Annotated in this window: 112 protein-coding genes, 1 tRNA gene, 1 pseudogene and 2 other annotated features (2 of these 116 running past the window's edge); of the genes and pseudogenes, 30 read left to right on the plus strand and 84 right to left on the minus strand. The window is 36.2% G+C overall.

The features are described 5' to 3' along the window. The 3 genes in view from pepT to GYM71_RS05205 are tightly spaced (at most 11 nt apart) and all read right to left on the minus strand, a layout consistent with a single transcriptional unit that may run on beyond the window. Positions 1-1,109 carry the 5' portion of a peptidase T gene (gene pepT, locus GYM71_RS05195; protein ID WP_103751650.1) on the minus strand. 136 nt of this gene lie to the left of the window's left edge, so only the first 1,109 of its 1,245 coding nucleotides appear in the window; its start codon is at positions 1,107-1,109; its stop codon lies off the left edge, out of view. Positions 1,110-1,120: 11 nt separating this feature from the next. Continuing rightward, positions 1,121-1,918 (minus strand): Nif3-like dinuclear metal center hexameric protein, encoded by a 798-nt coding sequence (locus tag GYM71_RS05200; RefSeq protein ID WP_220219685.1) that lies wholly within the window; start codon positions 1,916-1,918, stop codon positions 1,121-1,123. Next, positions 1,911-2,594 (minus strand): tRNA (adenine(22)-N(1))-methyltransferase, encoded by a 684-nt coding sequence (locus GYM71_RS05205; protein WP_220219686.1) that lies wholly within the window; start codon positions 2,592-2,594, stop codon positions 1,911-1,913. Before GYM71_RS05205 ends, GYM71_RS05200 begins: the two co-directional genes overlap by 8 nt. Positions 2,595-2,738: 144 nt before the next feature. Between GYM71_RS05205 and GYM71_RS05210 the strand changes: the two genes are divergently transcribed. Both GYM71_RS05210 and GYM71_RS05215 read left to right on the plus strand, forming a co-directional pair. Beyond that, positions 2,739-3,209, plus strand: coding sequence for a hypothetical protein (locus tag GYM71_RS05210; RefSeq protein WP_220219687.1), 471 nt, complete (start codon positions 2,739-2,741; stop codon positions 3,207-3,209). 30 nt (positions 3,210-3,239) lie between these two features. After that, positions 3,240-3,680: an 8-oxo-dGTP diphosphatase gene (locus GYM71_RS05215; protein WP_220219688.1), complete on the plus strand. Its 441-nt coding sequence runs from the start codon at positions 3,240-3,242 to the stop codon at positions 3,678-3,680. A 405-nt stretch (positions 3,681-4,085) separates the two neighbouring features. Here the strand turns inward: GYM71_RS05215 and rpoD are convergent, their stop codons facing one another. The 10 genes from rpoD to rpsU all read right to left on the minus strand — a co-directional run bounded on the left by rpoD (position 4,086) and on the right by rpsU (position 14,189). Then, on the minus strand, positions 4,086-5,207 hold the full coding sequence (rpoD, locus tag GYM71_RS05220; protein ID WP_220219689.1) for an RNA polymerase sigma factor RpoD: 1,122 nt from the start codon (positions 5,205-5,207) through the stop codon (positions 4,086-4,088). A 13-nt stretch (positions 5,208-5,220) separates the two neighbouring features. After that, positions 5,221-7,017: a DNA primase gene (gene dnaG / locus GYM71_RS05225; RefSeq protein ID WP_220219690.1), complete on the minus strand. Its 1,797-nt coding sequence runs from the start codon at positions 7,015-7,017 to the stop codon at positions 5,221-5,223. 25 nt (positions 7,018-7,042) lie between these two features. Then, positions 7,043-9,109: a glycine--tRNA ligase subunit beta gene (gene glyS, locus GYM71_RS05230; protein WP_220219691.1), complete on the minus strand. Its 2,067-nt coding sequence runs from the start codon at positions 9,107-9,109 to the stop codon at positions 7,043-7,045. Further along, positions 9,102-10,019: a glycine--tRNA ligase subunit alpha gene (gene glyQ / locus GYM71_RS05235; RefSeq protein WP_220219692.1), complete on the minus strand. Its 918-nt coding sequence runs from the start codon at positions 10,017-10,019 to the stop codon at positions 9,102-9,104. Before glyQ ends, glyS begins: the two co-directional genes overlap by 8 nt. Positions 10,020-10,269: 250 nt before the next feature. After that, a complete protein-coding gene (gene recO, locus GYM71_RS05240) occupies positions 10,270-11,025 on the minus strand; it encodes a DNA repair protein RecO (RefSeq protein WP_220219693.1) in 756 nt (251 codons plus the stop codon). Position 11,026: 1 nt separating this feature from the next. Continuing rightward, positions 11,027-11,935 (minus strand): GTPase Era, encoded by a 909-nt coding sequence (gene era, locus GYM71_RS05245; protein ID WP_220219694.1) that lies wholly within the window; start codon positions 11,933-11,935, stop codon positions 11,027-11,029. Beyond that, entirely contained in the window at positions 11,935-12,459 is a 525-nt protein-coding gene (gene ybeY / locus GYM71_RS05250) for an rRNA maturation RNase YbeY (protein WP_103751660.1), read from the minus strand. Before ybeY ends, era begins: the two co-directional genes overlap by 1 nt. Beyond that, entirely contained in the window at positions 12,459-13,421 is a 963-nt protein-coding gene (locus tag GYM71_RS05255) for a PhoH family protein (protein WP_220219695.1), read from the minus strand. The genes ybeY and GYM71_RS05255 overlap by 1 nt, the downstream gene beginning before the upstream one ends. Positions 13,422-13,443: 22 nt before the next feature. Beyond that, positions 13,444-13,887: a GatB/YqeY domain-containing protein gene (locus GYM71_RS05260; protein ID WP_220219696.1), complete on the minus strand. Its 444-nt coding sequence runs from the start codon at positions 13,885-13,887 to the stop codon at positions 13,444-13,446. 125 nt (positions 13,888-14,012) lie between these two features. Further along, a complete protein-coding gene (gene rpsU / locus GYM71_RS05265; RefSeq protein WP_009560161.1) occupies positions 14,013-14,189 on the minus strand; it encodes a 30S ribosomal protein S21 in 177 nt (58 codons plus the stop codon). 189 nt (positions 14,190-14,378) lie between these two features. On the opposite strand from rpsU, the gene GYM71_RS05270 reads away from it, so the two are divergent. From GYM71_RS05270 to GYM71_RS05280, 3 genes are all read left to right on the plus strand, one after another. Beyond that, on the plus strand, positions 14,379-15,206 hold the full coding sequence (locus tag GYM71_RS05270; RefSeq protein WP_103751663.1) for a pyruvate, water dikinase regulatory protein: 828 nt from the start codon (positions 14,379-14,381) through the stop codon (positions 15,204-15,206). A gap of 127 nt (positions 15,207-15,333) precedes the next feature. Continuing rightward, positions 15,334-15,882 (plus strand): peptide-methionine (S)-S-oxide reductase MsrA, encoded by a 549-nt coding sequence (msrA, locus tag GYM71_RS05275; protein WP_220219697.1) that lies wholly within the window; start codon positions 15,334-15,336, stop codon positions 15,880-15,882. A gap of 282 nt (positions 15,883-16,164) precedes the next feature. Then, complete coding sequence (locus GYM71_RS05280) at positions 16,165-17,043, plus strand: YitT family protein (RefSeq protein WP_103751665.1); 879 nt, start codon at positions 16,165-16,167, stop codon at positions 17,041-17,043. A gap of 50 nt (positions 17,044-17,093) precedes the next feature. Here the strand turns inward: GYM71_RS05280 and msrB are convergent, their stop codons facing one another. Then, positions 17,094-17,525, minus strand: a complete 432-nt coding sequence (msrB, locus tag GYM71_RS05285; protein ID WP_103751666.1) for a peptide-methionine (R)-S-oxide reductase MsrB — start codon at positions 17,523-17,525, stop codon at positions 17,094-17,096. A gap of 146 nt (positions 17,526-17,671) precedes the next feature. Here msrB and GYM71_RS05290 point away from each other — a divergent pair, with 146 nt between their 5' ends. After that, positions 17,672-18,862 (plus strand): aminotransferase class I/II-fold pyridoxal phosphate-dependent enzyme, encoded by a 1,191-nt coding sequence (locus tag GYM71_RS05290; protein ID WP_220219698.1) that lies wholly within the window; start codon positions 17,672-17,674, stop codon positions 18,860-18,862. Positions 18,863-18,953: 91 nt separating this feature from the next. Beyond that, complete coding sequence (gene tpx, locus GYM71_RS05295) at positions 18,954-19,451, plus strand: thiol peroxidase (RefSeq protein WP_103751668.1); 498 nt, start codon at positions 18,954-18,956, stop codon at positions 19,449-19,451. Between the two features lie 44 nt (positions 19,452-19,495). Here the strand turns inward: tpx and GYM71_RS05300 are convergent, their stop codons facing one another. The 7 genes from GYM71_RS05300 to prmA form a co-directional block, all read right to left on the minus strand. After that, positions 19,496-19,996: an NUDIX hydrolase gene (locus tag GYM71_RS05300; RefSeq protein ID WP_220219699.1), complete on the minus strand. Its 501-nt coding sequence runs from the start codon at positions 19,994-19,996 to the stop codon at positions 19,496-19,498. A 76-nt stretch (positions 19,997-20,072) separates the two neighbouring features. Continuing rightward, positions 20,073-21,920 (minus strand): aspartate--tRNA ligase, encoded by a 1,848-nt coding sequence (gene aspS / locus GYM71_RS05305; RefSeq protein ID WP_220219700.1) that lies wholly within the window; start codon positions 21,918-21,920, stop codon positions 20,073-20,075. Between the two features lie 5 nt (positions 21,921-21,925). Continuing rightward, the gene (gene hisS / locus GYM71_RS05310; RefSeq protein ID WP_220219701.1) at positions 21,926-23,212 is read right to left on the minus strand and encodes a histidine--tRNA ligase; all 1,287 of its coding nucleotides are present in this window, start codon (positions 23,210-23,212) and stop codon (positions 21,926-21,928) included. Between the two features lie 281 nt (positions 23,213-23,493). Further along, positions 23,494-23,931 carry a D-aminoacyl-tRNA deacylase gene (gene dtd, locus GYM71_RS05315; RefSeq protein WP_220219702.1) on the minus strand — a complete coding sequence of 146 codons (438 nt, stop codon included), beginning with the start codon at positions 23,929-23,931 and terminating at the stop codon, positions 23,494-23,496. Next, positions 23,931-26,165 carry a RelA/SpoT family protein gene (locus tag GYM71_RS05320; RefSeq protein ID WP_220219703.1) on the minus strand — a complete coding sequence of 745 codons (2,235 nt, stop codon included), beginning with the start codon at positions 26,163-26,165 and terminating at the stop codon, positions 23,931-23,933. The genes dtd and GYM71_RS05320 overlap by 1 nt, the downstream gene beginning before the upstream one ends. A gap of 15 nt (positions 26,166-26,180) precedes the next feature. Further along, the gene (locus GYM71_RS05325; RefSeq protein WP_220219704.1) at positions 26,181-26,534 is read right to left on the minus strand and encodes a hypothetical protein; all 354 of its coding nucleotides are present in this window, start codon (positions 26,532-26,534) and stop codon (positions 26,181-26,183) included. 44 nt (positions 26,535-26,578) lie between these two features. Next, the gene (gene prmA, locus GYM71_RS05330; protein WP_220219705.1) at positions 26,579-27,523 is read right to left on the minus strand and encodes a 50S ribosomal protein L11 methyltransferase; all 945 of its coding nucleotides are present in this window, start codon (positions 27,521-27,523) and stop codon (positions 26,579-26,581) included. A 58-nt stretch (positions 27,524-27,581) separates the two neighbouring features. Between prmA and ybaK the strand changes: the two genes are divergently transcribed. Both ybaK and GYM71_RS05340 read left to right on the plus strand, forming a co-directional pair. Next, on the plus strand, positions 27,582-28,082 hold the full coding sequence (ybaK, locus tag GYM71_RS05335) for a Cys-tRNA(Pro) deacylase (RefSeq protein WP_220219706.1): 501 nt from the start codon (positions 27,582-27,584) through the stop codon (positions 28,080-28,082). Between the two features lie 157 nt (positions 28,083-28,239). After that, the gene (locus GYM71_RS05340) at positions 28,240-29,187 is read left to right on the plus strand and encodes a sugar-binding transcriptional regulator (protein ID WP_103751677.1); all 948 of its coding nucleotides are present in this window, start codon (positions 28,240-28,242) and stop codon (positions 29,185-29,187) included. On the opposite strand, the gene citX is transcribed toward GYM71_RS05340, so the two are convergent. From citX to GYM71_RS05430, 18 genes and pseudogenes are all read right to left on the minus strand, one after another. Beyond that, positions 29,180-29,722, minus strand: coding sequence for a citrate lyase holo-[acyl-carrier protein] synthase (citX, locus tag GYM71_RS05345; protein WP_220219707.1), 543 nt, complete (start codon positions 29,720-29,722; stop codon positions 29,180-29,182). The genes GYM71_RS05340 and citX overlap by 8 nt on opposite strands. Positions 29,723-29,922: 200 nt before the next feature. Next, the gene (citF, locus tag GYM71_RS05350) at positions 29,923-31,461 is read right to left on the minus strand and encodes a citrate lyase subunit alpha (RefSeq protein WP_103751679.1); all 1,539 of its coding nucleotides are present in this window, start codon (positions 31,459-31,461) and stop codon (positions 29,923-29,925) included. After that, positions 31,451-32,365: a citrate (pro-3S)-lyase subunit beta gene (gene citE, locus GYM71_RS05355; protein ID WP_220219708.1), complete on the minus strand. Its 915-nt coding sequence runs from the start codon at positions 32,363-32,365 to the stop codon at positions 31,451-31,453. The genes citF and citE overlap by 11 nt, the downstream gene beginning before the upstream one ends. After that, positions 32,366-32,662 (minus strand): citrate lyase acyl carrier protein, encoded by a 297-nt coding sequence (gene citD, locus GYM71_RS05360; protein ID WP_103751681.1) that lies wholly within the window; start codon positions 32,660-32,662, stop codon positions 32,366-32,368. Further along, entirely contained in the window at positions 32,652-33,710 is a 1,059-nt protein-coding gene (gene citC / locus GYM71_RS05365; protein WP_220219709.1) for a [citrate (pro-3S)-lyase] ligase, read from the minus strand. The genes citD and citC overlap by 11 nt, the downstream gene beginning before the upstream one ends. Before the next feature lie 34 nt (positions 33,711-33,744). Further along, entirely contained in the window at positions 33,745-34,536 is a 792-nt protein-coding gene (locus tag GYM71_RS05370; protein ID WP_220219710.1) for an alpha/beta fold hydrolase, read from the minus strand. Beyond that, positions 34,537-36,003 (minus strand): DASS family sodium-coupled anion symporter, encoded by a 1,467-nt coding sequence (locus GYM71_RS05375; protein WP_103751684.1) that lies wholly within the window; start codon positions 36,001-36,003, stop codon positions 34,537-34,539. Between the two features lie 16 nt (positions 36,004-36,019). Continuing rightward, positions 36,020-36,718: an RraA family protein gene (locus GYM71_RS05380; protein ID WP_103751685.1), complete on the minus strand. Its 699-nt coding sequence runs from the start codon at positions 36,716-36,718 to the stop codon at positions 36,020-36,022. 18 nt (positions 36,719-36,736) lie between these two features. Then, positions 36,737-37,666, minus strand: coding sequence for an L-lactate dehydrogenase (locus GYM71_RS05385; RefSeq protein WP_220219711.1), 930 nt, complete (start codon positions 37,664-37,666; stop codon positions 36,737-36,739). A gap of 221 nt (positions 37,667-37,887) precedes the next feature. Beyond that, a complete protein-coding gene (locus GYM71_RS05390) occupies positions 37,888-39,285 on the minus strand; it encodes a flavocytochrome c (RefSeq protein ID WP_220219712.1) in 1,398 nt (465 codons plus the stop codon). Positions 39,286-39,314: 29 nt separating this feature from the next. Next, the gene (locus GYM71_RS05395) at positions 39,315-40,718 is read right to left on the minus strand and encodes a class II fumarate hydratase (RefSeq protein ID WP_103751688.1); all 1,404 of its coding nucleotides are present in this window, start codon (positions 40,716-40,718) and stop codon (positions 39,315-39,317) included. Between the two features lie 224 nt (positions 40,719-40,942). Next, positions 40,943-42,991: a copper-translocating P-type ATPase gene (locus GYM71_RS05400; RefSeq protein ID WP_244986853.1), complete on the minus strand. Its 2,049-nt coding sequence runs from the start codon at positions 42,989-42,991 to the stop codon at positions 40,943-40,945. 128 nt (positions 42,992-43,119) lie between these two features. Continuing rightward, entirely contained in the window at positions 43,120-44,499 is a 1,380-nt protein-coding gene (brnQ, locus tag GYM71_RS05405; RefSeq protein ID WP_220219713.1) for a branched-chain amino acid transport system II carrier protein, read from the minus strand. A 138-nt stretch (positions 44,500-44,637) separates the two neighbouring features. Next, positions 44,638-44,890 (minus strand) — a binding site (T-box leader). Between the two features lie 91 nt (positions 44,891-44,981). Beyond that, positions 44,982-45,623 (minus strand): copper homeostasis protein CutC, encoded by a 642-nt coding sequence (locus tag GYM71_RS05410; protein ID WP_220219714.1) that lies wholly within the window; start codon positions 45,621-45,623, stop codon positions 44,982-44,984. A gap of 15 nt (positions 45,624-45,638) precedes the next feature. Continuing rightward, positions 45,639-46,589: pseudogene (locus GYM71_RS05415) on the minus strand (glycosylasparaginase). 125 nt (positions 46,590-46,714) lie between these two features. Beyond that, positions 46,715-48,130, minus strand: a complete 1,416-nt coding sequence (locus GYM71_RS05420) for a DASS family sodium-coupled anion symporter (RefSeq protein ID WP_220219715.1) — start codon at positions 48,128-48,130, stop codon at positions 46,715-46,717. A gap of 21 nt (positions 48,131-48,151) precedes the next feature. Further along, positions 48,152-49,972, minus strand: a complete 1,821-nt coding sequence (locus GYM71_RS05425) for an FAD-binding protein (protein ID WP_220219716.1) — start codon at positions 49,970-49,972, stop codon at positions 48,152-48,154. A 12-nt stretch (positions 49,973-49,984) separates the two neighbouring features. Further along, the gene (locus GYM71_RS05430) at positions 49,985-51,769 is read right to left on the minus strand and encodes an FAD-binding protein (protein ID WP_220219717.1); all 1,785 of its coding nucleotides are present in this window, start codon (positions 51,767-51,769) and stop codon (positions 49,985-49,987) included. Between the two features lie 211 nt (positions 51,770-51,980). Between GYM71_RS05430 and GYM71_RS05435 the strand changes: the two genes are divergently transcribed. Then, the gene (locus tag GYM71_RS05435; protein ID WP_220219718.1) at positions 51,981-52,862 is read left to right on the plus strand and encodes a LysR family transcriptional regulator; all 882 of its coding nucleotides are present in this window, start codon (positions 51,981-51,983) and stop codon (positions 52,860-52,862) included. Between the two features lie 95 nt (positions 52,863-52,957). Here GYM71_RS05435 and GYM71_RS05440 read toward each other — a convergent pair whose 3' ends face one another. From GYM71_RS05440 to GYM71_RS05465, 6 genes are all read right to left on the minus strand, one after another. Further along, positions 52,958-53,677 (minus strand): MIP/aquaporin family protein, encoded by a 720-nt coding sequence (locus GYM71_RS05440; protein ID WP_220219719.1) that lies wholly within the window; start codon positions 53,675-53,677, stop codon positions 52,958-52,960. Positions 53,678-53,816: 139 nt separating this feature from the next. Continuing rightward, positions 53,817-54,188: a dihydroxyacetone kinase phosphoryl donor subunit DhaM gene (gene dhaM / locus GYM71_RS05445; RefSeq protein ID WP_220219720.1), complete on the minus strand. Its 372-nt coding sequence runs from the start codon at positions 54,186-54,188 to the stop codon at positions 53,817-53,819. A gap of 2 nt (positions 54,189-54,190) precedes the next feature. Further along, entirely contained in the window at positions 54,191-54,772 is a 582-nt protein-coding gene (dhaL, locus tag GYM71_RS05450; protein ID WP_220219721.1) for a dihydroxyacetone kinase subunit DhaL, read from the minus strand. A gap of 18 nt (positions 54,773-54,790) precedes the next feature. Beyond that, a complete protein-coding gene (dhaK, locus tag GYM71_RS05455) occupies positions 54,791-55,786 on the minus strand; it encodes a dihydroxyacetone kinase subunit DhaK (RefSeq protein WP_220219722.1) in 996 nt (331 codons plus the stop codon). A 111-nt stretch (positions 55,787-55,897) separates the two neighbouring features. Next, the gene (locus tag GYM71_RS05460; RefSeq protein WP_220219723.1) at positions 55,898-56,380 is read right to left on the minus strand and encodes a nitroreductase family protein; all 483 of its coding nucleotides are present in this window, start codon (positions 56,378-56,380) and stop codon (positions 55,898-55,900) included. A 43-nt stretch (positions 56,381-56,423) separates the two neighbouring features. Continuing rightward, the gene (locus GYM71_RS05465) at positions 56,424-57,185 is read right to left on the minus strand and encodes an SLAP domain-containing protein (RefSeq protein WP_220219724.1); all 762 of its coding nucleotides are present in this window, start codon (positions 57,183-57,185) and stop codon (positions 56,424-56,426) included. Between the two features lie 207 nt (positions 57,186-57,392). On the opposite strand from GYM71_RS05465, the gene GYM71_RS05470 reads away from it, so the two are divergent. Together GYM71_RS05470 and GYM71_RS05475 are read left to right on the plus strand one after the other, a co-directional pair. Further along, a complete protein-coding gene (locus GYM71_RS05470) occupies positions 57,393-58,247 on the plus strand; it encodes a glycosyltransferase family 8 protein (protein ID WP_220219725.1) in 855 nt (284 codons plus the stop codon). A gap of 157 nt (positions 58,248-58,404) precedes the next feature. Beyond that, complete coding sequence (locus GYM71_RS05475; RefSeq protein WP_220219726.1) at positions 58,405-58,686, plus strand: HU family DNA-binding protein; 282 nt, start codon at positions 58,405-58,407, stop codon at positions 58,684-58,686. Between the two features lie 62 nt (positions 58,687-58,748). On the opposite strand, the gene GYM71_RS05480 is transcribed toward GYM71_RS05475, so the two are convergent. The 5 genes from GYM71_RS05480 to GYM71_RS05500 form a co-directional block, all read right to left on the minus strand. Continuing rightward, on the minus strand, positions 58,749-59,450 hold the full coding sequence (locus GYM71_RS05480; protein ID WP_220219727.1) for a methionine ABC transporter permease: 702 nt from the start codon (positions 59,448-59,450) through the stop codon (positions 58,749-58,751). Next, positions 59,443-60,504, minus strand: coding sequence for a methionine ABC transporter ATP-binding protein (locus GYM71_RS05485; protein WP_220219728.1), 1,062 nt, complete (start codon positions 60,502-60,504; stop codon positions 59,443-59,445). Before GYM71_RS05485 ends, GYM71_RS05480 begins: the two co-directional genes overlap by 8 nt. A 29-nt stretch (positions 60,505-60,533) precedes the next feature. Then, the gene (locus GYM71_RS05490) at positions 60,534-61,391 is read right to left on the minus strand and encodes a MetQ/NlpA family ABC transporter substrate-binding protein (protein WP_103751708.1); all 858 of its coding nucleotides are present in this window, start codon (positions 61,389-61,391) and stop codon (positions 60,534-60,536) included. Between the two features lie 44 nt (positions 61,392-61,435). Next, positions 61,436-61,676, minus strand: a binding site (T-box leader). Between the two features lie 59 nt (positions 61,677-61,735). Next, positions 61,736-61,927 carry a hypothetical protein gene (locus GYM71_RS05495; RefSeq protein ID WP_127326205.1) on the minus strand — a complete coding sequence of 64 codons (192 nt, stop codon included), beginning with the start codon at positions 61,925-61,927 and terminating at the stop codon, positions 61,736-61,738. Beyond that, positions 61,869-62,438, minus strand: a complete 570-nt coding sequence (locus GYM71_RS05500) for a dihydrofolate reductase (RefSeq protein ID WP_220219729.1) — start codon at positions 62,436-62,438, stop codon at positions 61,869-61,871. The genes GYM71_RS05495 and GYM71_RS05500 overlap by 59 nt, the downstream gene beginning before the upstream one ends. A 194-nt stretch (positions 62,439-62,632) precedes the next feature. On the opposite strand from GYM71_RS05500, the gene GYM71_RS05505 reads away from it, so the two are divergent. Next, on the plus strand, positions 62,633-62,944 hold the full coding sequence (locus GYM71_RS05505) for a TipAS antibiotic-recognition domain-containing protein (RefSeq protein WP_220219730.1): 312 nt from the start codon (positions 62,633-62,635) through the stop codon (positions 62,942-62,944). A 42-nt stretch (positions 62,945-62,986) separates the two neighbouring features. Here GYM71_RS05505 and pnuC read toward each other — a convergent pair whose 3' ends face one another. The 6 genes from pnuC to GYM71_RS05535 form a co-directional block, all read right to left on the minus strand. Beyond that, positions 62,987-63,700, minus strand: a complete 714-nt coding sequence (gene pnuC, locus GYM71_RS05510) for a nicotinamide riboside transporter PnuC (protein WP_220219731.1) — start codon at positions 63,698-63,700, stop codon at positions 62,987-62,989. A gap of 95 nt (positions 63,701-63,795) precedes the next feature. Then, positions 63,796-64,950, minus strand: a complete 1,155-nt coding sequence (locus tag GYM71_RS05515) for a cation:proton antiporter (protein WP_220219732.1) — start codon at positions 64,948-64,950, stop codon at positions 63,796-63,798. A gap of 133 nt (positions 64,951-65,083) precedes the next feature. Further along, complete coding sequence (locus tag GYM71_RS05520; protein ID WP_220219733.1) at positions 65,084-65,491, minus strand: MerR family transcriptional regulator; 408 nt, start codon at positions 65,489-65,491, stop codon at positions 65,084-65,086. Positions 65,492-65,505: 14 nt separating this feature from the next. Beyond that, positions 65,506-66,351 carry an aldo/keto reductase gene (locus GYM71_RS05525; RefSeq protein WP_220219734.1) on the minus strand — a complete coding sequence of 282 codons (846 nt, stop codon included), beginning with the start codon at positions 66,349-66,351 and terminating at the stop codon, positions 65,506-65,508. A 99-nt stretch (positions 66,352-66,450) separates the two neighbouring features. Further along, positions 66,451-66,774 (minus strand): AzlD domain-containing protein, encoded by a 324-nt coding sequence (locus tag GYM71_RS05530; protein ID WP_220219735.1) that lies wholly within the window; start codon positions 66,772-66,774, stop codon positions 66,451-66,453. Beyond that, positions 66,761-67,468: an AzlC family ABC transporter permease gene (locus tag GYM71_RS05535; RefSeq protein WP_220219736.1), complete on the minus strand. Its 708-nt coding sequence runs from the start codon at positions 67,466-67,468 to the stop codon at positions 66,761-66,763. Before GYM71_RS05535 ends, GYM71_RS05530 begins: the two co-directional genes overlap by 14 nt. Before the next feature lie 217 nt (positions 67,469-67,685). Here GYM71_RS05535 and GYM71_RS05540 point away from each other — a divergent pair, with 217 nt between their 5' ends. Beyond that, positions 67,686-68,237 (plus strand): helix-turn-helix domain-containing protein, encoded by a 552-nt coding sequence (locus tag GYM71_RS05540; RefSeq protein WP_220219737.1) that lies wholly within the window; start codon positions 67,686-67,688, stop codon positions 68,235-68,237. Between the two features lie 114 nt (positions 68,238-68,351). Here the strand turns inward: GYM71_RS05540 and GYM71_RS05545 are convergent, their stop codons facing one another. After that, the gene (locus GYM71_RS05545; RefSeq protein WP_103751717.1) at positions 68,352-68,741 is read right to left on the minus strand and encodes a carboxymuconolactone decarboxylase family protein; all 390 of its coding nucleotides are present in this window, start codon (positions 68,739-68,741) and stop codon (positions 68,352-68,354) included. 144 nt (positions 68,742-68,885) lie between these two features. Here GYM71_RS05545 and GYM71_RS05550 point away from each other — a divergent pair, with 144 nt between their 5' ends. From GYM71_RS05550 to GYM71_RS05580, 7 genes are all read left to right on the plus strand, one after another. Then, entirely contained in the window at positions 68,886-69,242 is a 357-nt protein-coding gene (locus tag GYM71_RS05550; RefSeq protein WP_220219738.1) for a MerR family transcriptional regulator, read from the plus strand. Between the two features lie 147 nt (positions 69,243-69,389). Continuing rightward, positions 69,390-69,749 carry a hypothetical protein gene (locus GYM71_RS05555; protein ID WP_220219739.1) on the plus strand — a complete coding sequence of 120 codons (360 nt, stop codon included), beginning with the start codon at positions 69,390-69,392 and terminating at the stop codon, positions 69,747-69,749. Positions 69,750-70,067: 318 nt separating this feature from the next. Further along, positions 70,068-70,739, plus strand: coding sequence for a CPBP family intramembrane glutamic endopeptidase (locus GYM71_RS05560; protein ID WP_220219740.1), 672 nt, complete (start codon positions 70,068-70,070; stop codon positions 70,737-70,739). 175 nt (positions 70,740-70,914) lie between these two features. After that, on the plus strand, positions 70,915-72,243 hold the full coding sequence (locus GYM71_RS05565) for an ABC transporter permease (RefSeq protein WP_220219741.1): 1,329 nt from the start codon (positions 70,915-70,917) through the stop codon (positions 72,241-72,243). A 14-nt stretch (positions 72,244-72,257) separates the two neighbouring features. Then, positions 72,258-72,842 carry a TetR/AcrR family transcriptional regulator gene (locus GYM71_RS05570; protein WP_220219742.1) on the plus strand — a complete coding sequence of 195 codons (585 nt, stop codon included), beginning with the start codon at positions 72,258-72,260 and terminating at the stop codon, positions 72,840-72,842. Positions 72,843-73,690: 848 nt separating this feature from the next. Beyond that, a complete protein-coding gene (locus GYM71_RS05575) occupies positions 73,691-74,038 on the plus strand; it encodes a helix-turn-helix domain-containing protein (protein ID WP_103751723.1) in 348 nt (115 codons plus the stop codon). Then, on the plus strand, positions 74,031-74,438 hold the full coding sequence (locus GYM71_RS05580) for an ImmA/IrrE family metallo-endopeptidase (protein WP_220219743.1): 408 nt from the start codon (positions 74,031-74,033) through the stop codon (positions 74,436-74,438). Before GYM71_RS05575 ends, GYM71_RS05580 begins: the two co-directional genes overlap by 8 nt. 139 nt (positions 74,439-74,577) lie before the next feature. Here the strand turns inward: GYM71_RS05580 and GYM71_RS05585 are convergent. From GYM71_RS05585 to GYM71_RS05595, 3 genes are all read right to left on the minus strand, one after another. Beyond that, positions 74,578-74,666, minus strand: a tRNA-Ser gene (locus tag GYM71_RS05585). Positions 74,667-74,759: 93 nt separating this feature from the next. Continuing rightward, positions 74,760-75,977: an ABC transporter permease gene (locus tag GYM71_RS05590; RefSeq protein WP_244986854.1), complete on the minus strand. Its 1,218-nt coding sequence runs from the start codon at positions 75,975-75,977 to the stop codon at positions 74,760-74,762. Next, positions 75,970-76,866, minus strand: a complete 897-nt coding sequence (locus tag GYM71_RS05595; protein ID WP_220219745.1) for an ABC transporter ATP-binding protein — start codon at positions 76,864-76,866, stop codon at positions 75,970-75,972. The genes GYM71_RS05590 and GYM71_RS05595 overlap by 8 nt, the downstream gene beginning before the upstream one ends. A 286-nt stretch (positions 76,867-77,152) precedes the next feature. Here GYM71_RS05595 and GYM71_RS05600 point away from each other — a divergent pair, with 286 nt between their 5' ends. Continuing rightward, positions 77,153-77,758 carry a helix-turn-helix domain-containing protein gene (locus tag GYM71_RS05600; RefSeq protein ID WP_220219746.1) on the plus strand — a complete coding sequence of 202 codons (606 nt, stop codon included), beginning with the start codon at positions 77,153-77,155 and terminating at the stop codon, positions 77,756-77,758. Positions 77,759-77,854: 96 nt separating this feature from the next. Here GYM71_RS05600 and GYM71_RS05605 read toward each other — a convergent pair whose 3' ends face one another. Together GYM71_RS05605 and GYM71_RS05610 are read right to left on the minus strand one after the other, a co-directional pair. After that, complete coding sequence (locus tag GYM71_RS05605; protein WP_220219747.1) at positions 77,855-78,316, minus strand: hypothetical protein; 462 nt, start codon at positions 78,314-78,316, stop codon at positions 77,855-77,857. A 194-nt stretch (positions 78,317-78,510) separates the two neighbouring features. After that, positions 78,511-79,014 carry a hypothetical protein gene (locus GYM71_RS05610; RefSeq protein ID WP_220219748.1) on the minus strand — a complete coding sequence of 168 codons (504 nt, stop codon included), beginning with the start codon at positions 79,012-79,014 and terminating at the stop codon, positions 78,511-78,513. Between the two features lie 505 nt (positions 79,015-79,519). Here GYM71_RS05610 and GYM71_RS05615 point away from each other — a divergent pair. Continuing rightward, on the plus strand, positions 79,520-80,074 hold the full coding sequence (locus GYM71_RS05615) for a phosphatase PAP2 family protein (protein WP_220221184.1): 555 nt from the start codon (positions 79,520-79,522) through the stop codon (positions 80,072-80,074). Positions 80,075-80,235: 161 nt separating this feature from the next. Here GYM71_RS05615 and GYM71_RS05620 read toward each other — a convergent pair whose 3' ends face one another. Both GYM71_RS05620 and GYM71_RS05625 read right to left on the minus strand, forming a co-directional pair. Further along, the gene (locus tag GYM71_RS05620) at positions 80,236-81,792 is read right to left on the minus strand and encodes an L-lactate permease (RefSeq protein WP_220219749.1); all 1,557 of its coding nucleotides are present in this window, start codon (positions 81,790-81,792) and stop codon (positions 80,236-80,238) included. A gap of 366 nt (positions 81,793-82,158) precedes the next feature. Beyond that, positions 82,159-82,989 (minus strand): DegV family protein, encoded by an 831-nt coding sequence (locus tag GYM71_RS05625; protein WP_220219750.1) that lies wholly within the window; start codon positions 82,987-82,989, stop codon positions 82,159-82,161. Positions 82,990-83,233: 244 nt separating this feature from the next. On the opposite strand from GYM71_RS05625, the gene eno reads away from it, so the two are divergent. Together eno and GYM71_RS05635 are read left to right on the plus strand one after the other, a co-directional pair. After that, on the plus strand, positions 83,234-84,520 hold the full coding sequence (eno, locus tag GYM71_RS05630; protein ID WP_103751734.1) for a phosphopyruvate hydratase: 1,287 nt from the start codon (positions 83,234-83,236) through the stop codon (positions 84,518-84,520). A gap of 111 nt (positions 84,521-84,631) precedes the next feature. Next, positions 84,632-85,174, plus strand: coding sequence for an ASCH domain-containing protein (locus GYM71_RS05635; RefSeq protein WP_220219751.1), 543 nt, complete (start codon positions 84,632-84,634; stop codon positions 85,172-85,174). 88 nt (positions 85,175-85,262) lie between these two features. On the opposite strand, the gene GYM71_RS05640 is transcribed toward GYM71_RS05635, so the two are convergent. Next, entirely contained in the window at positions 85,263-85,598 is a 336-nt protein-coding gene (locus tag GYM71_RS05640) for a YxeA family protein (protein WP_244986802.1), read from the minus strand. Between the two features lie 323 nt (positions 85,599-85,921). Between GYM71_RS05640 and GYM71_RS05645 the strand changes: the two genes are divergently transcribed. Next, positions 85,922-88,195, plus strand: a complete 2,274-nt coding sequence (locus GYM71_RS05645) for an HAD-IC family P-type ATPase (RefSeq protein ID WP_220219753.1) — start codon at positions 85,922-85,924, stop codon at positions 88,193-88,195. 100 nt (positions 88,196-88,295) lie between these two features. Here the strand turns inward: GYM71_RS05645 and GYM71_RS05650 are convergent, their stop codons facing one another. The 4 genes from GYM71_RS05650 to GYM71_RS05665 all read right to left on the minus strand — a co-directional run bounded on the left by GYM71_RS05650 (position 88,296) and on the right by GYM71_RS05665 (position 92,204). Then, positions 88,296-89,090: a metal ABC transporter permease gene (locus GYM71_RS05650; RefSeq protein ID WP_220219754.1), complete on the minus strand. Its 795-nt coding sequence runs from the start codon at positions 89,088-89,090 to the stop codon at positions 88,296-88,298. After that, positions 89,090-89,737 carry a metal ABC transporter ATP-binding protein gene (locus GYM71_RS05655; RefSeq protein ID WP_220219755.1) on the minus strand — a complete coding sequence of 216 codons (648 nt, stop codon included), beginning with the start codon at positions 89,735-89,737 and terminating at the stop codon, positions 89,090-89,092. Before GYM71_RS05655 ends, GYM71_RS05650 begins: the two co-directional genes overlap by 1 nt. Positions 89,738-89,976: 239 nt before the next feature. After that, positions 89,977-91,236 carry an MFS transporter gene (locus GYM71_RS05660; RefSeq protein ID WP_220219756.1) on the minus strand — a complete coding sequence of 420 codons (1,260 nt, stop codon included), beginning with the start codon at positions 91,234-91,236 and terminating at the stop codon, positions 89,977-89,979. A gap of 200 nt (positions 91,237-91,436) precedes the next feature. Then, entirely contained in the window at positions 91,437-92,204 is a 768-nt protein-coding gene (locus GYM71_RS05665; RefSeq protein WP_336511375.1) for a sulfite exporter TauE/SafE family protein, read from the minus strand. A 304-nt stretch (positions 92,205-92,508) separates the two neighbouring features. Here GYM71_RS05665 and GYM71_RS05670 point away from each other — a divergent pair, with 304 nt between their 5' ends. Beyond that, on the plus strand, positions 92,509-93,486 hold the full coding sequence (locus GYM71_RS05670; RefSeq protein WP_220219757.1) for a helix-turn-helix domain-containing protein: 978 nt from the start codon (positions 92,509-92,511) through the stop codon (positions 93,484-93,486). Between the two features lie 283 nt (positions 93,487-93,769). Here the strand turns inward: GYM71_RS05670 and GYM71_RS05675 are convergent, their stop codons facing one another. From GYM71_RS05675 to lepA, 4 genes are all read right to left on the minus strand, one after another. Continuing rightward, entirely contained in the window at positions 93,770-94,285 is a 516-nt protein-coding gene (locus GYM71_RS05675; protein ID WP_220219758.1) for a GNAT family N-acetyltransferase, read from the minus strand. A 382-nt stretch (positions 94,286-94,667) separates the two neighbouring features. After that, entirely contained in the window at positions 94,668-95,195 is a 528-nt protein-coding gene (locus GYM71_RS05680) for an adenine phosphoribosyltransferase (RefSeq protein WP_220219759.1), read from the minus strand. A gap of 101 nt (positions 95,196-95,296) precedes the next feature. Next, a complete protein-coding gene (gene recJ, locus GYM71_RS05685) occupies positions 95,297-97,573 on the minus strand; it encodes a single-stranded-DNA-specific exonuclease RecJ (protein ID WP_220221186.1) in 2,277 nt (758 codons plus the stop codon). Positions 97,574-97,641: 68 nt separating this feature from the next. Beyond that, the gene (lepA, locus tag GYM71_RS05690; protein ID WP_220219760.1) at positions 97,642-99,474 is read right to left on the minus strand and encodes a translation elongation factor 4; all 1,833 of its coding nucleotides are present in this window, start codon (positions 99,472-99,474) and stop codon (positions 97,642-97,644) included. Positions 99,475-100,246: 772 nt separating this feature from the next. Between lepA and GYM71_RS05695 the strand changes: the two genes are divergently transcribed. The 3 genes from GYM71_RS05695 to GYM71_RS05705 all read left to right on the plus strand — a co-directional run bounded on the left by GYM71_RS05695 (position 100,247) and on the right by GYM71_RS05705 (position 103,160). Continuing rightward, positions 100,247-100,963, plus strand: a complete 717-nt coding sequence (locus GYM71_RS05695) for an ATP-binding cassette domain-containing protein (protein ID WP_220219761.1) — start codon at positions 100,247-100,249, stop codon at positions 100,961-100,963. A 121-nt stretch (positions 100,964-101,084) separates the two neighbouring features. Then, positions 101,085-102,281 carry a hypothetical protein gene (locus tag GYM71_RS05700; RefSeq protein ID WP_220219762.1) on the plus strand — a complete coding sequence of 399 codons (1,197 nt, stop codon included), beginning with the start codon at positions 101,085-101,087 and terminating at the stop codon, positions 102,279-102,281. 606 nt (positions 102,282-102,887) lie between these two features. Next, positions 102,888-103,160, plus strand: coding sequence for a hypothetical protein (locus GYM71_RS05705; protein ID WP_220219763.1), 273 nt, complete (start codon positions 102,888-102,890; stop codon positions 103,158-103,160). Between the two features lie 551 nt (positions 103,161-103,711). Here GYM71_RS05705 and dnaJ read toward each other — a convergent pair. From dnaJ to nusA, 11 genes are all read right to left on the minus strand, one after another. Continuing rightward, positions 103,712-104,854, minus strand: coding sequence for a molecular chaperone DnaJ (dnaJ, locus tag GYM71_RS05710; protein WP_103751742.1), 1,143 nt, complete (start codon positions 104,852-104,854; stop codon positions 103,712-103,714). A gap of 78 nt (positions 104,855-104,932) precedes the next feature. Continuing rightward, positions 104,933-106,795, minus strand: coding sequence for a molecular chaperone DnaK (gene dnaK, locus GYM71_RS05715; RefSeq protein WP_220219764.1), 1,863 nt, complete (start codon positions 106,793-106,795; stop codon positions 104,933-104,935). Positions 106,796-106,813: 18 nt separating this feature from the next. Beyond that, the gene (grpE, locus tag GYM71_RS05720; RefSeq protein WP_220219765.1) at positions 106,814-107,407 is read right to left on the minus strand and encodes a nucleotide exchange factor GrpE; all 594 of its coding nucleotides are present in this window, start codon (positions 107,405-107,407) and stop codon (positions 106,814-106,816) included. Positions 107,408-107,419: 12 nt separating this feature from the next. Beyond that, positions 107,420-108,469, minus strand: a complete 1,050-nt coding sequence (gene hrcA / locus GYM71_RS05725; protein WP_103751745.1) for a heat-inducible transcriptional repressor HrcA — start codon at positions 108,467-108,469, stop codon at positions 107,420-107,422. Positions 108,470-108,608: 139 nt separating this feature from the next. Beyond that, positions 108,609-109,541: a riboflavin biosynthesis protein RibF gene (gene ribF / locus GYM71_RS05730; protein ID WP_220219766.1), complete on the minus strand. Its 933-nt coding sequence runs from the start codon at positions 109,539-109,541 to the stop codon at positions 108,609-108,611. A 21-nt stretch (positions 109,542-109,562) separates the two neighbouring features. Beyond that, entirely contained in the window at positions 109,563-110,456 is an 894-nt protein-coding gene (gene truB / locus GYM71_RS05735; protein ID WP_220219767.1) for a tRNA pseudouridine(55) synthase TruB, read from the minus strand. A 42-nt stretch (positions 110,457-110,498) separates the two neighbouring features. Next, entirely contained in the window at positions 110,499-110,861 is a 363-nt protein-coding gene (locus GYM71_RS05740; protein WP_103751748.1) for a ribosome-binding factor A, read from the minus strand. An 18-nt stretch (positions 110,862-110,879) separates the two neighbouring features. Continuing rightward, positions 110,880-113,525, minus strand: a complete 2,646-nt coding sequence (gene infB / locus GYM71_RS05745) for a translation initiation factor IF-2 (protein ID WP_220219768.1) — start codon at positions 113,523-113,525, stop codon at positions 110,880-110,882. A gap of 4 nt (positions 113,526-113,529) precedes the next feature. Further along, positions 113,530-113,841: a ribosomal L7Ae/L30e/S12e/Gadd45 family protein gene (locus tag GYM71_RS05750; RefSeq protein WP_220219769.1), complete on the minus strand. Its 312-nt coding sequence runs from the start codon at positions 113,839-113,841 to the stop codon at positions 113,530-113,532. Positions 113,842-113,843: 2 nt separating this feature from the next. Beyond that, positions 113,844-114,140 (minus strand): RNase P modulator RnpM, encoded by a 297-nt coding sequence (gene rnpM / locus GYM71_RS05755; RefSeq protein WP_103751751.1) that lies wholly within the window; start codon positions 114,138-114,140, stop codon positions 113,844-113,846. A gap of 18 nt (positions 114,141-114,158) precedes the next feature. Beyond that, a protein-coding gene (gene nusA / locus GYM71_RS05760) for a transcription termination factor NusA (RefSeq protein WP_220219770.1) crosses the window boundary here: on the minus strand, positions 114,159-115,343 show its 3' portion. Its footprint extends 81 nt past the window's final position; the window shows 1,185 of its 1,266 coding nt (coding positions 82-1,266); its start codon lies off the right edge, out of view — the gene reads right to left on this strand; its stop codon occupies positions 114,159-114,161.

Genomic DNA, 115,343 nt, shown 5'->3' on the forward strand with positions numbered 1-115,343 from the left:
CCCATGTATGTCAATTGGCAGCCATCTGTACCACCTCTAATTGGATCTTCGTCAATTTGGTTCAAACCTACAGCACGATATGCATCACGCGCCAAGTTAACAACATCCATGTGTTTTTCTAATTCGTCAGCCATGTTGTAGTATTGATCTCTCATGGTCAGCTTGATGCGCTCTTTACCAAATTTTTCATTCATCTCATTTACGATTTTTTTGACTAAGTTCTTGCGCTTTTCAAGTCCATCACGTTCAAAGTCACGAATAATATACTCTAAGTGAGCATTGTCAACCGTTCCTTGGAAGTCGGTTAGATGATAGAAACCTTGTCTTTTATCTGTCTTTTCTGGTACTTCGTCACTAGGCAATTGATTTTGAAAATCAATTGCAACTTGAATTGCGCTAATCATTTGGTTTTTAGCAACTGATGGGTGAACATTCACTCCTTGAATATCAAGCGTAAATGTGGCAGCTGAAAATGTTCCCCAATCTAATTTACCAGGTGCGGCACCATCAAGCGTATAACCAAAATCAGCACCAAATTCTTTGACGTCAAAATGAGGTGCACCGGTTCCAATTTCTTCATCTGGTGTAAAGGCTAACCGAATTTTACCGTGCTTAATTTCAGGATGGTTAAGCAAGTATTCAGCCAGAGTAACAACTTCAGCTACCCCACATTTATCGTCTCCACCAAGCAACGTGTCACCCGAAGTTGTGATTAAGGTTTTGCCTTGGTATTTTTTTAGGTTTGGAAAAACTGCTGGATCCAAGTAAAATTCAGAATCCCCTAGTTGAATTTTTGACTTACCATCATAGTTTTCATGGATTTGAGGTTTAACGTTTTCAGCATTAAAATCAGCTGTATCACAGTGTGCCAAAAAGCCCATAACTGGGACATCATAATCAACATTTGCTGGAATTTCAGCAATAACACAACCGGAGTCCTGGTTGTAATGAACATCTGATAAACCTAATTCTTCGAGGTCCTTTTGCACAACTTCCTTTTGGAACTTTTCCTCGCGTTCAGTTGAGGGAAAACGATCTGAGTGTTCATCAGAGCGTGAATTCACTTTGACATACTTTAAAAATCGCGGTAATAAATTTGGGTATTCCATAAAATCTCCTTTTAAAACAAATCCTGAAATGGGTTAGTGGACACGACAGATTTCTTAATCTTAATTTGCCACTGATTAACCTCATTCCATTTAATTAACTTTTCATACATTTTATCTTTAAATAATTTTTCTGTATAGTGCCCAGGGTCAACAACCGTCAATCCGGAAGAAATAATATCATGGCCAGTATGGTAATAAACATCACCAGTAATAAAGGCATCGATATTCTCTTCTACCGCACGGTGCCAGTACTTGCCACCATCACCACAAATAAAACTGACACTAGAAATTTTTTGTTCATTATTAGCACAAATCAAGCGAGCCATTTTAATTTTCATCTTATCTTTGACATAGTAAGCAAAATCATAAGCACTCATTGGTTCAGGCAGATTACCCTTTCGGCCAATCGCAATGCCATCATCATCAAGACAGAATGGTTTGACATTTTGTAAACCCAATTCTTCAGCCTGCCAGTCGCTTGAACCATTCTCAGCTTTATCAGAATTAGTGTGAATGGAATAAACAGTTATGTTATTGGCGATTATTTTGGCATACATTTCATTTTGGGGATTAGCATAATTTAAGTTGGGTGCGGGACGAAACATTAAGGGATGATGACTGATAATCAAGTCAACTTTGTTGGCAATCGCTTCGTCAACTACTTGCGGGCGCACATCCAATGTAGTCATGACGCAATTAACTTCTTGATTTAATGAACCGATCTGAATTCCTACAGGATCACCTTTACTGGCAATTTCCTCAGGAAAATATTGCTGTAAAACTGCCACGATATCTGCAACTTTAGTCATTTAATACTCCTTCAATCATCTTTATTTCATGTTCAACTTGCTTGATATGGACTAAATCTTTATTTTTAGCCTTATTAAGGTTAGTTAATAAGGACTGGTGATACTTTAGTTGTCCGAGCCATTTTTGCTTAAAAATATCATTTTTTTCCCGTAATAGGAATGGTCCAAAATACAATTCTGCCGTAGACAAATTACTCTTTATTTGCGACTTAACCGCCTTAATTAACTCGTAAGTATGTCCGGCTTCTGACACAATTTGTTCAGCTTTGATTTCATATGAATGTTCAGTCAACCATTTACGTACGCCACATTCGCCAACATTTGGTTCAAGTACCAATGTCTTAAACTGCAACTTATTCTGCCAAGCATCATCTAAGATTTGTGTGATTAATTTTCCACCCATACCGGCAATAATCACCGTATCAATTAGATCACGCTCAGAGACCGTTGATAATCCTGCACCTAAGCGAATATCTATTTGATCTGCTAGACCTGCTTCTTGAACATCTTTTTTAGCGTTATCCAGCGGTCCCTTTGCTATATCACTGGCAATTGCATAGGATATTTTGCCGCTATTAATGAGTTCAATTGGTAAATAAGCATGATCAGTTCCAATATCAGCAATTCGAACGCCTTCATCCACCATTGCTGCCAAACTATTTAATCGTAAATTCACTTTTCTTCCTACTTTCTTTGTATAAAAATTTTAGCATAATCTTTTCTGACTTTGGGTAAAATAACCAGAAACCTCTGTATTTTTGGGGTATAAAAGTTTTATAATTAAAATATCGTACTTAGAAGAGTGAGAGGATATTTTCAGATGAATAAAACTGACCCCGATGTTTTAGATTCACAACTGAAAGCAAATGAAAATAGTGAAAAGAAAACTGTTTGCGGAAGTTCCGAGACTGCAAATAGCGACTCAACTAATTCTGCTGGATTAATTCATGTTGCAAGCGTTGATAATGCTTCGTATAAAAATGTCAATGATCCAGCTGCATTAAGTAAAGCTCTTAAGCAGGTCACTGAAGCCTTCCTTGCTGATTCTGAAAATGAGTCGACGTCAGTGAATGTTAAAACTGCTAAACAAATTACCAATCCCGATTTATTTAAAACTGATTATCGCTGTGTCAGCAACTTTGATGAATTATCCAGAAGTTGGGAGAATACTGCTCAGCCTGATGCTAGCAGCCTAGCAGATAAACCCAAAATTGAAATTAACATCACTAAGCAAGAATTTAACATTAAGCTAAACGGAAGAGCATTTCCGTTCCATCCCTTTAATAAATAAGATTGTAGGACAAATTTGAAAGGAAAATTAATGGATAGAACCGAGCCGGTCACTTTGACTAATATGTGCATGATTGTAAAAGATAAGAAGATTTTGGTTTTAAATCGAAATGATCCTAACTGGCCCGGATTAACTTTTCCTGGTGGGCATGTTGAGGATCACGAATCGTTCTATGACTCCGTTGTGCGGGAAGTCAAAGAAGAGACAAATTTGACAATTGAAAATCCACGACTTTGTGGTTTAAAACAGTTTTATGATGACAACGACCATCGTTATATTGTCTTTTTTTATACTGCAACCAAGTTTAAAGGACAAGTAAAAGCATCAGACGAAGGTGATTTAACCTGGATGACAAAACAGGAGTTACTTAATACGCAGTTAGCCTATAATTTTGATCGCGATTTACTTGTTTATTTTGATGATAAAATCGATGAACATCTTTTAGATGGAGCACGTGATCAACTCTTTTAAAGTTATGCCCCAACCTCGCAAGGCAACTATTTTTCTTTGATACTAATAAAAAACACTAGTTGGTATTTACTAGTGTTTTTTTGTGATTAGCATTAGATTAAAAGCCATAGTATCATTCATGGTTATCTGTGCGACAAACAGGCTATTTTGTAAAAATGACCAACTACATTTTTAGCAAAGTGTCTGTCATGAGTAGCAATAGTCTTTAATGGCCAGTTAAATACTCCTATATTATGAACTGGTGAAATTAATTCTAATTCCACATTTTTTATACAGTCCCTCCCCTTATTTTTAGTTGATAAAATTTTTTATTTAAATCAAGGAGAATCAAATATTCTGGTAAACAAAAAGTGATATTTCCTTGTTAAGAGAAAATATCACTTTAACACATTAAATTAATCAGTCTTAGTCCAAGAAGTCGCGTAATTGGTTAGAACGACTTGGATGACGTAATTTCCGCAAAGCTTTTGCTTCAATCTGCCTAATTCGTTCCCTGGTTACACCAAATACTTTACCAACTTCTTCTAAAGTTCTAGTCCGACCATCATCAAGGCCAAAACGTAATCGTAAAACATTTTCTTCACGATCAGTCAAAGTGTCCAAGACCTCTTCAAGTTGTTCTTTCAGCATTTCATACGAAGCATGCTGCTCAGGACTAGTGGCATCTTTATCCTTGATGAAATCACCTAAATGAGAATCGTCTTCTTCACCAATAGGAGTTTCAAGAGAAACGGGTTCTTGGGCAATCTTTAGGATGTCACGCACTTTACTCGTCGGCATATCCATTTCTGCACCAATTTCTTCAGGAGTTGGTTCACGTCCTAAGTCTTGAAGTAATTGTCTTTGAATTCTAATCAGTTTATTGATGGTTTCAACCATATGAACAGGAATTCTGATAGTTCTAGCTTGATCAGCAATCGCACGAGTAATTGCCTGCCTAATCCACCAAGTAGCATAGGTTGAAAATTTGAACCCAAGGCTATAATCAAACTTATCGACGGCCTTCATCAACCCCATGTTACCTTCTTGAATTAAGTCAAGAAACGACATTCCACGACCAACATAGCGCTTAGCGATTGAAACAACTAACCGAAGGTTAGCTTCAGCTAATTCTTGTTTTGCCTCTTCATCGCCTTTTTCAATTCTTTTGGCCAAAGCAATTTCTTGATCGGCATTTAAAAGCGGAACACGACCGATTTCCTTTAAATACATCCGAACCGGATCATTCATTCTAACACTAGATGGTGCAGACATATCCTTCAGTTCAGCTTTTTCAACATCCTTTTGCTTTTTCAGAGCTAGTTTAGATGGTTCACCTTTATCGTCTACAATGCTAATGCCGTTGTCTTCGAATTCTTGAACTAATTGATCCACTGCTTTGCCCTGCAGTTTATAGGGCTTAACTAGACGATCAACAAACTCATTTTCTGTAATTGATTTTTCCTTTTTTACAGCTTTAACAACATCTCTAACGACTTTATCTAAAGATGGTTGTTCATTTTTGCTAGTGCTTTTCTTTTCTACCACTGTAAGCCCCCCTTTAACCCTGGATTCTTTTTAATTGTAAAATCTTTTGTGTGATTGTAATAATTTCATCAGAGTCCATTTTGCGCTTGGCATCCTGAAGATTATTCATCAAATCATGCAGCTGATCATTTACTTGCCGCATTTGCAGTGCATGAATTTGTTCACTAAGTTCACGATCAGAAAAATCCTGGGGCATGTCTGTCATTTCAGCATTTACTATTATACCTTGAAGTTGACTAGGAATAAAATTTAAAAAACTATTCACTGTCGGTTTTTCTTGGGTTTCACTAAAATTTAACCATAATTCCGCTAATTTTTGGTAATTTTGATCTGGAAATAAAAACTTATTTTCCAGTAAGTAATCACGAGCGTGTTCTGAATGAATAAATAAATATAAAAGTCTCGTTTGTACCGGATCATTAGCCGGTGAAGTATCAGCTGCTATTTCAGGTGGCGCATCCTGTTCAGCGCTTATCATACTTTGATTACCTTTATGTTGCTGAGCGGCATTAAACTGCCGGCGATATTTAACCAAATTTACTTTTAAAGAATCAAGCGAGACTCGTTGCTGCCGTGCAATTTTTTCTAAATAGAGGTCTTGTTCAACTGGATTAGATAATTGTGCAATCTCTCGAACCGCTTCGTCTAAATATAATAATTTTTCGCGATCGTTACTCAAATTATATTTTTTAGCCAGCCGCTTTAAGTAAAAATCGGTTGGCGTTAAAGCGCCTTTAATTTCGTCACGATATTTTTCTACACCGTATTTTTTGACATACTCATCTGGATCCAACTTTTCGGGAAGAACGACGACCCCGAGATTAAAACCACCTGCTTTTTCAAATAGCTTAGTAGCACGTTCTTCAGCATGAACTCCAGGATCATCACCATCGTAATTGATGATAATGTTTTTGGTAATACGCTTAAGCATGTAAACCTGCTGCTCGGTTAGGCTTGTCCCCATAGAAGCAATCCCTGATTTAACACCAGCTTGATAGGCAGCAATTACATCCATGTATCCTTCGTATAATACTAAATGTCCTTCAGTTCTTGCTGCTTTTTTGGCTTCAGCAAAATGAAAAAGTACGTTTGATTTTTCAAAAACCTTTGTTTCCGGACTATTCATGTACTTGGCTTCGGTTTTATCATTAGATAGCCTTCTACCAGAAAAACCAACTGCATAGTCGCCCTCATTTGTTAAGGTAAACATTAAGCGGTCACGAAAACGGTCGAATAGTTCCCCACTTTGTGCCTGAACAAATAAGCCACTCGCAATTAAATCCTGATCTTGGTAATCATGTCCTCGAAGGTAAGTTAAGAGCAGATTATTTTGCTTTGGTGCATACCCAATCCGAAAATGATCTATAATTTCTTCAGTCAGTCCACGTTGATGGGCATAATCTAGTCCCCGTTTACCTGCATTGGTTGACAACAAAACGCGATGATAAAAATCCGCTGCTTCCTCATTTATTTTAATTAAAATGTTGGAATATTTTGGTGTTTTGTTGGTAAACTCACCAACATCAATATGAGCAATCTCAGCTACCTTTTGAACACTTTCAGGAAAAGTCAGGTTTTCCTTTTCCATTAAAAAGGTAAAAACATTGCCACCTTTGCCACAACCAAAGCACTTAAAAAATTGCTTTCCCTCATTAACGGTAAAAGAAGGCGTTTTTTCTTCATGAAAAGGGCATAGACCGACATAATCTTTCCCTTTCTTTTCAAGAGAAACATACTGGCTAATCACATTAACGATATTAACATTATCGCGAACTTTGGCAATGGTTTCCTCAGGTATTAAGCCAGCCATTTTTTCACCCGCTTTTTTAATCTATTTATTTAATTACTAATTTACTCAAATCACCCAAGTTATCGGCTAATTCAGCAACTGCACTTAATTGGTTTAACCGGTTATTTTTAATTTCTTCGTTTTTATCTAAAATCATATTAGTCTCGAAGTAGCGGTCAATAACTGGTTGTAATTTAACAAAACCGTCATACAAATCAGTTAAGTTAGAAATATCTTTTAGTGCATTAACGCCAGCATATAATTCTTGCTCGCTCTCATTAGCAAATAAATCGGGATTAACTGCATTTTTACCCTTGTATTTGGCTTTTTTCAGAATATTCTTAATTCTGATTAGACTTTCAACCACTGGTTTAAATTTATCATCATCATGGTGTAGTTGCAAAACATTAGCAGCTGCTAAGATCTGAATTGGATCTTGTTGGCTGGAAGCAAGAACTGCATCAATAATGTCGTACTTAAAGTTATTTCTCTGCAAATATTGCTTAATTCGATCACGGATAAAGTCTGCAATTTCTTCGTCTTGTTCAGCTGTTTTTGGTAATTTAGCTGGGGTCTTACCATCAAGAGCACTAACAATTTCAGGTAAAACTTCTTTAAACGGCAGAGACCATTTTTGCTTCAACAAAATTCTTACGATACCGTAGGCATAACGACGAAGAGCATATGGATCATTTGAAGAACTTGGAATCATGCCAACGGCAAAAAAGGTGATGATGGTATCAAGCTTATCTGCAACTGACAATAAGGAGCCAACTGTAGTTTCAGGTAATTCACCTTCGGAAGTTGTCGGCATGTAATGTTCCTTGATTGCAACGGCAACATCATCTTTTTCACCAGCAAGTTTAGCGTAATGCATCCCCATAATTCCCTGAAGTTCAGCAAATTCACCAACCATTTGGGTTACTAAGTCAAATTTATACAGTTCACTTGCCCGATCAAAATCCTTAATCGTTTGTTCGTCTAACTTCCAACGTTTAGCAAGCAAATCACCAATGATCCGAACCCGGACAGTTTTTTCTGCCATTGAGCCAATCTTATCATGGAAAGAAACATTCTTTAATTTATTTACAAAATGACTCAACGGGTATTTGCGGTCTTCATCATAAAAGAATTGGGCATCATCTAAACGAGCAACCAACACTTTTTCATTACCAGAAACAACATTTTCTAAGTAGTCTTTATTACCATTTCTGACAGAAATAAAGTGGTTGATTAAATGATTGTCTTGATCATACACTTCAAAATAGCGCTGATTATCTTTCATTGAAGTAATTAAGACTTCTTGTGGCATTTCTAAATATTTTTTGTCAAATGAACCGGCAAAAACAGTTGGATATTCAACTAGATTTGTAACCTCTTCTAACAGATTTTGGTCCATTTTGATTTGCCAATTATTTTCTTTAACCAGCTGATTCATTTGATCAACAATCATTTCTTTACGTTTTTTTGCATCAACGATTACAAATTGATCTTTCAAAGCATCCTCATAATCAGCAGTGTTTGCAAGCACCACCGAGTCACCCAAGAAGCGGTGCCCCTCTGTTTTACGACCAGCTGTAATATCTAAAATTTTGACAGGAATAACATCGCTACCAAATAAGGAAACTAACCAGTGAATTGGACGAACAAATTCAAAGTCGTGTGAATCCCACCGCATTTTAGTCGGGAAGGTCATTGCTTTGATAATGTCGCTCATGCCTAAAAGGATATCAGCTGCTTTTTTACCTTCTTTTTGAACGTGAACGTATGCATACTCGGTTCCCTTAAGTTCTTCGAAGTAGATATCGTCAGTTGACATTCCTTGGCCACGCGCAAAACCTTCAGCCGCTTTCGTCCAATTTTTATCTTTATCCAAGGCAATCTTTTTGGCTGGCCCTTTTTTTATCTCATCGATATCATCTTGCTTTTCAGCTAATTCTTCAACTAAGATTGTGAGTCGACGAGGAGTAGAAAAAGTTTTAACGTTTTTGAATTTTAAACCATTTTCTTTTAAGAATTTTTCGGTTCTTTCGGCAAGTTGCTTAACGCTACGCGAAACAACGTGCGCAGGCATTTCCTCAGTACCGATTTCAAATAAATAATCTTTAGTCATCTTCAAGCCCCGCATTCTTATCTTCTGCATTCTTTAACAAAGGAAAGCCTCTCTTTTCACGCTCTTCTACAAAGCAGGTAGCTATTTCATGTGCCATACTTCTAATTCTTGCCAAATAACCAGCACGTTCAGTAACAGAAACTGCTCCACGTGCATCAAGTAAGTTAAAGGTGTGTGAACATTTCAAGATGTAGTCGTAAGCTGGTTGAACTAGGTTTAACCCAATTAGTTCTTTAGCAGTTCTTTCGTAGACATCAAAGAATTTCAATAAATCTTCTTGATTAGATTCTTCAAAGGCATATTTTGAATTTTCATACTCGGCTTCTTTAAAGATATCACGATAGTAAACTCCGTTACCCCATTCCAAGTCAAAAACAGAGTTAACGTCTTGAATATAGGAAGCTAATCGTTCAACACCATAAGTGATTTCACTCATCGTTGGTTTTACGTCAAGTTCACCGACCGTTTGGAAATAAGTAAATTGGCTTACTTCCATTCCGTCTAGCCAAACTTCCCAACCGACACCGGCACAACCCATTGATGGATTCTCCCAGTTATCCTCGACAAACCTGATATCGTGTTCAAGCGGATTAATGCCTAAAACTTTTAAGCTATCAAGATAATATTGCTGAATATCGGTTGGAGCAGGTTTAATGACCACTTGAAATTGGTGGTGTTGGAAAAGCCGATTGGGATTATCTCCGTAACGGCCATCAGCTGGGCGTCTTGAAGGCTCAACGTAACAAGCAGCCCAAGGTTCTGGTCCCACAGCTCGTAAGAATGTATACGGGCTCATCGTTCCTGCCCCTTTTTCAACATCGTATGATGGCATAACCATACAGCCCTTTGAAGACCAAAATTCTTCAAGTTTAAAAATCATATTTTGAATTGTCAGTTTTTTCTTTGCCATTTCTGTTCCTCCCTGCATTAGGCCATAAAAAAAGCCTATGCAAAACTTGCATAGGGACGATTAAATCGCGGTTCCACCCTAATTCAGGAAAATTAATAATTATTCCCTGCTCTTAATTAGATTGACTAGAGGTGCCTTTTCCCAGATGTCCTTGCACCGTCCGACACTCGCTTTACTGGTACTTTCTCTGATCCTCATCTTTATCAAAACACACTAATATTTTACCATAATAACAATTTAACCTAAAGCTTTACATGGATAAATTCAACTCATCGAGGAATTTTTTCGTTTTTAAATTAAGGTCAATCGTTTCTTGGTAAATGCGATCGATTGCTTTACGGGTAGCTTTCTTGGTAGCAGAATTAATTTTTACTGTTCCCAAACGCTCAAAAGGTAAAAGAGCAATTGTACGCAAAACGGCAGTTTCTTTCGGTAATAAATGAAGACGGGCAGAATCTACGTAAAAGTGCTGACTGCATAAGATGCCACCCTGTTTAATTGAATAATCGAATTCACCTTGCTCCTTGCCGCAAATTACACAGTGCCGCAGTTCTGGTGCTACTCCATAAGCAGCTAATAGCTGCATTTGTACCATTTGAGTGATCATTTCAGGGTCTGTTCCAGCATCAATTTTTTGAAGAGCATAAAAAAGCAAATCGTAATATTTACCAATGTTTTGGTATTCAATAAAAGCGTGGTCGGCTAAATCTAAAATAAATGAAGCATAAGCATTTTTGGTTAAATCATTAAAAATGCCATCAAATTGCTTAACATTCTTATACGTCCGTAAGTTACTTAATCCTTGACCAGAAGAATAGATGACGTAAGTACCAAATGAAAAATTAAGCAGACTTGCCCCTAATTTTGATTTTGGCCTCAACGCTCCGCGAGCAATCATCGTAATAATGCCATTTTTTTGCGTCACGATTTTAGCTAGTAAATCAGCTTCATGAAATTTTTGTCGTTTAAAAATAATTCCTTGAACTTCTTTCAGTTCGCGCGCCATTTTAAGTTAAATCCTTGGTGTTATACCCAATTTGTTTCAAAAATCTTGGATCAGAGCGCCAGTTACGTTGAACTTTTACCCAAAGATGTAAGTTTACCTTTTCACCGAGTAAGTCTTCAATTTGCTTACGTGAATTAATACCAATCTTCTTAAGCATACTGCCATTTTTACCAATAATAATTCCTTTTTGGCCGTTTTTTTCGACGTAAATAGTTGCTTCAATTTGGAGTTTATTATTTTCATGCTTATTCATCTGTTCAACCCAAACAGCCGCAGCATGAGGTACTTCTTCAGCAGTAAGCTGCAAGATTTGCTCTCGGATCAACTCTGCCACCATAAAGTATTCTGGGCGATCAGTAATTTGATCAGGATCATAATACGCAGGACCTTCTGGCAAATAGTCATAAAGAACTTTATTTAAATCCGTAATACCAATACCTTGCGTAGCAGAAATCGGCAGGTATTCCTTGAAAATTCCTAATTGACGATAGTCATCAATGATCGGCAATAATTCATTAGGGTTAACCTGATCGACCTTGTTAATCACTAAAAATACGGGTACCGTAACCTTTTTCAATAATTCGATAATGTACTGGTCACCCTTACCCATTTTTTCAGGTTCAACCATAAATAAAATCAAATCGACCTCATTTAAACTATAGACACTGGCTTTATCCATGTAATCATCTAACTCAACATGAGGCTTAAAAATTCCAGGCGTATCGACAAAAACAACTTGCATATCGTTGGTAGTATATATGCCGGATATTTTATTTCGCGTAGTTTGCGGCTTATTAGAAGTAATTGCTACTTTTTGTCCAACTAAAAAATTCATTAGAGTCGATTTACCAACATTGGGACGACCAAGTAACGCAACAAAACCAGATTTATTTTTCTTTTCTTCAGACATTATTTTCCTCTGCCTTTATCTAATTGATCAGGATAAAGCGGTAAACCATAGTCTTCCAAAACTTTACCTTGAATCCCAAACATTTCTTTAGCCTCTTTTGGATCAATATGATCGTAGCCGTTTAAATGTAAAAAGCCATGGACTAGTGTGTAGCCAAATTCACGTTCCCAACCAGTACCATATTCTTCACTATGACGCTTTATGACACTTGGACACATAAATAAATCGCCAATATCCTCTTGAAAAGTTGGATCAGCTGCAAAGGCAGCAAAATCAAGCATGTCATCGCCATCTTCAATTGCAAAAGAAATGACATCCGTTGGCCGATCTTTTTCACGATACTCGGCATTAATTTTTTGACTATGTTCTTCGTCAACGAAATTAATGCTCATTTCCAAATTATTTTTCTTGCCAATTTCATTTTTAGCAAGTAAAAGCAGTTTAGCAATCCAATCTTGCCAATTTTGGTCGTTATTTTCTAAAAAACCGACTTCATCATTGTAAGTGATTTCGATTGGTGTCATTAATTTCGTTCATCTTCCTTTTCATAAGCATTGATAATTTTGGCTACTACCGGGTGACGAACAACATCATTAGCGGAAAACTGAATAAATTTAATCTGTTCAATTCCCTTCAAAATGTGTTGCGCGTCAATTAATCCGCTACGTTGACGTCCAGGTAAATCTACCTGGGTCATATCACCATTAACTATCATTTTGGAATTAAAGCCTAACCGAGTTAGAAACATTTTCATCTGCGCATCGGTGGTGTTTTGTGCTTCGTCTAGAATTACAAAAGCATCATCCAGAGTCCGTCCTCGCATATAGGCTAAGGGGGCAACTTCAATTACTCCGCGCTCCATCAAATGATCAGTTGTGTTTGTTCCCAATATGGAATATAGAGAATCATAGATTGGTCGCAAATACGGATCAACTTTTTCTTTTAAATCGCCAGGCAAAAATCCCAGTGACTCGCCAGCTTCGACAGCAGGCCTAGTAAGAACTATCCTAGAAACCTCACCTTTTTTAAAAGCTGCTATTGCACAAACAACAGCCAAAAATGTTTTACCAGTACCAGCAGGTCCGATACCAAATACAACATCATTTTTGGCGATTGCTTCAACGTACTTCTTTTGTCCCATATTTTTGACTCTAATCGGTTTGCCTTTAGCATCACGAATTAAAATCTTTTTATACAGGTCAGGAAAATACTCTGTTGTTCCTTTGTCAGCCATTTTCATCGCACTGACGACATCGGGAGCTCCGATATTAATATTGGCACTGACAACATTATCAAGTGCCTTTAAAACAGCCAATACTTTCTTAGTATTAGCATCTTGATTAGCACCTTCAATAATAATTTCATTGCCAGTATCCGTAACATTAACATCATAGCCTTCGGCTAAAAGAGTTAGGTTGCTATCATTAACCCCAACAAGCTTTTGAATGTTTTCTGGATTTTTTGGAATAAAAGTGGTTTGAACCAAATATCCATGCTCCTTTTCTTAATTAACCAAGCTGGCTGCGTACTGCGTCAGAAGCTGCTTTACCGTCGGCTCTACCCTTGATTTTTGGCATCACTGCTTTCATTACTTTACCAAAATCTGCTTTTCCAGTAGCACCAATTTCTTTAATTGTTGAAGTAACTATTTCGCTTAATTCATCATCGGAAAGCTGCTTTGGCAAGTAACTCTCAACAACAGCCAGTTCTTTTTTAGTTTCATCAGCTAAGTCATCACGATTAGCTTTGGCAAATTCGGCAATTGATTCTTCACGCTGCTTTTTTTCGCGGTTAAGAACGGTTAGTTCCTCATCGGAATTCAATTCATGTCCTACTTTAATCTTTTCATTCATTAAAGCAGACTTAATCATTCGCACAGTGTTAAGCTTCACTTTATCACGTGCCTTCATTGCTTCTTTCATATCAGACATTATTTGTTCAGATAAACTCAAAGTAACTCCCTCTTTCTAATTAAAACCTAGATAAATTATACCAAATTCCTGAACTAGATTGGCAAAAAAATAACTAATGTTAAAAAAGACACCTACCACAATTGATAGGTGTCTTTTCAAATCCATTAATAATGTCTACGCTTCCGAGCTGCTTCTGATTTCAGCTTTCTGCGGACACTAGGTTTTTCATAGAATTCGCGCTTACGATATTCTTGCAAAGTACCACTTCTTGAAACGGAACGTTTAAAACGACGAAGAGCATCATCAATAGACTCGTTTTCGTGAACGACTGTCTTGGCCATATGTGATCCCTCCTTCCATTTCTTGACGTAACCGTCATGCATTTATATAAATTATATCAAACCATATTAATCGGTCAATACATACGTACAATATTTTTCAAAAAAATTTGTGCGTCGGACTATTTTTTATTTCAAATCTGTTAATGAGGGTGCTTAAATTGTATAATTAGAGAAAAAAAGGAGCTAATAATGGTTGAAGAAACACCAAAAAAAGAAGTTAACATAGTAATTATTTCGGATTCGGCTGGTGATACTGCTTTTAACAATGCTGTTGCTGCAGCTGCACAGTTTCCCGATGCACAAATTAATTATCGGCGTTACCCATTTATCATTAATAAAGAAAAATTAGAGGAAACTTTCCAAGAGGTAGAAAATTACCCTAATTTAATTATTATCTACAGTTTGGCTAAGGATGAAATGCAAATTCCAGTAATACGGTTCGTGCGTGAGCATCATATTGAGAGCGTTGACGTTCTCTCCCCTGCAATGGAAGCAATTCAAAAAACTACCGGTATGCGGCCGCAAATGAAAATTGGTGCCCAGCATAAAATGAACCAAAAATATTTTGACCGTATTTCGGCGATGGAATTTGCAGTAATGTACGATGATGGCAAAGATCCAAAAGGCTTTCTTGAAGCTGATGTGGTCTTACTAGGAGTCTCACGAACCTCTAAAACCCCATTATCATTGTTTTTAGCTAACAAGAACTTAAAAGTCGCAAACTTGCCTCTAGTTCCCGACACGCATATTCCAAAGGAAATATATAAAGTTGATCCTAAGAAAATAATTGGTTTAACTAATGACCTGTCGGTTTTAAATGAAATTCGGCGCCAACGAATGATTTCATACGGATTAAACCCAGATACTACTTATTCGAATACCGATGCTATCAAAGCTGAGCTTGATTCTGCTAAAAAGCTATATGATAAGTTGGGATGCTATGTCATTAACGTGGCTCACCGCTCAATTGAGGAAACGGCAGCACTAATTTTAAAACACTTAGGGATTGAAGATTAGTAATTATATTATCTAGCAGATAACCTTGGAAGAGTTCGATTAATTGCAGTTATCTCAGGTCTGAATTAGACTTACTTTAAAGCACTTAATTAATATGTGTTAAATTTTACGAGAAGGTGGACAAAAGATGACAGAAATAAATTCTGATAAGTCAAATTTAGATACTGCAATTTTTGCAGGTGGATGTTTTTGGTGTATGGTTAAGCCATTTGATTCTTTACCTGGAATTAAAAAAGTGGTTTCTGGTTACACAGGTGGCACAGTAGAAAATCCAACCTATGAACAAGTAGTCAGTGGAACGACTGGACACACAGAAGCTGTTGAAATTACTTTTGATCCCCAAGTAATGCCTTATGAAAAGCTATTAGACTACTATTGGCAAGTAACGGATCCAACCGATGCTTCTGGTCAATTTCAGGATCGCGGGGCTAATTATCGTCCAGTAATTTTTTATAATTCTTCAAGTCAAAAAGCTGCTGCTGAAAAATCCAAACAAGAATTACAAAATAGCGGTAGATTTGGTGCTCCAATTGTTACAGCAATTGAGCCGGCAAAGCCTTTCTACCCTGCTGAAGATTATCATCAAGATTTTTATAAAAAGAACCCGTTAAGATATCAATTAGAAGAATCTGGCGGTCGCGAAGAATTTATCAAAAAACATTGGCAAAACAATTAATTTTATTGCCAAAACACTTGTTATTTTGTTTAGTTTAATGTTAATATTATTGTGGTTGAGATAACTCTATGTTGACAAGTTATCTTAACCATGTATTATGTTTTATTATTATCTTTTTATATTTAAAAATCTTATATAATATTGATACTTTTGTTTTGATATTGTATTGTAAACATTTTATTTGAATCCAAAGGCAATCAGTTTAACGACTGATTGCTTTTTTGGTATAATGCAGAGCTAGAAAATTTACTCACACCTATTTTGCAAAAAGGAAAAATATAAATGGATCAACTCGATAAATTTAATCGGCGTTATAGTTTGTTATCAAAGATTTCCGCCTCATTTTTTTATTCTTTAACGGTTGCCGTTGCCCTTAACTTTTTTTGGGGACCTGGGCATATGTATTCGTCTGGAATTACCGGTTTTGCTCAATTGATTAATACGTTAAGTGAGCGGTTTTTACCGGTTACGCTTTCTACTTCTGAAATGTACTTTGCCTTAAATCTTCCTATTCTATTATTGGCATGGTTTAAAATCGGGCATAAATTTACCTTCTTCACTGTGGTTACCGTTATTTTGGGCTCAATTATGATGCACGTCATTCAACCCGTTAACATGCACGTTGACCCGTTAGTTTGTGCAATATTTGGTGGCATGATTAACGGCTTAGGAACCGGCTTTGCTTTAAAAAACGGTATTTCAACTGGTGGCTTGGATATTATTGGTATTGTTATTAGAAGAAAAACTGGTGCAAGCTATGGTAAAGTCAGCATTTTAATTAACCTAGTTATTATTGCCGCTGCTGGTTTTGCTTTTGGCTGGAATCGAGCACTCTATTCGGCTTTAACCATTTTTATTAATGGGCGCGTGATTGATGCAATCTATACGCAGCACCAAAAATTGCAAGTTACTATTGTGACGGATCAACCACAAGCAATCATTGATGGTATTCAAGAAAAAATGCATCGTGGGATTACCATTTTTCATGATGTTGAAGGTGCATACAGTCACAGCGAAAAAAAGGTTTTAATAACTGTTATCGATCGTTACGATATGTATGATATTTTACAAATCGTCAAAAAGAGTGATCCATACGCTTTCATGAGTGTTACCGAAGTTGAACGCGTATATGGCAGTTTTAAAGAGCAGGAAATTGTCTAACCAAAAAGCACACCTCAAACGAGGTGTGCTTTTATTTTACATAATTTTTATTATTTAAAGATTTTTTTAAATTCGCCATAACCCTTTTCATCAAGTTGGTCATAAGGAATAAAATCTAAAGCCGACGAATTAATGCAATATCTTAATCCGCCTTGATCGGCTGGTCCGTCATTAAAAACATGTCCTAGATGAGAATCGGCATCAGGACTTTTAACTTCGGTCCTTTCCATGCCCATTGACTGATCACGATGATATACCAGTTTTTCAATTGGCTTGGTAAAACTAGGCCAGCCACAACCCGCGTCGTATTTATCCTCACTTGAAAATAGTGGCTCACCTGACACAATATCAACGTATATCCCCTTTTGGTAAAAATCATCATATTTACCTTTAAAAGGATAGTCGGTAGCAGCATGCTGCGTTACTTCATATTGATCTTTGGTTAAATCTTTTAACCTTGCGTTTTTCTTTGTTTCGTCCATATTTTCACCTTCTTTACTTAACTATACCAAAGTTTCTTTTAATAACCTCATCAAGAGCTCAATAAATTAACATTAATTTAAATATCCGCCAAGCAAATACTGGGTTATAATTGTACCTGTACAAAAATTCTAGAAAGGTTTTTTTTATGCCAACTTTAGCAAAAAGTTTATCTAAAACGATTAATCAGAAAATTAGTAAATTACCAAAATCCGAAATTCGTGCATTTAGCCAAGATATCTCGCAAATTCCAGGAATCATCAAGCTTACTGTCGGTGAACCTGATTTAAAAACCCCGGAACATATTAAGAAAGCGGCAATGGATGATATTGCCCGGGATGATTCTCATTACGCACCAGAAGCAGGAAAAGAAGAATATTTAAATGCGGTTAGCAAATATTTAAATGATAGTTTAGGTGTTTCCTACGATCCAAAAGGGGAAATCTGTGCGACTGTTGGTGTTTCAGAAGCACTAAATGTTTCAATAATGTCGATTATTAATCCGGGTGATAAAATTATTGTCCCTACTCCCGTATGGGGCGTTTATTTTGGCATTATTGAAATGGCTGGTGGAATTGCAGTTCAAGTCGATACCTCCGCTAATAATTTTATTCTTTCTCCAGAAATGTTGCGTGACACGTTGGAGAATGAGGGCAAAGGTGCCAAGGCCATCATTATGACGGATCCGTCCAATCCTACTGGTCGAGTTTATTCTAAAGAAGAACTAACAGCTTTAGCTGAAGTCATTTGTGACTATAACTTATTCGCTTTAAGTGATGAAATTTACGCAGAGTTAATATATGGCCATAAAAAGCATTATTCCTTAGCACAAATTATTCCTGAACGGACTATTTTGTTATCGGGTCTATCAAAGAACTTTGCCATGACAGGTTGGCGAATTGGCTACATTGCCGCTCCTAGCGAAATTATGAAAACAATTATTAAAGTAAATTCGTTTATGATTACTTCCGTAACCGATAATGTTCAAATTGGAGCAGCTGAAGCGTTAGAAAATGGCGAGCAAGATTATGTAGAAGCTCGGGCAATTTATGAAAGAAGATTGCATATTGTTCAAACTGGACTTGAGAAAAATGGGTTCAAAATGGCTACTCCCGAAGGTGCTTTTTATGTTTTTGCGCAAATACCAGACAAATTTGGCCAAGATGATGTTGCTTTTGCTAAAGATTTAGCTGTTAAAGCTAAAGTTGGTGTTGTTCCAGGAAGCTACTTTGGTAAAGGTGGACAAGGCTTTGTTCGTCTTTCTTATGCCTCTTCAGATGAAAATCTAAAATTAGCTGTTTCTAGGATCAGTGAATACGTCAAAGATACTTTAAAATAATTAAAGTGCGTATTGTTTGGGGTTTTAAGGCTTTCTAGTTTAAACTAGAAAGGTATTATTGTTATTTTATATCAGAAAAGGGTTAAAAAGAATGAAAATTACAATGAAAAATGAACCTTTAACAACTAATGGTCAACCACCTGTTGTCGGCGCTAATTTACCTGACTTTGAAGTTAAAAAAGCTGATGGCACAATTGTTAAAATGAGTGAGCTAATCAACCAACCTACTTTGATTAGTGTTGTGCCTAATATCAACACTAGCGTTTGCAGCATTTCTACTAAACGCTTCAATGGTGAAGTTGACAAGTATCAAAACATTAATTTCTACACTGTTTCAACAAACACGCCAGCTGAACAAAAAGATTGGTGTGCAGCCGAAGATGTTGAGAACATGGAACTTTTGTCAGATGAAAGTCATGATTTCGGTGAGAAAATGGGACTTTTTGTTGAATCTGCTGGAATTGATGCAAGAAGTATTTGGATCGTTGATGCTGACAACAAAGTTCTTTACCAAGAACTAATTCATGAAATGACTAATGAACCTAATTATGATGCAGCATTAGATTTCTTAAATAATTTAAGTAAATAATAACCAAAAAAAAGGGCGGCTAGTTTTACTAGCTGCCCTTTTTATTAAAATAGCGGTTTTTGCAGTATTTGCCAATCAGTATAAGTTTGATCCTGTAAACTAAATTCATTTGGTCTAAGTAAGTATTCTTTTGCCTTTAAAACAAGTGGCGAAGAATTTTGAATATTAATTTTAGCCAAAGGAACTTTGACTGCGCCAAGTGAATCTTGCCCAGCAAATTGCTCTACGTTTTGCTGCAGTTTTCCTGTAAAAGACGTAATCCGATAAAACACGCAAATATGTTGGTTATAATGCCACTCCTGATAATCCCACGGATACCTAAAGGAGGTGACTCCGATTTGGTCAAAATGAAGAGCCTCAAGCCCAGTTTCTTCCTTAACTTCACGAACAACGGCTTTAGCTAATTCTTCCCCATCTTCTAAGCTGCCTCCTGGTAAGTCATAGCGATTAATGTAAGGTCCGGCATTTTTTCTGATAACAACTAATTCATTTGAATTACCAATTATTCCATAACAGCCAAAGGCACGATGATATTTCTGCGACATAATTTTTCCTCAATTAAAATTACAATGTTTTCTAAAAAATAAAAAGATGAAGCTTTTTTGCTCCATCTTTTTTCATTTAATCTTCTTCCCAAGTTGAATGGGCAGCATAATCCTTAACGGCCTGCTCTTGCAAATTGGCGTCAGTTTTCGCTACACTTTCTTGGTATTGTTCCTCAACTTCAATTCCTAAATCAGCTAATTGCTGATCGGCTACTGGAGCTGGAGCATGCATCATTGGCTCGGAAGCATTGGCATTCTTTGGAAAGGCCAGTACATCTCGAATATTGTCTTTTTCAGCTAAAAGCATTGCAAACCGATCTAAGCCAATCGCCAAACCTGCATGTGGAGGGAATCCCATATCTAAAGCTTCGAGTAAGTAGCCGAATTGTTCATAGGCACGTTTCTTGGTAAATCCTAAAGCTTTGAACATTTTTTCTTGAATTGAACGTTTATGAATACGGATTGAGCCGCCACCAAGTTCATCACCATTCATAACGATATCATAACTGCGAGCATGCGCTTTATGTGGATCGGTATCAAGTAGCTTAATTCCCTCATCATCGGGCATCGTAAATGGGTGGTGAGCAGCGATCCATCTACCAATACCTTCATCGTATTCAAATAGTGGCCAATCAACTACCCAAACAAAATCAAATTCATGTTTAGGAATAATTCCAGTTTCCTTAGCAAATTCACGCCGTAAATGGTCAAGTGAGTCACAACAAACTTTCCATTTATCAGCCACAAAGACTAATAACTCGCCACCTTCGAGTTGGAACTCATTAATAAGTTGTTCTTGGTTTGTAGTAGTTAAAAAGCGTGCAACTGGACCTGAAAATTCATTATTTTCATATTTAACCCAGGCAAGACCTTTTGCATGGAAACGTTTGATATATTCTTGCTTCTTTTCAATTTGCTTGCGTGAATATGCCTTAGCACCATCCTTAACAGCAATTCCCTTTACAAAACCACCATCAGCAATTGCACCTGAGAACACTTTAAAGTCGCTATCCTTGAAAATAGGACTTAAATCATGAATAAGCATTTCAAAACGGGTATCAGGCTTATCTGTTCCGTAATTATTCATTGAATCCGTCCAAGAAATTCGTGCAATCGGCGTCTTCAAGTCAATGCCCATTACATCCTTCATAATCTTTTTAAGAAGTCCTTCAGTATAGTCTTGTACTTGCTGTTCATCAGTGAAAGATGTTTCCATATCAATTTGCGTAAATTCGGGTTGACGATCTCCACGCAAATCTTCGTCTCTGAAACATCTTGCTAATTGATAATACTTATCAAAGCCTGCTCCCATCAATAATTGTTTGAACAATTGTGGTGATTGCGGTAAAGCATAAAAACTACCAGGGTAAATACGTGAAGGTACTAGATAGTCACGAGCTCCCTCAGGTGAGGATTTACCTAAAACTGGTGTCTCAATATTAATAAAGCCGTTTTCGTCAAAATACTCATGAGTAGCTTGCAAAATTTTAGACCGCAAAATTATTGCTTTTTGCAAATTAGGCCGACGCAAATCCAGATAACGGTATTTCAGCCGAGTCTGTTCCCCAACCTCAATATTGTCTTTAATTTCAAATGGAGGGTTTTGAGACTTGTTTAAAATATTAATTTCGCTAGCGTCAACTTCAACTTCACCAGTCTTCATTTCGGGGTTAACACTTGAACGCTTAACAACCTTGCCTTTTACTTGAATAACGTATTCATTACCCAGTGAATCAGCAATTGCCATCAATTCTTTTCCTGAGTCATGGTTAATCACAACTTGGACAATGCCTTCACGATCGCGCAGATCAATAAAAACTAGGTTTCCCAAGTTACGAACACGTTGAACCCAACCATATAGGTTAACCTCTTGATCAATATATTCGGCAGTAATGTTGCCACAGTAATTCGTTCTTTTTTCCATTTTGTTTAATCCTTTAATTTCTTTATGACTTCTTTGATATTGTCGACATCGGTCAAGTTTAATTCTAATGTTTTACCATCACTTAATCTTTTAACATTCAAAATTCCGTTAGCAAGTTCCTTGGCACCTAACGTGATTACAAACTTGGCGTGCACACGGTCGGCCTTTTTAAACTGTGCCTTAAGTTTCTTTTGGTCAACATCATATTGGGCCTTAAATCCTTGATTACGTAAAGAGCGCGCTATTTCAACCGCTTTAATTTCCGTTCCTTCACCAATATTGGTAATGAAAAAGTCGATTCCTTGGTCGGCAAAAAGAGTTGGATTCTGCTTTTGTAAAACTAGCATCAAACGCTCTTCACCAATACCAAATCCTACAGCTGGAGTTGCTGGACCATCAAATTCTTCAACTAGATTATCATAGCGTCCCCCACCTAAGATTGTAGTAGCAGATTCCCATAAACTAGGATCTTCAACCATGAATTCAAAGATAATTCCTGAATAATAGTCTAACCCGCGAACCAAATCATTATCGATTGTATATGAAATGCCGAGCTGATCAAGCATTTGGGTAATTTGGTCAAAATTCTTTCTTGCATCATCATTAAGATAATCAATTATTTTAGGGGCATTTGGTAAAAATTGTTTATCTTGTTCATCTTTAGAGTCTAAAATCCGCAATGGATTCTTTTCCAAACGACGCTTAGAGTCATCCGATAATTGCTCTTTTAATGGTCTAAAGTAGTTAACTAATGCATCATGATAATCTTTTCGAACCTGAGCGTTACCCAGGGTATTAATGTGTAATTCGTAATTTTTAACCCCAAGTTCTGCCAGTAAATCATGAGCCAAAACAATTGTTTCAACATCAGCCAATGGATTTTTGGAACCAAAACTTTCAATTCCAATTTGGTGAAATTCACGTTGACGGCCCGCTTGTGGCCGTTCATAACGGAATGTTGATTCAAGATAATAAACATTGAGTGGCTTGACCATTTCGGGTGCATATAATTTATCTTCAACATATGCACGAACCACACCCGCAGTTCCTTCAGGTCTTAGAGCAATATGTCTGCCACCCTTATCATTGAAATCATACATTTCTTTTTCAACTACATCAGACGTTTCACCGCTAGAACGTGAAAATACTTCATAGTTTTCAAAACTAGGGGTTCTAATTTCACGGTAATTTGCTCTTTTGAAGAAATCACGTAAAATTTGTTCTACTTTTTCCCAAGACCCTGATTGATCAGGGAGAATATCAACTGTTCCCTTAGGTTTTTGAACTCTCATTTAATCATCCTTTTTAATAAAAAGACGCCCTTGAATAAAATCAAGGGCGCTCTGAATTAGCACGGTACCACCTTTTGCCTGCTGCGAATAACGCTCGCGATGCGGTTATTATCTGGTAAAGGGGTCACAGTTTAGCTTTTTATCCGTTCTTTCAGCAAGATGAACGTTCTCTGTTAATAAAAAGTGCTAATCTTCAGTCTTTGTCATTGATAATTTCTTTTTTTAGCTTATAGTTTTAACCTTAAAAAGTCAACCTGTACTGTTATTTCAGCTTAAATTTTTTATAAGTCAAGTACAATCGTAAAAGGTCCATCATTTTCTAAAGTAACTTGCATGTCGGCACCAAATTTGCCAGTAGCAACATCCAAGCCATTATTTTCAAGTTCATGATTAAAAGCCTGCCATAACTCATCCGACTTTGGTGGTCTCATTGCCTGAATAAAGCTAGGACGATTACCTTTCTTAGTATCGGCAAGTAAAGTGAATTGACTAACACTCAAGATTTTGCCGCCAACATCTTTAATTGCCAAATTAGTCTTTCCGTCTTGATCTTCGAAAATCCGCATTTTAGCTATCTTAGAAGCAGCTTTTTTCACCGTTTGGCTATCGTCGCCTTCTTTTAAGCCAACTAATAATAGAAGGCCCTTTTTGATTTCACCAACATTTTCGTTTGCAATTTTAACGTTAGCATAATTTACTCTTTGAATTACTACTCGCATTAATTATCAGCCCTTCTAGTTTCATAAACATCAGGAATATCACGTAACTTGGTTAAGATACTATCAAGTTGACCAGAATTATTGACAGCAACTGTTGCATAAATATGAGCAATATTTTCGTCATTAACTTTACCTGAAAGATTGTTAATGTTGGGCGTTAGTGAGTTTAATTTAGTTAGAACATCGCTTAATAGACGACTGCGATTATAGCCAAAAACCTCAATATTTGCGTTAAAGGCTTGTGCGCTATTTTCTTCAACATTTTCCCATTCTACTTCAATTAAACGTCCCTGACTGGCATCATTATGAACAATATTACGACAATCGCTACGGTGAATTGTAACCCCACGGCCCTTTGTAACGTAACCGACAATCTTATCACCAGGAACCGGATTACAGCATTTGGCTAAATGCAGCATTAAGTCGCTGATGCCTTGAATCATCACACCGTTCTTATGCTTGATTTTCATAGCCGAGGAATTACTATTATTTGTTTCAGAAACTGCCTTTTGGCCTGAATTTAAAATTTCTTCTTCAAGCTGCTTTTGGCGCTTTTTTTCATCTTCATGACGAATGTCGGCAGTCAAGCGATTAACCACGCTGATAGCCGAAAGATCACCAAAACCAACTGATGCAAACATTTCATCTGCTGTATGATAATTTAATTGTTGCAATAGTTGCTCGATATGGTCTTTGTCCATGAATTCCTTAGGTGAGAAATTTTGCTCGCGTAAATTATCCGCGATCATCTGCTCACCTTGCTCAATGCTATGCTCTCGGTCTAAGTTCCTAAAATAGCGCCTGATTTTATTCCGAGCGCGTGAAGTTTTGACCATGTCCACCCAGTCCCGCGATGGACTAGCATTGGATTGCGTCATAATATCAATGACATCACCATTTTTTAACTTGTAGTCTAGTGGCACTAATTTGCCATTCACTTTAGCGCCAACCGCGTGACTTCCTACTTGAGTATGAATCTCGTAGGCAAAGTCCAACGTAACTGAGCCCTTGGGCAGTTCGTAGACCTCACCTTTTGGCGTAAACACGTAAACACGGTCAGAGAAGATCTCACTTTTGACGCTCTTCATAAACTCGCCAGCGTCCTGTGTTTCATCCTTTAATTCAAGAATTTCTCGTACCATGTCAAGTTTTTCGTTAGAGGAAGTTTGCTCAACTCCTGAGAAATTGCCGCGCTTATATGCCCAGTGGGCAGCTACACCGTATTCCGCCACTTCATGCATTTGTTCTGTTCTAATTTGAATTTCAAGTGGACGGCCACCGGGACCAATAATTGTAGTGTGAAGTGATTGATACCCGTTTACTTTAGGAACGGCAATATAATCTTTAAATCTTCCGGGCATCGGCTTCCACTTAGTATGGACGGCACCTAAAACTGCATAACAATCCTTGACAGTCTTAACAATTACCCTAACCGCTAAGAGATCGTAGATTTCATTAAAATCCTTATGCTTATTAACCATTTTTTTATAAATGGAATAGATATGCTTAGGTCGACCATGAATATCATAAGTAATTCCTAAACCATCTAAACTTTCTTTTAATGTATTAATTGCATCTTGAATATATTTTTCCCGCTCGCTTCTTTTTAGGCTCATTAAGTTCACGATCCGGTAATAAGCTTTCGGATTAAGATAATGAAAACTGAGATCCTCCAGTTCCCACTTAATAGTACCAATACCTAATCGATCAGCTAACGGAGCATAAATATCCATTGTTTCTGAAGCAATACGTCGTTGTTTATCTGGCCGTAGATGCTCTAGCGTGTGCATGTTATGCAATCTATCAGCTAACTTGACCATAATGACACGGATATCCTTAGCCATTGCTATGAGCATTTTACGGTGATTTTCAGCTAAGAACTCTTGGTGCGATTTGTATTCATATTTATTTAGCTTAGTAACGCCATCAACAATGAAAGCAACATCTTTACCAAAGATATTTTTAATATCGTCATTAGTTACTTCCGTATCTTCGACTGTGTCATGTAAAAAGCCGGCAGCTATTGTATCTGGGTCAAGTCCAAGAGTGGCCAAGGTCCCTGCCACTTGCGTGGGATGCACAATGTAAGGCTGACCAGACGCGCGTTTTTGCTCTTTATGCGCATTTTCAGCAAATTCATATGCCTTTTCAACAAAAGCAATTTGCTCATCATTCATGTATTTTTTACAGGTGTCAATTACTTGATCATGCGTCATTTCCGCATATTTTGACATAGAACCCGACCCTTCTTATTTATAAAATTGTCTATCCATTAAGCCAAAGATTTCAAAGATTAAATAAATTAAACCAAATAATAAATTATAGTTAGCATATTTGATTAAAACGATTAAACAAAAACAAACTGGCAGCAATAACAGCCAATACCATTTCAAGGCAATTTTTTTAACCAATATTCCTAAGTGGTAACTGACCAGACAGTTAAAAACGATAAAAAGTAATCCAACACGCCAAACGGTTGGAATCCGGCACAAGCTAAAAATAAATGGTAATAATAAAACCAATATTGTCCACCAGATAATAGGCATTGCTTGATAATGATTTAACTTTTTAATAAATGGTATGTGTTTTAATTTATCAATCAATTCACTTTTTCCTTACTTAACTTAATTTTCTATTATAACTCTTTTTATTGTTCTTTTCGCGCAATTACTAAACTTACCCAACGATCCTGTTTCATCGTTAATTCAACCTTAAAGTCATAATTATCTAGGGCTTTTTCTACCTTTGTTAACTGTAAATAATCGATTCCGGAGAAAATAACTTTTCCGCCTTTTTGCAAATGATCATTTAGCTGAGGTATCAAGTCGAGTAAAATTTCCGCTAAAATATTAGCAACAATAATATCAAATTTACCGTCAATATTCTCTAATAAATTTGCTTTTTTAATCTGAATATTATCTAAATGATTTAAGGCAACATTTTCTTGAGCTGCCGTGACAGCTTCGTCAGAAACATCGGTGCCAATTACCTCGTTAGCTCCTAAAAGTGAAGCGGCAATAGCCAAAATTCCTGATCCAGTTCCAACATCAATTACGCTTTTAGGAGCAGTCAGTGTTCGTTCCAAACCCATCATAGCAAGTTGTGTAGTCTTATGGCCGCCAGTACCAAAAGCTAATCCTGGATCCAAATTAATTAGCTTTTGATCAGAAAACTGGGGTTGGTAATTTTCCCATTCTGGAACAATTGCCAGGTGCCTGGAAAAATTAATAACGTGATAAAATTTTTGCCATACTGTATTCCAGTCTTTATCTTCGATATAAGATGCACTAATTTTGGCTTGACCAATATCAAGTCCGTATCCCTTCAATTCCTGTAACTTTTGGCGAAAATCTGCGAGTAATTTATCCCGGTCTGAATCTTCTCTAAAATACGCATAAAATTCTAAGTCTTGAGGAAGATCGTTGATTTCTTCCAGATTAACAATGGTAGAATCATTTTCCCAACCGGCATGTTCAAAATCAGACCGCTTGCGTGTTTCTGTTCCCAAGCAGTGAAGGACGTCCTGGCTGTATACACTGAGTGCATCTTCTATTTCGTGACTAGTCTCAATTTTAATAATTAATAATTTCATGAATAAACTCCCTTTTTTATTTCTCTTTATCAATGCTATGATTAAAAAGGTGATAATTATGGCAAAAAAGAAAAATAAAATTGAAAAAACGTTAGTTGAAAAAATTTTAGATAGAAATAAAATTCCATATCATCAAGCTGAATTTGCTACACACAAAGACTCAGGTGGCGTTGCGCAAATGGATACTTCTATTCTAAACGAGAATGAACATTTGGTCTACAAAACACTTGTCTGTTCTGGTAATAAAACTGGAGTGTTAGTTGGAGTCATTCCTGTTACCGAACATTTAAGCATGAAAAAGCTAGCAAAAGCTTCTGGTAATAAAAAATGTGAACTCCTTCCATTGAAGGACCTTGAAAAAACAACTGGTTATGTTCACGGAGCAAACACGCCAATTGGCATCTACTTCAATCATCATTTTCCAATTTACCTAGACCAAGACATGAAAAAAGAAACTGAAATAGCGGTTTCTAGTGGAAAAGTCGGAAGAAGCGTCTACTTAAAACCAAATGACTTGCAATTAGTGACCCATGGTACTTTTTGTGATTTGCTTGAATAAGTTTACAATTTATGGTGTTTTTTTGAATAATAATAAATATATTTTATTAACTTTTTAAAATTATTGTTTTAAATAAATTTTTGTTTATATTTTTATAGAATAAAGAGCCGTTTTTGTAATATAATTTAAAATAATATTAAAGAAAAGGGATACCCATATGACACTATTAACAGATGAACAATTAGCTAATATTGCACAAGATTATTTTTTAAGTCAACTAAATATTGCTGATATATCTAATAAATACAACATTTCACGTTACTTAATCACGAAAGCGATTGAAGAAGCTAAGGATAAAGGAATTGTCAAAATCAGCATTTCCCAAAGCCCAAAAAGGTCACAAAAGTTAGAAAATGAATTTCAGCGCATTTTTAATCTCAAAGAAGTTTATATTCTTGAAGATTTAGAAACGAAAAATCAGGACAACGAAGTAATTGTCAACTACGCGGCAAAACAAATTCAAAACTACACTAAATCTGCCCATTTAATCGGTTTAACTTGGGGTACGCTTCTCAAGGATATTATTGATAATTTTACTGAAGAAACTAGGGATGATTTAACTTTTATTCAGCTTGTTGGTCAAGCTGTCAATACCAGTAGACGAAAAAATCAGCTGACACAAGAGGCTGCAGATAAATTTAATGCTAAGAGCTTAACTTTTCCTGCCCCACTTTATTCAATTAATCCGCAAGTCGTAAAAGAGCTTAAAACTGAACCTTATTATGAATATTTTGCTAAGAAATTTTCTGAAATAGATTTGCTTTTTGCCAGCATTGGTACAGTTCAATCATTAGAATCTGACCAATTCTTCATGGATTACTATGCTGAGAATCTATTGAAAAATGTCGATAGCCTTCAAATTGCGGGCGTCATCTTCGGTCGACCATATGATATTAACGGTAACTTTTATAAACCAATTGACTCACACATTTGTGGTATCAGTATGGCAGACATTATGAAAATACCTACTCGTTTTGTTGTCGTTAAAAATCGCTTTAAAGAAGATGCATTGTTAGGAGCATTACGAAGCGGCGTAATTACTCATTTGGTCACAAATAGCGGTATTGCCGAACGCGTTCTACGTAAAAACAAGAGTTTTATTTAACTTGCTGATAGTAAATCCGACTAATATATTCTTGCAGTTCTTGTACCGAATGACGTCGTGAGCGAGCACAGTCTTTAGCTGGACGATCGCATAAAAAGCATTTACGAGCGGGCATATCCAAATCAGTGCGTGATAGTGCTGCCTGTTGGTTTTTAACTAAAACATCAGCGTCGAAAAGTCGCGTTAATTGTGATTGGTTTTCAAAGCCAACTGCAGTTTTTTTGACGGCTCGCCTATTGCCATTTACTAAATAAAAATTTTCGCATCCGGTTGGCTTATCCCATTTTTCCATTAATTTAAAGGATAAGTGTTCTTTCTTGAGTGACTCTTCCAAAGTTTTTATACCTGTTAAGAAGAGCTGCTTTAGGTACTGGTTATTTTTAATTGGCCCAGGTATGTTAAGCTTAACGTCCAGTAAAACACTATGCGGAAACTCTCGAAAAAGTTTTTTCTGTAAATTAACGCGTTGATCTTTGTCCGCAAGAACTTGTTCTATTGATTGTTTTGTTCCAGATGCAAATATAGTTTTAGTCATTTAAAAACTCCTTTTTAAATATAAGAGTTAGAAATCTACTTCGATTTGTTCAGAGGTAGGTTTTTTGTTCTAAAAAATAGAAATCTAATCTTTAGTAATTATAGCTTAAATCATTTGGTGTTAATTTAGCTAGATATAAAAAGCTTCAAAAGTCATAACTTTTGAAGCTTTTATGATTTATCCAAAAAATTGCTAGACTATTAGTCTTTTACTTCTTTGATTGTGTCAATAATTGTACCATCACGATATTGAATCAATGCTACTGTTCTATCAGTATATTCTAATGGCTTTGGAGTTCCTACTTGTTTTTCAGCCATCTTTTGCAAATCTTTAATATCAACAATCTTAAGCTCTGGTACTTTGCTAAATGCAGCAATTAAATCTTGCCGTTTTGGATTGATTGCAATTCCCCGTTCAGTAACTAAAACATCAATTGAGTCACTTGGAGTAACAACAGTTTCAACCGAAGGTACAATCGTTGCGTTACGTCCACGTACAAGTGGCGCAGTAATAATTGTCATTTTGGCAGAGGCAGCATCTTGGTGGCCACCAATTGCACCACGAATTACCCCATCCGAACCAGTCATTACATTAACGTTGAAGTCAGTATCAATTTGTAAGGCCGACAGAATAGCAACATCTAAATTATTAACTACTGCTCCCTTATTATGGGGATCAGCGTACCAAGAAGCATCAATTTCTTGTTGGTTTTTATTTTTAGCCATTGATGCAGCAGCACCTTTATCAAAGTCCTGCACATCCATTACCTTGTTAACTAGTCCCTCTTCGAGTAAATCAGTGGTTGGCTTGGTAATTCCACCTAATGCAAATGAAGCTGTAATATTATCATCAAGCATCGATTGCCGTAAATACCTAGTTACAGCAAGAGCGGCACCACCAGAACCAGTTTGGAATGAAAAACCTTGCTTATAATATGGAGAATTAACAATCACTTGGTTAACCATCTGCGCAATTTTTAATTCCTTAGGATCCTTGGTAAAACGGGTAGCGCCAGAACCAATTTTATCGGCATCACCAATTTGATCAACTTTTACTATATAGTCAACTTGAGTTTGTTTAATTGATGCAGGCGTATTAGGATAGTCAACAATATTATCAGTAAGTAAAACAACTTTATCTGCGTATTGTGCGTCAACTAAAGCATAGCCTAATGAACCAAAGACTGCATCACCTTCTTGCCCGTTAGCATTTCCAGCTGGGTCTGATACAGGAACACCTAAAAAGGCAACATCAATCTTAATTTCGCCTTCTTCAATTGAACGTGCACGATTACCGTGTGAGCGAAAAATAACTGGATTTTTCAGGCCACCATGAGAAACAAAGTCACCAAGACTGCCACGCATACCTGAAGAAGTAATATTCGTAATGACACCCTTTTTAATTGCCTCAATTACTTTATCATTCATAACGCCGGTTAAAGAAGATGGTGCTAGGGTTAAGTCCTTATAACCGAGTTTAATAATTAAATCCATTACCTTGTTGAAGGCAAAATCACCGTTTCTAAAATGGTGGTGGAAAGAAATAGTCATCCCATCCTTGAGTGTTTTCTTAATAACTTCTTCTAAAGATTCAACTACTTTGTTTTCGCCAGTGGTTACACTAACTTTAGGAGCCACTCTTTGAACGTCAGGGTTACCGATATTAACACCCTCAAATGGTTTTAAACTCATTTTTGTCATTAAATCATCCGGTAAATTGCGTTTTACTTTATTCTCCAATGTAATTGCCCTCCTCATCAATTAAGTTTGACGCTTTGGCTGTTTCGATTACGCGATTAGCCTTTTCAACAACAGGTTTATCAACCATCTTGCCATTCATTGAAATTACACCAGAGCCCTTAGCTTTAGCTTCGCGAATTGCATTTTGAACTGCTTGAGCATTTTCAATTTCATCTTTGGTTGGGTTGAAGACTTTGTTAACCATTGGAATTTGTCTTGGATTAACCAGTGATTTTCCATCATAACCTAGTTCATATATATAGTTTGTTTCGCGGTAAAAGCCTTCCGTATCATTCATATTCGAAAAGACAGTATCAAACGCGTAAACGTCAGCTGCACGAGCTGCTTGCAAAACCATATTCCGAGCAAATTCGAGTTCACGACCATCAGGATAACGATGAGTATGCATATCAGCAGTATAGTCTTCACCCGAAACGGCCAAGCCCATCATTAACGGCGTAGAAGTGGCAATTTCAGGAGCGTTTAGAACTCCCTTAGCACTTTCAATAGCTGCCATTACACCGATTGAACCTTTCTCGACGCCATATTCTTGTTCAGCTTTTTCCATATCACTGACCAATTTTTTAATCATTGCAGCAGATTCAGTTTTTGGCAACCGAATAACATCAACGCCAGCTTTAACCATGGCTTTTACGTCTTCATCATAAAATGGTGTATCCTGGCCATTTATTCTAACGACTATTTCTGCTCCGCCGAAATCAACAGTTTTGATGGCATTATATACAAGCATCCGTGCAGCGTCTTTTTCGGTTAGAGAAACAGCATCTTCTAGATCCAGCATAATTGAATCGGCACCATAAATTCCAGCATCTTTAACCATGGCAGGATTATTACCTGGTACAAACATCATGGTTCGACGCAAACGGTTTTTTACATAAGTCATTTATTGCAATACCTCCAATTCTGGTTTATCCGAGGTCTCAGTTGCTCTTTGGGCAGCGGCAAGTGTCCGCGCTGCGATCACACAATCAAGAGCTCCCTTATCAGTGGCCTTTACTTTTGCATTTTCAATGCCATATTTTTGTAAGGTCGTAGTAATTACCTTTTTGATTTGATCACCATAAGCCTTGATAACTTCTGAGTCTAAATCAATTTGAATTCCTTCGTTGCCCTCTGAAATCATGATTTGGATGTCTGAGGACTCTAATGTTCCTGCAACACCAACAGTCTTAATTTCCATTGATATTCATTCCTTTCTTTATTCGCATTTGTAAATCTTTCTTGTTGTTAATAATAAATTGCATTGTGCTAACTGGAACCAAAGGTTTTATTTCTGCTAAGTGGTCTTGCTTAATTAGCTGCCGCACTTTTGTTGCTGTTATTACCTGACTATCTGCTTGGAAACGTTCAACAATTTTAACTTCGATATCAGGACTTAAAGTCTTTATCAGGCTTTGATTATAGAAATTAGTTGTTCGCGAAAATGGTTCTGTTCCTAAATATCTTCTGTTAATTGTTAGAGCGGGAGCAACATAGTTTTTAAAAACTAAGGCATCAATTTCAGTCTGAACAGTAATTAAATCATCGGCCGATTTTAGGAAATAAGCTGGAAATGTCGACTGGGAAACCATATAGTCTCCACCACTGACGACAAGGACATTTTTTAAATCCCTTGTCCCCTCTTTTACCAGCTGCATTCTTTCATTGGTTTTAAAGAGCGAAGCATCTGTAGCCACAACAAAAACATAAACCAAATCATTTTCTTTACTTGCTAATTCAACGAGTTGACGATGACCAAGCGTAAAAGGGTTTGCATTCATGACAATTGCTGCCACTTGCAGTTTTTTTTGGTCTTTAACCCGAGGAATTTGTGCTAAAAAATCATTAATATCTGGCGTCCCATTTTCTAAAAAAGCGGCTGACTCATTATGAGCGAGTTCTTGAAATCCTAAATGAGCAAAACTTGTAGAATACTTTTCTTTGGTGAAAACAAAGCTATGAAAAATCTGTTGACTAAAGAGATATTGCTGCAAAGCAGTAATTATCTGGTTGAAACGAGCACCTGGAGTTGTTTCATCATCATTTGAAACCGCGATGTACTTTAAGACATTGTTCGCTGTACTTCCGGTACCAACTAATTCCCCGTCTTCATTAATCAAACCTAAAGTATGATCAATCACGTTGACTTCACGGGAATTAAAATTTGATAGACCATGATGAAGCAAAAAATTTTGCCATTTTTTGTATGTCTCTGGTGTTTTTAAATAAAGATCTACGATCTTATCCATTAAGTAACTTCCTCTTCAATATCAACTTCTGCATTCAATTATGCAAGAAATTTATTATTTCTTTGTACATCAAATTTGGCTGTTCAGCCTGAATTAAGTGCCCACAGTTAGGAATCACTTTTGCCTTAATTAATGGATTTAATTTTGCTGTTGCTTCAGCAAAGTGATAGTCAAAAAAGGGTGACTTTTTACCAGCCAAAACTAGCATTGGCTTCTTTAATTCAATCAGCACATCACGCCAATCTTGTTCAGCATGATTAATGCGACACAATAGGTTTTCTTCAGGATGATATGGAAAACTTTGAGCTTCCTTTTTTGCGAGTGCAAACATTGCATCGTCAACATGGGTGGCTATCCCGGTACCAAAATCGGCCTTTAGATAGCTCGGATAATTATTCCAAGTAAGGTCTTGGTATCCGTATTGCCAAGTTTTATCTTTTATCATTTTGGGAGGTTGATCCAAATCCACGATCGCCTTTAGGCGCTTTTCACCATAAAGTGAAATATAAGCCCACAAATTCGCAGCACCCATCGAATTGCCAATGCCAATAATATCAACTAAATCTAGCTTTTCAATCAACTGGTTTAAATCAGCGGCATGTCGACTAATTCTTTGGCCTTTAAATGTTCGCGCAGATCTGCCCTGGTTTCTTGGATCGATAATAATAAAACGATAATCTGAGCTAAAAAGCTCTATTGCCTTTTGCCATAATGCGGCAGAGCCACCGATTCCCGGGATAGCAAGAATTGGTGGTTGCGTAGTTTTTGTATCATAATAATGGATTCTTACTCCATCATTAGTTATAAAGTCTGCTTGACTAATCATTTACCACATGCCAATAATTTTCATCCAGAAAGTACCGATTACCCCGAAAATCAAAAGATATACGATACCAAGGATAAAGTTCATCTTCCACCATTCGCTTTGTTTGATATAACCGGTAGTAGCTAAAATGGAAGCTGGTCCGTTGGCATAGTGTGTGGTTGAAGCGTTAATTGCACCAGTGAATGCTAAAAGCATTGCTGACAGGGCAAGTGGTGCTCCGGTAGCGACTGCTACTGATAAAAATGGTAGATACAATGCCGTCATATGAGCTGTTCCACTGGCAAAGAAGTAGTGGGTGTAGAACATTAGAATTACTAATACTGCTAAAACAATTTCCCAGCTAATTCCGTGAAGTCCAGATTGGATAGTCTTTGAGAACCAATCAATAAAACCAAATGAGATTAGCTTGCTAGCCATAAATACCAAAATTGATAGCCAGATTAAAATGTTCCAAGCTCCAGTCTGCTTCAAAGCATCCTGCATGGTCAAAACCCCAGTTAACAAGAGTAGGCCAACAGCTAAGAATGCAACGAAAGTTGAATCTAATTGTGGAATTTTATAAATACCTGATAAAACCCATAAAACAATCGCCAACAAGAAGACTGCAGACATTATTTTTTCAGGCTTAGTAACAGGACCCATATCTGCTAAACGGTCATCTGCCCATTTTTTAGCATTAGGAGTTTCCTTAATCTCAGGTGGGAAAATTTTATAAATGATTAATGGAATGACAATTGTTGCAATTATTGCTGGCACAATTGCTGCAGTAAACCAGCTTATCCAGCTCATTTGATAGCCCTTTTGAATTGCCATTTGGGAAGCAACCATATTAGGAGCAGCACCTGTAATAAACAGAGCTGTCGAAATGACGTTAGCATGAAAGGCAATAAAACTTAGATAGGCACCGATTTTTTTCCGAGATGGATCATTTGGTAAAGAATCATAGTCTTTTGAGATTGATTCTGTGACTGGCCATACGACCCCACCTGTACGTGCACTATTAGAAGGAATTAAAGCTCCGAGAATCAATTCAAGACCAGTAATGGCATAGCCAATTCCAATCGAGCGTTTACCAAAACGACGAATCATCCAATAAGCGATTCTATTTCCTAAACCGGTTTTACTAATACCATAGGCCATGATAAAAGCCATTGCAATCAACCAAGAAGCGGAGTTACTGAAAGCACTCAGGATCCCGGCATTAACAGCACCGGTTTTTGGATTTACTTCATTTTGAATTGGTGCTAAACCAACCAAAACAGTTACAATCAAACCAATTAATGTGGTACCACCAATTGGTAAGGGTTTAGTAATACAGCCAACAATGGTAGCTACAAATATTGCAAACATTTCCCATGCTTGTGCTGATAAGCCATACGGTCGAATTGGAGTAAAACACCATAAAGCAATACCAATTATTACTGGTAAAACAAATCCTTTATAGTTTACTTTCTCTAAAGTTTTCATAATTATCCTCTTTTATTTATGGGCGGTAAATATCGTCGATAATTTTATAATCCTTGTTTTTCAGTTCTTCATCAAGCCAGTCAATATTTCCAGTTCCATTATGAAAACTCTCAGCTTTACGATCATCTTCTTGGTGAAAGGCCTGGACTTTAGGAAGTAATTCAGTCGTCTTTTCACGAGCTACTTTAACCACGCCATCAGCATCGCCAACAATTAAATCACCAGGATTTACGCTAACCTCACCACAAGAAACTGGAACATTAATTTCTCCTGGACCTTCCTTATATGGACCATTTGGCGAAGTGCTTACAGCATAAATGGGTAGATCCCAATTGCGTAAGCTATCAATGTCACGCATCGGACCATCTACAACAACACCAGCTACGTGTCTTTGATCACGAAGCCATGTCATCATAACTTCACCGATAACGGCCCTAGTATTGTCACCCTCATTATCAATTACAATGACATCACCTTCATGACAGTATTTTAAAGCCGCATAAATAGTTAAGTTATCACCAGGACGATTATGAACTGTAAATGCTGGGCCACACATCTCTTTTGTAGGACTAGACATCAACTTAATGCGAGTAGCCATTGCCCCTCTGCGATTCATACAGTCCGCTATATTAGATGTCGGCAAATCTTTATAGCCTTCAACAATTTCTTTATCAGGAAGTTCTCTTTTCAGGAAAATCCGTTTACCAACTTGCATGTTTATCTCTTTTCTTCACTAATCTAAGCTAATTCCAGCAAGAACTTCTTGCATCTTATCTGCAGAATTGAGCATTTTCTTAATTTCAGAATCAGATAATTTAGCTTCAATAACATGACTAATACCAGTTCCATCAATTGCTGTAGGAGTTCCTAAGTAAAGGTCATGCTTAATACCGTATTCACCATTAATTGGTGCTGAAAGTGGCAAAACAATTGCACGATTATCCAGAACGGCACTAACAATTTGAGTCAGCATCATTGCGATGCCATAGAATGTGGCACCTTTGTTTTCAATAATCTTGCCACCCTTTTGGCGAATATCTGCTTCAATATCATTTAAGACATCAGCAGTAATTGCGTCATAATCTTTTAAGGCTTTTTTAGCAACAACTGATTCATCAAAGTTTTCAAATGAAGTATCCCCATGTTCGCCAAGAACCATTGAATTTACTTCAGCTACAGGTACATTCAGTTTTCTTGCAAGTTCAACTTGTAAACGAGCTGAGTCAAGAGAAGTACCTGTACCAATGACCTTATTCTTAGGAAAACCAGATAATTTTTGGGTTAAAGTGGTCAAAATATCAACTGGGTTTGCTGAAACTACAAACACTCCATCAAAGCCAGAATCTACAACTGGTTGAATAATACTCTTCAAAATTTTGACATTTTTGTTTACTAAATCTAATCTAGTTTCTCCGGGTTTACGTGGAACGCCTGCAGTGATTACTACCACATCAGCATCCTTGGCATCTGAATATTCGCCGGCATGAATATTACATTCACCAGCAAATGGGATGATGTCTTCAAGATCCATTGAATCTCCTATTGGCCTTTTTTTAACAACATCAGTGATGACTAGCTCATCAACATTTGTATGTTGCAGTAGGTCATTGGCAAAAGTTGATCCAACAGCTCCATCACCAACAAGTAAAACTTTTCTAGACATAATTTAATCCTTCCAATCTCTAAAAAAATGAAATCCTTTTCATCTGTCATTATATATGTGAATCGAAGATTTTGCAATATTTTAAAGAAATAAATTATTTTTTACTTTTTTAAATATAAAAAGTGATTTTTATTTTTCAATTTTAAAAAATACAAGTAAATTTGCAAAATTAAAAAAGCACTCAGTTTACTAAGTGCTTTTAAAACTTTAAAATTCAATTACTATTTTGCTGAACGAACAAATTCAGCCATTTGCATACCTGCTTGACGACCAAAGATAACTGTTTCAGCAATTGAGTTACCACCAATTCGGTTATTACCATGCAATCCACCAGAAACTTCGCCAGCTGCGTAAAGGCCAGAGATGACATTTCCATTAGTATCTAAGACTTCTGTCTTAGGTGTAATGTGAATACCACCCATAGTGTAGTGAATAGCCGGATTAATGTGGATAGCAAAGAAAGGTCCGCGGTCAATTGCACGGTCCATCCCAGTTGTCCGGTTAAATTCTTGGTCATTGCCTGACGAAACGGCTTCATTCCAAGTTTTAACCGTATTTTCTAAGTTCTGACCATTAATACCGTTTGCTTCCGCAATTTGGCTTAACGTGTCACCGTGGCTTACTAAACCGATGTGATCATAAAATTCAACGGCAGTGAAATTGTCACGAATACCCTGATCAAAAATGAGGTAAGCCCCATTTTCGTGCAAGTCATTAATTGAATTAGAAACAATTTTACGGGTATTCATTTCATTAACAAAGCGTTTACCAGCCTTATTAACTAAGATTGCTCCCTCACCACGAAGTCCTTCACCAATCAAGTAAACATGGTCTGTGTCTGTTTGAGCGGTCGGATGTACCTGGATAAAGTCCATTTGCTCAAGTTGAGCATCAATTTGATCAGCTAACTTAAGTCCGTCACCAGTTGCACCTGGTTGATTAGTTGTTTTAAAGTCGACTAAGTCTGGTCGATATTTCTTGATCAATTCTTTTGATGAGCCGAAACCACCACTGGCAAGTAATACTGCCTTGGCACTAACGGTCTTGTTCCCTGCTTCAGTTTCAAGTTCGACACCAGTAACATTCTTATTGTCATCTTGAACTAACTTAATTACCTTAGAATTGTTAAAAACAGGAATATTTTCTTTTTGGATTTGCTTTAACGCACCGGTAACAAGGTAATTTCCGACAGGTGCCATTGAAGCAGGACGGTGGGCACGCTTTTTACTCATTCCACCAGTAATAGTTAAATTGGTTAATTCAATTCCATGATTACTCAACCAGTCAATTGCAATAGCTGAATGATCCACGAAGTAACGCAGCAATTCAGGGTCATTTAATCGACCTCCGCCTTGCATTGTTTCTTGGTAAAAATCTTCTTTGTTATCAATAATTCCTTCGTTAATTTGAACCAAGCTTTCTGATGCATTCATACCGGATGAAGCCCGATTAGTGTTTCCACCTAGTTCAGCATTTTTTTCAAAAACAGCTACTTTTAAGCCCAATTCATTTGCCTGAATTGCGGCTGTTAACCCGGCACCGCCAGCACCGACGATTATTGCATCGTAACTATCTTTTATTTCGGAACATTTGCTTGGTGTAAAGACAAATTTAGCCATTAATCTAATCTTCTCCTATACCTATAATATTATTTTTCAGGTTCAGTACGATCAATATTAGTCATTTCCATGTAGTCCATCCATTCATCGTATTGCTCTTCTGTAACTTCACCACTCTTCAAAGCCGCTTCTTTCAAAGTTGTACCTTCTTTGTCAGCAGCTTGAGCAATTTTAGCGGCAGCATGGTAACCAATATGAGGTGACAAGGCAGTAACTGTCATCAATGAATTTTCTAGAAGTTCATCCATCTTTTCTGAGTTAACAGTTAAGCCATCAATCATCTTATCAGCAAAGCCCTCAATTGTTCCAGTTAAAATATCACAAGAATCAAGGAATGCAGCAATCATAACTGTCTTGAAAACATTCATTTCGAAATTACCTTGTGACGCAGCAAAAGTAATAGTGGTATCATTGCCGAAAACTTTTGCGGCTGCCATTGTTACAGCTTCAGCCTGAGTTGGGTTTACTTTACCTGGCATGATTGATGAACCTGGTTCATTAGCAGGAATGTTCAATTCATGGTAAGCAGCTCTAGGACCAGAAGCTAAGAAACGAATATCTTGGGCAATCTTAAACATATCAGCGGCTAATGTCTTTAGTGCGCCATGAACAACATCGATTCCTGAGTGATGTGCCAGACCCCAGAACTTATTCGTTTTAACCTTAAATTCATGTCCATATACTTTTGACAATTTAGCCGCAATTTTTTCGGTCATTCCAGGAGCAGCATTTAGGCCAGTTCCAACAGCAGTTCCACCTATTGCTAATTCATACAATGTTGGTTTAAGCTCTTGAATGTATTCTAAATCATGCTTTAAAGCTGAAATATAGCCGGAAACTTCTTGACCAAAAGTAATTGGCGTGGCATCTTGCAAGTGAGTACGACCAACTTTTACCGTCTTCCAATACTTGTCTTGTTTAACTTTGAGTTTTTCAATTAAATGCTTAATGGCAGGCTCCAGTTTATCAAGTGCTTCAACGGCAACAATATTCATTGCTGTTGGATATGTATCATTTGAAGATTGACCACGATTAACATCATCGTTAGGCAAAATATTCAAGCCTGGGTGCAATTTATTAGCTAAATTAGCAACAACTTCATTAACATTCATATTGCTTTGCGTTCCTGAACCAGTTTGCAAAACATGAAGTGGAAAGTCTTTTTGTAATTCTTCGTCTTTTAATTGAAGTAAGTGATCAACCGCATCTTCAATGGCTGCTCCTTTTTCTTCAGGTTCATCTCCAACCTCGACATTTGATTCAGCAGCTGCCTTTTTCAAGTTAAGAAAGGCCCGAATAATTGCTAATGGCATTAATTCACCGCTTGGAAAATTATTCCGGCTCCTTTCAGTTTGCGGACCCCACAGCGCATCCTTAGGAATTTTAACTGGACCGATCGTGTCACTTTCAACACGGTATTCTTCTTCGCTCATTTTAGTTCTCCTTTTGGTTTTTACTATATTTTATCTGAAAAATTGCCGATTTACGACTTCAATACTCATCATACCTGTTCTTAAATTTTATTTCAATATTTTTCAAAAGAAAGGGCTATCTTTTTAAATTTTTAAAAAGAAGTTTTATTTTTTGAAATCAACCCCACGACCAATATTTTGTAAACAAAAAGCACCCCACACAGGAGATGCTTTGAATTCATTTATTAAATATGAAGAGTTTCAGCATTAATTGCTACAATAACTGTCGACAAGGACATTAAAATTGCTCCGACAGCCGGTGCTAAAATAATGCCCCATGGAGCCAAAATACCTGCTGCTAGTGGTAGTGCAATAATATTATAACCTGCTCCCCACCATAGATTTTGAACAGTTTTCTTTTGCGTATTCTGTGCCAGTTTCAAAAAGCTAATAATATCTGTTGGTTCACTGTTTACTAGAACGACATCGGCTGAATCAACAGCTACATCAGTCCCTGCTCCAATTGCGACCCCAATATCAGCTTTAGCCAAACTTGGAGCATCATTGATTCCATCACCAACCATCATGACTTTGTTGCCTTCACTTTGTAATTTAGCAACAATTTTTTGTTTGTCTTCAGGCATCAATTCTGAATAAACTTCTGTTATTCCGAGTTTCTTAGCAATACTGTCAGCAACTTTTTTATTATCACCAGTTAACATTACTGGGGTAATATTTAATTGTTTTATTTGCTTAATCAACGAACTTGCAGATGATTTAACTTGGTCACCCACAGCAACATAACCAATTAGAGTTTTATCTTGAATCAGGTAACTAGTAGTATAATCGGCAACATCAATAGTCGGAAAATTAGTTATGATTTCGCGGGCCGCTTTTTCATTTACTAGTAAATATTCTTTACCACTTAAAACACCCGAAACACCTTTACCAGAAATATTTTTACTCTCAGATAACGGCAACAACTCAATCTGCTTTTCATGCGCATATTGCAAAATACTTTTTGCGATTGGGTGAGTTGAATCTTGCTCAATCGAAGCAATTAATTTCAATGCTTCAATCGGAGACACTGATTCATTCAAAGAATCGCACTTACGTACTTGAAATTTACCCTCAGTCAGTGTGCCCGTTTTATCCATTAAAAGGTAGTTAATCTTAGAGCTGACACTTATCACATTTCGATTTCTAATTAATAAACCATTTTTGGCACCAATAGAAGTGCTTTTAGCATTAACCAATGGAATTGCTAGTCCTAAAGCATGAGGACATGCAATTACTAAAACGGTAACCATTCTTTCTAGCCCATCGGCAATGCCATTGATGCTTGTCCACACGATTAGCGCAATGATACCAATAATTAACGCTGCGTAGAAAAGCCAACCAGAAACTTGGTCTGCCAAGGTTTGCAGCTTTGATTTATTCATCTGCGAAGATTGAACAAGTTTATTAACATTAGCCAAAAAACCAGAATTGGCAGAGTTTGTTACCTTAATAGTTAATGCATTTGAACCATTAACTGAACCGCCGATTACTTTATCGTCTTTTTTACGTGTAACATCATTCGATTCACCCGTAACTAATGATTCATTAATATCGCTTGTACCATTCAAAATAATCCCATCAAGGGGAATACTTTCACCTGGCTTAACAATAATCGTTGCGTCTTTTTGAACTTCATTGATAGCAACATCACTAGTTTGACCGTCTCGTTGAACATGAACTTTATCCGGCAGCAACTTGGCCAAATCATTAACTGAACTGCTTGCGTTCATTACCGAGGTCATTTCAATCCAATGCCCAAGTAACATGATTAAAATCAACGTTGCTAATTCCCAAAAGAAATCCATTATATGATTTTTACTATTCAGCAGATCGTTTTGGATAAATGCATATAGACTATAAACATATGCAGTCGTAATTCCCAATGAGATTAAAGTCATCATTTCTGGCTTTTTAGACTTTAATTCGTAGTACGCTCCCTTAAGAAACGGCTCGCCACCGTAAACAAAAAGAATAGTAGCAAAAATAACAACCACCCATTCGGAGCCAGGAAACGAAAATTGAAATGGCAAATGGACTCCCATTGCAGGTGCTAAAAATAGAATAGGAAGTGAAAGAATTACGGAAATCCAAAATTTTTGTTTTAAATTGCCCATGTGCATCATGTGATTGCCATGCATCATCATGTCACCACTACCCATGCTCATTTGCTGGCCATGATCCATATGCATTGATGAATCATGGTTCATTCCATGACTATTATCATTCATATTCATATTATTCAAATTAATCAAGTCCCATCTTTAAACATCAACCATATCATTCAGTTAACTTTAATCTACTTTGATAAGTGAATGATGTCAAAGAAGAGGCTCAACAATTTAGTAACAGCTAATTAAAAAATTTAAGCCTTTTTGAGCTTAGCATTTTGATATAAATGATGGATAAAGCCGATTACTAAGCCAATAATTGTTGGAATTACCCAGTCCATGCCAATTTTGGCAAAAGGTAGAAAACGAGTTTGAATAGCTTGTAATTGCAGAGCCCAAGGTTGCTGACTTATTATAGGAGGAAAAGAGGCAATCATGTCAAAAATAGCTGGAATGAAAGTTAATCCGACTGCCCAGTAATAAACTATTGCATCATGATTAAATAATGGGCCAGTTATTGACAAGATTATTAGAACAATTGCAATTGGATAAAGGAACATTAACATTGGTGTTGACCATGATATGATTGTGTCAAGCCCAAAATTAGCGGTGATAAAAGAAGCCACTGTCATTATCAATAGCCAAGTATGATAACTAATTTTGTTGAAACTGCGGTGAAAATCTTGCGCAAAGGCTGCTAATAAGCCAACTGCTGTTGTTAAACAGGTCAATGTTACTAAGGTTGCCAGCAACGCATGACCAAAGTCCCCTAAATAGTAAGTAACAATTTGGTTAAAAGTGGTGCCTCCTTCTGGGGCGATTTTAAAATGATTAAGTGTCGTTGCTCCGAGCCAAATTAAGCAAATATAAATAATTCCAATAGCGCTTGTTGCCAATACACCAGCCTTAGCAGTCACTTTTGCGTTACTCTTAGCTGAGGTTTTACCAAGCTGCTTAACTGCCGAAACAATCGTATAGCCAAAAGCTAAACCAGCTAATGCATCCATCGTGTTATAGCCTTGCAAAAAACCGTTAAAAAATGGCATGGTTTGATAAGCAGGAGTAACGCTTTGCTGTTTAGCAGCCCCCATAGGTGAAATTGCTGCCAATAAAAAAATAAAGAATAACAACACTAAGAATAGTGGGTTTAATATTTTTCCGATACTTTCTAATATTGATGATTGCTTATATGAAATAATAAAAGCTAATATAAAAAAGACCGCAGAGAAAAGTAATAGACTAATTTGAGAGTATTTTTGCGGTAAAATTGGAGCTAGGCCAACCGAAAAAGAAATACTCGCTGTTCGCGGTGTTGCAAATAATGGTCCCAAAGTTAAATGAATTAGAACCATAAAAGCAAGTGCAAATTTAGGCCCAAGTGGTAGACCAATATCATAAACACCTTTTGCGTGGCTGGCACTAATAGCTAAAACTGCTAATAAAGGTAATAAAACTGCTGTGACCAAAAAGCCAAAGGTCGCCATTCCCCAGTTTGCGCCCGCCATTTGACCTAAATGAATGGGGAAAATTAAATTTCCTGCTCCGAAAAAAAGTCCGAATAACAAAGAGGCAACAACAAGATATTGCTTCCAGGTTAAGGGTTCTCGATTTAAGTCTTGTTCTAAATTTTCCATAATAAATCTCCTTTAATTTTTACTCGCTGATGGTTCCGACATTCTTTGTATCAATATTCCATATGAAAGACCACTTTCTGCGTAATTTTAGAAAGTTAAGCTTAGGTTTTATAACTAAAAAAAGCACCCTTGAAATTAATCAAGGGTGCTTTTAACACGGTACCACCTAAATTACTAATAACCTAGTCAAAAAAAAACCAAGTTAATAAGTCACTTCACGTACGGCAATAATGCGATACGCTAACACGATAATGGGTGTTCCCAATATTAGCTACTTTTAATTCACCATATAGCTCAAAGTTACTTTCACTCTGCCATCACGGTTCTTTTTCAGCAACAGAACTCTCTAAAACGCTACGTGCAAAGTTACTTTTCTTTTCATTGCTTTCTTAATATTAATAATATTTTAATCAAGACATTATTTTTTGTCAACGTCAAATCTAAAAAAAAGATTAATTAACTCATTCTGCCTATCATAATCATTATGGCAACACAATCTTTGTTCCATGCAATTGATTAACTCTTAGTTCACCAGCAACCAAAGATGCATTACTAGTATTAATTCCACCGCCAGGTAAAATCTCAATTTGGTTATTCGCCCAAGCAATAATCTTTTTCAAACGATCAAAGTTGGCTTCTACCGGCTCTTTTAAATTTCCTCCGTGCGTCAAGATACGTTTTACACCCATACTTATCAATGATGTTATTGCATTTTTTTGGTCAGATTCTGTTATATGATCAAACGCCATATGCATTACAACGTCAAGTCCTAGTGCTGTAGCTAGCGAAACTAGCTCTTCCATTTGGACCTTATTAAGCAAATGTTGCTTAGTCAAGCAGCCAAATGTCACTGCATCTGCTTTTAACAAGCCCGCAATTTGGATATCATTTTTCATCATATCCAGTTCGGTACTATCGTAAACAAAATTGCCACCTCTGGGCCTAATCATGACAACGACTGGAACCTGAAAACCATGAGCATAGTCAACCGTTTTTTTGATTACACCAAATGAAGGTGTTGTTCCCCCAGCCTGTAAATTATTATTTAATTCAATTCTACCGGCTCCTGCAGCAATATTCTTAGGGACAGACAAAAAATTTTCAACACATGCTTCTTTAATCACGATTGTTTCTCTTTCTTAATCTAATGGAATATGAGTTTTAGCCTCAAATTTTTCGAGCCATTTTTGTGTAAATGGAAAAATATGAGTTTTGTTGTCCTCCGGCTCAGCTACAAAAATTGTTGGCGTTTGATTAGTGCCAGCTACACAAAAAGCAAATTGAACGTTAGTAGCTACGCCAAAATTACCATTTTGATCCAAAGCAATAAGTGATATCGCTCCTACGCTACCATACTTTTCCTTTAGCTTATTAATAAAGGGGTAAAGTGACTCATCACAAGCCTGTTGCGGACTTTTTCCCTCACCCATTTTATTAACAATTTCATAGGACAGGCATCCCTTCATAATATCTTCGCCAAGACCTGTCGCAGCTGCTCCACCAATAGAACTATCGACATAAAAGCCTGATCCCGATAAAGGTGAGTCACCTATTCGCCCATTTTCTTTCATAAATAATCCGGAAGTTGATGTTGCTGCAACCATCGAACCTTTTTGATCAAGCGTAACCGCACCAACCGTATCATGCCCATCATAAGGGACTAAGTTTTCCTGCTTTTCAGCTTGAATTCTATCTTCCCACTGAATTTTTGCTTTTTTAGTTAGCATATTTGTCATGGTAAAACCATTTTGCATGGCAAACTTAGTAGCTCCTTGACCAACTAAAAAGCTATTCGTTTTGCGCTCACTTAATTTTCGTGCAACAGATACTGCATTTTTGACATTTTCAATTGCGGCTACCGATCCTTGAGCAAAAGTGTCACCATCCATGTAACCTGCATCCATCTGCACCACGCCCTCTTCATTGGGTAGCCCGCCGTAACCAACAGAGTGGTAATCGGGAAAAGATTCTACATCATTAATTAGTTATTCAACTGCATCACCGGCAGATTGCTGCTCTTGTAATAATTTACTGGCCTTTTTAAGTCCCTTAAAGGACATTCTCCAAGTCGAAATTGCTGCCCAAGTCATGTTTTTACCTTCTTTTTATTAATTTAGATAATTTTAATCTTAAACTATGTATAGAAGAGTTACAACTATTGGTAACAACAAAAAAGATTCTAACCTAATGTAAAAGGCTGAGAATCTTTTTGTAATTACCACATTCCAATTACTTTTGTCCAAACAAGTCCGCCGCCAAGCCAGATTACGTTCAAGACAACGCCAATGATGGCACTGAGTTTCCACCAATCTTTATTGGAAACATAACCAGTTGAAGATAATAGAGCCGCTGGACCCGCAGAATAGCTCGAAGTTGACAGGTATAGTGAACCATCTAATGCAAGCATTAAAGCGGCCATGACTGGTGGTACTCCAGCACCAATTGCTATTGATAAAAAACCTGCATATAGAGCTGAAATTTGAGTTGATACACTTGGGAATAAATAATGTAGGTAAAAATAAGCTAAATATAAAATTACTAATACTAAAACCCAATTCATTCCGTGCAGTGCACTTCCCAGAGTCTTTGAAAACCATGGGAAAAAGCCAAGCGTCATTAGTTTTTGCGACATCAACATGATGATTGACAACCAAGTTAAGATATTCCAAGCAAAGCTTTGTCCAAGAATATCTTTAACATTGATAACACCACAAATAAGTAAAAGAGCCACGGCGATAAAACTAACCTGGGTAGCATCTATTCCAAATTCTGGTCCAACTAACCATAAAATAACTGAGAGTAAGAAAACGATTCCCATGATCTTTTCGGCAGCCGTCATTTTGCCAAGTTTTTTCAATTTATCGTCTGCCCAATCATGAGCATTAGGAGTTTCCTTAATCTTAGGTGGGTAAATTTTATATAAAATAAAAGGAACGACTAATAATGAAATCAAACCAGGAACAATTGCTGCTAAAAACCATTGCATCCACGAAATTGAAATGTTTTGCGTCTTTGCTATTCCAAGAGCTACCATGTTACCAGCTAAGCCGGTTAAAAACATAGTTGAAGTGACAATATTAACTTCGTACTCATTGAAAACCAGGAAAGAACCCATGTCCCGTTCTGTTCCTTTTTTAGGATCAGAACCCATTTCTTTTGATAAGTTATCAATAATCGGGTACATAATGCCATTAACACGCGCGTTGTTACTTGGAATACCAATTGCCAAAACAGTCTCAACTAAGGATAATGCGTAAGCTAAGCCTAAAGTTCTTTTACCAAAAGTTTTTACAAAGAAATAAGCAATTCTCTTACCTAATCCAGATTTGATAAAGCCAGCTGCCATAAACATGCACATTGCAACCATCCAGGCCGTCGAATTACCGAATCCCGCCGTAACTTCGTCCATTTTGAAGATACCGGTTAAGGTGGCAATTACAACAGCAATAATAGTTGTAGCCATCATTGGTAACGGCTTAGTCACACAAGCAACGATGGTTGCAATAAAAATCGCGAACAAGTGCCAAGCTGTGATATTGATTGCTGTTGGTCTAATCGGTGTGACTAGCCAAAGAATAAGGCCAATCCCCACTGGCAAGAGCCATTTTTTCCATTCAAATTTATCTAACATTTTTGTTTTCTCCTTAGAAAATTATTTGTTCGCCTTTTTAATAGCTGAACTAACAGCCTCTTTTAAAGCATGGGTTGTTGTGGAAGCACCTGAAATGGCATCAACAGCTGTTGTGTTTTGTTCCACCATTTCTTGTGGCAGACGAGCGATCGCAACAGCCCCAATACCTTCAGTCTCATGATTTTCCAAAACTTCAATGTTCTTAATTGTTTGGTCTTCATAAGTTACTCGGACCAGAATTCTGCCCCCAATGCCTGCTTTAGAAGAACCAAGATATTGATTCTTTTGCAAAACAATTTGGTTTTCGTTATTGCCATCGAGTAGGTCATTTATGTTCGGGAGAGTGCCTACACTTGCTGCTTTTGTCGTTAAACTTGGTAACTGTGCAACTTTTTCGCCAGCAATTTTACCAAAAATCAAACACTCTGCTAAATTGCCACCGCCTTGGTAGCGATTGGTACACATGCCACCAAGTTCACCAGCACTATACAAACGTCTAATCACTTTGCCGTCATTATTTAGAACTTGAGCAAATTCGTTATGTTGAGGTCCTCCTTGAGTATTTAAAACTGCTGGAGCTAATTTGACGGCATAAAAAGCACCATTAACGTTGAATTGAGCCATTGTTTCTGGGGCACGATTAAATTCAAGATCTTGCCCTTTTTGCACGAATTGATTAAATCTAGCAATTGTATTTACCAGATTTTTACCAGGAACTTTAATTTTGGTAGCCAAAGCTTCAACCGTATCAGCCTTAACGACCTTAGCAAAAAAGTCTTGGTACTTTAATCTTCCTTCTTCTTTTTCCTGCAGAAACTTTTGGTACTGGTTGTGATCAAAGACAAGCCATGCGTTATCGTATGCATGCGGCAAAAGATAATCACCGTGTTGGTAAATATGACCATGCCTAAATTTGGCATCCTCACGCATGAACCGTGTCCCATCATCGGCAACCGCAATAATGGAACCTTCTTTAACATTTTTCCAGCCACTAATTTGTCTTCCGCGAACATTGTCTTTTTCGGCAATTACGTAACTAGGTACTATGCCAAGAGACTCGTAATTACCCATATGCCACATCTTAGCACCAACTTCGGCAGCCATTGTAATGCCATCGCCTTGATTATATAAGGTACCCAATGGGGTCAACTTGCTAACATGCAGATAGTCTTGCTGCATCTGAGCATTATTTTCAAAACCACCAGTTGCCAGCACCACACCCTTTTTTGCGCGAATAAAATAGTGCTTGTGATTACGAGTAATTACTGCTCCAACAATTTCATCATTTTCAGGGTCCTGCAAAAGATGCTCAGCCTTTGACTTCAGCCAGACATTAATTTGCGAACTACGTGAGAGAACTTCTTGGCGAAGTATTTTCCATAAACCAGCATCAAAATCCTGATTATGCACCAAGGCAAAGTCAAAGGTTTCGGAACCATTATATTCGGGATACTCGCACAAATTATTTTTATTAGCCAAATGATCACCTGGCTGATAGTCTTTTGACCAAATAAACGGATCAATCCCCAGATACTTCTTAAAATAACTCGGCATTTGAACAAAGCCGTCCAAATAAGCATTTAAAGTAGGCTTATCAACATTGAATGGTGCGGCCAATTGCTGATAATAATTAGTTATTTTTTCTTTATTATGTGCCATTGCCACATGCTGAGCTGAATAGCGGGTATTACCGCCTTCGTGGCCATAAGGGGCAGCGTCTACAATTAGCACCCGACAGCCTTTATCTGCGGCAAAACGAGCAGCAGTTGCTCCAGCTCCACCAAAGCCTAAAACTAAAACATCATATTCTCCATCCCACTTAGTTTGTGCATCAATTTTCATTTTTCTTCTTCTTTACTGCTTCTTAGCATTTTTGATTGCTTCGTTAACTGCTTCCTTGAAGGCAGCACTTGTAGTGCTGGCGCCACTGACTGCATCAACATCCGTTGTCTGTGCAGAGAGCATCTTTTTGGTCAATACCGGTATTGCTTTGCCTCCTAAAGATGGTGTTTCTTTTTCCTGCAAAGTTTCGATTTTAGCAATTTTATTATCATCTAGCGTTACGCGAACAACGATTGGAGCATCGTTAATTCCGTTTTCACTAATACCAATGCCTTGATTTGCACCAGCTTCGTAATCAGCTGAAGTGGCGTGCGCATCCGACTTAAGGTCCGGATTTTCCGAAGCATTCGTAACAACATCTACTTCTGCCATTTTTCTTTTTGGCCAAGCTGCATTTTCACCAGCAATCTTACCGGAAATTAACAAGTCTGCGATACTGTTTGCGCCAATGTATTTTGTTGCAAAGATGTCGCCAAGTTCCCCTGCTTCATATAAGTGCGGAATAACGTTATTCTCCATATCAAGTACCTCGCATTTTTCATTTCTGCGAGCGCCACCATGAGTATGTAAAATATTATGTCTAATCGCAATGGCATAATAAGGCCCATTGCCAAAAGCACGCATTGTTTCAATTTTGCGGTTTAACACCATATCCCGTTTTGTTTCTGTTACTTGAAAATTAAAGTCAGCAACTGCTTCAGCTAATTTTGGAGCACTAATCTTTTCAGCTAACTCTTCGATCGAATCGGCTTTAACTGCATATGAAATTAACTGCTTAATTTGCTCTGCCTTGTCTGAAGAATCATTTGCTAGTTGATCATATTGTTTTTGATCCATAACTATGTGAGGATGATTTTGATTTGGCAACATAATCCAATTACCATGGTTATACTTATAACCGTGACGATCTTCTTCATCTTCTCGGTAATAACGCGTTCCGTCATCCCCAGCAACAAAAATACTGCCGTTAAATAGGCTTTGCCAATTGATCATGTAAGCAAACTTCTCTCTTGGCTTGCCCTCATTTAATGAAAAGCCATGAGAATCATAATTAGACATATGCCATAGCCTAGCACCAGCTTCGACAGCTAAATCAATACCCTTACCCTTATTGTATAAAGTACCAATTGGTGCTAATGACCCTTGGCCGAGAAAAGTCTGTACCATATCCTGATTATTTTCGAAACCGCCACAAGACAATACGACACCATTTTTGGCTGCGACATTTTGCACGATGCCATGGCGTTTAATCTGTACGCCAAGAATTGTTTTTGAAGCAGGATCCTGAATAAGATGTTCCGCCGGACTTGAAAACCAGACGTCAATTTGATCTAAACGTTCGTAAACTTTCTTCCGAAGTAATTTCCAAAAGCCACCATTGTACATGCCAGCCGTCATTGTTTGTGAGCGCATAGTAGCCGCATGATCATATTCGGGATATTCACCTTGTGGCCTTCTACCAGTATATTGGGCATCAATTCCAAAATATTTTTGTGAATATTCCTTCATTTGTAAAACATTATTTACAAAAGTATCTAAAGCTTTTGGATCGTATTTAAACGGATAGTAAGTTTGTTTATAATAATCACGCAAATCATCAAAATTATCGCTCCAGGCAAAGGCCCCACCGGCATAGCGGGTATTGCCACCTTCTTGACCTTCTGGCGCAGAATCAATCAATAAAACTTTTGCCTTTTGGTCAGCGGCAAATCTCGCCGCACCTGCACCAGCTCCACCGAAGCCAACCACGATTACATCATAGATTGCGTCCCACTTAAGAGTTGAATCGTAGATCATTATCTTACCTTCTCTTTCCTAAAAGATTACTTATACTTAATGAAATATATCCTTTAAGAAAAATTAAGTCCAATTTATTTTGCGCAGATTTTTCCTATACAAAAAATTCTAAAAGCATTGTCAAGTAAGGAATAATTGCAATTTCTTCTCAAGTTTAATATAATCAAAAAAGATGAGATTATAAAAGTTTTTAATTAATTAGGAGATAAAAATGAACGAAAAAGATCTTCTATACTTTTGTAAATTAGTAGAAACGGGTAATTATACAGCAACGGCTGCTCTATTCGAAGTAACCCAACCAACTATCTCAATGGCAATTAAACGGCTGGCTGATAAATTCGATGATCCACTTATTTTGCAAAAAAATAGAAAAAGCAAAATTACTTTGACAGATGCTGGGGAGCTTCTTTATGAAAAAGCTAAAATTCTATTACAAGATATTTCCAGCATTAATTATGATGTTAAACACGCTAGTGATAAGAAAATAAGGTTAGCTTTTTCTGGCGAGGCTGGCAATTCATTTATTGCTGATATTATTATGAAGTTTTATCAAGCCGGACTAACCGATTTAATTGACACTAATATTGAAAGATCCGCTGATGCATTTTCAGATTTAACTAATGGAGATGTTGACGTAGCAATTTATTCTTGGATGGTGCCAATTAATGATCCTGAATATTTTGTCCATAACCTCAAGAGAACTGAATTAGTTATTATTACTAGTTTGGATGATCCTTGGAAAGATGTCCACGAGATTAGTGCTTCTGATTTACGCAACCGCAAATTTGTCGCCCGTTCACGGGGCTATCTAACAAGAGAATGTTTGGAAGAAGTAGGTAAACTGGGTAACTTCTCACCAAATGTGATTTATACTGCGCAAACCATGCAAACGATGATTGACCTAGTAAAACGGAATGTTGGCATTGCGTTGGCAATGGAAAGCAGCCTTAAGGACGAAACTGGCGTTCACGTAATCCGCTTAAAGCCAGGTCAAAAATTATACGCTTATATGCAAATCGCAATGCGTAAAAGCTTTGTGCCGAACAAATACCAAAAGAAAGGTATTGAAATCTTGCGGCACTTTAAGCCTTAATCAGAAATATATTAATACATTTTGTAGACTAAAAAAACTCATGACCATACAGCTAAATCTAATTAAAGATTTGCTGTAGTCATGAGTTCTTTTTTTTAAGCTAAAATATTAAATAATGCTGCTGCTAGTGAACCACCTACAAGTGGTGCAATGATTGGAACCCAACTGTAGGCCCAATCAGAATTGCCTTTATTGGCGATTGGTAATAATTGATGAACCAATCGCGGTCCAAAGTCACGTGCAGGATTCAATGCAACCCCAGTAGGTCCACCAAGTGATAAACAAACTGAAGTAATTAAAAATCCAGCTAATAATGGGTTTAAGCCATCGGCTAAATCACCGTTAGTTAAGGCTAACAAACCATAAACCAGGATAAAGGTTGCAATTAACTCAGTAAAAAAGTTCCAAACATAATTTCTAATAGCTGGAGCTGTTGCAAAAGAAGTTAAAATTGCTTCTTCGTCCTTAGTTTCCGCCCAGTGCGGATAATAGGTTAGCCAAACTAAAACTGCCCCGACAATCGCTCCTAACACTTGAACTGCAAAATATGGTAATACTGCAGACCAAGGCAATTTATGAGCAATTGCCATCGACAACGTAACTGCCGGATTATAATGGCCCGGACAGAGCCATCGTGCACTGAACACGCTGAATGCAACGGCAAAGCCCCAGCCAAAAGAAACAACTATCCAGCCACTCCCTTTGGATTTAGACTTGTTTAGGTTCGTCCCGGCACACACGCCATCACCAAGTAAAACTAGCATCGCCGTGCCTAGAAACTCCCCAACCAATTGCATTGTAAAGTTATTATTCATATCCCTCTCCTACCTCGATTATTGTGCTACAATCGTAGTCTTGTGAAATAATTATCAGTAGTAAATTACTCCCGGGAACAAATATATAACTTTCTGTCTCTTTTGTAAATATCAAAATTGCGCGAATAAAGGCTTAACATCATTGCTTAACAACTAAAGGCTGTAATTGTTTTTCTATTTCATTAAGTGGGACATTAGCTTGAAGTAAACTAGCGGCAGTATAAGCCCCTTCAATAAGTGCTGTGTTATATAAATGAACTTTTTTGTCTGAAAACTCTACGGCCATGTCTAGGTTCATTTTGGCACTGCCTAAATCATAAAAAGCTAAGATTTCATCTGCCTGATTTTCGTTAAAAGCCTTAATAATTTTATCCATACTGGTGCCAATATCGTTGTCATTGGTACCACCAGCAAGAGTGAGCGGCACATCTTTAGCCACCTGCTTAATAAGTTTTTCAATGCCGACAGTTATTTCTGGCACATGAGAAACAATAGTTATTCCTAAAGTCATCATTATCCTTCCGTTTCGAGTAATGCTGTGAATAAGTAGCCACTTGATTGTGAACCTGGGTCAACATGTCCTTTAGAACGTTCACCCAAATATGATGCTCGACCTTTTTTGGCAATCATTGGAGCGGTACTTTTAACTGCAGCAGTAATTCTAGACTCGGTTAACTGGCCTTCTTTAACTTTTGGTACTAGTTGTGCCCAGACATCAACCATAGTTTTATCCCCTGGTTGTGCGCCACCGCGTTTTTCAATTCCATTTAACGCAGCTTCTAATAATTCGCCTAAATCTGTTGTAGTAGCACTTTTTTTAGCCATTTCCAAGAAAGCTGTTCCGTATAAAGGACCAGAGGCGCCACCAACTGTTGAGATTAAGGTCATTGCAATCTCCTTTAGAGCCTCTGACTCTGAAGCTGGAGGAGTAGTAGAAAGTTTTTTAACTACCGCTTGCATACCCCGATCCATATTAAAGCCGTGGTCACCATCTCCGATTGGCGTATCAAGATCACTTAAAAGTTGCTTATTTGCAGCTATTTTGGCAGCAAACTTTGTCATCCACTCAATTGTTTGATTGACAGTTAATTCCATTTAATTATTCTCCTTAATTTACCAAGCAATAGTTTCAACCGGAGTATTTAAATACTCGAACCATTTGTCATCTTGAATTTCAAGCATAGTAAGTGAAATCCCGGCCATGTCCAAAGAGGTCATATAATTACCAACCTTGGTAAACACAGGCTTAAGGCCTCTCTCATTCAGCTGGTTGAATAAGTCATTAGTAAAAACGTATTGCTCCATTAGCGGAGTAGCACCCATGCCATTCACCAGCACAGCATACTTTTTAGCAGAATCTAACTTTAGTTCGTTATCAAGTTTTCCTAGCAATTCCTTTACTAATTCATTAGCAGGTTTAATCTTTTCAACCCGATAGCCTGGTTCTGAATGAATTCCAACCCCATACTCAATTTCATCATCTTTTAACGTAAAACCTGGTTTACCCGTTTCTGGATTGGTAGCAGCCGAAAGAGCCACAGCAATTGTTTTAATATTTGGCAAAACTTGCTTGGCCAGTTCTTCAATTTCTGCTAGACTAGCCCCATTTTGAGCAGCTGCACCTAAAATTTTGTGCATCAAAATTGTTCCCGCAACACCGCGGCGACCCTGCGTATAGGTGCTATTTTCAACCGCAATATCGTCATCGACAACAATAGATTTAACTTTGATATCTTCCATCTCCGCCATATCCATTGCCATTTCAAAGTTCATAACATCGCCCGAATAATTTTTGATGATTAGAAAAACACCGTTTCCATGGTCAGCCGCTTTAATTGCGGCATAAATCTGATCTGGTGTAGGCGATGTAAATACTTGTCCGCATACAGCTGCACTTAGCATTCCTTTTCCAACAAAGCCTGCATGGGTCGGTTCATGGCCTGATCCACCTCCACTAACTAGGCCTACTTTACCCGTCATTGATGCTTCATTCGCACGCACCAATGCATCAGTTTGCGGTATTCGCCGAATATATTGCGGATATGCCTTGCTCATCCCGCTAACCATTTCGTCAACGACATCGTTAGGATTATCAATAATCTTTTTCATTACCAAAAGCCTCCTTTTTAGTTAAATCAGTTATAAATCAATTATAGCAATAAGCGCTTTCATAAACTATTGCTGAAAACAAAAAAACGAAGATTGCTCTTCGTTTTCGCTTTATTTAATTAATACTTGGTATCGTTTAGATCGATCATCATCCGGATGTTCAGCTGCATGACCACATGCGACAATGACACTTGCCTCGTAATCATCAGAAATACCTAAGTCTGCTAGCAATTTGTCATCAGTATTGAGAATTCTCGCCGCATTCATTAAATAAACTGAACCTAAATTTAAATCTGCTGCTTCAATCATAATGTTTTCAGCCGCTACGGAAGCATCACGTTGACCAAACATACTATCTTTCTTTACGTTAATAACAAAAAGAAGTGGTGCCTCATAACAAGCATTCTTGGTTAAAGTTTCAATTCGCTCAAGAAGAGAAGTATCTTTCACGACAGTCATCCGCATGTCTTTTGCTTGGTGCATTCCACACGGAGCCGCCTGAAAAGCTGCAATCAACTTAGTAATATCTTCTTGATCAACTTTTTCATCAGTGTATTTCCTAATTGCTACTCTTTTAAAAACAGAATCAGACATTAGCTGCATCTCCTTTTTAAAATGATGACCTAAATTGATTTAATTATTGAGCTATAATTTTACTACTTTTATGATTCAAATTTTCCCATCTGATGTAGTATTTATCAGTAATTTGAACATACTTTTTACCGTGAATCTTCTTGGCACTAATGACCATTACAGTCTTACCTTTTTTAACATAAACGTTAGCCTTGCGAACGCCTTTACTATTATAAACGTAAGACTTCTTCTTTACCTTATATTGGACTGCCTTAAACAACTTAACGTTTCTAACGCTAATATATTGATTCTTCTTATTGTTAAAACCAATTAAAGATTTGCCATTCGGACTTGCAAGACCGGAAACAAGAATTATAGTGCCCTTCTTTAACTTGGAATTTTTCACACGTTTACCATCTTTATCATAAACATATGAATTTCTCGTTAATTTAGCATACTTACCCATTAATGATAATGCTTTAGAAGAATCTGCCGTATTTTTACTTGGCTTCTTAGAAGTATCATTGCCGGCTGCTGGCTTAGTTTGATCACCGGTTGTTGGTGTCTTAGCAGTGTCTTGGCCAGTTGTAGGCTTGGTTTGATCACCAGTTGTTGGTGTCTTGGCAGTATCTTGGCCAGTTGTAGGCTTAGTTTGATCACCACTTGTTGGCGTTGTCGGGGTTGTCGTAGACGTACCCTTAGAAGAATCGCTGTTAGTGGTTGGCACAGGTTGATTAGTTTCTGCTGCCAATACTGGAGCTGCTGCACTTAAACTAAGTGATAACGAAGCAGCACCAACTAAACCTAAAATTGTTTTTTTGTTCATATTTACACCTCATTAAAATATCTATTTGTTTCTATTTTACTACTTTATGCCAAATTTTTCCTGTTAAAACTTAAATGGATTATTCACGTGAATATTAATAAGAAATTTTTAGTTTAAACTTATCTTGCAATATCTTATAAGGAATTAAAAACGGTTTTGCTTTATACTATTTAGGGGAACAATATTTTTTAATTAAGGAAGGCTGACATGAAGCAGAAAAAAAGCGACACAATTGAAATTTTAGTTACAATTGACCAAAACTACATTAAGCCACTTGAAGTAATGATGTATTCAATGAAACTTAATAATATGGAGCAAAATTTTTGCATTTGGTTAATTCATGATAATATTGCGGATTCTGCTCTTCGTAACCTAACGAAATACGGTGAACAAATTGGCATGCAGGTCAAGACCGTGGCAATGAATAATAATATTATTTTTCCTGACTCACTGTTAAATTTACATGATTACCCAAAAGAAATGTATTTTAGGTTATTATCTGGTCAAGTTTTACCAGCTAGTTTGCATCGGGTACTCTACCTTGATCCTGATATTCTAGTAATCAACTCACTGAGAAAGCTGTGGGAATTGGATCTAGCTGGCAACATGTTTGCTGCTGCTGTTCATGAGGGCTTGACCGATATTATGAGTTCAATCAACAATATTCGGTTAGGCACGACCACCGGCTACTTTAATTCAGGCATCATGTTAATGGATCTTGATGAAATGCGTAAAAAAGTCAAAATCGAAGACATCACGGCAGCAATTGAGAAAAATCATGATACGCTTATTCTGCCGGATCAGGATATTCTCAACTACCTTTATGGTGAAGATATTTTAAAAATACCTGAAACGCTTTGGAACTATGATGCTCGCGCATACTCAGTTTATTTAGCTAGAAGTACTGGCGATTGTAATATCGAGTGGGTTATGGAAAATACTTCAATCTTACACTTTTGTGGCAAGCCTAAACCTTGGCAAAAAGAGAAACACTCGAGATTTAAAGCTCTCTATCTCAACTATCAGCAAATGACAAACCGCATCTTAATGCAGCAAAAATAAATACGATATTTAGCCTTTTTCTATTGATGGAGCCAAGAACTGTGCTAAAATATAAAAAGTTGCCGAATATCAAGCGACACAAAGCATTACGTAATTTGTGTATAGTTAATCGCAAATAAGTCCTGCTTAAAAAAATTTATAGAAAAGAGAAGAAAATATGGCTTCAATTAATAAATCTGAACTTACCAAAGAAGTTGCAGCAAAAACTGGTCTTAAGCAAAAAGACGCAGAAAAAGTTATTGATTCTTTAATCGAATCAATCAAGGACAACTTGGCTAAAGGTGAAAAGGTTCAAATTATCGGCTTTGGTTCATTCGAAGTTCGTGACCGTGCTGAAAGAAAAGGTAGAAACCCACAAACTGGTAAGACCTTAACCATTCCTGCAACCAAAGTGCCAGCTTTCAAACCAGGCAAGGCTTTAAAAGACGCTGTTAAATAATTTAATTACAAGCGAAAAAAACAACAAGCAAAATTTGCTTGTTGTTTTTTTGTTGTCCTATTCTACCTATTTTGGTGGTTCAATTTTTTAGCTAAAAAGTCACCGGTAATTTGCACAATAAAGATTAAGATAATAACTAGAACTGTGGCTGCAAAAGTCACATCGTTATCGAAACGCTGGTAGCCATAAGAAATGGCCGTATTACCTAAGCCACCGGACCCGATAGCACCAGCCATCGCGGTTAAGCCAATTAAGCTAATGATTGTCACTGTTGATACTCTAGCCAATTCTGAACGAGCTTCGTTTAAGTAGACATTAAAAATGATATCCCAGGTTGTTGCTCCTAAGCTTTGCGCTGCTTCAATTTTTCCGTGATCAACACTTTCTAAAGCCACCTGAACTTGACGAGCATAGAAGGGAAAAACTCCAAGTGATAATGGAACCAGTGCAGCATTCATACCGATCTGCGTTCCGACTATTAATTGGGTAAACGGAGCAATGAAGGCTAACAAAATAATAAACGGAATTGCCCGAAAAATTGAAACAATTTTATCACAAATATTAAACCAAAACTTATTTTGTCTAATTCCACCTTCTTTGGTTAAAACTAGAATTACTCCGAAGAGAATACCTAAAATGCCACCAAAGATTGCTGACCAAAAAGTCATAAATAAAGTTTGAAAAATACTAGTTCCCCAGCCAGTATCGCCGCCCCAGCCTAAGTTCACGACATTTGGAAAAATTTTACTAAACCAACTAATCATATAAATTCCCCTTTTCATTCAACCTAGTTACTGCTACTCCTTCTTCGGTTAAAAAGGCAACAGTCTGCTTCTGCTTATCGCTATCACCTTTGACCAAAACTAAAAGCGTACCGATTGGTTCATCATCTAGTAACTCGACGTTCCCATAAAGCATGCTAGTTTCGACACCAATCTGGCGGTAAAGGTCAATAATAATTGATTTGGTTACGTTAGCTAAACTATAAATAAGTTGGTAAATTGCTTCATGATCATTTAGCTTAGTTAAATTTAGCGACTCTAATGTGTTAATTACTTCTAGTGAGCCGCCTACAAAGCTCTTTGTTAAGCTGTTTTTCGGATGCAAGACTACATCACGTAGCGTACCGTTTTCAATGATTTTTCCTTGCTGCATTAAAGCAACTTTGTCACAAATCTTTTTAACTGCGCTCATTTCATGTGTAATCAAGACAATTGTAAGGTTGAGTTCTTCTTTTAATTTTTTCAGGAGGGTTAAAATCTGTTGGGTATTTTGCGGGTCAAGTGCACTAGTAGCTTCATCCGAAATGAGAATATCTGGTTCATTGGCTAAAGCACGTGCAATTGCAACCCTTTGCTGCTGCCCACCGGATAATTGAACCGGGTAAAAATCTGCCTTTTCCTTTAAATCAACTAATTCTAACAGTTTTAGGGATTTTTCCTCTATTTCCTTATCTTTTAAGCCAGAATGCTTTAAAGCAAAAGCAACATTTTCAACTACGGTAATTTCGTTAAGCAAGTTAAAGTTTTGAAAAATCATTCCGATTTTCCTACGCTCCAATTGCAGATTCTTGTTAGAAATCACCTGCTTACCGTCTTTGACAAAATCTGTGCCATTAACTTTAATGTTCCCAGCCGTTGGTTTTTGTAATAAATTAATTGTTCTAACTAAGGTTGACTTACCTGCCCCAGAAAAGCCAACAATACCGTAAATATCACCTTTTTCAACGGTTAGGCTGACATCATGGACTGCATGCACTATTTTTCTTTTTTTATCAGCGAAATCAACGTTGACATGTTGCAACTCAATAATACCCATTAAATTTTCTCCATTCACTTAAAAACTAATTAAAACTTGATGTCCCAAGCAGTTTTTTGCATGTCACCGTAATATTTCTTGTCTAAGCGCTTAGTTTCTTCGGTTTGGTAGGCCTTCACAACGGCGAGGTAATCTTTATTCTTCTCCTCACCTTTACGAGCACAGATGATGTTAACCCATTTTAATGAATCCTTGTTAACCGGCTCAACAAAGATTGTTTGTTTCTTACCTAAACCAGCGGGACGAGCAAAGTCATTATTAACAACTGCGGCATCAACTGAGTCAATTACCCGACCACATTGATCAGCATTTATTTCTTTAATTTTTAGGTTTTTAGGATTTTTCACAACGTCAGCAACAGTAGCTAATTCCTTGCCTTTACGCAGTTCAATTAAACCGGCATTTTTTAAAACAAAAAGTGCACGGGATTCGTTGCTGGCATCATTTGGAACTGCAATTGTAGCACCTTTTGGTAAGTCGCTCAGTTTGTGATATTTCTTGGAATATAATCTGATCGGATTAATTTCTGTGCGGCCAATTGCCACTACGCCGCCCTTATTCGCTTTATTCCACGCTTTCAAAAAGGCATAGTGCTGAAAGGCATTTAAGTCAATATCACCATTTTTAACGGCTTTATTTGGCTGGTTGTAATCGGTAAAGTTCTTCACTTTAACCGTTACACCGTATTTCTTTTTTGCAGTAGCCGCAACATGATTCCAAATATCTTCCTTTGGCTTAGTTTCACTAACTATTCCCACAGTAACCACATGGTTGCCACCCTTTTGACTATTATTAGGTTTGGGGCCAAAGCTAAACCACCCAATCACAATCACAACTAAAGCGACGATTACGCCGATAACAATATTTCTTGTCTTCTTCTTCGACATTACAGAACCTCCAAAGTTCAACAAAAAAAGCACTCATCCCTAAAAATAAGGACGAGTGCTTCGCGATACCACCTTTAATTTGTTTATTACTCACGTAATAAACCTCAATAGCTATCTATCAATAGCTTGCACAAATAACGGATGCAACTCCGCCGAAAGCTAAATATCACTAACGGTCATCATTTCAAGCCCATGTTCATTATTCCTTGTCTGCTAACTCTCACCAAAATGTTAGCTCTCTTTATCAACTTGGCAAATAACTACTCTGCTTTTCAAGATGTATTAATTATTTAATTGTTTATTAATTTAGCACCTAGTTTTAGTTCTGTCAACCACGTTTAAAATTATTTTTGCTGATGCTTGTGAAAATTCTGATATTGATCCCAATTATCACGCGCGACCACAAAGGTAATGATTGCCATGCCAATTACTTGCCACCATAAGTTAGGATTGATCATTTCAGCTTGAATAATACTATTAACAAGGATCAGGATACTGATCACTAAAACGATTACGCTTATGATCATCTTCTTCATTTCGTTTCTCCTTTCTAGCATAAGTTAAAAATTCATATGAATATTTATTTTGATCATCAGGTAAATGAGTCTCTTTTTTTATTAACTCAAATTGCGAATAGTCAATGGTCGGCATAATCGTATCACCAGCAAAAACAGCTTTTATTTCCGTCTTTTCTAAATAATCTACTTGCTTTTTCAATGCTTGGAAAACCGATGTACCCCCGATAACAAAAATCTTTTCATCTTGATGTGACTTAAGCCAATGCTTTAATTTATTTAACGAAGATAATATGACAACTTGGTTATTGTGATCAAATTTGTGTGCCACTTCGCAACTACTTGATAAAACAATATGTTGTCTATTAGGTAGCAGTCTAGGTAAGCTAGCAAAAGTTTTACGGCCCATAACGATTGGGTGACCAACTGTTAACTTTTTAAAATGTTCCAAATCCTTAGGTAAATACCAAGGTAAATGCCCATCTAGACCAATTTGATGTTTCTCATCCTCAGCCCACACAAAAATAATCATTAATGCACCTCTAGTTTTATTATACAGCTTTATTCTCGTTATTTATATCTTTTACCTTTAACTCGACCAATTAACGTAAAACAGCAAAAAATTAGCTAGGCAACAGCTTGTCAAAACCCTAAATTTATTTTTCCTGATTTAGCAGTATGCTATAGTAAAATAGTAAAAAGTATACAAGCATGAGGAGAAATGAAATGACTAAAAGTGCTGCAGATTTTTCAGATGAAAATTTTAACCGAATGAAAACAATTGAAGCGGATTTAGTCCGCAATTTACAAGAAGTTGTTAAAGACCCTAGCACAGAAAGTAAATTGAGTGATGCCATTTTCACAGATCATCAAAATTGGCTGAAAGTCATTATGCCAAACTATTCAACTGAAATTCATTTAGGAATTGTTAACGGCTATGAAAGTGATGAACGCTACCAATCATATTACGACGACAAGGCTGGTAAAGGGGCTACTAAGATACTAATTAAAATTGTCAAAGATCATTTGCAAAAATAAAAGGTGAAATCTTCTAATTAGAGGATCTCACCTTTTATTTTTTTAATGGAACCAACTAGTGTGCTTGTCAGTAAAAGCTAGCAGGTCATTACTTAAATATAGAATATACGTGAAAAATAACGTTAAATTTGCGTCACCCTGAAAAGCAGTAACACCCCACAGAATAATCGCAAAGATTCCTTGAATTGACCAAAAGTAGTACTGTTCCCGAAAACGAAACGTGCAAAGGACTGAGCCAGTGATGCCAATTGCACCGGCGATTGCATCAATCCATGGCCTTGGACTAATAAAGATTTTTGTGTCCATTAAGTAAAGCAGACCCGTTACCACGATAAAAAAGCAAACTGTATAAACCCACTTGGATAAATTGAGCCCCCTAATATGTTTTTCTGCATCTTTTGTCCAAGCTGGTAAAAATAGCACGGGCAAGTCTAATAGAAAAATATAGGCTGCCTGCAAAACAACATTGGCATAATTTTTAGCATATATCGAAACAATAATGTAAATAATTGATGATAATAAGCCCAATACACCGTTAATCGGTCTTGCATTAGTAATAGCCAACGTACACGTAAAGCCCATGATAGCTGCAATCATCGTCACAAACGCAATTAAATCAATTGGTGAGGAAATTGTCGTACCGATAATGACGCCGATCCCTAGCATCAATAGCATATAAGTTTTAAAGCTCCAACCACGCATTTGACTTACATACCATTTAATACTAAATAAATTATTATTAGGTTGAAATTTCATTAATACCGCCCTATCTATGTCTTTATTTGTGTGCAAACACGAAATCTATCATAGCATTTAATTCGTAAATCCAAAATTATTCTGACTTGAACAATTTATTGCTTATCTGTAAAAACTAGCTTTAATAAAAATGGGGCAATCAAAGTTGTTAAGATAATGACTCCCACCACTAATGAATAAGTAGTAGAAGTTAAAAAGTGCTTTTGCCTGCTAATCTGGGCAACAATCAAGGCCATTTCACCACGCGAAACCATTCCTGCCCCGATTTGAATTGAACTCAAAAAGGAAAAACCAGATAGTTTAGCACCAATACCAGCACCACCCCATTTAGATAAAATTGCACCAATTAAAAGTAGTACAAATAACCCAATATTTTGCCAGATTCCAGTTAACGTCATCTCAAGTCCAATACTGATGAAAAAAAGCGGAATAAAAAAGCCATAGCCAATGGTCGTAAAATTTTCTTGCAGTTTCGCTTTTTCATTTAACTGGCTAAAAGCAAGTCCGACAAAAAAGGCACCAATCACATCGCTTAAGCCAACAAATTCTGCACCAAAAGATGCTACTAAAATCATAACTAATAACAAAAGGACGTTAGCTGCCGGCACAGTAATCTTAGTCCACAATTTAACCAACCTTGGTGCTAGCCAAAAACTACCAATGATTAGTACTATTAAATAGCCTATCTGACAAAATATGTGCCATGCTAATTCATATTTTGCTGTAGTTACTGGCCTTTGCGTGTTAAACAAACTGCTTGCGATGCTTAACAACAAGATTGATAGTATGTCATCAACTACAGCCGCGCCGAGAATGGTCATCCCTTCCTTACTTCTAAGACAACCTAATTCCTGTAAAACAGCCACAGAAATTGAGACTGATGTCGCCGCAAAAATTAATCCCAAATAAAGACAATCAATTGGCGCAAAAGCAAACAATAATCCTGTTAAATAAGCAACAATTATTGGTACAATCATTCCCATCAGTGCCACAAGCAAACTGGGGTACCAAAGCTTTTTTAAAATAGTCAAATCACTTTCAAGGCCAGCTAAAAACATCAGCAAGATAACGCCAATTTCCGCTAAATTTTTAATTAGTGAAGTTGGTCTGACCCAATTTAAAAATGCCGGACCAAGGATGACACCTGCAATTAATTGGCCAATCACGGCAGGCAGCTTACTCCTTACGCTAATTTGCCCACCGATTAGGGCGAATAATAAGATTAAAATTACTAGTTTTATTTGTTCCATTTTTCCTTCAACTTTCACACAAAAAAGACTTCCAAGAAGTTACCTAGGCAACCCAAACCTAGGAACAATTCTTGAAAGTCTTGAACTCCAACCGAAAATTTTTTAATTTTTTAATTATTATAACGAAAGAAACTTAATTTTGTAAATCCTTTTTTGCTTTTCCTTCATAAGCCAATTTTTCATTTTCATAAGTAAGCAGCTGATCATCAAAATGTGTGACTTTAAAATCAAGGTAATCAATCGCTTTTTGTAAGTTCATTGCTTGCTTTTTTAGTTCTTTTAGCTGAGACACAAGTAGTTTTTTACGCTCTTTAGGTGGCTGTTTTTGCTGATATTTAGCCACAAATTCTTGCAGTCTTTTAACCGAAACACCAGCTTGACGTAAAGCTTTAATGTAAAAAATCCAATTTTGATCATATTCGCTATATTCACGATAGCCGTTAGTGTCCCGCCTAACTGCTGGTATTAAACCGCATTTCTCCCAATAGCGTAGTGTATCCTTTGATAAATTAAACTGGGAGCTAACTTCATTAATATTCAAAAAATCTCCTCACATCAGCGAATCATATTATAAATACGTTCAACCGCAGCCGGATCGCGATGATCAAAAAATTGGCTTTGTCGTTTATCTAACCCGTTGATTTTGGTCATTTCTTGATCAGTTAAAGTAAAATCAAAAATATTACTATTTTCCACAATTCGCTCACGATGAACAGATTTTGGAATAACAACTATTTTTCTCTGAATTAGCCATCTTAAAATCACCTGTCCCACCGATTTATGGTGACTCAATCCAATTTCTTGTAGAAGTGGGTTACTAAAAATCTGGTTTTTCCCTTCTGCAAATGGTGCCCAAGCTTCTGGCTGAATTGCTTTGTCTTGCAAGAATTTAACAGCATCTTGTTGTTGCATCCAAGGATTAATCTCAATTTGATTAACGGCTGGTCGTACGTGATTATACAAAGCCAAATCCCAAATTCGGTCAGGTTCAAAATTCGATACACCAATTGCACGACTCATCCCAGATTCATATGCTTCTTCCATTGCACGCCAAGAGCCGTAAACATCACCATAAGGTTGATGAATTAAGTATAAATCAAGATAATCTAACTGCAACTTTTTTAATGATTCATTGATTGCTCTTTTAGTGGCTTCATATCCTGTGTCCTGGACCCATAATTTAGTAGTAACAAAAATATCTGATCTTGTTATTCCGCTCTTCTTAATTGCTCGTCCTACTGCTTCTTCATTTCCATATGAGCTAGCTGTATCAATTAGCCTGTAACCTGCATCCAATGCTGTCAAGACAGCCTTTTCTGCCTCCTTATTGTCAGTAATTTGGAAAACACCAAAGCCTAAAAGCGGCATTTCAATTCCATTGTTTAATTTAACTGTTTCCATGCGTATTCCTCAATCAACTATGTTTAATAATTTTGCAGTTATTATAAACCTTGGAGTGCAGACCAATGCAAGAGGAGTAAAAAGTATTCCCAATGTGGCTCAGATTAAACGTAATAAGGCCAACGAAATTACGCCCACCAAAACGATTACCAATAACGATTTACTAATTAAGGCAACAATAAAGGTGGGTAGTGATGCCAAAACATAATCCACATTAACTTTGGGAAGATGTCCTAGACTTGGCGTAAATAAACTACTAAACCAAAGAGATGCCATGATTACAATTGGTACAAATGATAGAAATTCAACTATTATTTTAGGTAAAGTAAATTTTTTTAATAAAACAAATGGCAAAATTCGCGATAGCCAAGTGGCAATTCCGCAGCCAATAATTGTTAACATTGTGTAGTTAGAAAAAGACATGTTTCACTACCATCCCCAATATGCACCCTAAAATTGTCACCACAAGAATAACTAACTGTTCAGGTAAAATAATCATGCATAAGTAAGTTAAAACCATTGTTATCAAGACTACTGTCACCTGTAAAGCTTGTTTCATTTTTTTATCACTAATTATCTGTAGGTACAATAAACCAATAAACATTGCTACAATGGCAAAATCTAAGCCCAATCTTTGCGGATTGGTAATTAAGCCCCCGAGAAATGCACCTAAAGCAGTTGCAATTACCCAAGTCAAATACGAAATAGTATTAGTCGTATTCTGCCAGGTAAAAGTCAGCCGATCGCCTGTATAGTTTAATTTGTTCACCCCAAGTGCAAAACTTTCATCAGTCAGCAAGGTGCCGATGGCTATTCCCTTACCTACACTATCTTTTTTAAAATATGGTGCCAATGTAGTGCTCATTAAAATCATTCTGGAATTAATCAGAAAGGTCGCTAGGATGATTGACAAAATCGGGCTCCCTGCCGCAAGCATACTTACTGTAGTAAACTGGGCGGATCCGGCATAAATAATAATTGACATTAAGCAAACTGTTAAGATTGAAAATCCACTCGCGCGGCCAATGATGCCAAAAGCAGCAGCAATTCCTAAATAGCCAAATACTGTTGGGATTGTTTCAACAAATGCGGCATGTCTTGATAAAGAGTTATCCATCTACTCATCTACCTTTCCCTTTTTCTTAAAAACTATTTGCATAAAATAGTGTAAACTAGGTTTAACTAGCAAAATTATTTGAACCTAAGCAAAAGCAAGTTTAATTTGCTACAATAATCTTTTGTTCAATATATAATAATTATGTTCAATATATTAGATTTAACAAAGTTTACGACGAACTTTAGATAAAGTCAATTACTTTTTAAGGAGAAGCTAATTGGAAATTAATCAGATTATTGCCCACAATGTTAAGTTTTACCGGCTTAAAGCCGGACTAAATATTAGTCAGCTAGCGGAAGCTGCGGGTATTAGTAAAAGTATGCTCTCACAAATAGAAGGTGGAACAACTAATCCGACAATCAACACAATCTGGAAGATTTGTGCTGGACTTAATATTCCCTATACTCTTCTTTTAGAAGATTCTGACCTTAATAAACCAACAATTATTCAAAAAAGTAAAATTCTGCAGCAACATTCCGCCGATGGTCATTACCGGATTTTTAATTATTTTCCCCAATCAGTTCATCGACGCTTTGAGCTTTTTCAAATGGAGCTAGATCCACATTCACAATATAAATCTGTTGGGCATTCATCAAATTCCGAAGAATATGTAATGGTAATAGCCGGAACATTATGGATTACGGTCAATAATCAGAAAAATCTGTTGAAAAAAGATGACACCATCTTCTTTAATCCAACCAATCCCCATATCTACTCCAATGAAACTAATGTAATCGCAAAGGCCGTTATTATTAATAATTATTACTAATTTATTTACAAATCTTGTTTTAAGAACTATCTAAAAGAAAAATCACTTCTGATAATGAAGTGATTTTTTTACTTGTATATTTTTTGGTTCTAGTTTTAGTTGATAATTAAAATTTTACTTTCCTTGTTCGTCACGGTCTTTAAATACTTGTTTAGCTACATTAACAGCATTTAAAACTTTAGGAAAGCCAACATAAGGAATGGCTTGGATGAAAGTCTCAATTACTTCTTCTCTAGTTAATCCAACATTTAAAGCACCATTGATGTGAACGTTTAATTGTGGTGCAGTATCGCCTTGTGAAAGCAAACTAGTAATAGTAATCATTTCTCTTTGCTTTAAGTCTAAAACACCACGATCATAAATATCGCCAAATGCGAATTCAATAATGTATTTACCAACATCTTCTGGCAAACCTGCTAATGAATCAATGACTGCTTGACCAGCTTCTTGATCAACTTTAGCTAAATTCTTTAAACCAGTTTCGTAACGATTATTTTCTGCCATGTTATTCTCCTTTTCGCTAATTCAAATTACTGCTATAGAATAAATGCTGGAGTATACTCCACGTCAACCACTTTTTTTAGGTTGACACAAAAAAAGTTGAATGTAATTATTATCTTAAAAAACAGATGAGAAGAGATAAATATTATGCAATATTCTATTGGTCAATTTTCTAAATTATGTGGTCTGTCGATTGATACGCTGCGATATTACGAAAAGCAGGGATTAATATTTTCAAGCCGCGACAGAAACAACCGTCGTGTATATACAGATAAAGATATCAACTGGGTCAAGTTTATTCTTAGACTGAAGAAAACCGGCATGAGTATTAAAAAAATGCAGGAATACGCCAAATTGCGTTACCAGGGTGACGAAACAATTCCACAAAGGTTGGTCCTTCTTTTTGAACAATTGGATTTATTGCATCAAGAACAGGATCAACTCAATGAAGATATTAAATTTATTGAACATAAAATCAAAATTTATCTTGGACTAGCTAAATGATAAAAGAGTAATAAATCTGCTCTTGTCTAAATTCGATAATAGTGCAAATATATCAATATAGCTTTAGTTTGACTGCAACTAAGATTAAGTATCGGCAAACTATTGTTTATAACAAGATAATATTAGTAATTAAATTAGGAGGTCTATATGAAACGGAAATCTTTACTAATGTCATTTTTAGTCATTTTTGGCGTTTTGTTATCCCTGAATGTTTTTGGGCGAAACGTTCAGGCAAAATATTGGAAAGAATATTACTTTAAGCCGCGCGAGGTCAGAGTAATTAAGCCAGTCAAAATTTATAAAATGAAAATTGCTTATCCATTATATAAGACCCATGCGGTTGCTTCCAAAATACTGCGAAAAGGTCAAAAAGTTCATATTCGTGATGTTGCTAGTTACGAATGGCTGGTAACTCATAAGGGTTGGGCTAACGGCTATTTTAAAGCTCATGGTAAATATTTCTGGCAATGTCCGAAAGCTAAGGGCTGGTATAAATTAGTCAGATAGATTACTACTGAAAATAAAGAGCGTTTGTAGACACTCTTTATTTTTATAGCTAGGTCTTTTAAGAAAAGTGAATGTAATTACTTTAAAAGCACATTCTTTGGACAGCTAGCCCGATTTAGGTATATGTCCCATGTCTTGGGAAAAAAGTGGTTTTTACAAACAAGACCTAGGAAATATTTGACCTATTTCAAGTGAGTAGTCATTGTGGCTATGAGTTTAGTCAAAATATTAGCGATAATTAAAAATCTTTTTGAAGATTTAATCGAGTTGTCTGAACTTTTAGGCATCTTTAAATATAAGTAAGGAACATCTGGCATTATGAAGCAACTAGGAAAAATAACTTTATCTTTATTAAAAGCCATTGGTTTCTTTATCTGGTTTCTGTTCTCCTTTATTTTTATGGAGGCGCCAACACTTGCATATATAATATGTGACAATGAAACAAGGAACAATGTCAATATTTGGCACCATGTATTGGTTCTGATAATTGGCTGTCTAGTTGGTTTTGTGTCTGTTTATCCGCTTTATAAAAAAGTTAACGGCACGCCGATCTGGTCAATCAAACTAAGCATAAAAAATCTACTGATTTCCTTCGGTTTTGCAATATTGTCACTTTCTATCCAAGTGTTAATTGGAAATATTGTGAATGTAGGCAATACAGACGATGACTTAATTAGATTACTTCACACTCAACTAGGCGCGATTGTTTTTTTCACCTTGGTTATATCGGGTCCTATATTTGAATCATTGCTATTTCAAGGTAGCTTACAAGGTGGGATCTTCAAAAAGCTTAATCCTTGGCTAGCAGTTCTTCTCACTAGTCTGCTTTTTGCTTTTGCCCATGGAAACATGCTCTCATGGGCAACTTTGCAAATATTTTTTACTGTGTTAAGTTACTCACTAGTATATTTAATAACTAAAGACATTAAAATGGCTATTTTTTGTCATGGCTTACTGAATTTAATTATTTGGATATTCAGATTTTTTTGATGTAAAAGCTAAAGAAAAAAATATTTATAAGCAAAAGGGCTGAACCAGCTAGTTCACCCTTTTTTGCTTTCCCCAAAAAATCTTTTTGTTCAATAAAAAGCAAGTACTTGCTTGCATTAAAAAATTAAAGATGCTATTCTACACCAAACACAAAATAAAAAGTGAGGTTAAAATTATGAATTTCAAAAAATTTATCAGCAGTCGCGGAACTGTAATTGCACTGTTGATTACCGTTATTTTTGGTGGACTAGTATTCTGGATATATGATTCAGGGTATAAGAATATGCCAAGCAAGATTAAAGAATTGCCTATCGAAATTATTAATCAAGACCCTGACAGCAAGGACCTGGCTGAAAATATTAAAGCTAAAGCTCCGTTCAAACATGTAAAAATTAGTTCTGATCTCAAAAAAGGAAAACAGAATCTAGATCAGCGAAAGAGTTACCTGCTGATAGCAATTCCAGCACACTTCAAGCACAACCTTTTACATGGCAAAAACGTTAAAGTAAAATTTTATCTTAATGATTCAAACCAAATGTCGGTAAGCAGTTCTTTGAATGCGGTAGCCAATAAAATGGGCCAAGAAATTGACAAGAAAATACAAGTTCAAAGTCAGACAATTAAAATAGCCAAGCCACAGCTAGCTAAATTGCAATTAGAGCTAAATAAGCAAAAGGCAAACGCAGAAATTGAAATAAATACTGCTCGACGCTCAATTGCTCAAGCACCCAAACAAATGCAGCCAGCTTTAATTAAAAAGCTAAAAACGCAAACCGCTTCTAGACAAAAACAAGTAGTAAAGAAGGCTTTGAAGCAAAAGCAGCAAATCATTTCTCAAAGCAAGCAAAAGGCACTAGCACAACAGAGTAAAACTTCTTCTTTTACTATTCAGCACCGCAATTCTGTTCCGAAGGGTTTAAACAATGCCCTAGCCCCTTTCTTTATCAACATCACACTTAATTTAGGAACGCTCATGGGAGCACTACTTCTTTATGGTGTATATGCTAAATTTGCGTCTAAAATCGGCCGGTGGAAGTCATTTGCATATTTGGAATGTACTTATTTACTGATAGCATTTTTAGCGAGCCTAATTGTGAGTGCGATTGATCTTAAAATTTTACCAGGATCCATGGCAAATTATTCGAACATCATGTTTGGCCATACATTGGCAATTTTCCTTTACTACAACTTCAACACAATAGCACTTCTACTATTAGGACAAATCGGAACTCCGATTAATATTATTTTGACAATGATTCAAGTCGTTTCAGGAGCCGGAATTATTCCACTGATTGGAATGAATTCTTTCTTTAATCTTGTTCATTACATATCCCCGGTATACTACGGTATTCAGTCTGACCTTAATTTCCTCTATGGAGGGACATTTTCTTCGGAGCAACAAATCGGCTTTTGGCTACTCATGGTAGGAATCTTGTTAGTTAATATGATAATTGTTACAATAAGACACAAGCAACCAACGTTAAAATTTGATGAATTAAGTTAAGGCAGGTGATCAACATGGCTGGTGATGTTGAACAAAGGATTTTGGCAGCTTTTTCACATTTATTAATTCAAAATGGATATCAAGGAACAACTACCAAAAAAATTGCTCAAGCCGCACAAGTTAATGAAAGTACCTTATTTAGACACTTTAAAGATAAGTATAGTATTTTGCAGCAACTTGTAGCCGAATATCGTCAAGATATTCAAACAGTCGGGGATAATTACCAGCTTGTTGGTGACATTGAAAAAGATATCATGAATTTTTCTGTAATCTACCAAGGTTTTATTGAACAACACTTAGCATTATTTTTGACCGGTATACGTGAATCACAGAAATTACCTGAACTAAAAAAAGTGATTAAAAGATTACTTGATTTAATCAGAAATATTCTAGAAGAAAAATTTGCGCAAATGCAAAATAATGGCGAAATTGCCCAGGACATTGACTTGAAAGTGGAAATTGATAATCTAATTCTACTTAACTTGGGTCAAGCCATTATGCAACATTCCTTTCCAGATTCGCTTTTTCAAATTCAACCACAGGAATTTGTACAAAACAACATTCGGACTTACGCAGACCATTTAAAACCAAAGAATTGAAGTCGTCATTAAACATATTTTCTTAAAATTACACCAAAGAACTTTAAAAAAGTGGTACGACCCCCAAAATTAGGACAATTTTGGAGGTCGTTTTTCAATGGCAAAATTATTTAAGTAAGTTAAAGCAAAATCTTCAACTTGGAACGAAATTATAGGGCTGGACCTGAAGAAAGTTATTGGCTAGCCAGAGACTTTAAAGAATGGTCATTCAAGTTGATATTACTTAAACATGAACTTAAAGCCGATGTTTAAGAGCACGTTCGCAAAAAACATATGACAAAGTAGTCCAGCAGGCCAACAATTACAAGTCAAATTAAAATACACGACTTCAATTGACTATCGAAATCGTGTATCAAGATTTGCTTATTATAAAATGTCGAACTGTTTGGTTGCACTTCATATTCAATAAAATATTCCTAATGTGTATTCATTATGGCTTGCTTCAATAAGGGCTAACCATTTTGACGTTACCCCATTAATATTTAGAATTTTCGCTCAACTTTTAATAGTGTGCGATAATCTACCCTTTCAACTTTTACTTCACTTTATAATTACAAGTTACTAGCTCCATAATTTATCGATATTCTTCACTTCCTCCATTCTACGTAAATAATTCCATCATTAAATCGCGTAATAAGATTGACTTATATTAGCGCAAACGCTAATATGAAGGCATAGTAAATAAATGCTATTGAACAGTATCCCCATACAATTGCAGTGGTCATTTATTTACTTAAAACCGTAAGTGATTTAATTGACAAATATATTATTACTCGTTTTCGCTAAATAGTCAACATAATAATAGTGAATTCGCTAATATTTTTGTCAGGGATAGGGAGATCCTTGATATGTGCACATTTGAAAGAATAAAGAAATTAGCCAAAAAGCATCATTTAACTCTAGCAAAAGTAAATGATTTAGCTGGTATAGGAACTAATTCAATTTATCGCTGGAAAAAGCAAACCCCAACAAGTAATAACTTGCAAAAAGTTGCTAATGTTTTACATACTTCAACCGATTATCTACTTGGTAATACAGATGATCCCTCCCCTATCAATACCAAGAATCGCCATGCGATTGATATTGAAAATGATGAAATATTATCCTATCGTGGCAGACCCATTCCTGATGATTATCTTAATATTATTAAAAATCTTATGGATTCAGATATTGAAAGAGGTAAACGACGTGAGTAATTTGATTGCCTGGCTATATAGTTATGCTTTTAAACACAAAATTGGTGTTTTACAAATATTTACCAAACCAGAATACAGTTCTTTGTCTGACAAAAGCAAGCGCTTGATTATTATCAATATTAATTGGAAAAATAAAAAAGAATTACCCTTCATAATTGGTCACGAAATTGGTCATATTTTAGCTGGAGAACCAGGTTTATCCAATTATTGTGGTACACCTTTAACGCCAAATGAACGGCGTGCAGATCTTTTCTCACTAAGTTTGATTTTTGAATATGCCTCAAACCAATATGACAGTTTTGATGAGCCAATTCAATTTATTGAGCAATATGGCATCCCAGATAGAATGCTAGCTGATACAGTTAATTTATATAAAAGAAATAGCCAACTAGTTTTTTAGTTGGGTGTTTATCTTGACGGCAGACATAAATCAAAAATGTGTGGAAATTAAATAGAATCTTTATGCCGTGCGTTTGCCGTGTAAAAAGACTAAAAAAGCTTGTAAGCAGATATGCTACAAGCTTTTTCTCTTAATTCTAAGGAGAGTACAGGATTTGAACCTGCGCGCCAAGGAAAACTTGGTTCGCCGGATTTCGAGTCCGGTGCATTACCACTCTGCCAACTCTCCACAACAATCATAATTATACATGATATTGGCAAAACTGCAAAATTAATTTTACAATTTTACTCAATTTGTTTTTATAATTGTTGTCCATTTTAGCTATGACTTCTTTAGTTTTTGCCAAAATGGCCTATTATCATTTTGTAACATTAACCGTTTATATGATTTACCAACAGAAAATACCAAGAAAACAATGCATCCAATTAAAATAAGCAGTGATACGGCACTCTCCCAATTAGTAGCCGTTTTAGTAATCAAGCGTAGAGGCATGATGAATGATGAGAATCCGGGAATGAATGATAAAACAATCATTCCCGGATTCTTTAGTGCACTGATATCACTAAATGCTATTCCAATAAACAGGACTAAATATAAGAAGTAACTAACAGGCTGTGTAGCTTTTGAGGTATCTTCAGTCCGCTTGACCACTGCTCCACAATAAGCAGCTAAAACAGTGAAAAGGACTATTCCCAATAAAAGATATACCAGTCTAATACCTAAAAGACTTTGAACAATGGCTTTAGCGTAAGCTAATAAATTAGTTTTCGCCATAAAAGAAGCGAATAGCGGTATATGCCTGATTATTACCAACCCAGAAGCTCCAATGATTAACCAAATCAATAATTGGAAAACTGCAAGCCCTAAAATACCAGTGATCTTTCCAGCAAAATATTTAACGGCAGAAATACTTGAAAAAATAACCTCAATTACCTTAGTTCCTTTATCAGCAGCAATTTCTTGTGCGGCAATATTCGTATAAATTCCAACGATAACAAACATAATTACAAATATAGTCGATAAAGAAAGATAAGGATTTTCACCAAGACTAGCAGACATTTTCTGCAAATGTTCACTTAGTACAGGAGCCAGATTAGACTGAGATAAGTTTAGTTTAGAATCTTTCTTGCTACGCTCATTTTGAAGTTGTTTCAGGTATTTTACTAACCTCTTTTTGAAACTTGGATCAATTTTCTTGGTACCAAAGTAGTCGGCTTGAATCCGACCATTGTTAACTTCGATATCCACATAACCGTCGATATCATCGTTTTGTAAGCTCTTTTTAGCAATTGAAACCGTCTTGATTGTGTCATCAACGTAATCTTTAGAATTAGCTTTTGCAAAAGGTTTACTTACGTTTGGGTTATTGCTGACAACAGCATAAGTGTCTTCCGTAGCCCCCAAACTATTACTAAGAAAATAAACAGTTCCAAATGTAACAGCTACAATTAAAAGTGGTCCTAAAATTAACATCACGAAAGACCATGATTTTACTTGTTTACAAAATGTGTGCCATGCAACAATCGCAAATTTACGCATTCTCTTCACTCGCTTTCATCCGAAAAATTTCATCTAAAGTTGGTGCCTGCTGCTGATATTCTTCAATATACTGACCCTTTGTCAAGGCTGTAAAGACTGCAGGACCGTTTTTTTCATCATCTATTCTTAATAAATAGCGATTATTTTTCCTCTGCTCAACAGTTTGAACATGCGGTAATTTAATTAGTTGCGCTAGTGGTGTAACTGTTTTGACGAGAATTTCATTTTTAGAAAACGAATTTCGAATTTCTTCAACCGGACCCTTTAAAACAGTCTGACCTTTTCGAAGCATCAAAAGTGAATCGCAAATTTCCTCAACATTTGCCATATCATGACTAGAAAAAATGATGATAGCTCCATTATTCTTGGCATCCAGAATTGCCGTTTTTAGTAATTCTGCATTAATCGGATCAAGCCCACTAAATGGCTCGTCCAAGATAATTAATTTTGGTTGATGAATTAAAGTACAGATCAATTGAACTTTTTGCTGATTGCCCTTTGATAAAGTCTTTATTTTATCAGATTTATTTCCATTGACTTCAAAGCGATCAAGCCAAGCATCGATTTTATTTAACACATCTTGCTTTTTCATCCCTTTAAGTTGAGCATAATAAACAATTTGTTCTTGAAGCGTCAACTTTTGCATTAAACTGCGCTCTTCAGGTAAATAACCGATCTGATCAAAGCAATCTTCATTTATCTCCTTATTTTTCCATGAAATTTTACCGTCATAGTTAATAAAGTTCAAAATACTGTGAAAAGTTGTAGTTTTACCAGCACCGTTTTGACCAATTAGACCTAAAATTTTATTAGGTTCAGCTACAAAACTAATATCATCTAGTGCGACCTTGTCACCATACTTTTTACTAAGATGTTCAATTTTTAGCATATCAAACCGCCTTTTTAATTTTTAATTCTTTTCATGATGATGATATTATTTTATAGCCAAAATCTTTCTTTACTCAAGCTAAGTTTATGAGACATTGGTAAACAAGCCATCATATCAAGCTTTAATTTAAAAATAAAAAGATGTGGAACTAATAAACGACGTTATAACGGCGTAAACGCTACCTAATTAAATTTCAAATGAAAAAAGCTCTGCTCCAAAATTAAATTGTTTTGAAAATGAATTAATGTTTAAATAATATTATTATATAGAAAAAGGGCTCAATAGAATGGAATTAGGTAAGCAAATCAAATTTTATCGTACTAAACAAGGTTTCACTCAGGAACAACTAGCCAATAAATTACTTGTATCAAGAAAAACAATTTCAAGCTGGGAAAATGATCGTAGTTCACCAGATCTTGAAACCTTATCCAGACTGAGTGTGATTTTTAATATTACTTTAGATGACTTTCTTCATCAAGATATTACTGAGATCAAAAATAGTAAAACAAAATATTACATTAGTTTATTGATATACATAATAGTGTTGATCTTAACTTTACTTTCTTATTTGAGATTTTTTGGTATTAAAACTATTATTCTTTATCCATCAATTATCAATATTGCATTTTCTATTATTTACTTGTTTTTATTCAATGATTGGGCTCGCTTTAAGCAAAAAAAGAAACTAATTTTATTACTAGTTTCTAGTTTTGCTTTCTTAATTTTTAACTCTGTAATTACAATATTTAACAGCTACTTATTTAACTCTTTTTCAAATTCACCTTCATATAACTTGGGAATTCTTTTAGGTGCACTAATAACAATTATTTCTATAACCAACGGATCAATAATTGTGATTAATTTTTACCAAAAGCTTCAAGATTTAAGTTAGATTTTTAAAACTACTAATTTTGTTTAAAGCTTTGCTAACATAAGTTTATAGCTGTCCCTTATTTATCTGACTGTTAAATTCGCATTAACATATTGTTTATTTAAACTTAAAACAATGTCTAATAAATATTTTTTGGAAAACTACACCTAACGCAATTGCCACGATACTAAGCAAAGCTATTAACCACAAATTCAGCTTAATTTTGACTAAAGACTGGATTAATTCTATTACCGCTATTAAGAAAACCATTCCTCTTAAACCAGAAATAACTAAACTACAATGTTCGATTTGTGTTGTAAATTTACCATTATTAATACATTTTTTTAGTAAATACTGGTAGTCAAAAAGATCAATTAAAACCGTGATTAAAAGGATTATTGCTACCAAGCCACGTTTAAAATCATTTTTTTGAAAAAATAATATATTAGGAAAACACAAAAACACAATTGCAACTGGTAACAGAACTCCTCTCTTTAAAGCTAGATCCGGATCTGCCCATTTTTTTATGTGGTGAAAAATATCTTTTAACGCTTCGAGAACTGTTTCTTGTTTTTTCATCCTCTAATTTCTCCTATTTAAACCTTTAACATCGTAATATCCTATGATCAAAGTTAGTACTTTTTCAAGCTAAGTTTCTAAGACAGGCATTAGACTTTGATTTATAATGCCGTACAGAAATCGCCTGATAAATTTTTTAAAAAGTGAATCATCATTTGATGCAAGAAAATTTAAGCAAAGACAAACAATTGCTATTAACATTCTTGTTGCAATTTTCGACATATCTTCATTAAAAAACAAATTTGAAGTGCATCTCCTATTAAACCAGTTATTATTGAAAATATTAGTACCGGTCGAAGACGAAATTTCATTTTGGTATAAGTACAAATTAACAATATAATGGTCGTGGAAATTAGGCCCATCCTTATAAAAGTATTAATTAGAATCCAGCTTTTCATTGAATTACTGATATTATTAGACTTATTTTTTTGAATGATAGCATGTTGATAGTAAAAACCAGTCCATATTTCTGCAACCACGTCAAAAGCAAAAAGTGGCCCCATAACATTTGCAGCTTCAGTACCATCGTAATTAAAATTTAAATCTTGCACTAGCATTAAAATACAGTACAATAAGCAAAAATCAAGTTTTAAATAAGCATTTTTTAGTCCTGATCGATCTAAACTTTCTTTTTTCCATTTAGAAATATGATGGTGGATATCAATTAGGCTTTCTATAATCCCGTTTTCTTTCTTCATTTTTGTTCCTTCTATGTATTGGATTGTTATAAAATCCATCCTTAAACAAGTAGATTAAAAGAAATAACTCCATTTGATTTACAAACTACTATAAGAATCGATCGTATTTTTCTAAGAACTAAACAAGAACAAATTCGAGTAATATGGTAAAATTTCCTTGTTTTTTTCATCCTCTAATTTCTCCTATTTAGACTTGTAAGATTGTAATATTTTATGATTAAAGCTAGTATTTTTTCAAGCTAAGTTTCTAAGACATGCATTAGAACTTGATTTATTAAGCTATACAGAATTCGTTTGCTAAATTTTTTCAAGTTAAATTGCTCAGCATTTTAACTGAACCAATGACAAGTTGACGAGCAAAAGCATTGATTATTAGCAATTTCCTTAAGTTTTACTCAAGAGTGACCTTTAAAGTATATTGAAACCTTAGTAACTGGTAAAATACAGTCGAATAAAGTTTGATAGGTAGGGATTTATCTTGTATTTAAATATCTGGATTGCAGTTATGTCCGCTCTAATACTGGTGCTACTTATTTTTAACATTAGAAATTCACGTCGATTTAACCTGTTTGACCATTGGCTCCACCACAAATTAGTTAGGCGACATGATGGTTTTAGTTGGCAAATAATCGCTTTTATTAATGACCCAAAACTTTTAGTAGTTTGGGATATTTTTTTGGCTAGTTTCTTAATTAACGAGCAAAAGGATTTAGCCGCACTTTGGGTTTTATTTACCCTTGGCTTTACCGATTTAAGCGGGCTACTATTAAAAAAATGGATGCACCGTAAGAGGCCACTCATGCACTCTAGTCTTGAAGACGGCTATAGCTTTCCTAGTGGCCATGTTTTAGGAACTACTATTATGGTCTTAATTATTTGGGAACTTTTTGGAACAAAATTTGGTAATGGCCTAATAATTACACTAGCCGTCATTTGGATAATGGTAGTGATATCAAGGATTAGTTTAAAAGCGCATTATCCATCTGATGTCATCGGTGCTACTTCTTTAGCCATCTTATGCTTTACCTTGTCGCAGCATATTTTTATTTTTCTACTCTAAGAAATTCAACTAATTAAACTAAAACAAAGTAGTCACTGCTTTTATTAAGGCAGTGTTTTTATAAGCAAAAAGGACTAATTTCAAAATGAAATTAGTCCTTCTTTACTTGCAATAACAGATAGCTATTATACAAAATAAAGTCAATATGTCATTGAACTTCTTTATAACATGTAGAGTATCTTACCAAGTACAAAAACAATCACACACAGTACCAATGTATACATTACACAATATGGAAGAGCCTTTTTCAAAAGTATGCCTTCTTGACCTTCAAGCTTAGTGGCGCCAGTTGCAATAGCAATACTTTGTGGTGAAATCATTTTACCAGCAGTTGCACCAGCCATATTAGCAGCTGCTAGCCAATAAGGGTTAACACTCAACGCGTTAGCTGCCTGTACTTGTAAAGCTCCGAATAATACGTTGGCAGAAGTATCACTACCAGTAATAAAGATGCCTAGAACACCAATGATTGGCGAAATTACCGGGTAAAAAGGTCCAGTTAATTTAACCAAGCTGATTGCGATTGTAGCAATCATTCCACTATAACCCATTACTTTTGACAAACCTACAATAGCACAAACGGTTACAATAGTTTTAGTCAGTTGTTTAATCGTGTCAAAAAGCACTGAAAGCATTTGTTTTAATGATAACCCTTGAATTGCGCCACCAATAAAACTTGATAATAGAATTAGAGTACCGGGAGATGATAGCCAGTCTATATCAACTGGTTTAGCACCAAGGCCATTGTAGAAGTGAAAACTTGTTTTGACATTAGCTAAAGCATCCTTGATTGATGGAAACAGTGAAGAGGTAAAAATAATTAAGACAAATACCAAAATAAATGGTAGCCAAGCTTTAATTTTATCTCCAGTTGTTTTAGTATCGGTGTCAGTATCAGTATCGGGCTGTGGTGTTGCTTCCTGCTCTTTATTAGCATATAGTCTAGTGATGAAAACTAAAGATAAAATACAAATAATCGCGCCTACAATTGATGGTAATTCTGGCCCCATATATTTAGTAATGAAAATTTGTGGAACCGCAAAGGTAAAACCGGCCATAAACGTCGAGAAAAGTACGCCATTTCCTTTAAAAGATTTCAGGCCTTTCCCAGATGTAAGCAGTACTAAAACGAACGGAATGATCATAATCAAAAAGAACAATTGGATAGCTACGAAATAAGATAATTCTGTAGATCCAAGCCCCGTAACCTTTGCCAAAGTTGTAATTGGTAAACCTACAGCACCAAAAGCAGTTGGAGCCGTATTGGCAATTAGACACACAACTGCAGCTTTAAGTGGGTTCATTCCCAAAATAATTAAAATACTTGCTGGAATGGCAACCGAAGTACCAAAGCCTGCAACTGCTTCTAAAAAGCCACCTAAGCCCCAAGCAAGAATCAATACCAAAATCCTCATATCTTTTGTGATCGAAGTAAGCATCGACATGATAGTATCAAGTCCGCCTGATTTTTTACTAATATTGTAAATAAAAAGAGCCGATATGATTACATAAATGATAGGCCAAATTGCCATCATAATGCCATCCATACCAGCAGTAATACTATTTATAAACGAAAAGTTAAAACCCAAAACGCTAAGCACAATTGCGCCAACAAATCCAATTGCACATGCAACGTCTCCACGTACATGAAAAACACCCAAAGATATGATTAACCAAACTATGGGAATAAGGGCAATAACTGTTTTAACTAAATCCATTCTAATTCCTCCGTTTACTCACTCAAAAAAATGAATAAGATAATTCCTTCAAAATTCAAAAAAACTACACGAAAAAGTATTATTCGTTTCCTAAGAGACAAATAACGAATTAAAATGTAAATTATTACCCATACGATATTTTAGCACGTTAAAAAGTAGATTTAAACATGATTTGACAGTTTATTGTAATCGATTTCAGCAAACCGTGTAATTTAAGTCTGAAACAGCACAAAAAAGAGATTAACTCTGCAAAAAAGTTAATCTCATAATGAATAATTCGTAATTTATAAGTATCACTTCAATAAGATTTTTTAACTAAAAAAGTAGTTCACATTATCATGTTGAACTGCTTTTTGCTGTTAAAAATTAAAGGTCATCAAAGCCAATCATCAGACTGCCCTCTTCAGCATAAAAGGAACATAATCCGCGCATCGATCGAATAATAATATCAGCTTGCGGATAAAGAGAAAGGATCTTTTGCTTTAAGGTTTCTGCGTCCTTCTCATTTCTGCACTGATCAATAATTACTCGTCCACCACGGTATTTGCGCTCTTCCATTAATTTTAGAACTTCTTTAAATGCTCGTTTCATTCCCCGCACTTTTGAAATGGGCTCAAGCTTGCCTTCATTACTGGCTGTTCCTACCACGTCAATATTTAACATTTTGGCAACCTTGGCCACCGCAATATTGACCCGACCATTTAACGCTAAATTATGTAATGATTGCAAAATAACCAGCAGATGAGTGTGCGTTTTATATTGCGAAATTTTTTGTTCGATGTCTACAAATCTTGTTTTACTATTAACTAGACGCTCAATTTCTTCCCTTATAATTGAAATTTCTGGGCCAGCTGTTCGGGAATCAACCACGATTACCTTGCTGCCCGGATTATCTTTTTCATAAATTTGTTTTGCCTGGTAAGCTGATGAGAAACTTCCACTTAAGCCACTAGTAATTGTCAACATAATAGCTCGTTTACTGCCTTCAAGAGCTTTGAGCCATTCATCAATGCTTGGACAAGAGGTTCTTCCTTCTTCTGTGTTTGTTTCCATGCTACTTAAAAAGTCATCCATATCAAGATCTTCATTATCAAGGAAATCTTTACCTGCAATTGTAACTGTTAAAGGAACAACTGTTAACTTTTCACTAGCACGATCATTAGAGCCAGAATCAATTATTAATTTTACTTCTTCCATAAAAAAGCATCCTTATATAGAAAATAAACCATTCAAACTTAAAAATGTATAGCTAAATGATAAAGCAAATTACTTAAAAAAGCGACAAAATCTTTTTAAATTTTTTTAACACTAGAAATCGTTTACAAATGTTTACATAATCACAAAGTTAGGCTAAAATTTGTTCTGTAGAGATGGAGCCCTTGCTCCTCTTAATGTATGTACTAGACGTTAGTACAGCATTTATTATTTAGGAGGTTTTTAGATGTTAAAATCAGTCATTGAAAATGTTCATGCACTGGAAATCTATGATTCACGTGGTAACCCAACTGTAGAAGCTTTTGTTACTCTTTCAAACGGTGTCGTAGGTAAGGCTGAAGTTCCATCAGGTGCTTCAACTGGTGAAAACGAAGCAGTTGAATTACGTGATGGCGGCGACCGTGTTGGTGGTAAAGGTGTTTCTAAAGCAGTTAACAATGTTAATACTAAGATTGCTGAAGCTTTAAAGGGATTAGACCCACACGACCAAGCTAATATCGACCGTGTTATGATCGAATTAGATGGTACACCAAACAAGGCTGAACTTGGTGCTAATGCCATTTTAGGTGTGTCAATGGCTACTGCTGATGCAGCTGCTAAAGACAGTCACCAACCTTTGTACAGATACCTTGGCGGTACTGACCTTGAAATGCCACAAACTTTCCACAACGTTATTAACGGTGGTGAGCACGCAGACAACGGTATTGATGTACAGGAATTCATGATTACCCCAGTTAAGAAGACTTCATTCCGTGATGGTTTTGAAAAGATTGTTAACACTTACCACACTTTGAAGAAAGTTCTTGAAGACATGGGTTACGAAACTGGCCTCGGTGACGAAGGTGGTTTTGCTCCTAACATGAAGAACTCTGAAGAAGCTTTACAAGCTTTACACGATGCTATCGTTAAAGCTGGTTACAAGCCTGGTGAAGACATTGCCATTGCTTGTGACTGTGCTGCTTCATACTTCTACAACAAAGAAGACGGCAAGTACCACTTCGAAGGTAAGGTATTTGACGATGAACAATTAGCAGAATACTACGACAAGTTGCTTGATGAGTTCCCAGAATTGATTTCAATTGAAGACCCATACGATGAAAACGATGTTGATGGTATGATCAAATTCACTCAAAGCCATAAAGACAGAATTCAAATTGTGTTAGATGACTTCATTTGTACTAATCCTAAGCTTTTAACTAAAGCTATCAAGGAAGGTGCTGGTAACGCATCATTAATCAAATTGAACCAAATCGGTACTGTTACTGAAACTTTGGAAACTATCCGTCTTTCACGTAAGAATGGCTACAACACCATGATTTCTCACCGTTCAGGTGAAACTGGTGACACATTCATCGCTGACTTTGCTGTTGCTGTTAACGGTGGTCAACTTAAGACTGGTGCCCCAGCTCGTTCAGAACGTGTTGAAAAGTACAACCGTTTACTTGAAATCGAAGAAGAACTCGGTGAAGGTGAACGTTTAGCTACATTCCCAGACAGCGTTGACAAGGATTAATTAATTTTAATTCAATAAAAAGCCTGCAGTGTTGCAGGCTTTTTATGTACCCAATTTTGTTTTTGCAAGTGTTATAATTTATAAAAATAAAAGTTTTAACGGTTAATATCTATGAAAAAAATAAGTGATTTTTATGATCCCCAGTTACCAACACTACTAATGTCGATTCATCCAGAATACGTCAACCAGATCTTACAAGGAACTAAAATTATTGAGTACCGCAAAAGATTTTTTAAGGAAAAATTTCAGGCCTTTGTTTACACAACTGGTGCCCAGGGAGGCATTCAGTTATTTTTGACTTGCGCCCCGGCGATTCGTGACGATGCTCAAGTCTTAGCAAAGATTGGTCAGAGAATCCAACATGATGATTTTAATGAGATTTATGATTACTTCCTTCCCAAAAATACGGGCTGTATCCTCCCTATTCTTGCAACTACTTCAATAAAGAAAGTTGCATTGTCAAAAATAAGACAAATATTACCGTCAATTGCGATTCCGCAAAGTTACCTCTTTTTGGATGCTTCTGATAAATTAATCTTGCTCAATTTCCTATTAAAGCAAGATGCAATTAAACACAAAACTAATCAGTGGGAACACCATTTTGCTAATATTGCTAATATCAAAAAAGAACCAACCGACATTAGACTATTTTAACCTAGCAAAAAAAGAGTCCGGCTTATTAAGCTAAATTCCATAGCAGACAGCTTTTGATGGCGCTAGTTTAACAGCAGGACTTTTTTTGTTATTCAGCTCTTTTCTTGGCTGCCAAAAATTCTTTTTTACTAATATACTCAATTGAGCGCACGTATTGGCCCTTATGATCAATAGCAATGTATTTTTCGTTAGGTGAATATCCGCCAACGTACTTAATTTTATAAGGTAGTAATTTCCCATTTTTTGGATTGAAAGATTGGACAGAATAATATTTTTGCGTATTTTGCGGAACCTCCGCATAGCTGATTGTTTCCGTAATCAATGGATTGAACCTATCGGAAATTGAATTATGAAAAACAAACGGCACACACAGCAAAAGGACAATTGCTGTGACAATGATAATCTTCAATTTTTTACTTGTCATATTTATTCTCCTCATTCGTTAACTATTAAAACTGGTCTAAACTATTGCCTTCTCAATGGTATTTATTCACTTAACCGTTTAAAAACTAATAAATAGGAAAAAACTTTTCATCAGTTTTAAAAGCCAGTACAAAGATAACTTTAGATATAGATTAATAGTATGCGGTTACTTTTAAAATACAAATCGCCTTATCTTAAAATAACTTTAAAAAGTCGAAATTTATTTAGAATAATTGGAAACGTTACCTCAGCTTATTAGCTAGAAATAACTGTGTAATTATGCTAATTTAGACTATGAATTAATAAAGGTAAGGAAGGAAAATTATGTCTGAAAAAAATAGTGGCTTGACTCAAGCCCAAGCAGATAAGCTCCTCAAACAAAATGGGTTAAATGAAGTTCCTGAACCACAATTTAACTTTTTCAAAGAATTTTTATCTAAGCTATGGAACTTGTCAGCCTGGATTTTGGAAGCTGCCTTAATTCTAGAATGTATTCTAGGTAAATGGATTCAATCATTATTTGTTTTGTTAATGCTTTTGTTTGCAGCATGGAATGGTGCTTCTAAGAAAAAGCAATCCCGCCGCGTTTTAAACAATATTTCACATAAACTGACACCTAAAGTTTCAGTTGAGCGTGATGGTAAATGGCAAAATATTGATTCAAAGTATTTAGTAACTGGTGATTTAATCAGCATTCAGGCTGGTGATGTTTTAGCAGCTGACGTTAAAATTATTAGTGGCCAAGTTTCATTTGACGAGAGTTCAATTACTGGTGAAGCTAAAACTGTTAGAAAAGAGCAAGACGACACTGGCTTTGCCGGTACAACAGTGATTGAGGGTAACGGTTTAGCTATCGTAACTGCCACCGGTGCCAATTCCCGTTCTGGTAAAACAATTAACCTGATCAATAATTCTGCTGCCCCCGGTCACTTACAACAATTACTTACTAAAATTATCTATTATCTTTGTATATTAGATGGTATCTTAACACTAGTTATTGTCATTGCCTCCTTCTTCAAGGGTGGCGATTTGAATAACTTAATTAACATGTTGCCATTCTTGGCTATGATGTTTATTGCATCAATTCCTGTGGCAATGCCATCCACTTTTGCCCTCTCAAACTCGTTTGAAGCAACTCGGTTGAGTAAAGAAGGCGTATTAACTTCTGATTTAACGGGAATTCAAGACGCAGCCAATTTGAACTTATTATTACTTGATAAAACGGGAACAATAACCGAAAACAAAACGGCTGTTTCTAACTGGACCAATTTTAGTAATCTAGACGATAAAACCGTTTTAGAGCTTGCTTCTGCAGCTACAGATCAAAGAAATAAAAAAATTATTGACAATGCAATCGATGATTATGTCTCTAAATTAGGTTTAACTATTAGGACAAGCGACAATTTTACTCCCTTTACATCTGGCACAGGTTATTCAATGGCCGAAATTGATAGCCATAACGTTAAACTTGGTTCTTTTAAGCAGCTGTCCCTAATCGACAAAGCTGCCAATGACAAGATTAAGGAAATTGACTTTGGCGCCGGTCGTTCGGTAGCCCTTTTAATTGATGACAAATTAGCTGGCGTTTTTATTCTTCAAGATCAAGTACGGTCTGATTCCAAACAAGCATTGGCAGAATTGAAAAAGCGCGGCGTTTTACCAATTATGTTAACTGGTGATAACCAAAAAACAGCCGAAGCTGTAGCTCGCGAGGTCGACCTTAAAGGAGAAGTCATTTCGATTCACGACTTTAATGATCAAACTGATACTAGCAAATTAGCCGGTATTGCGGATGTTTTACCAGAAGATAAGTTAAAAATGGTGAAATTTTTCCAACAAAAAGGCTATATTGTCGGTATGACTGGTGATGGTGTCAATGACTCCCCTGCTCTGCGTCAAGCAGAAGTTGGTATCGCTGTATCAAATGCAGCCGATGTTGCTAAACGTTCTGGTAAGATGGTTTTACTTAACGATGGTCTCACTTCAATTGTCAAAATTTTAGATGCTGGTCACCGGGTTTATCAACGAATGACTACCTGGTCATTAACTAAATTAGCCAGAACCGCTCAATTAACAATGCTATTAACCTTTGGCTATCTTTTCTTTGACTATATCCCAATGGCACTAAACGCAATGGTCATTTACACCATCATGAATAATATGGTGACGATGATGATTGGAACCGACAGAACGCATATTACTTATCAGCCTGAAAATTGGAACATGGCCAAATTAGCTAAAATAGCCTTTTCGCTAGCTTCTGGCTGGACGATAGTTGGTATTATCGCTATTGCTTACCTTAATACTCATGGTTGGAGCCACGGAACAATTTCAACGATGGTCTATGTCTACCTTGTTTTAAGTGCAATGTTTATTATTATGATTACCAGAACAAAACGTTATTTCTGGCAAGACTACCCTTCAAAAGCGGTAGGACTAACTCAATTAGGAGATATTATCTTAACGATCATCTTGGCAATATTCGGAATTGCAATGACTAAGATTAGTTGGATGAATTTACTGTTAGTCTTTATCGTGGCACTACTTGCCGCAATCGTAATTGATTTGTTCTACCAACCGATTATGAAAAATAGATAACTTTTACAATACTGCTAAAGCTGGATCCCTTCATCTAGGGATCCAGTTTTTTGGTTTAATTAATTATCATTGAATCAATATCTCTTATTTAAAAAAATACTTAGATTCTTTTAGCAAGATGTATTAAATAAGTCAAGAGATAAAGCATAACCTCAATTGTTGCAATAAAAAAGGTTACGGGCCAATTAGTAATAAAGCCCAAGATGAGCCCCAACCATACACCAACTAAAGCGACGCAAACGGAAATGATAATCATTGCTGGAATTGTTTTTCCTAAATAGCAGGCAGTTGCAGGTGGTAACGTAAGCAAGATAAAAACCAATAAAGAACCGACTATTTGTGAACCGATGGCTACCGAGATAGCCAGTGCAAACAAGAAAACGAGACTGACCAAGCTCGTATGAACATTATGAGCAAGTGCACCAATGTGATCAAATGAATCAAAATTTAGATTTTTTTGGAATAATAAGATCAGTAGTAAAACAATCAGCGATAGAAGAACTAATTCTGTTACGCCTTGCCTATCAACACCAATAATATTTCCAAATAAGATATTTGTAGCATAACTGCTATTAGAACCAGAAATAGCTAAAAATAGGACCCCTAGCCCGACAAAAAGCGCCGAAACAGCACTAATTGAAGATTCCTTTTGTTCACTGTGCACTGATAACTCACCAACACTTAGCGAGCCCAAAACTGTAAATAACAGCATCCCCCATAATGGCGCAATCCCCAAATAAATAGCGAAAGCCGCACCAGCAAAGCCAATTTCTGACAATGTATGAGCGAGAAAAGCATAACTGCGTGCAATTACATAGACCCCAACAACGCCACAAGTAATCGCAATGAAGGTACTTGCTAAGAAGGCGTAGCGCATAAAATCATATTGAAACATTATTCAAAAGTCTCCTTAAAATCCTTCATTTTTCCCTGAGTAATCTTACCGTCATTGAGGTAGAGATAATTATTCATATACTTTTTAGTTAAGGGAATATCATGTGATACGAATAAAACTGTCATTTGATATTTTTCATTTAAGTGCTTAATTAAGTCCATTAGTTCATTTTTGGCGACCGGATCAAGGCTGGCCGTAGCTTCATCTAGAATAATCATATTTGGTTGGTCTAGTAATGTTTGTGCCAGATATGCTCGTTGTTTCTGACCGCCTGAAGCCTCCCCCATTCGAACTGACTGAATATCCTGTAAATGCATTTGCTCTATTTGCCAGTTAAGCGCATTTTTAACCCTGGCTGTTTTAAAAAAGGGGGTATTTAAGGCAATAAAAGAGCGAATTGAAAGTGGGTATTCTTTATCAATATTCCTAAACTGTGGCGTATAGCCTAGTTTGACATTCGACGAAAACTGAAATTTACCACTTGTCGGGGGAAGCATTCCCATTAAGATTTTGATTAGCGTCGTTTTCCCTGTCCCATTTGGTCCAATTAAAGCAGTAGTTGAACCATCTTTAAGAGAGAAACTGATATTTTTAAAAATAGTTTTGTGGTTGAACTTTAATGTTAGGTTACTTACTTTAAGCGCCATTTGAATGAGCCTCCATTTCTAATAAAAATAGGACTAAGCAAACTGTCTGCCTAGTCCTATCTCTGAGTTTTTAGATGTAACCTTTACCTAGTTTGACTTTTAACAATTTTTTTGCGATTTAGTATTTATAAAATTATTCGTTGAATTGTTAACTAGCAAGATCAAGTTTATAAAAAGCTAATCAGTGAGATTCTCCATGCTTAATTTCTTATTTGATTGATTAGCTTAGGAAATTTTTCTTATCTTTCGTCACTACCGTAGCGTTCTTTCGTAATTTCATCCAAAGATTTTCCGCGAGTAGCAGGTGTCCAAATAGTTCCAATCGCTAAAGAAATGATTAGGAATACAATCATTAAGCTACCTGCTGCTTTAAATCCCATCCCGGTAAGAATAGCCGGAAAAATGATTGACCAGATGCCAGCACTGCCACGAACAGCAAAGAACATAAAGCCTTGAGCACCTGCACGATATTTAGTCGGAAACAATTCCGTAGCCCACAAAGCGTACCAGGCTTGAGCACCTATTCCCGCAGAAATACCCCAGAGAACAACAAAGGTTATCAGTGCCGGCCAGCCCATACCGATATAAGTTAAAATAATCCAGGAAATTAAGGCCATTGCCGCACCAGTAAAGAAGAATACCCGATGATTCCATTTATCACCGTTAAGTGCAAAACCAAAGTAACCGGATAAAGCAGTAAATGCCCATAATAATGCTTGTAAAATGTTTGCCTGCATATTGCTTAAATTACCGACTGTTTCATAAACATACGGCATAAAGAAGCCCATTGCTCCAGAAACTAAATTCCAGAACAAGTAAACTCCAATTAAAAATAGAATTGATTTTACACTCACGCTATTTGAAAATAGGTCCTTGTATGGATGGGGTTTTTCACCACTTTCTTGTTCATGCTTCTTTTGCTCCAGCCATTGTTCTGATTCGTCCAGTCTTTTTTGAAGAAGCCAGGCAATAAAAGCAATGACTGTTAAAAGCAAGAACAAAATGCGGTTACCATTAACACCTAATGGTGAAAGTAATGTACCACAAACAAAAATAACTACTGGTCCTAGCGACCAAACAAACTGGGAGATACCAATATTTTTTGCTCGATTATTATCAGCAGAAGTTTCTGAGATATACGTCCAGGATGCTGGCACACCAGCACCTACAGCTATCCCATTAATTAAAAAACCAGTCAATAACATTGGAAAATTGACCGAACACGCAATAATAATCGTCCCCAGCATGTAAACGAGCATATCATATGTATAAATAATTTTTCTACCATATTTATCTGATAGGTGCCCGCCAATTAATGCTCCAATTGCTGCACCAAAGGCATTGGCGCTAAGTGCCCCAAGCCAGCCTACTTGTAGACTGTTCAATTTCAAATATTTTGTCCAAAGTGTTAGCCCGCTAGCTCCGGCAACAATACTTCCTGAATCAAGGAAGTTAGTCAGAGACACTGCCCAAGTCGAGCTATTACTTTTACTTGTCATAATTTACGCCTCTTATTTCTAATTATGCTATTGAGAAGGATCCTTAACTCATATCTTACATCTATATTTATACTCGCTATTGTAATCGCTTACAATAACATAGAAGTGGAGATTTAGTAACATATTGATAGGTCGTAAATTTGGTAAAATATGAGTAATAGTATTTAACAAGGTTCGCACCTGCCACCAATAACCCATTTTTAGACTATATAAGCGCTATAAAATAGCCAACTAGCTAGAATAATTGAAAAACCGAAGGTAATCCAAGCAACCAATCTTAGCGATAAAAATCTAATACTATATTGTCCAAGATAGCCGCCAATAAAAAACCCTATTGCCAGCAAGATTGCCATTTTCCAATTAACGCTAGCCCCAAAAATAAAAATAAGCAGAGCAACTAAATTGGCTATAGCGCCAACAATGTCTTTCATAGCATTTATGGTAAAAAATTCATCGTCAGATAAGTAATTAATACATATTAAATGTAAAACGCCCGCTGCTGCACCAAAATAGCCTGAATAGATTCCACCTAAAAACAAACCCACATATGCAGCAACTATTCCCTTCCTGCTTTTTCTCTTATGTTTATTCTTTTTAGCTTTTTTACCACCTGAAAGCATTAAACCAAGTGAAGAGAATAAAACTAAAAAAGGAACAACTTTTTCAAAGACTTTACCGGGAAATGCGATTAATAGCAGGCCACCAATAACAGCACCAGACAAGAGAAACAAACAATATTTGCCAAATTCTAGCCAATGTCCCTTCATCTTTTTAGCTGAAGCAAGCAATACTCCAGGACCGGTAAAAATCAGTGCCGCTGTATTTGTAATATTGGCAGCAACTGGTGAACAGCCGGCAATTAACAAAGCAGGATAAGATACTAAAGACGCCATGCTAGCCACGGCCGAGACAATGCCCGCTAAAATTCCTGCAAAAATTAAAAACGCTGCTTCACTAATTAAAAACACTAATATCACCTATCCAATATCTAATTATCAACATGGCTTTAAATAAAACTCAAGATTTGCCATCATGGCCATACACCAACATGTAAGAATTTTGACAGCTAGCATACCTAACCCTGATATTGATATTTATACACTCTAATGTAAGGGGTCACAATGACAAAATTTGTGACTTGATGTAACATATTGATAGGTATACAAAAGGTTAAAAATGATAGATTTTCCGTCGAGCTTAAATTTAATCATAAAATATAATTAGAATAGCAAAAATTTGATATTGCTAGTAGCTTATTGTGGGGGCGTATTCATGGATTCTACAATTCTAGCAGAGTTTTACAAGTTAAGTGATATTGAAAAAAAGCAGCTGCAAGACCAGCAATTTCATTCTGATTTTGATACGAAATCAATTTTGAAAAAGAAGTCAGTCTATAAAATACCTGTCTTTACTGAAGACTTTTTTAAAAATCAAAATATTTATATTTCCAAGCATAATCGGTTTGCGGCATATCCAACGCACACGCACACATTTCTTGAAATGAACTACATGTTGGCTGGACATGCTATCGAGCATATCGGAAAAAGAGACATTCAATTAAATCAAGGCAATATCTTAATTTTAGATGTGGGAACAACCCACTCAATTGAAGCTCTCAGTGCAAATGATATTATGATCAATATTATTTTTAGAAATAACATTGAGTTTTCCTTATCAAGCATTCAGAAATTAGGGCAATATAACAGTATTCTTTATAAATTTTTACCAGCGGATGACCATTTAAACAAGTATTTGATATATCAAAGTTATCATACAAAAGGACCAGTTCAGGTGATAGCTGATGCAATTATTGAGGAATACTTTCATCCACAAAAGTTCTCGAAAATGTTGATTGACAGTTACTTACGGTCTTTCCTCATTCTTTTATCCAGAAATACCAATCTGTATTCTGATGACACCATTCAAAAGCAAATTCCCAACTTAGTTTTATACATGCTTAAGGAAATTACTAAAAATCCGAAAGATTGCAATTTAAATAAACTGGCTGAAGAATCCAGTTATAACCGCGCATATTTAGGGAGCCTATTTAAAAAATCTACTGGCCTGTCTTTTTCCGAAGCATTAACAGACCAGCGATTGCTTGATGCTTATAATATGCTAATATCAACTAAAATGCCTATTTCGGAAATAACCGAGCAAGTAGGAATCAGTAATAAAACATTCTTTTATAATAAATTTAAAAAGAAATTTCACGAATTACCAAATGATGTAAGAGCCGAGTTCAAATAAAAAAGCCTGATCCAGAATTATTTTCTGGGTCAGGTTTTACTTAAAGAATATCAATGTTATATATCTTTTAAGGTGTTTTTGTGAAAAAGTATAAATAAAAAATAGTGAGGTATTGACAAGAATGTCAATTTTTAAAACAAAAAGTCTTTACTGGGTGACTATAGCACCACCCCCTTTCAGGTTAGTTAGCCTCAAGTTTGAGTAAAAAATAATTTTTATAACACTAAATAAATGCTGTAAACAATAAAAGATCAAAATAGAGATCTTTTCCTTTTAAAAACAGTTATTTCTTCAGCTCATAAACATAGGAAGTTTCGTCTGGACGGTATGCGCCATGCAGCTTACCAACTTGAGTAAAGCCCATTTTATTAATCAAATGTTGCATAGCCTTATTATCTTCGTGCGTATCGATTCGAATCGAATCAACCTTATCACTTTGCCTAATCTTGTTAATCACGGAATTTAATAGTTGAGTCGCATAACCCTTACCAGCATGCTCAGATTTAATTGCAACACGGTGAATAACAACATAATTATCTGTATCGCAAAGCCACTTACCGTTTAAATTATCATATACATGGTCAGGCCCATCCACAATGGCAATTGCACCGACTGTCTCATGATCATCTGAGACAGCTAAATATGCCCAGCCATTCTTGATATCTTCCTTAATCTGATCATGCGAAGGATAATCACCCTGCCATTGATCTACACCATGTTCTGCTAACTGATTAGCACCGTCTTTCAAAATAGTTATGATTTGGTCGAAGTCGGCCATTGTTGCTTTTCTTAATTGCAAAATTCTTATTCTCCTTTTTTGAAATACCGCACCATTATATATATTGAAGTTGCAGTTGTAAAAAATTTTGACTCCTATTTAGGAGAAATTTTGCAAAGCTAAAAAGTTTTTAATTTATCCACTTTATTTATGTCACAATGCCTGTTATATCAACATATCAATGATGCCAAAAATTAAAAATATGTTTGAATTTTACACTAAAAACCTATAAGCCTAGTACCCGATTTTATTAGCGGAAGAATTTGCCTTCTCATTCAAAAACTAAAAAGCCATTTAATTACTGAATCTAGCAATTAAATGGCTCTATTCTCATATTAGCATATAAAAGATAAGCAATTTAAAATAAAAACCAATGCTAAAAGCATTGGTTTTAATAATGGGGTTAAGCACCTTGATATTGGACAAGTGAGAAAACATCTAAATCTGGCAGTTTCTCTCTTCCCTTTAAATCTGGTAATTCAACGTAAAAGGCAGCCCCCACAAGTTCACCACCTAGATTTTCAATCAACTGCTTGCATGCACGAAGCGTCCCTGCAGTTGCAAGTAGGTCATCACAGATAACTACACGTTGACCTGGTTTAATTGCATCCTTATGCATTTCGAGACTATTTGAGCCATATTCTAAATCATAAGAAGCACGTTCAACTTCTCGAGGGAGCTTATGAGGCTTTCTAGCGGGAATAAAACCAATTCCTAATTCAGTTGCCACCGGACAACCAACAATAAAACCGCGAGCTTCAGGACCAACAATTACGTCCGCCCTTCTTTTCTTAGCATAATTTGCTAATTCATGTGTGGCTTCTTGAAACAACTTTCCATCTTGCAAGATAGGAGTTATATCCCTAAATACTATCCCTTCATTAGGAAAGTCCTTAACACTTGCAATGTGTTTTTCAAAAATGTTTGCCATAAGAAGAAAAACCTCCAAAACTTCATTTGCTTTTCTAAAGCTTCTTTTGACCTTCCTATTCTAGCAGACTTTCTAATTAAAAGCATTAAAAGCCCTAAAAGTTAATGTAGTTTTAATTGCTCATTCACGTACATTAAGAGCTTGGAACTCGCCATTTTTCTAAGCTGTTGTACAAAATTAATTTGTGAACTGGTTGCACTAAAATATTTTGAAGCCGTAAGCGGCTGCTTGAGTGGATTCTTGATGCCGTAAATTTTATCTTGATCCATTTTGATAAACTTTAGTTCAAAGAAAACGCGGAGAATAAATAAAATACTGTTATAATCCAAGCCTAGATATGGGGCTACTTGCCGGTAGTCCTCTGCAGCCAAGCCCGGGTGTTGGTACACATACTTCAGTACTTGTTCAAATGCACTTTTAGCCGGAATATTTTCAACTGGCAATTGATCTAGTAAAAAACGCAAATATAGCTGGCCAAAATGATTATTCAGTGCCAAATCAAATTCATTTTGATTATGGGGCGCATCTAAAAATACAGCTACTTCACCCTCATCATCATATTCATTGACCAAAGTAATCTTAGACGGATCCAGATCATAACGATTGGCTGCTACTGCTTTATTTTTTTCATCAAACAATAAATATTTATCCGCAAATCCCATAACATACTTTTCTTGCCGGAGGTCAACTACATCTTGAGCCACACTTAATTGCGGAGCTGCAAAAACTATTCCTTTCATTATTCCTTGCAGCTTAACTTGTTTGCGGTAGCAATTTTCTCCTAATTGAATGAAGAGCTGATCGATATATGGCAAGAGGGTTCTCGTAAGGTACTTCTTATTAAAACCAACGACTTCAAGCTTAGTGTTATCTTTTGCAACTGTTAGTTTAATATGATTCTTGTCTTTGCCCATGAAGAAACAACTGCATATTTCTGGGTGGCTAATACTAAATATTGGTTCTTCATTATCTGTCCCGAATGGTCCAACCCTTTTGATTTCAGCCATCGTCTTTGTACTCAGTCCGCTAAATGGCAATTCAAAATCATAATATTCAGTCATTGAGCTTGCAGGTGTTTGATAGCTTTTTTCAAAAGACTGTCGTAAATCATCGACTTTACTTTCTTCCATCGAAAGACCGCAAGCAAAATCATGTCCACCAAATTTTAGAAATAGTTCTTTTTTCATGGGGTCAAGTGCTTCAAAGAGATTAAAACCCGCAATCGATCTACCCGAGCCTTTGACAATGCCAGCATCATTCTTGGTTAAGACAATTGTTGGCTTGCGAACATGCTCCACAATTTTGTTGGCAACTAACCCAAGAACACCCTCATGAAAGTTGGGATCATAAATAACTAGTGTTTTTTTAGTTTGCCAACTGTTAGTTTTAATTTGCTCTAAACAGCTCTTAAATACTTGTTCAGTTAATTCCTTTCGTTGATCATTTAATTTCTCAACTCGATCGGCAATTTCTTGGGCTTCTTCTTCACTTTCACTCAAAAGTAAATCAACTGCTAACTCGGCATTGTCAAGCCGTCCAACGGCATTTAAACGTGGTGCAATATTAAAGCCAATATCGGTTTCATTAATTTGGCCAAAACTAAGTCCAGCATTTTTGATTAAACAACGCAAACCTGGTCTTTCGGTCTGATTAATTACCCTTAATCCCTGCTTAACAATGATATGGCCTTCACCGGAAACCTTAACCATATCACCAATTGTTCCAATCATCGCCAGATCTAACAGTTCAGTCATTGGATCCTGCATTAACTCACGGCAAATAGTGTATGCAACACCTGCACCGCAATAATCATCAAAAGGATAAGACTGTCCAGGATAATTACAGTGAACGATGGCATAGCTATCCGGCACTTCTTCCTGAATTTTATGGTGATCAGTAATAATTGTATCAACCCCATGTTCTTTGGCATAAGCCACTTCATTTACACCAGTTATACCATTGTCAACCGTAATAATCAGTTTGGTTCCATCAGCAACAATTTTCTGGTAGGCTGCCATATTTGGGCCATAACCATCCCGAAAACGGTCAGGAATATAAAAATGAACATCTGCCCCTAGAATCGTCAAAGTTTCCATCATAATACTAGTTGCAGTTATTCCATCTGCATCGTAGTCACCATAAATAGTTATTTTTTCACCATTATCAATCGCCAGATTAATTCTTTCGACAGCCTTAGTCATGTCATGCATTAAAGTTGGCTCTGCTAAATCCTCTTCAGTCGCATTAAACCAAAAGTCCAACTGCTCATCAGTATTAAGATTACGCTGAGCAAGTAATTTTGCCTCAATCTCACTAAGTTGATATTTTTCAATTAATTCGGGAGCTAACTCTTTACCAGAGCGCTGTTTCCAATCTATCATTTAAATAATTAGCCTTTTTCCAATCAGAAGAAAATCAGGCAGTTTAATTAACCGCCTGACAAAAGTTATTTCAAATCATCATCGTTCATACGGAGAACTGCCATGAAAGCATCTTGTGGTACTTCAACACGACCAACTGCTTTCATCCGTTTTTTACCACGTTTTTGCTTTTCAAGTAATTTAGCCCGGCGGTCTGGGTCACCAGTATGGATTTTCCAGGTAACATCCTTCCGGTATGGCTTGACTGTAGCTCGAGAAATGATTTTTGCACCAATCGCTCCTTGAATATCAACTTCAAAGTTTTGCCGCGGAATTAACTTCTTCAATAAGGAAGTCATTTGTCTAGCACGATTTTGTGCTTCATCGCGATGTGCAATAAAGCTCAATGCATCAATCACTTGTTTATTCAGCAAAATATCAATTTTAACTAAATCAGTTGCGCGGTACCCAGTTATTTCATAATCAAGTGAAGCATATCCTTTAGTTGACGACTTCAAATCATCAAAAAAGTCATAAATAATTTCTGCAAGTGGCATATTATAAATCACATTAACGCGGTATTTATCTAGATAATCCATGGTTACAAAGTCGCCGCGCTTACGCTGACACAGTTCCATTACCGGACCAACAAAGTCATTTGGAACCATGACTTCGGCTTTAACATAAGGCTCTTGAACTTCTTTATATTCACCGGCTGAAGGAAGATCAGATGGATTATCGATTACCTTAGTCGAGCCATCATTCATAATTGCATGATAATCAACCGAAGGAGCAGTCATAATTAAATCAAGGTTAAATTCTTGCTCTAGTCGCTCCTGGACAACGTCCATATGTAAAAGACCTAAGAAACCACAACGGAAACCGAATCCCAATGCCGTAGAAGTTTCAGGTTCAAATTCCAACGCAGCATCATTTAACTGCAGCTTTTGTAATGCTTCTTTTAAATCATCATATTTAGAATTATCAACTGGGTACATTCCGGAATATACCATTGGCGGAATTTGGCGATAACCAGGTAATGGTTCAGCCGTTGGCTTTTCAGCAGAGGTGATTGTATCACCTACTCGAGTCTCACGGACAGATTTAATATTAGCAGTTAGATAACCGACATCTCCCGCAATTAAAATATCCTTCTTCACGGGGTGAGGACTCGAAACACCGACTTCAGTAACCTCGTATTCTTTACCTGTGTTCATAATTTTGATGTGATCACCGGGCTTGACCGTTCCCTCTTTAATCCGCACAGATAATACTACACCACGATAATCATCATATTTTGAATCGAAAATAAGCGCTTTAAGCGGATTAGTCAGAGAACCATCTGGTGCCGGAATATCCTGAACTATTTGTTCAAGTAAATTGGCAATACCTTGGCCAGTTTTTCCAGATACTTCGGCCGCGTTGCTTGCATCAATTCCAAGCATCTCAGTGATTTCTTCTTTTGCCTGGTCAGGATTGGCTGAAGGTAAATCAATTTTATTAATGACTGGTAGAATTTCAAGGTCATCGTCAATGGCCAAATAGGTGTTAGCCAAAGTTTGAGCCTGAACACCTTGGGACGCATCAACAACCAACAAGGCTCCTTCGCAAGCTGCAAGCGAACGAGAAACTTCATACGAAAAGTCCACGTGTCCTGGTGTATCGATTAAATGAAAAATGTAATCTTCTCCATCCTGAGCATGATATTTTATTTCAACAGAGTTCATTTTAATGGTAATTCCCCGTTGACGCTCAAGTGGCATATCATCAAGCATTTGGTTTTTTAATTGGCGTTCTGAAACAGTATCCGTCAATTCTAAAATCCGATCGGCAATTGTGGATTTACCATGGTCAATATGCGCTACAATTGAAAAGTTACGAATATGTTTTTGATAATCTTGTAGTTTTTTAATATCCATATGTTATTTGCACCCTTTTTTCTATCTTTATTATTATAGCAAATTCACCGTTAGGGATAAAACGAATTGAGCAAAACTATTATTTGTACCTTCTAGTAAAAAAATGAAAAACAGGCTTAAAATTTATAAATAAGTCAAAATAACTACTTTATGATATCAAAACTTTATTATGTGTATCTAACTTACAAAATGACTAATTGCCTTGTAGAGTAGAAATGCCATTAACATATTAACATAGACATTTCTGTCTCTTTTAGGGCTCTCACAGCATTTTTCGATGTTGACAAGTTAACATATTTTTAAAAGTTTTAGAAAAATAAGATTTTTTTAAAAAAACGCTTTACTTTTCTAAAATATTTATGTACTATAAAGCATATCAATCTGCTAGCGATTTATTATTAGTCCACAAGAGTTAATTTGTGGTAATTAATCGATTAAATTATGTAAATGTAAGTTATAGTATATTGTGAAATGAGCTTGAGAATATGAATGCTCTAGCTGAATCATACTTATTAATGTTAGAAAAAAAGTATAAAAAAATAATTTTAAACAAATGGGTCTGGGTAGTTGTAGGTTTAATTGTTTTTATTGGTATTGGCTCTTACGCATTTCATTGCACCAGTAGAGGATACAACTTTACTGGAAGTGTAAAATTACATTGGCCAAAGTTTTGGGAAATGGGAATAGGATGTAAACGATAAATTTAAAGCTGAAAGTTCTTTTAGGCTTTCAGCTTTTTTTATAAGTTTTAATCTGGAAGAATATTAGGACAATGTTAAAAATTGAGAATTTAAATAAAACATTTGGTAAGAAACAAATCTTTGCGAATTTAGATGCAACCTTTGGGGATACTGGTGTCACATTAATTGTTGGAATCAATGGCGTTGGAAAAACAACTTTATTAGACACAATATTAGGAATCAGTAAATATAACAGTGGGACTGTTGAGTTTAATGGACTGAGTTCTGATCAAAAAAAATTTAAAGAGCAGACATTTTATGTTCCTTCAGACTTTTTTTTACCTGAATACATGACGGGTAAAGAATATTCTAATTTCATACTGAAACACTATCCTAATAGTAATTTAGCATTTTTTAAAAAATGTTCAGAGTGGTTAGGAATTAAAGACTCATTGAATAAAACACTAGAAACTTATTCTTTTGGAATGAAAAAGAAAATTCAACTTGCCATCATGGCAAGTTCAGGGACAACCCTAATTTTAGCTGATGAAATTTTTAATGGACTTGATTTTGAAACAACTATTTTCGTACAGAATTTATTGGATAAAATGAGTCAATCAGCTAAAATAATTATTGTTTCTCATGAACCAAGTGTTATAGACTTTTACAGCGAAGACATAAGAATACTAAATAACAAAAAATTAGAAAGAATGTATGGAACTTCTGAGGCTGTAATTGAAAAAGTAAAGAAAGAGGGTAATTTAAATTCAAAGTTATGTCAAATGGAAAAGTATTTTAGAACTGCTTAGTTTCTTTTTTAACGATTCACTACATGGCTTTTTAGACCGCCCTTTTTTTAGGAAAAAGTTAAATAGAGTTTTTCTGGGCATCGGCCTTTTCGCTGTTTACTATTTATACTTTTGGTTAAATATGCAGCAACTTTCAACTATTTCTAATTTAGCAAATACTTTTAATAAATCAAGGTATTTAATCGCGGCAAAGCAAACGTTAAGTAGCTATTACAATTTATGCTTAGTCTTAAGTGTATTGATATATATCTTAGTTAATGCAACTTTTCAATTAACTCGTAATGCTTTGCATATAGCTAAAACTTTACCATTTTCAGAAAAAGAAATCTGGCTATCACAAAAAATTTTTAAGATGATAAGTGGACTTTTTATCTTTGAGATTGTTTTAATAGTTTTGATTCCTAGTATTAAGCTAATAACTCATAATGTATTTTACTGTTTTATTCTTTTAGTTAACTTTCACCTAATTTTTTTAAGTCTATTTCTTATTCTAGATTTAATTTATGATTTTATTTTAGTTAATGTGCGTTCAAATACTAAATTAGTTGCTACATTTATGGATATACTGTTTGTAACATTGGTATCAGTTTATGCTTTTACAGCAAGATTTAAAGTTGATTATTTAGTTGGCCTGATCAAATTTAATGTAGGCAAGTTAATAAGATTCTCCTTTTTTATCTTACTTTGTATACTGATTATGCTAAATACAATTACTCTAATACTGCAGCCACAAGAAATCATATCTAAAAAAAACAAATTTTGGAAATTGCCATTAATTGACTTCAAAAATATTATAGAAATTAGTTTACCAGCTATAATAAGAACACCAAATTTTGCCTATATTTTTTTATTTACGATAGTGATATTTTTATTCTCATCAATATACAATTCTGCAAATGATACTTTAAATAACATGATGTTTGTTTTTCCTTTGATTGGTGTATCTGGAATTAGCTACTCTGATGCAACTCTAAAGTTCAGAAAACATTTCAAACTTTATAATATCTCCGAAAAATACGAGTTGTTGTCTATATTATTTACCGGCGTTGTGATATTAATTCCTGCTTTAGTAATTTCATTAATAAAGTTGAGAAATTTAGATGTCTTTGCTTTTGGATTCTCTATTTATTTATCTTCAATAATCTTAGGATTTTTGTTGCCTAAATCATATGGAAGTGTTAACGAAACCATATCGTCGATAATAATTTTAATTGTTATAGTTCTCTTATCACTAACTTTGGTAAAAGCTGAGCTTTTATATATAATAATTTGCTTTTTGATATTTATCTTATTTATGATTTTAAAAAAGGGGATGTAAAAGAATTATGAATTTTTTTAAAGGTATAAGCCTAGGAAGTTGTACATATTTAGTAGCTTTCATGGTTGACTATGTTGTAGAACTATTCAGGATCAATAGCTCTGGAGAAAAGATCACGTTCTTAGGTCTAAAAATCGTTACTTCCATGCGAGAAAACTCGTTGAATACCACTTTTTCTTTAACATGGAAGGTATTAATTACATATGCTGTTTTCATGGTTGTTTTCATGCTTATATTTTCTGCTTTTAGAAAAATAAAAAGCAGATAGTGATGATTCTTTTTACAATAAATTTTATTTTATCAAGTTTTATCGTTGTATCTCTTCATGAATCAATTCATTTTGTAGTAGCAAAAATTTTGAAATTATCACCTCATTTTTATGTTAGTAAATATGGAACACCAACAGTCAAGTATAAAAACGAAAACAAATATTTTAAGACGTTTTTAACATCTATTAGTGCCCCCTATTGTGGTGGTTGTAATCGCAATTTTGTTACCTGAATCGGATCAGTTTAATCTGATCAAATTAATGGGACTTTTAAATATATTCAATTTATTACCTATAACAACTGATGGAGAAGTTGCTATTTATGCACTTATTAAATTATGGATAAAAATAAAAAAATAATATATAGCATTTTAACTATTTTTATAATAATGTTATTACTGTACATTGGCTATGCAATAACTAAAAATAATGGCGGAGGAACAGGAAAATATAATGATTGTACCTCACAGTTTATACATGAGGATACAAGTAAAATTATGAAGAAGTTAGAAAGCAAGAAACGTGGAATTTACTATTTTGGATTTCCTACCTGTCCTTGGTGTCAAGAACTTTTACCAGTATTAGACTCTTCTCTAAAAAAAATAAACTAAAGGCATATGTAGTAAATACACGAGGAAATAATTACACTAGTAGTGATAATATTAAATTAGAAACTTTCTTTATTCACTATATAAGTAAAAGAAAAGGACTAACCGTTCCTTTGATAATAATAATAAAAAATAAAGGATCTATTCGGGCTCATATAGCAACTGTGCCAGGTCATAATGCGGAAGTTAAAAAAATGAATAATTTTCAAAAAAAGAAATTATTAAATGAATTAAATGATATATGTAAATGGTATAAAAAATAATTTATAATATAATTATTTTTTTATAGATTATTGCTATGTAGAGAATTAAAGAATCTAAAATAAATTAAAATATTTAATTGGCAAAGGCTTAACCATCGATAGAATATAGATGGTTAAGCCTTTTTGTCTGTTTTTGCTTATTCATTTTAAAAAAGTGAATATTTTTCTTCTGAAATATCAACTCTCTATGTTAGCTTATTTTTGTTCAAAACAAAAAAGCGTCAAACTACTTAATAGGTCTGACGCTTAATTGTTTAACAAGCCTTAATAAAAAGATTTGTCAGAAATATATTACTGCAATTTCTCTTTTAGTCTTTCAAAAAAGCCTTTTTCTTGGGGAGTGATTGAACCGCCGCCAGCTTTAACAAAGTCCACTAAAGCTTGCTTTTGCTTTTCGTTGATTGTTTTTGGAATCTGGACTTGAATAGTAGTAACCTGATCACCATTGCCATTACCGCGAAGGTAAGGAACACCTTCACCACGGATAGTGAATTTCTTATTTGGTTGTGTTCCTGCTGGTATCTTTAACTTCTTATCACCATGGACCGTCTTAACCGTAATTTCATCACCAAGAGTAGCCTGAGCAAATGAGATTGGTACGGTAGTATAAATTGTGTTCCCACTACGCTCAAATTCTTTAGATGGCTTAATTCGGTAGCTTATGTACAAATCACCATAAGGTCCACCATTTTTACCTGCTTCACCTTGACCTTCATAACGGAGTTGTTGACCATTATCAATTCCGGCTGGAATATTAACCTCAATGGTATTTTTACCGTCTACAACGCCATTACCATGACAAGTCTTACATGGATGCTCAATGATGACACCCCGACCATGACATTTATCACAGGTAGTTTGCCGCCGAATTACACCAATCATTGACTTTTGGCTAACGGTCATTATTCCCGTACCACCACATTTGTCACAGGTAATAGGTTGAGTACCCTTTTCAGCACCGTTACCCTTGCAAGTTGGACATGTTTCACTGCGAGTATAAGAAACTTGTGTTTTCTTACCATTAATCGCATCCATAAAGTCAATTGTTAACGTATAATCAAGATCTTCTCCGCGAGTTGGTGCTTTCGGATCAACATGACGTGACGAAGCCCCAGCACCACCAAAGAAATCATTAAAAATATCGCCGAAATCGCCAAAGCCACCGAAGTCGCCATATCCTTGGCCGGCTCCACCGCCAAAGCCGCCCTGACCATTTACGCCAGCAGAACCAAATTGGTCATATTGTGCCCGCTTTTGCTGGTCATGTAAAACTTCATATGCTTCGTTAATTTTTTTATATTTTTCTTCTGCACCAGGTTCATGATTGATATCTGGATGATACTTTTTAGCTAGTTTACGGTAAGCAGAGTTAATTTCTTTATCACTGGCATTCCGATCAACGCCTAGCACATCATAGTAATCTTCTTGTGCCATCTAAAAGCTCCTTACTTTACAAAAGAAAAGAACTACTTATGCGGCAGTTCTTTTCTAATTTATTCAATTATAAACCCTTTATTTATCTGGGTCTACCTTATGAAATTCACCATCGCCAGCAGAGCCATTATCAGAGCCGCCATCTTGTGAACCTGGGTTTTGTGGGCCTGCCTGCGGACCAGCTTGACCTTGGGCACCTTGAGCTCCACCGTTAGCTTGGTATAATTTTACGGCTAAATCTTGAGCAACTTTTGATAATTCATCCTTCTTGGTCTTCATTTCATCCAAGTTATTATCTTTTTGTGCCTTCTTCAAAGCCTCAAGAGCATCTTTAACCTTCTTAGTATCATCATCTGATACCTTGTCTTTGACTTCATCTAAGGTCTTTTCAGTTGAGAAGATTAATTGGTCAACCTCATTGCGAAGATCGACTTCTTCCTTCTTCTTTTTATCCTCTTCAGCATGTTCTTCAGCTTCTTTTTGCATCTTTTGAATTTCTTCATCAGATAAGCCGGAAGAACTCTTAATAGTAATCTTTTGTTCTTTTCCAGTACCCATATCCTTAGCAGATACATTAACGATACCATTCTTATCGATATCAAATGTAACTTGGATTTGTGGTACACCACGAGGAGCAGCAGGAATGTCAGTTAACTCAAAGCGACCTAAAGTCTTGTCATCAGCTGCCATTGGACGTTCACCTTGTAAAACATGGACATCTACTGCTGGCTGATTATCAGCTGCAGTTGAGAAAATTTGACTCTTTGAAGTTGGAATTGTGGTGTTCTTCTCAATTAATTTAGTGAAGACGCCACCCATTGTTTCAATCCCTAATGAAAGTGGTGTAACATCAAGTAATACGACATCTTTAACGTCACCAGAGATAACCCCACCTTGAATAGCAGCACCTAAAGCTACAGCTTCATCTGGGTTGATTGAATGGTCAGGTTCCTTACCAGCCCACTTTTTAACTGCTTCTTGAACAGCAGGTATACGAGTTGAACCACCGTTTAAAATAACTTTATCAATATCGCTAACAGTTAAATCGGCATCCTTCAACGCATTATCAAATGGGATCTTGGTACGATCAACTAAATCAGCAGTCAATTCATCAAACTTAGCACGAGTTAAGTCAGCTTCAAGGTGAAGAGGACCAGACTCACCAGCAGAAATGAACGGAAGAGAAATATGAGTTGATGATACACCTGATAAATCTTTCTTAGCTTTTTCAGCAGCATCCTTTAACCGTTGTAAAGCCATCTTGTCTTTAGAAAGGTCAACGCCATTTTCATCTTTAAAGTTCTTGATAAGCCAGTCAATAATCTTATTATCAAAGTCATCCCCACCAAGGTGAGTATCACCGTTAGTCGAAAGAACTTGGAAGACGCCGTCACCTAGTTGCAATACAGAAACATCAAATGTACCACCACCAAGGTCGTAAACTAATACTTTCTCGTCTTCGGCATCTTTATCAAGACCGTAAGCAAGTGATGATGCAGTAGGCTCATTGATGATCCGTTTAACTTCTAAACCGGCAATCTTACCAGCGTCCTTAGTAGCTTGACGTTGTGCATCGTTGAAGTATGCAGGTACGGTGATAACTGCTTCCGTAACTTTTTCACCTAAATAATCTTCAGAAAACTTCTTGATGTATTGTAAAATCATGGCAGAAATTTCTTGTGGAGTATAAGACTTGTCGCCAATTTTTACCTTGTAATCAGTCTCACCCATATGACGCTTAATTGATGAAATTGTGTTAGGGTTAGTGATTGCTTGTCTCTTAGCAACTTCACCTACTTGAATTTCACCATCTTTAAATGCGACAACGGATGGAGTGGTACGGTTACCTTCTGGGTTAGTAATAATCTTTGGTTCTTTACCCTCTAAAACTGCTACTGCTGAGTTAGTGGTTCCGAGGTCAATACCGATAACTTTTGACATTAATAATCTTCCTTTCAATTATTGTGCAACAACAACCATTGCTGGTCTTAGTGTACGATCTTTATATGAATATCCTTTTTGTAAAACTTGAACAACGTGATCTTTTTGTTCATCATTTTCAGCTTCTACAGTTTGTACTGCTTGATGTAAATTAGGATCAAATTTAGCTCCCTCAGCTTCAATTTCACTGATACCATGATCCTTCATCGCCTTAATCAAAGAATCCAAAGTCATTTGGACACCCTTTTTAAGTTGTTTAGAAGCTTCATCATCTACTTTAGTATTCAAGGCACGTTCAAGGTTATCCATTGCTGGTAGAACATCCTTTGCTAAAGATTGTGATTCATACTTGATTAATTGTGCACGCTCATTATTGTAGCGATTTTGCATATTTTGCATTTCCGCTTGACTACGAAGGAATTTGTCCTCCAAGTCTTTCTTTTCTTCTTGAGCTTTGGCTAAATTTTCCGCAAGCTTTTTTTCTGCGGATTTTTGATCTTTGTGTTCGTCAACCTTAGTACTTACTTTGCTTTTTTCATCTTTTTTAGCTTTTTCTGTTTGACTTTTATCTTTGGCCAAATCTTTTTCGCTAACATATTTTTCCTTACTCACGGCTAACCTCCTTTATTTAAACCTACCATAATATTCAAGTAGTTTCTTAGCCAATTCATTTCTAAAGTATTCCAAAAGGCCAATAACTTGTGAATATGGCATATTATTCGGGCCAAGTAAAGCAATTATGCCCTTGCCATGGGAGCCAACGCTATACTCTGCCGTAAGCAGACTATAATCTCTTAACAAATCATTTGACAATTCAGAACCCAAACTTACACGTACCGGATATTTGCCACCATCTGAATTAGTCTTGTCATCAACAAAATTAGAAATCAAATCATTGTGATCAATCAATTCATATAGTGAACGCAAGCTAGAAACATCATCAAACGAACTATTATTCAATAAGTTGATTTGACCATCAACGTACATCTGCTCACTAGCAGCATCGTTAATAACATCTTCAACTAAATCAATTAGTTCGCTTACATGATTACTCGTTAGCTTTTTACCCAAGGTCTGATTAAGCAAGGTAGGAGTTATCTCACTTAAAGCTTTTCCTACGAGCTCATCGTTAATCATCCGCACAGCTTTTTCTACTTCATCACCGTGAACATTATAAGGTAAGCTGTAAACTTGGCTATGGACGTTACCATCACTAGTTACCAAGATTGCCATAATTTGGCGATTAAATAACGGTACGATTCGAAAGCCAGTGATAGTTAAATCACTATTTTCGGGTCCCTCTGCAAAAGCAGTGTAATTAGTCAAGTCAGAAAGAATTTTGGCAGCTTCCTGTACAATCTCGTTGACTTGGTGAAAAGGCTGATCTAATTGACTAACAATTTTCTGGTAAACAGACGACGGGATTTGAAGAGGTTCAAGTAAATTATCTAAGTAATACCGATATCCTTCAGTAGACGGTACGCGTCCACTTGAAAGGTGTGTTTTCTCAAGTAATCCCTTGTCTTCCAAAGCAGCCATTTCATTACGAATAGTTGCACTAGAAACTTTAATTGGCAACTGATTCATGACCGTTTTAGATCCAACCGGTTCATGCGTTTGCGTAAAATCATTAATAATTGTCTTTAAAATTAATTCTTGACGTTCGGTCAACATAAAAATCGCCCTCACTTTTAGCACTCATACTTATCAGGTGCTAACAATTATTATGATACTAGTTTTTAGCAGAATGTCAAGTCGAGTGCTAAACTTTTTTATGACAAAATGCAGTTTTCTAATTAACCGGAAGAATTTATTAGTTTCTCTGGGCAAAATAAGCCTTTATTTCAGCTTCATCTTGTTTCATCTGCATTTTTAGCTCGTTCAAGTTAGCAAACTTAATCTCACCACGTGTATACTTGTACCACTTTATAACCATGTCCTCGTCATAAGCTTCTTCATTAAACCCAAATAAATTAGATTCAATAAAAATCTTCTTATTATCATTAATAGTTACATTATAGCCAACACTAGTCATTGAGTCATACCATTGACCCTTAATTTTAGTTCGGGTTGCATACACGCCAACCTTTGGCACCACTTTGTTAGTATCCCATACTAGATTAGCTGTAGGAAAGCCCAATTTATGCCCATTACGCAGACCATGACCTACTGTCCCAGACATAACATATGGCGCACCCAAAAGTTTTTGTGCTAAGTCCATCTGACCAGCAGTAATTGCCTTTTTAATTTCCGTCGAGCCAATCTTTTGACCATCATAAGATTGTTTCGGAACATCAATTATTTCAAATCTGCCTCTAGCAAATTTAGGAAAATTTTTCATATTAGCAATATCTTTAGGACCATAAGTATAATCAAAGCCAGCCACTACCGTGTCAGCACCCAGTTTGACGACAATGTTATCAACAAATTCTTGTGCAGTTAACTGGCAAAATTGCTCATTAAAATGCATGACCAATAAATAGTCGACACCAAGTTTTTGCATTTTATAGGCTTTTTCACCTAAATTATCTATATAGGTAACTTGTGAATTTTGGTAAACCTCTTTAGGATGACGGTCAAAGGTCATTACAACCAAAGGCAAGTGCTTGTCGTCTGCCTTTTTTTTGGCAATTTTAATTAACTGCTGGTGTCCGAGATGGACGCCATCAAAAAAACCAAGCGCTAAGATAATATTAGTTGGAAATAGCTTTTCGCCGATGGGGTAAGTTAAATGGATAATGTGCACGATAAATAACCTTCATTTCACCTATTCGTTTTGTAACAGCATCAAATCAGGGCGATAAACAGCATCATCCTTTTGATAGATTGCTTTAACGCTATTATTGTACCTTAATGCAACCTTTTTTGCATTCGTTTTCAAAGGGATTGAATTGCCATTTTTTACTTTCAGCCATTGACCACTAGTTAAATCGCAAGTTTCATAGTCCTTAAAAAAGGCATCAATTGGTTGAATAAAGTTGGTCACTTCATCAGGATGAGCAATAATTTGATCAAGTTTAACCGCTTGATCAATGGTAAAACCAGAACTTGCAGTCCGGCGTAATGTTTTCATCACGGCTGGAACCCCGAGCCGGGTGCCTAAGTCATTAACAAGGGATCTTACATATGTACCTTTACTGCATTCAATTTGAAAATCAAATTCTTGAAAACCGGTTTTTGAATCAAATACCGGTTCAGACATAGTATCATAGGCAAAAATTTGCACTTGCCTTTTTGGCCGGTCTACTTCGATACCCTCACGAGCGTATTCATATAGATGCTTACCATTAACCCGGACAGCTGAATAAATTGGTGGTACTTGTTCAATTTGGCCAACAAATTTTTTCATTTGCTGTTCAATTTCTTCTTTTGCAATCGGATCAGTCAACTTCTGACTCTTGAGAACCTTGCCACTTATATCATAGCTATCAGTAGCATAGCCTAAAATAGCTGTTCCCACATATTTCTTATTTTGCGTATGCATTAGTTCAATTAACTTGGTAGCCTGACCAATCGCTATTGGCAAAACACCAGTTACATCGGGATCCAAAGTACCAGCATGACCGATTTTCCTAATATGAAGGGCTTTACGTAAATGGTAGACGACGTCAGCACTGGTCATGCCTTTGTCTTTATCAACCACTAAAATTCCATTTATCATTTTACCTTACCCACTAAAAAAGCGCCCAACAGCGCTTTTTGGTTAATTATTTCGATCTTCATCTTGCTTTTTAACTTCAGCAATTAGTCGATCAATTTTACTACCATATTTTACTGAATTGTCTCGCTTGAAAATTAATTCAGGCACTTTATAAACTGTTAAAATTTGACCAAGCAAATGACGCATCATGCCCTTTGCTTTTTCAAGTCCTGCAGCAGCTTCTTCTTCCTTTTTTGGATTTTCAGAAAGAATGCTGTAGTAAACAGTTGCATACGACAAATCATTAGTACATTCAACTGCAGTAATTGTAACATCGCTTACGCGTGGATCACGAATATTTTTCCGCAGAATTTTGGTTAATTCACGGAGGATCTCTCCTTCAACACGACCTACTCTGTGTTTCATGTTTTCCTCCCCGTCAAACTAGTTAGGCTTAACTTCTTGCTGTTCAACTGCTTCTAATTCATCACCAATTTTAATGTCATTATAGCCTTCAATTGTCAAACCACAGTCAAAACCTTGCTTAACAATTTTAGCATCATCCTTAAATCGCTTAAGTGAAGCAACTTTACCGTTATAAATGACCACACCGTCACGAATTAAGTTGACATCAGAATCGCGTGTGATGTAACCCGAGTCAACAAAAGCACCAGCAATAGTTCCAACTTTAGAAACTTTCCAAGTTTCACGAACTGTTAAGTTGCCGACAACCTTGTCCTCGTATGTTGGCTCAAGCATTCCTTGCATAGCTGCCTTAACATCATCAATCGCCTTGTAAATAATACTGTATAAGCGAATATCGACACCATCAGCCTCAGCTTGCGACTTAGCAGTTGCCGTTGGTCGAACATTAAAGCCGATGATGAAGGCATTGGAAGCACCAGCCAATGTGACATCAGATTCATTAACGGCACCTACGCCTGCGTGAATAATGTTAACGCGAACGCCCTCTACCTCAATCTTTTCTAGAGATTGTTGCAAAGCTTCTGTCGAACCTTGAACATCTGCCTTTAAGACAACATCGACTTCCTTCATATTCTCTTTCTTCATTGTGTCAAACAAATTATCAAGAGTAACATGAGTAACATTTTCACGTGATTGTTGTAATGCTTGTTGAGCTCTTTGCTCACCAACACTTCGAGCAGTCTTTTCGTCATCAAAGACAACGATCTTATCGGCTGATTCAGGAACATCATTCAAACCAGTAATTTCAACTGGCATTGAAGGTGTTGCCTTTTCAACCTGCCGACCACGATCATTGGTCATTACCCGAACACGACCAAACCGGTTACCAACAACAATTGGATCACCAGTATGAAGCGTACCTTGTTGAACTAACAAGTCGGCAACTGGACCACGTCCACGAGATAACCGAGCTTCAATAACAGTACCGATAGCTTTTTGTTTTGGATCAGCCTTTAATTCCATCACATCAGCTTGAAGTAAAATCATTTGCAATAATTCATCAACATTTTCACCAGTTTTGGCAGAAATATTAACAAAGATGGTATCGCCACCGTAATCTTCTGGAATAAGATTATACTTCATCAATTGCTCAGTAACATGTTGTGGGTTGGCGCCTGGAGCATCCATTTTATTGATTGCAACAATAATTGGAACTTTAGCGCTTTTAGCATGATCAATCGCTTCAATTGTTTGTGGCATTACACCGTCATCAGCAGCTACGACCAAAACAACAATATCAGTAATCTCTGCACCACGTTCACGCATATTTGAAAAGGCCGCGTGTCCAGGGGTATCCAAGAAGGTAATCAAATGATTATCAATTCTAACCTGATATGCACCAATCTTTTGCGTAATACCGCCAGCTTCATGGTCGGTAACATGAGTATGACGTAAACGATCAAGTAAAGTCGTCTTTCCGTGGTCAACGTGACCCATGATTGTTACTACAGGTGGACGCTTAATCTGATGCTTAGATTCCTTAGAGGCTTCCATTCTCTTATTGTATAAGTTATCAATATCAGACATGTCCTCATGAACTTTTTCTTCAGCATTAATTCCGTATTCAGCCGCTACTAGTTCAATTGCGTCCTTATCCAAAGATTGATTTTGATTAGTCATTACACCAAGCATGAATAACTTTTTAACAATTTCTGCTGGTTCACGGTGAAGAATTTTACCCAAATCTTGTGCATTCATCCCAACTTCATAAACTAAAGTTTCTGGTAATGGACGCTCTTTTCTTTGAGTTGGCTGCTTTTTCGGCATTTGTTCATATTGCCGTTTCTTATTCTTGCGCTTACGCTTCTCTTGGTGCTTAGAATAAGTATTGTTGTTATTGCCAAATGCTTGATTCTTTCCTTTGCGACCTGGTTTACCATTATTACGTGAATTATGGCCATTACCACGACGCTTTTCTTCTTTGGCAGGCTCTGGAACAGAATTATTGTCGATAGCCTTTGGCCGCTCTGAAGTAGCAGTTTGGTTCTGCTTCATTCTAGCTGGCGAGGGCTTAATAATTTTAGGACCGGTCACTTTAGGAGCAGAAGTTTCAACTTTCTTTACTTTAACAACTTCTTGCTTCTTGGCACTGGTTTCTTCCTTAGTTTCTTGTGGTTTACTTGTATTATTCTTATAAGACTCACGAGCCTTTTCAGTTTGACGATTCAGCGTACTCTCTTCAACTCTCTGTTTTTGTTTTAATTGCTTCAAAAGATCTTGTGCAGCGGGTTTCTGTGTTCTTGTGGATTGTTCTCGGTTAGAACGTTGCTGTGAATGATCTTGCTCTTTGCGATTGCGGTTGTTTGAACGGTGATTATTATTGTGCCGATTGTTCTTATTACTTTTACCGTCTTCATGGTTTTTCTCATTTTTACGGATGGAAGTAACAGAAATCTTAATCTTGCTACTCTTTTTAGCAGCTTTTTCTTGCTTTTTGGCGGGAGCGGGGTTACGAAAACTACCCTTTAACTGATTCACTTGTGAATCCTCTAGTGATGACATATGATTTTTTACATCAAAGCCAAGGTCTTTCGCCTTATTGACCACATCTTTATTATCGATGCCTAAATCTTTTGCAATTTCATAGATTCTTTTCTTAGCCATCAAATCACACTCCTTCATTTATCTTTTGTATTAACGCTTTGCAAAAACCTGTATCAGTAATCCCCAATACCTTACGGTTTTTACCTATTGCATGCGATATCTCGCTACTGCTGAATTCAGAAATGACAGTAACATCATTTTGCTTAGCAATTCGAGTAAGCTTTTCGCTTGTATCCGCGTGACTATCATTAGCCAAAATTACTATTTTAACTTTTTTTGCCTTTAAGCCAACTGATACGATTTCCAAACCGGAAACAAGCTTACCAGCTCGCTCAGCAAGCCCTAGCAAATTCAATGCCTTTTGTCTATTTTGCAACTTTAATCATCACCAAACAATTCTTTTCTTGCTTTTTGATGATCAACATAGGAATATAATTCTTCATAAAATGAAGCGGCAATTTTAACACCTAAGCTTCGCTCAAGAACTCCTTTTTCTTTTGCTTGCTCAATTTTATCAGGATCAAGCGATACATATGCACCACGTCCTGGCTTTTTCCCTGTAGGATCAACAGAAATGTTTTTTTCCTTATCAATTACAATCCGAACTAACTCTTTTTTCGGTTGCATGGTATTGGTTAATAAATCTTTCCGCATCGGAATTTTTCTTTTTTTCAAAAGAGTTCACCCCCTGCCTTATTCGTCGACAGTATCTTCACTTTCAGTAGAAGTTAGTTCAGCATCTTGCTCTGTTTCTTCATCTTCTTGAGTAGAAGTAGCGGCATTCTCATCTTCATCATCAACTGAAGAATCATCGTCAGCTGAAACGGAATCAGCAATATCTTCAGCGGCTTCATCTACTACATCGTTTAAAGCGGCATCTTCATTTTCCTGATTGGCTTCGTTTGAGCTTTCATCGACAAACTCAACTTCTGATTCTGGCCTGATGTCAATCTTGTAGCCCGTTAGCCGAGCAGCTAAACGAACATTCTGACCCTTTTTACCAATGGCAAGCGATAACTGGTAATCCGGAACAATTACCAATGCACTTTTTTCATCTTCTTCATCGCCAAATTGAACCGCAATAACTTCTGCAGGGTTCAATGCATTGGCAATAAAATCAGACGGATCTTCTTCATACTTAACGACGTCAATATTCTCGCCACCTAGTTCATTAACTACGTTTTGAACTCGGGCACCGCGTTGACCGACACAAGTACCAACAGGATCAATGTTTGGATCGTTAGACTTAACGGCAATCTTAGTTCTGTCTCCCGCTTCACGCGCAATCGAAACAATTTCTACCGTCCCATCGTAAATCTCAGGAACTTCTTGTTCAAAAAGACGCTTAACCATATCAGGAGCTGTCCGTGAAACAGTAATTTGTGCGCCCTTGGTATCAGAACCAACATGAGTGACAAGTACCCGAATCTGGTCTTGAGGGTTATAAGTTTCGTTAGGCATCTGGTCGTTTCTAGGCATAACAGCTTCAACATTACCAATTTTAACATAAACAAAGCGGTTGTCGCGCCGTTCAACTGTACCCGTAATCAATTCATCTTCATATTGTGAATATTCGTTAATGATATGGTTTCTTTCAGCTTCCCGCAAATGTTGCATAATAACTTGTTTAGCTGTTTGTGCAGCAATTCGACCAAAGTTCTTAGGTGCAACTTCAAATCTGATTTTATCGCCCAATTCGTATGCTTTATTAATGGCTAAGGCATCTTTCAAACTGATCTCCAGTCTGTCATCGTGAACTTCTTCAACAACAACTTTCTCAGTCATTAATTTGAAATCGCCTCGGCGTTCATCAAATTCAACAACAACATTGGTTGCCTGATTATAATTCTTTTTATATGCCGCAACAAGCGCTGCCTC

Source organism: Lactobacillus panisapium (assembly GCF_019469265.1).
Taxonomy (GTDB): Bacteria; Bacillota; Bacilli; order Lactobacillales; family Lactobacillaceae; genus Lactobacillus; species Lactobacillus panisapium.

Coding starts and splice junctions, on each gene's coding strand:
- GYM71_RS05200 (WP_220219685.1), bottom strand. CDS start 1,918: ATGACTAAAGTTGCAGATATCGTGGCAGTTTTACAGCAATATTTTCCT.
- GYM71_RS05210 (WP_220219687.1), top strand. CDS start 2,739: ATGAATAAAACTGACCCCGATGTTTTAGATTCACAACTGAAAGCAAAT.
- GYM71_RS05215 (WP_220219688.1), top strand. CDS start 3,240: ATGGATAGAACCGAGCCGGTCACTTTGACTAATATGTGCATGATTGTA.
- dnaG (WP_220219690.1), bottom strand. CDS start 7,017: ATGGCTGGCTTAATACCTGAGGAAACCATTGCCAAAGTTCGCGATAAT.
- glyS (WP_220219691.1), bottom strand. CDS start 9,109: ATGACTAAAGATTATTTATTTGAAATCGGTACTGAGGAAATGCCTGCG.
- glyQ (WP_220219692.1), bottom strand. CDS start 10,019: ATGGCAAAGAAAAAACTGACAATTCAAAATATGATTTTTAAACTTGAA.
- recO (WP_220219693.1), bottom strand. CDS start 11,025: ATGGCGCGCGAACTGAAAGAAGTTCAAGGAATTATTTTTAAACGACAA.
- era (WP_220219694.1), bottom strand. CDS start 11,935: ATGTCTGAAGAAAAGAAAAATAAATCTGGTTTTGTTGCGTTACTTGGT.
- ybeY (WP_103751660.1), bottom strand. CDS start 12,459: ATGACACCAATCGAAATCACTTACAATGATGAAGTCGGTTTTTTAGAA.
- rpsU (WP_009560161.1), bottom strand. CDS start 14,189: ATGGCCAAGACAGTCGTTCACGAAAACGAGTCTATTGATGATGCTCTT.
- GYM71_RS05270 (WP_103751663.1), top strand. CDS start 14,379: ATGGTTGAAGAAACACCAAAAAAAGAAGTTAACATAGTAATTATTTCG.
- msrA (WP_220219697.1), top strand. CDS start 15,334: ATGACAGAAATAAATTCTGATAAGTCAAATTTAGATACTGCAATTTTT.
- GYM71_RS05280 (WP_103751665.1), top strand. CDS start 16,165: ATGGATCAACTCGATAAATTTAATCGGCGTTATAGTTTGTTATCAAAG.
- msrB (WP_103751666.1), bottom strand. CDS start 17,525: ATGGACGAAACAAAGAAAAACGCAAGGTTAAAAGATTTAACCAAAGAT.
- GYM71_RS05290 (WP_220219698.1), top strand. CDS start 17,672: ATGCCAACTTTAGCAAAAAGTTTATCTAAAACGATTAATCAGAAAATT.
- tpx (WP_103751668.1), top strand. CDS start 18,954: ATGAAAATTACAATGAAAAATGAACCTTTAACAACTAATGGTCAACCA.
- GYM71_RS05300 (WP_220219699.1), bottom strand. CDS start 19,996: ATGTCGCAGAAATATCATCGTGCCTTTGGCTGTTATGGAATAATTGGT.
- aspS (WP_220219700.1), bottom strand. CDS start 21,920: ATGGAAAAAAGAACGAATTACTGTGGCAACATTACTGCCGAATATATT.
- hisS (WP_220219701.1), bottom strand. CDS start 23,212: ATGAGAGTTCAAAAACCTAAGGGAACAGTTGATATTCTCCCTGATCAA.
- dtd (WP_220219702.1), bottom strand. CDS start 23,931: ATGCGAGTAGTAATTCAAAGAGTAAATTATGCTAACGTTAAAATTGCA.
- GYM71_RS05320 (WP_220219703.1), bottom strand. CDS start 26,165: ATGTCAAAATATGCGGAAATGACGCATGATCAAGTAATTGACACCTGT.
- prmA (WP_220219705.1), bottom strand. CDS start 27,523: ATGAAATTATTAATTATTAAAATTGAGACTAGTCACGAAATAGAAGAT.
- ybaK (WP_220219706.1), top strand. CDS start 27,582: ATGGCAAAAAAGAAAAATAAAATTGAAAAAACGTTAGTTGAAAAAATT.
- GYM71_RS05340 (WP_103751677.1), top strand. CDS start 28,240: ATGACACTATTAACAGATGAACAATTAGCTAATATTGCACAAGATTAT.
- citX (WP_220219707.1), bottom strand. CDS start 29,722: ATGACTAAAACTATATTTGCATCTGGAACAAAACAATCAATAGAACAA.
- citE (WP_220219708.1), bottom strand. CDS start 32,365: ATGACTTATGTAAAAAACCGTTTGCGTCGAACCATGATGTTTGTACCA.
- citD (WP_103751681.1), bottom strand. CDS start 32,662: ATGGAAATTAAGACTGTTGGTGTTGCAGGAACATTAGAGTCCTCAGAC.
- citC (WP_220219709.1), bottom strand. CDS start 33,710: ATGGATAAGATCGTAGATCTTTATTTAAAAACACCAGAGACATACAAA.
- GYM71_RS05370 (WP_220219710.1), bottom strand. CDS start 34,536: ATGATTAGTCAAGCAGACTTTATAACTAATGATGGAGTAAGAATCCAT.
- GYM71_RS05375 (WP_103751684.1), bottom strand. CDS start 36,003: ATGAAAACTTTAGAGAAAGTAAACTATAAAGGATTTGTTTTACCAGTA.
- GYM71_RS05380 (WP_103751685.1), bottom strand. CDS start 36,718: ATGCAAGTTGGTAAACGGATTTTCCTGAAAAGAGAACTTCCTGATAAA.
- GYM71_RS05385 (WP_220219711.1), bottom strand. CDS start 37,666: ATGTCTAGAAAAGTTTTACTTGTTGGTGATGGAGCTGTTGGATCAACT.
- GYM71_RS05390 (WP_220219712.1), bottom strand. CDS start 39,285: ATGGCTAAATTTGTCTTTACACCAAGCAAATGTTCCGAAATAAAAGAT.
- GYM71_RS05395 (WP_103751688.1), bottom strand. CDS start 40,718: ATGAGCGAAGAAGAATACCGTGTTGAAAGTGACACGATCGGTCCAGTT.
- GYM71_RS05400 (WP_244986853.1), bottom strand. CDS start 42,991: ATGAATATGAATGATAATAGTCATGGAATGAACCATGATTCATCAATG.
- brnQ (WP_220219713.1), bottom strand. CDS start 44,499: ATGGAAAATTTAGAACAAGACTTAAATCGAGAACCCTTAACCTGGAAG.
- GYM71_RS05420 (WP_220219715.1), bottom strand. CDS start 48,130: ATGTTAGATAAATTTGAATGGAAAAAATGGCTCTTGCCAGTGGGGATT.
- GYM71_RS05425 (WP_220219716.1), bottom strand. CDS start 49,972: ATGAAAATTGATGCACAAACTAAGTGGGATGGAGAATATGATGTTTTA.
- GYM71_RS05430 (WP_220219717.1), bottom strand. CDS start 51,769: ATGATCTACGATTCAACTCTTAAGTGGGACGCAATCTATGATGTAATC.
- GYM71_RS05435 (WP_220219718.1), top strand. CDS start 51,981: ATGAACGAAAAAGATCTTCTATACTTTTGTAAATTAGTAGAAACGGGT.
- GYM71_RS05440 (WP_220219719.1), bottom strand. CDS start 53,677: ATGAATAATAACTTTACAATGCAATTGGTTGGGGAGTTTCTAGGCACG.
- dhaM (WP_220219720.1), bottom strand. CDS start 54,188: ATGACTTTAGGAATAACTATTGTTTCTCATGTGCCAGAAATAACTGTC.
- dhaL (WP_220219721.1), bottom strand. CDS start 54,772: ATGGAATTAACTGTCAATCAAACAATTGAGTGGATGACAAAGTTTGCT.
- dhaK (WP_220219722.1), bottom strand. CDS start 55,786: ATGAAAAAGATTATTGATAATCCTAACGATGTCGTTGACGAAATGGTT.
- GYM71_RS05460 (WP_220219723.1), bottom strand. CDS start 56,380: ATGTCTGATTCTGTTTTTAAAAGAGTAGCAATTAGGAAATACACTGAT.
- GYM71_RS05465 (WP_220219724.1), bottom strand. CDS start 57,185: ATGAACAAAAAAACAATTTTAGGTTTAGTTGGTGCTGCTTCGTTATCA.
- GYM71_RS05470 (WP_220219725.1), top strand. CDS start 57,393: ATGAAGCAGAAAAAAAGCGACACAATTGAAATTTTAGTTACAATTGAC.
- GYM71_RS05475 (WP_220219726.1), top strand. CDS start 58,405: ATGGCTTCAATTAATAAATCTGAACTTACCAAAGAAGTTGCAGCAAAA.
- GYM71_RS05480 (WP_220219727.1), bottom strand. CDS start 59,450: ATGATTAGTTGGTTTAGTAAAATTTTTCCAAATGTCGTGAACTTAGGC.
- GYM71_RS05485 (WP_220219728.1), bottom strand. CDS start 60,504: ATGGGTATTATTGAGTTGCAACATGTCAACGTTGATTTCGCTGATAAA.
- GYM71_RS05490 (WP_103751708.1), bottom strand. CDS start 61,391: ATGTCGAAGAAGAAGACAAGAAATATTGTTATCGGCGTAATCGTCGCT.
- GYM71_RS05495 (WP_127326205.1), bottom strand. CDS start 61,927: ATGAAGAAGATGATCATAAGCGTAATCGTTTTAGTGATCAGTATCCTG.
- GYM71_RS05500 (WP_220219729.1), bottom strand. CDS start 62,438: ATGATTATTTTTGTGTGGGCTGAGGATGAGAAACATCAAATTGGTCTA.
- GYM71_RS05505 (WP_220219730.1), top strand. CDS start 62,633: ATGACTAAAAGTGCTGCAGATTTTTCAGATGAAAATTTTAACCGAATG.
- pnuC (WP_220219731.1), bottom strand. CDS start 63,700: ATGAAATTTCAACCTAATAATAATTTATTTAGTATTAAATGGTATGTA.
- GYM71_RS05515 (WP_220219732.1), bottom strand. CDS start 64,950: ATGGAACAAATAAAACTAGTAATTTTAATCTTATTATTCGCCCTAATC.
- GYM71_RS05525 (WP_220219734.1), bottom strand. CDS start 66,351: ATGGAAACAGTTAAATTAAACAATGGAATTGAAATGCCGCTTTTAGGC.
- GYM71_RS05530 (WP_220219735.1), bottom strand. CDS start 66,774: ATGTCTTTTTCTAACTACACAATGTTAACAATTATTGGCTGCGGAATT.
- GYM71_RS05535 (WP_220219736.1), bottom strand. CDS start 67,468: ATGGATAACTCTTTATCAAGACATGCCGCATTTGTTGAAACAATCCCA.
- GYM71_RS05545 (WP_103751717.1), bottom strand. CDS start 68,741: ATGGCAGAAAATAATCGTTACGAAACTGGTTTAAAGAATTTAGCTAAA.
- GYM71_RS05550 (WP_220219738.1), top strand. CDS start 68,886: ATGCAATATTCTATTGGTCAATTTTCTAAATTATGTGGTCTGTCGATT.
- GYM71_RS05555 (WP_220219739.1), top strand. CDS start 69,390: ATGAAACGGAAATCTTTACTAATGTCATTTTTAGTCATTTTTGGCGTT.
- GYM71_RS05560 (WP_220219740.1), top strand. CDS start 70,068: ATGAAGCAACTAGGAAAAATAACTTTATCTTTATTAAAAGCCATTGGT.
- GYM71_RS05565 (WP_220219741.1), top strand. CDS start 70,915: ATGAATTTCAAAAAATTTATCAGCAGTCGCGGAACTGTAATTGCACTG.
- GYM71_RS05570 (WP_220219742.1), top strand. CDS start 72,258: ATGGCTGGTGATGTTGAACAAAGGATTTTGGCAGCTTTTTCACATTTA.
- GYM71_RS05575 (WP_103751723.1), top strand. CDS start 73,691: ATGTGCACATTTGAAAGAATAAAGAAATTAGCCAAAAAGCATCATTTA.
- GYM71_RS05590 (WP_244986854.1), bottom strand. CDS start 75,977: ATGCGTAAATTTGCGATTGTTGCATGGCACACATTTTGTAAACAAGTA.
- GYM71_RS05595 (WP_220219745.1), bottom strand. CDS start 76,866: ATGCTAAAAATTGAACATCTTAGTAAAAAGTATGGTGACAAGGTCGCA.
- GYM71_RS05600 (WP_220219746.1), top strand. CDS start 77,153: ATGGAATTAGGTAAGCAAATCAAATTTTATCGTACTAAACAAGGTTTC.
- GYM71_RS05605 (WP_220219747.1), bottom strand. CDS start 78,316: ATGAAAAAACAAGAAACAGTTCTCGAAGCGTTAAAAGATATTTTTCAC.
- GYM71_RS05610 (WP_220219748.1), bottom strand. CDS start 79,014: ATGAAGAAAGAAAACGGGATTATAGAAAGCCTAATTGATATCCACCAT.
- GYM71_RS05615 (WP_220221184.1), top strand. CDS start 79,520: ATGTCCGCTCTAATACTGGTGCTACTTATTTTTAACATTAGAAATTCA.
- GYM71_RS05620 (WP_220219749.1), bottom strand. CDS start 81,792: ATGGATTTAGTTAAAACAGTTATTGCCCTTATTCCCATAGTTTGGTTA.
- GYM71_RS05625 (WP_220219750.1), bottom strand. CDS start 82,989: ATGGAAGAAGTAAAATTAATAATTGATTCTGGCTCTAATGATCGTGCT.
- eno (WP_103751734.1), top strand. CDS start 83,234: ATGTTAAAATCAGTCATTGAAAATGTTCATGCACTGGAAATCTATGAT.
- GYM71_RS05635 (WP_220219751.1), top strand. CDS start 84,632: ATGAAAAAAATAAGTGATTTTTATGATCCCCAGTTACCAACACTACTA.
- GYM71_RS05640 (WP_244986802.1), bottom strand. CDS start 85,598: ATGACAAGTAAAAAATTGAAGATTATCATTGTCACAGCAATTGTCCTT.
- GYM71_RS05645 (WP_220219753.1), top strand. CDS start 85,922: ATGTCTGAAAAAAATAGTGGCTTGACTCAAGCCCAAGCAGATAAGCTC.
- GYM71_RS05650 (WP_220219754.1), bottom strand. CDS start 89,090: ATGTTTCAATATGATTTTATGCGCTACGCCTTCTTAGCAAGTACCTTC.
- GYM71_RS05655 (WP_220219755.1), bottom strand. CDS start 89,737: ATGGCGCTTAAAGTAAGTAACCTAACATTAAAGTTCAACCACAAAACT.
- GYM71_RS05660 (WP_220219756.1), bottom strand. CDS start 91,236: ATGACAAGTAAAAGTAATAGCTCGACTTGGGCAGTGTCTCTGACTAAC.
- GYM71_RS05670 (WP_220219757.1), top strand. CDS start 92,509: ATGGATTCTACAATTCTAGCAGAGTTTTACAAGTTAAGTGATATTGAA.
- GYM71_RS05680 (WP_220219759.1), bottom strand. CDS start 95,195: ATGGCAAACATTTTTGAAAAACACATTGCAAGTGTTAAGGACTTTCCT.
- lepA (WP_220219760.1), bottom strand. CDS start 99,474: ATGGATATTAAAAAACTACAAGATTATCAAAAACATATTCGTAACTTT.
- GYM71_RS05695 (WP_220219761.1), top strand. CDS start 100,247: ATGTTAAAAATTGAGAATTTAAATAAAACATTTGGTAAGAAACAAATC.
- GYM71_RS05700 (WP_220219762.1), top strand. CDS start 101,085: ATGCAGCAACTTTCAACTATTTCTAATTTAGCAAATACTTTTAATAAA.
- GYM71_RS05705 (WP_220219763.1), top strand. CDS start 102,888: ATGGATAAAAATAAAAAAATAATATATAGCATTTTAACTATTTTTATA.
- dnaJ (WP_103751742.1), bottom strand. CDS start 104,854: ATGGCACAAGAAGATTACTATGATGTGCTAGGCGTTGATCGGAATGCC.
- dnaK (WP_220219764.1), bottom strand. CDS start 106,795: ATGTCAAAAGTTATCGGTATTGACCTCGGAACCACTAACTCAGCAGTA.
- hrcA (WP_103751745.1), bottom strand. CDS start 108,469: ATGTTGACCGAACGTCAAGAATTAATTTTAAAGACAATTATTAATGAT.
- truB (WP_220219767.1), bottom strand. CDS start 110,456: ATGATAAATGGAATTTTAGTGGTTGATAAAGACAAAGGCATGACCAGT.
- GYM71_RS05740 (WP_103751748.1), bottom strand. CDS start 110,861: ATGAAACACAGAGTAGGTCGTGTTGAAGGAGAGATCCTCCGTGAATTA.
- infB (WP_220219768.1), bottom strand. CDS start 113,525: ATGGCTAAGAAAAGAATCTATGAAATTGCAAAAGATTTAGGCATCGAT.